The 115,343-nt window shown below is 70.0% G+C and carries 72 protein-coding genes and 1 tRNA gene (1 of these 73 running past the window's edge); 31 read left to right on the top strand and 42 right to left on the bottom strand.

Features of this window, described 5'->3' with window-relative positions:
• Positions 1-850 carry the 3' portion of a hypothetical protein gene (locus tag J7520_RS13760; protein WP_291189231.1) on the top strand. It extends 608 nt beyond the left edge of the window, so only the last 850 of its 1,458 coding nucleotides appear in the window; its start codon lies off the left edge, out of view; it ends in the stop codon at positions 848-850.
• 118 nt (positions 851-968) lie between these two features.
• Here the strand turns inward: J7520_RS13760 and rluB are convergent, their stop codons facing one another.
• The 3 genes from rluB to J7520_RS13745 form a co-directional block, all read right to left on the bottom strand.
• Complete coding sequence (rluB, locus tag J7520_RS13755; protein WP_291189229.1) at positions 969-2,441, bottom strand: 23S rRNA pseudouridine(2605) synthase RluB; 1,473 nt, start codon at positions 2,439-2,441, stop codon at positions 969-971.
• The gene (gene scpB / locus J7520_RS13750) at positions 2,438-3,394 is read right to left on the bottom strand and encodes an SMC-Scp complex subunit ScpB (RefSeq protein WP_291189228.1); all 957 of its coding nucleotides are present in this window, start codon (positions 3,392-3,394) and stop codon (positions 2,438-2,440) included. Before scpB ends, rluB begins: the two co-directional genes overlap by 4 nt.
• Before the next feature lie 215 nt (positions 3,395-3,609).
• Positions 3,610-4,458, bottom strand: coding sequence for a ScpA family protein (locus J7520_RS13745; protein WP_291189226.1), 849 nt, complete (start codon positions 4,456-4,458; stop codon positions 3,610-3,612).
• Positions 4,459-4,824: 366 nt separating this feature from the next.
• Here J7520_RS13745 and J7520_RS13740 point away from each other — a divergent pair, with 366 nt between their 5' ends.
• The 8 genes from J7520_RS13740 (at position 4,825) to J7520_RS13705 (ending at position 16,771) form a co-directional block, all read left to right on the top strand.
• Complete coding sequence (locus tag J7520_RS13740; protein WP_291189224.1) at positions 4,825-5,124, top strand: YciI family protein; 300 nt, start codon at positions 4,825-4,827, stop codon at positions 5,122-5,124.
• Positions 5,121-5,390, top strand: coding sequence for a BolA family protein (locus J7520_RS13735; protein WP_291189223.1), 270 nt, complete (start codon positions 5,121-5,123; stop codon positions 5,388-5,390). Before J7520_RS13740 ends, J7520_RS13735 begins: the two co-directional genes overlap by 4 nt.
• A complete protein-coding gene (locus J7520_RS13730; RefSeq protein WP_291189221.1) occupies positions 5,390-6,337 on the top strand; it encodes a peptidyl-prolyl cis-trans isomerase in 948 nt (315 codons plus the stop codon). The genes J7520_RS13735 and J7520_RS13730 overlap by 1 nt, the downstream gene beginning before the upstream one ends.
• A gap of 193 nt (positions 6,338-6,530) precedes the next feature.
• Entirely contained in the window at positions 6,531-10,031 is a 3,501-nt protein-coding gene (gene smc, locus J7520_RS13725) for a chromosome segregation protein SMC (protein ID WP_291189218.1), read from the top strand.
• A 30-nt stretch (positions 10,032-10,061) separates the two neighbouring features.
• On the top strand, positions 10,062-10,820 hold the full coding sequence (zipA, locus tag J7520_RS13720) for a cell division protein ZipA (protein ID WP_291189577.1): 759 nt from the start codon (positions 10,062-10,064) through the stop codon (positions 10,818-10,820).
• A 360-nt stretch (positions 10,821-11,180) separates the two neighbouring features.
• Entirely contained in the window at positions 11,181-12,617 is a 1,437-nt protein-coding gene (locus tag J7520_RS13715) for a hypothetical protein (protein ID WP_291189216.1), read from the top strand.
• A gap of 57 nt (positions 12,618-12,674) precedes the next feature.
• Entirely contained in the window at positions 12,675-15,116 is a 2,442-nt protein-coding gene (locus J7520_RS13710; protein ID WP_291189214.1) for a GEVED domain-containing protein, read from the top strand.
• Between the two features lie 191 nt (positions 15,117-15,307).
• Positions 15,308-16,771 (top strand): hypothetical protein, encoded by a 1,464-nt coding sequence (locus J7520_RS13705; RefSeq protein ID WP_291189212.1) that lies wholly within the window; start codon positions 15,308-15,310, stop codon positions 16,769-16,771.
• Positions 16,772-16,808: 37 nt separating this feature from the next.
• Here J7520_RS13705 and J7520_RS13700 read toward each other — a convergent pair whose 3' ends face one another.
• Both J7520_RS13700 and J7520_RS13695 read right to left on the bottom strand, forming a co-directional pair.
• The gene (locus J7520_RS13700; RefSeq protein WP_291189210.1) at positions 16,809-17,441 is read right to left on the bottom strand and encodes a TetR/AcrR family transcriptional regulator; all 633 of its coding nucleotides are present in this window, start codon (positions 17,439-17,441) and stop codon (positions 16,809-16,811) included.
• Positions 17,442-17,479: 38 nt separating this feature from the next.
• Positions 17,480-17,737: an acyl-CoA-binding protein gene (locus J7520_RS13695; protein ID WP_291189208.1), complete on the bottom strand. Its 258-nt coding sequence runs from the start codon at positions 17,735-17,737 to the stop codon at positions 17,480-17,482.
• 129 nt (positions 17,738-17,866) lie between these two features.
• Here J7520_RS13695 and J7520_RS13690 point away from each other — a divergent pair, with 129 nt between their 5' ends.
• The 4 genes from J7520_RS13690 to J7520_RS13675 all read left to right on the top strand — a co-directional run bounded on the left by J7520_RS13690 (position 17,867) and on the right by J7520_RS13675 (position 27,245).
• Entirely contained in the window at positions 17,867-19,855 is a 1,989-nt protein-coding gene (locus J7520_RS13690; RefSeq protein WP_291189206.1) for an SDR family oxidoreductase, read from the top strand.
• 376 nt (positions 19,856-20,231) lie between these two features.
• Positions 20,232-22,622, top strand: coding sequence for a winged helix-turn-helix domain-containing protein (locus J7520_RS13685; RefSeq protein WP_291189204.1), 2,391 nt, complete (start codon positions 20,232-20,234; stop codon positions 22,620-22,622).
• Positions 22,623-22,827: 205 nt separating this feature from the next.
• On the top strand, positions 22,828-25,653 hold the full coding sequence (locus J7520_RS13680) for a choice-of-anchor J domain-containing protein (protein ID WP_291189202.1): 2,826 nt from the start codon (positions 22,828-22,830) through the stop codon (positions 25,651-25,653).
• Between the two features lie 32 nt (positions 25,654-25,685).
• Entirely contained in the window at positions 25,686-27,245 is a 1,560-nt protein-coding gene (locus J7520_RS13675) for a choice-of-anchor Q domain-containing protein (protein ID WP_291189200.1), read from the top strand.
• Between the two features lie 37 nt (positions 27,246-27,282).
• On the opposite strand, the gene J7520_RS13670 is transcribed toward J7520_RS13675, so the two are convergent.
• The 3 genes from J7520_RS13670 to J7520_RS13660 form a co-directional block, all read right to left on the bottom strand.
• Positions 27,283-27,753 carry a phasin family protein gene (locus J7520_RS13670; protein ID WP_291189198.1) on the bottom strand — a complete coding sequence of 157 codons (471 nt, stop codon included), beginning with the start codon at positions 27,751-27,753 and terminating at the stop codon, positions 27,283-27,285.
• A gap of 104 nt (positions 27,754-27,857) precedes the next feature.
• Positions 27,858-29,141, bottom strand: a complete 1,284-nt coding sequence (locus J7520_RS13665; RefSeq protein WP_291189196.1) for a patatin-like phospholipase family protein — start codon at positions 29,139-29,141, stop codon at positions 27,858-27,860.
• A 20-nt stretch (positions 29,142-29,161) separates the two neighbouring features.
• Positions 29,162-29,437: a polyhydroxyalkanoic acid system family protein gene (locus J7520_RS13660; protein ID WP_291189194.1), complete on the bottom strand. Its 276-nt coding sequence runs from the start codon at positions 29,435-29,437 to the stop codon at positions 29,162-29,164.
• Positions 29,438-29,566: 129 nt separating this feature from the next.
• Here J7520_RS13660 and J7520_RS13655 point away from each other — a divergent pair, with 129 nt between their 5' ends.
• A complete protein-coding gene (locus J7520_RS13655) occupies positions 29,567-30,382 on the top strand; it encodes an FHA domain-containing protein (protein ID WP_291189192.1) in 816 nt (271 codons plus the stop codon).
• Between the two features lie 109 nt (positions 30,383-30,491).
• Here the strand turns inward: J7520_RS13655 and ppsA are convergent, their stop codons facing one another.
• Entirely contained in the window at positions 30,492-32,864 is a 2,373-nt protein-coding gene (gene ppsA, locus J7520_RS13650; protein WP_291189190.1) for a phosphoenolpyruvate synthase, read from the bottom strand.
• Positions 32,865-32,982: 118 nt separating this feature from the next.
• Here ppsA and J7520_RS13645 point away from each other — a divergent pair, with 118 nt between their 5' ends.
• From J7520_RS13645 to J7520_RS13625, 5 genes are all read left to right on the top strand, one after another.
• The gene (locus J7520_RS13645) at positions 32,983-35,331 is read left to right on the top strand and encodes a winged helix-turn-helix domain-containing protein (RefSeq protein WP_291189188.1); all 2,349 of its coding nucleotides are present in this window, start codon (positions 32,983-32,985) and stop codon (positions 35,329-35,331) included.
• A 169-nt stretch (positions 35,332-35,500) separates the two neighbouring features.
• Complete coding sequence (locus J7520_RS13640) at positions 35,501-37,549, top strand: hypothetical protein (protein WP_291189186.1); 2,049 nt, start codon at positions 35,501-35,503, stop codon at positions 37,547-37,549.
• Positions 37,550-37,651: 102 nt separating this feature from the next.
• Positions 37,652-40,252 (top strand): hypothetical protein, encoded by a 2,601-nt coding sequence (locus J7520_RS13635; protein ID WP_291189184.1) that lies wholly within the window; start codon positions 37,652-37,654, stop codon positions 40,250-40,252.
• Between the two features lie 98 nt (positions 40,253-40,350).
• Positions 40,351-41,166: a pyruvate, water dikinase regulatory protein gene (locus tag J7520_RS13630; protein WP_291189182.1), complete on the top strand. Its 816-nt coding sequence runs from the start codon at positions 40,351-40,353 to the stop codon at positions 41,164-41,166.
• A gap of 154 nt (positions 41,167-41,320) precedes the next feature.
• The gene (locus tag J7520_RS13625) at positions 41,321-41,839 is read left to right on the top strand and encodes a DUF1249 domain-containing protein (protein ID WP_291189181.1); all 519 of its coding nucleotides are present in this window, start codon (positions 41,321-41,323) and stop codon (positions 41,837-41,839) included.
• A 39-nt stretch (positions 41,840-41,878) separates the two neighbouring features.
• Here J7520_RS13625 and J7520_RS13620 read toward each other — a convergent pair whose 3' ends face one another.
• On the bottom strand, positions 41,879-42,835 hold the full coding sequence (locus J7520_RS13620) for a zinc metalloprotease (protein WP_291189179.1): 957 nt from the start codon (positions 42,833-42,835) through the stop codon (positions 41,879-41,881).
• Between the two features lie 138 nt (positions 42,836-42,973).
• Positions 42,974-43,050 (bottom strand) — tRNA-Pro (locus tag J7520_RS13615).
• A gap of 229 nt (positions 43,051-43,279) precedes the next feature.
• Between J7520_RS13615 and hisS the strand changes: the two genes are divergently transcribed.
• The 3 genes from hisS to J7520_RS13600 all read left to right on the top strand — a co-directional run bounded on the left by hisS (position 43,280) and on the right by J7520_RS13600 (position 47,747).
• The gene (hisS, locus tag J7520_RS13610; protein ID WP_291189177.1) at positions 43,280-44,668 is read left to right on the top strand and encodes a histidine--tRNA ligase; all 1,389 of its coding nucleotides are present in this window, start codon (positions 43,280-43,282) and stop codon (positions 44,666-44,668) included.
• 73 nt (positions 44,669-44,741) lie between these two features.
• Positions 44,742-46,634, top strand: a complete 1,893-nt coding sequence (locus tag J7520_RS13605; RefSeq protein ID WP_291189175.1) for an aromatic amino acid lyase — start codon at positions 44,742-44,744, stop codon at positions 46,632-46,634.
• A 48-nt stretch (positions 46,635-46,682) separates the two neighbouring features.
• Positions 46,683-47,747 (top strand): M50 family metallopeptidase, encoded by a 1,065-nt coding sequence (locus J7520_RS13600; protein ID WP_291189173.1) that lies wholly within the window; start codon positions 46,683-46,685, stop codon positions 47,745-47,747.
• A gap of 98 nt (positions 47,748-47,845) precedes the next feature.
• Here J7520_RS13600 and J7520_RS13595 read toward each other — a convergent pair whose 3' ends face one another.
• Positions 47,846-50,077 carry a M14 family zinc carboxypeptidase gene (locus tag J7520_RS13595; RefSeq protein ID WP_291189171.1) on the bottom strand — a complete coding sequence of 744 codons (2,232 nt, stop codon included), beginning with the start codon at positions 50,075-50,077 and terminating at the stop codon, positions 47,846-47,848.
• A gap of 75 nt (positions 50,078-50,152) precedes the next feature.
• Positions 50,153-50,482, bottom strand: coding sequence for a DUF6249 domain-containing protein (locus tag J7520_RS13590; RefSeq protein WP_291189169.1), 330 nt, complete (start codon positions 50,480-50,482; stop codon positions 50,153-50,155).
• Between the two features lie 138 nt (positions 50,483-50,620).
• Here J7520_RS13590 and J7520_RS13585 point away from each other — a divergent pair, with 138 nt between their 5' ends.
• Positions 50,621-51,187, top strand: a complete 567-nt coding sequence (locus J7520_RS13585) for a sigma-70 family RNA polymerase sigma factor (RefSeq protein ID WP_291189167.1) — start codon at positions 50,621-50,623, stop codon at positions 51,185-51,187.
• Complete coding sequence (locus J7520_RS13580; protein ID WP_291189166.1) at positions 51,184-51,621, top strand: hypothetical protein; 438 nt, start codon at positions 51,184-51,186, stop codon at positions 51,619-51,621. Before J7520_RS13585 ends, J7520_RS13580 begins: the two co-directional genes overlap by 4 nt.
• A 192-nt stretch (positions 51,622-51,813) precedes the next feature.
• Here J7520_RS13580 and J7520_RS13575 read toward each other — a convergent pair whose 3' ends face one another.
• On the bottom strand, positions 51,814-52,656 hold the full coding sequence (locus J7520_RS13575) for a hypothetical protein (protein WP_291189164.1): 843 nt from the start codon (positions 52,654-52,656) through the stop codon (positions 51,814-51,816).
• A 356-nt stretch (positions 52,657-53,012) separates the two neighbouring features.
• Between J7520_RS13575 and ligA the strand changes: the two genes are divergently transcribed.
• The 3 genes from ligA to J7520_RS13560 all read left to right on the top strand — a co-directional run bounded on the left by ligA (position 53,013) and on the right by J7520_RS13560 (position 61,047).
• Positions 53,013-55,406: an NAD-dependent DNA ligase LigA gene (gene ligA, locus J7520_RS13570; RefSeq protein ID WP_291189162.1), complete on the top strand. Its 2,394-nt coding sequence runs from the start codon at positions 53,013-53,015 to the stop codon at positions 55,404-55,406.
• 293 nt (positions 55,407-55,699) lie between these two features.
• Positions 55,700-59,296, top strand: coding sequence for an AAA domain-containing protein (locus J7520_RS13565; RefSeq protein WP_291189160.1), 3,597 nt, complete (start codon positions 55,700-55,702; stop codon positions 59,294-59,296).
• Positions 59,293-61,047, top strand: coding sequence for a phospholipase D-like domain-containing protein (locus J7520_RS13560; protein WP_291189158.1), 1,755 nt, complete (start codon positions 59,293-59,295; stop codon positions 61,045-61,047). Before J7520_RS13565 ends, J7520_RS13560 begins: the two co-directional genes overlap by 4 nt.
• Positions 61,048-61,308: 261 nt before the next feature.
• Here the strand turns inward: J7520_RS13560 and J7520_RS13555 are convergent, their stop codons facing one another.
• The 3 genes from J7520_RS13555 to J7520_RS13545 form a co-directional block, all read right to left on the bottom strand.
• Positions 61,309-61,821 carry a YgjP-like metallopeptidase domain-containing protein gene (locus tag J7520_RS13555; RefSeq protein ID WP_291189156.1) on the bottom strand — a complete coding sequence of 171 codons (513 nt, stop codon included), beginning with the start codon at positions 61,819-61,821 and terminating at the stop codon, positions 61,309-61,311.
• Positions 61,822-61,825: 4 nt separating this feature from the next.
• Complete coding sequence (locus J7520_RS13550) at positions 61,826-62,548, bottom strand: rRNA pseudouridine synthase (protein ID WP_291189154.1); 723 nt, start codon at positions 62,546-62,548, stop codon at positions 61,826-61,828.
• 127 nt (positions 62,549-62,675) lie between these two features.
• A complete protein-coding gene (locus J7520_RS13545; RefSeq protein WP_291189152.1) occupies positions 62,676-63,254 on the bottom strand; it encodes a gamma-glutamylcyclotransferase in 579 nt (192 codons plus the stop codon).
• 291 nt (positions 63,255-63,545) lie between these two features.
• On the opposite strand from J7520_RS13545, the gene J7520_RS13540 reads away from it, so the two are divergent.
• A complete protein-coding gene (locus tag J7520_RS13540) occupies positions 63,546-65,195 on the top strand; it encodes a M28 family metallopeptidase (protein WP_291189150.1) in 1,650 nt (549 codons plus the stop codon).
• Here J7520_RS13540 and J7520_RS13535 read toward each other — a convergent pair whose 3' ends face one another.
• Positions 65,196-65,939 carry a DUF2182 domain-containing protein gene (locus J7520_RS13535; RefSeq protein ID WP_291189148.1) on the bottom strand — a complete coding sequence of 248 codons (744 nt, stop codon included), beginning with the start codon at positions 65,937-65,939 and terminating at the stop codon, positions 65,196-65,198.
• Between the two features lie 89 nt (positions 65,940-66,028).
• The gene (locus J7520_RS13530; RefSeq protein WP_291189146.1) at positions 66,029-66,838 is read right to left on the bottom strand and encodes a DUF899 domain-containing protein; all 810 of its coding nucleotides are present in this window, start codon (positions 66,836-66,838) and stop codon (positions 66,029-66,031) included.
• 108 nt (positions 66,839-66,946) lie between these two features.
• On the opposite strand from J7520_RS13530, the gene J7520_RS13525 reads away from it, so the two are divergent.
• Together J7520_RS13525 and J7520_RS13520 are read left to right on the top strand one after the other, a co-directional pair.
• Positions 66,947-68,167, top strand: coding sequence for a helix-turn-helix domain-containing protein (locus tag J7520_RS13525; protein WP_291189144.1), 1,221 nt, complete (start codon positions 66,947-66,949; stop codon positions 68,165-68,167).
• Between the two features lie 9 nt (positions 68,168-68,176).
• Positions 68,177-68,809 (top strand): PQQ-binding-like beta-propeller repeat protein, encoded by a 633-nt coding sequence (locus J7520_RS13520; RefSeq protein WP_291189142.1) that lies wholly within the window; start codon positions 68,177-68,179, stop codon positions 68,807-68,809.
• 165 nt (positions 68,810-68,974) lie between these two features.
• On the opposite strand, the gene J7520_RS13515 is transcribed toward J7520_RS13520, so the two are convergent.
• From J7520_RS13515 to J7520_RS13500, 4 genes are all read right to left on the bottom strand, one after another.
• Positions 68,975-75,859 (bottom strand): autotransporter-associated beta strand repeat-containing protein, encoded by a 6,885-nt coding sequence (locus tag J7520_RS13515; protein WP_291189140.1) that lies wholly within the window; start codon positions 75,857-75,859, stop codon positions 68,975-68,977.
• Between the two features lie 190 nt (positions 75,860-76,049).
• The gene (locus J7520_RS13510) at positions 76,050-78,788 is read right to left on the bottom strand and encodes a serine/threonine-protein kinase (RefSeq protein ID WP_291189137.1); all 2,739 of its coding nucleotides are present in this window, start codon (positions 78,786-78,788) and stop codon (positions 76,050-76,052) included.
• The gene (locus tag J7520_RS13505; protein WP_291189136.1) at positions 78,772-79,377 is read right to left on the bottom strand and encodes an ECF-type sigma factor; all 606 of its coding nucleotides are present in this window, start codon (positions 79,375-79,377) and stop codon (positions 78,772-78,774) included. The genes J7520_RS13510 and J7520_RS13505 overlap by 17 nt, the downstream gene beginning before the upstream one ends.
• Positions 79,378-79,604: 227 nt before the next feature.
• Positions 79,605-80,318: a hypothetical protein gene (locus tag J7520_RS13500; RefSeq protein WP_291189135.1), complete on the bottom strand. Its 714-nt coding sequence runs from the start codon at positions 80,316-80,318 to the stop codon at positions 79,605-79,607.
• 115 nt (positions 80,319-80,433) lie between these two features.
• Between J7520_RS13500 and epmA the strand changes: the two genes are divergently transcribed.
• Entirely contained in the window at positions 80,434-81,408 is a 975-nt protein-coding gene (gene epmA / locus J7520_RS13495; protein WP_291189133.1) for an EF-P lysine aminoacylase EpmA, read from the top strand.
• Positions 81,409-81,420: 12 nt separating this feature from the next.
• On the opposite strand, the gene J7520_RS13490 is transcribed toward epmA, so the two are convergent.
• The 19 genes from J7520_RS13490 to J7520_RS13400 form a co-directional block, all read right to left on the bottom strand.
• Entirely contained in the window at positions 81,421-81,846 is a 426-nt protein-coding gene (locus tag J7520_RS13490; RefSeq protein WP_291189132.1) for a phosphate-starvation-inducible PsiE family protein, read from the bottom strand.
• A gap of 50 nt (positions 81,847-81,896) precedes the next feature.
• Positions 81,897-83,243, bottom strand: a complete 1,347-nt coding sequence (locus J7520_RS13485; protein ID WP_291189131.1) for an ATP-binding protein — start codon at positions 83,241-83,243, stop codon at positions 81,897-81,899.
• Positions 83,243-84,625 (bottom strand): sigma-54 dependent transcriptional regulator, encoded by a 1,383-nt coding sequence (locus J7520_RS13480; protein ID WP_291189130.1) that lies wholly within the window; start codon positions 84,623-84,625, stop codon positions 83,243-83,245. Before J7520_RS13480 ends, J7520_RS13485 begins: the two co-directional genes overlap by 1 nt.
• A 101-nt stretch (positions 84,626-84,726) precedes the next feature.
• Positions 84,727-87,123 carry an ABC transporter permease gene (locus tag J7520_RS13475; protein ID WP_291189129.1) on the bottom strand — a complete coding sequence of 799 codons (2,397 nt, stop codon included), beginning with the start codon at positions 87,121-87,123 and terminating at the stop codon, positions 84,727-84,729.
• Positions 87,120-87,800 (bottom strand): ABC transporter ATP-binding protein, encoded by a 681-nt coding sequence (locus tag J7520_RS13470; protein ID WP_291189128.1) that lies wholly within the window; start codon positions 87,798-87,800, stop codon positions 87,120-87,122. Before J7520_RS13470 ends, J7520_RS13475 begins: the two co-directional genes overlap by 4 nt.
• A gap of 26 nt (positions 87,801-87,826) precedes the next feature.
• The gene (locus J7520_RS13465; protein WP_291189126.1) at positions 87,827-90,244 is read right to left on the bottom strand and encodes an ADOP family duplicated permease; all 2,418 of its coding nucleotides are present in this window, start codon (positions 90,242-90,244) and stop codon (positions 87,827-87,829) included.
• A gap of 51 nt (positions 90,245-90,295) precedes the next feature.
• On the bottom strand, positions 90,296-92,686 hold the full coding sequence (locus tag J7520_RS13460) for an ABC transporter permease (RefSeq protein WP_291189125.1): 2,391 nt from the start codon (positions 92,684-92,686) through the stop codon (positions 90,296-90,298).
• Between the two features lie 19 nt (positions 92,687-92,705).
• On the bottom strand, positions 92,706-95,123 hold the full coding sequence (locus tag J7520_RS13455; RefSeq protein ID WP_291189124.1) for an ADOP family duplicated permease: 2,418 nt from the start codon (positions 95,121-95,123) through the stop codon (positions 92,706-92,708).
• Positions 95,124-95,250: 127 nt separating this feature from the next.
• Entirely contained in the window at positions 95,251-97,647 is a 2,397-nt protein-coding gene (locus tag J7520_RS13450) for an ADOP family duplicated permease (RefSeq protein WP_291189122.1), read from the bottom strand.
• A complete protein-coding gene (locus tag J7520_RS13445; protein ID WP_291189120.1) occupies positions 97,644-97,835 on the bottom strand; it encodes a hypothetical protein in 192 nt (63 codons plus the stop codon). Before J7520_RS13445 ends, J7520_RS13450 begins: the two co-directional genes overlap by 4 nt.
• Complete coding sequence (locus tag J7520_RS13440) at positions 97,828-100,251, bottom strand: ABC transporter permease (protein WP_291189119.1); 2,424 nt, start codon at positions 100,249-100,251, stop codon at positions 97,828-97,830. Before J7520_RS13440 ends, J7520_RS13445 begins: the two co-directional genes overlap by 8 nt.
• A gap of 33 nt (positions 100,252-100,284) precedes the next feature.
• Positions 100,285-102,717, bottom strand: a complete 2,433-nt coding sequence (locus tag J7520_RS13435) for an ADOP family duplicated permease (protein ID WP_291189117.1) — start codon at positions 102,715-102,717, stop codon at positions 100,285-100,287.
• A 57-nt stretch (positions 102,718-102,774) separates the two neighbouring features.
• Positions 102,775-105,207, bottom strand: coding sequence for an ABC transporter permease (locus tag J7520_RS13430; protein WP_291189115.1), 2,433 nt, complete (start codon positions 105,205-105,207; stop codon positions 102,775-102,777).
• Positions 105,208-105,244: 37 nt separating this feature from the next.
• Positions 105,245-107,653 (bottom strand): ABC transporter permease, encoded by a 2,409-nt coding sequence (locus J7520_RS13425; RefSeq protein ID WP_291189113.1) that lies wholly within the window; start codon positions 107,651-107,653, stop codon positions 105,245-105,247.
• Between the two features lie 10 nt (positions 107,654-107,663).
• Positions 107,664-110,096, bottom strand: a complete 2,433-nt coding sequence (locus J7520_RS13420; protein WP_291189111.1) for an ADOP family duplicated permease — start codon at positions 110,094-110,096, stop codon at positions 107,664-107,666.
• A 5-nt stretch (positions 110,097-110,101) separates the two neighbouring features.
• On the bottom strand, positions 110,102-110,875 hold the full coding sequence (locus J7520_RS13415; RefSeq protein WP_291189109.1) for an ABC transporter ATP-binding protein: 774 nt from the start codon (positions 110,873-110,875) through the stop codon (positions 110,102-110,104).
• 173 nt (positions 110,876-111,048) lie between these two features.
• Entirely contained in the window at positions 111,049-112,302 is a 1,254-nt protein-coding gene (locus J7520_RS13410; RefSeq protein ID WP_291189107.1) for an HlyD family efflux transporter periplasmic adaptor subunit, read from the bottom strand.
• A 329-nt stretch (positions 112,303-112,631) separates the two neighbouring features.
• Positions 112,632-114,620: a hypothetical protein gene (locus tag J7520_RS13405; RefSeq protein WP_291189105.1), complete on the bottom strand. Its 1,989-nt coding sequence runs from the start codon at positions 114,618-114,620 to the stop codon at positions 112,632-112,634.
• Between the two features lie 160 nt (positions 114,621-114,780).
• Positions 114,781-115,343 (bottom strand): hypothetical protein (locus J7520_RS13400; RefSeq protein WP_291189103.1); only part of this gene is annotated, 563 nt, incomplete at its 5' end.

Here is a 115,343-nt window from a genome sequence, read left to right as displayed (position 1 = left end):
GCGCGTGGCGCACGGCAACACCTCCTATCCGCAGGCGGTCGTCGCGCGATTCACGGCCGTCGGCGAAGTGGACACCAGCTTCGGCGGCGGCGCCGGCTACGTCGTGCTGCCGCAGTTCGTCGCCGAGGCCGGCGACGCGGTGACCGGCATCGCGCTGAATCAGGCGGGCAATCTGGGCAGCGACAACCGCATCGTGATCGTCGGCTACACGTCCGGACGCAACACCGCGTTCGTCGTGCGTTTCAACGCCAACGGCACGCTGGATACGACGTTCGGCACCGGCGGCAGCGTCGTCCTGCAGGCCGCCAACAGCGGCGGACAGCCGACCGGCGTGTCGAGGATCATGGCCGCACGGCTGGCCAGGGACGGCAAGATCCTGATCCTCGGCGACGGTTCCGATCGCGGCATGACCGTCATGCGCCTGAACACGAACGGCGCGATCGACACGAGCTTCGGCACCAACGGCCGCACCACGATCAAGTACAGCGGCTCGTCGGAGTACGACGAACCGGCGTCGCTCGCCCTGCAGGGCAACGGCAAGATCGTCGCCGCCGGGTATGCGACCAGCCGCCAGACCGGCGCGCCGCATGAGGACTTCTTCGTCGCCCGCCTGCTTCCCAATGGCCAGCCGGACAACGGCTTCGGCGACGGTCAGGCGCGCGCCATCGTGCAGGTTTCCCCGGTGAACGACGGTGCGTTCGCGGTCGAGGTCGAGCCGTCCGGCAACCTGCTGGTCGGCGGCTACCAGGCCCGCGATGGGATCACCGGGCGGGACTTCGCCCTGCTGCGCCTGTTCGGCGATCCGGACCGGATCTTCGCCAATGGCTTCGACGGCCCGGGCTTCGACTGAAGACGACCGCGCCCACAAGAAAAATGCTGTGACTTCGCCGGCGGCATCGGTTTCGATGCCGCCGTGCGCTTTTTCGGGATCGGCGTTTCTCGTCGCGCCGCTCGGGCGCGACGCGCGTTCAGCGCGGCGGACGCGGTCCGCGGCGTCGATTGCCGCCGCCGGGGCGACGCTCGCCGGCAGGCTTGCCGTCGTGGATCGAGTTGCCGGGCGAACCGCCGCGCGGCGGACGCTGGCCCTGCGGCGGGCGCTGCCCGTACGGGCCCTGCGTGTTGCCGTCGTGGATCGAATTGCCCGGTGAGCCGCCGCCGCGGCCCTTGCGCGGTCCGCGCGGCCCGTTGTTGGCCGGGCGCGGCTGGAACTGGCCGGCCTGGAAGGTGACTTCGGCGCCGGGCTTGGCGCCGCGACGCTTGCGGCCGGGCTGTCCGGCGCTGTCCGGGAACCAGCTGCGCAGCACGGCGGGGCTCAGGCCCGGCTCGCTGTAGGCGTTCTGGCGCGGCTGGCCCTGACCCTGTCCTTGTCCCTGGCCCGGACGCCGACCCTTCTGGCCGCCGCCGGGGCGACCCTTGCCGCTGCCGCTCTTGTTCGGCTGGCCGCGCTGCTTGCGGCCGGGCTTGCCGGCGCCGGGGCGCCAACCGTCGTCGCGCACGCGGTCGAACGCGGCGAACTCGCGCGCTTCCTCGTTGCGCGCGCCGGTCCAGGCCTGCTGCGTCTTCGGACTCGGGCGGAATTCGGTCGGCGCGGCGCGGCGCTGGCCGATCACCGGCGCCAGGGTCAGGCGCGGCTCCGGGTTCGGCGTGCCGCTGCGCTGGCGCAGCTCGGCGACCTGGGCCGGATCGAGTTCCTCGTAGCGGCCGCGCAGCAGGCCGCGCGGCAGTTCGATGCTGCCGTAGCGGATGCGCTTCAGGCGGCTGACCATCAGGCCCTGCGCTTCCCACATGCGGCGCACCTCGCGGTTGCGGCCTTCGCGCAGGGTCACGCGGAACCAGGAATGGCTGTTGCCGCGACTGATCACGCCGATTTCGTCGAACCGCGCCGGGCCGTCTTCGAGCTCGATGCCGATGCGCAGGCGCTCGATCGTCTCATCCGGCACTTCGCCGTGCACGCGGCAGATGTACTCGCGTTCGATCTCCGAGCGCGGATGCATCAAGGTGTTGGCGAGGTCGCCGTCGGTGGTCAGCAGCAGCAGGCCGGTGGTGTTGATGTCGAGGCGGCCGACCGCGATCCAGCGCGCGCCCTTCAGCGCCGGCAGCTGTTCGAACACGGTCGGGCGGCCTTCGGGATCGTCGCGCGTGGCGACCACGCCGTCGGGCTTGTTGTAGAGCAGCACCTGCGCCTGCTCGGCGCTGTCGGCGATGACGACGAAGCGCTTGCCGTCCATTTCGACGCGGTCGCCGCTGCGCACGCTCTGGCCGAGCGTGGCGACGCTGCCGTTGAGCAGCACCTGGCCGGCTTCGATGCGTTGTTCGAGCAGGCGGCGCGAGCCGAGGCCGGCGTTCGCCAGCACCTTGTGCAGGCGTTCCTCGACCACTACCGCGCCTTCGGCGGCGGTCGGGCGTTTCAGTTTCAGGATGGAGCGTACGGGCGTGGTCATGCGGCGGGTTCCGTGGTCTTGCCGGAGATGGCGCCGGCGGGAGGCTCGGCGCGCGTGGTGGTGTCGGCGTCTTCTTCGACGGCGGCGGTGTCGGTGTCGGTCTGACCGACGGCGGGTTGTTCGGGGTTCGGTTCCGCGGAGGCGTGTTCTTCCGCGGTTTCTTCCGCGTCGGGACCTGCTTGCGTGGAGGTTTCTTCTTCTTCGGTGGCGGCGGCTTCGGCTTCGGCAGGCGCGTCGTCTTCGATCGCCTCGGGTTCGGCTTCGCCCTCCGCACCGGTTTCCGTCGCTTCGCCGCTCGCTGCGGTTCCGGCGTCCTCGCCGGCGGCGGTGTCGCCGTCGTCGTTCGCCGCTGCGTCGGTTTCCTCGACCGCGACGTTGGCCGGGATCGCCTCGCCGTTGCCGTCGAGCGCGAGCTGCGGCTCGTCGTCGAGGTCGCGGATCTCGCTCAGCGCCGGCAGCTGGTCCAGCGACTTCAGGTTGAAGTAGTCGAGGAACTGCTTGGTGGTGCCGAACAGGGCCGGCTTGCCGGGCAGGTCGCGGTAGCCGACGACGCGCACCCAGTCGCGTTCCTCCAGCGTGCGGATGATGTTGGTCGACACCGCCACGCCGCGGATCTGTTCGATCTCGGCGCGCGTGATCGGCTGCCGGTAGGCGATCAGCGCCAGCGTTTCGAGCAGTGCGCGCGAGTAGCGCGTCTGCCGTTCGGTCCACAGTTTGGACACGAACGGATGCACGTCCTGGCGGACCTGATAGCGGAAGCCGGAGGCGACCTCGACCAGCTCGACGCCGCGCTCGGCCGCGTCGGCCTGCAGCTCGGTGATCGCCTTGGCCAGGTCTTCCTGCGGCGGCATCGCGAATTCGTCGAACAGGCCGGAGATCTGCGGCAGCGTCAGCGGCTGCGCGGAAGCGAGCAGGGCCGCTTCGATGATGCGTTTGAGTTGATGCAATTCCATCAGTGTTCTGTCTGTTTTCTCGGGAAGTGCGGCCGTGGACGGCCGCTTTTCGATCCTCGCGACCGCAGGCGATCGCAGAAACTCACTGTTTTGAAGTGCGGTCGTGGACGACCGCTTCTCGATCGCCGCGATCCGGGACGATCGCAAAAGCTACTTTTGAAGTGCGGCTGCGGACGGCCGCTTCTCGGTCCTCGCGATCGGGGCGATCGCAAACGTCACTGCGTGGCGAGCGATTTCACGTAGATCGGCGCCAGCGCCTCTTCCTGCACGATCTCGATCAGCTGCTCCTTCGCCAGTTCGAGCATGGCGAGGAAGGTGACGACCACGCCGTGGCGGCCTTCGCTGGCGTCGAACAGGTTCTCGAAGCGGTGGAACTCGCCGTCGCCGAGCGTGCCCAGCACTTCGCTCATACGGCTGCGCACGTTCAACGCGTCGCGCTGGATCGCGTGATGGCCGTACAGCTCGGCCCGCTTCATCACGTCCTTCAGCGCCAGCAGCAGTTCGCGCAGTTCCACCGGCGGCGGCAGGCGGATCACGTTGCGGTCGTCGACCGTCACGTGCGCCAGCGCGAAGTCGCGTTCCTGCCGCGGCATCGCTTCGATGTCCTCGGCCGCCTTGCGGAAGCGCTCGTACTCCTGCAGGCGACGCACCAGCTCGGCGCGCGGATCCTCCTCGACGCCGTCCTCGCTCGGCGGGCGCGGCAGCAGCAGGCGCGATTTGATCTCGGCCAGGATCGCGGCCATGACCAGGTATTCGGCCGCGAGCTCGAGCTTCATCTCGTGCATCAGCTCGATGTAGTCGACGTACTGGCGCGTGATCTCGGCGATCGGGATGTCGAGGATGTCCAGGTTCTGCCGCCGGATCAGGTACAGCAGGAGGTCGAGCGGGCCTTCGAACGCGTCGAGGATGACCTCGAGCGCATCCGGCGGGATGTACAGATCCTGCGGGATCTCCAGCAGCGGCTGGCCGTGCACGACCGCGAGCGGGATTTCCTGCTGCTGCGGTACCTGCGCGAAGGCGCTGCTCGGCGATTCTGGCGTTGGCTGCTCTAGCGGTTGGTTCATGCTCGATCCCATGAGCGCCGGCCCGGAAAGTCCCCAAGCTCCCCGTGGCGGGTCATGCGAAGATCTGTCGACGGTCGCCGTGCGTCGGACGCGGCCGGAAGGGATCCGGCTGGATCGCGACGCCTGCAACGAAGAATGCCCGGATCCTGCAATCCGGAGCGGCACACAATCGTTCCAAAGGTTCGAAGGGCTGCGGCAGGGCGGGCACGTCGCCGCGGCGTCTCGCGCGGGAACTGCGGCCTTTCGATTCGCCACTAGCGTACGGGCAAACGCGGCGGCGCGCAACGGCACGATCGGCCGCGGCGGCGGACGCAGCGCGCGGCGCATCGGATACCATTACGGTTTGGCCGAGGGAATGCACTCCGCATGTGGTACGCGATCACCGGCATCGACACTGCCGATTCGCTGGCGCGCAGGCTGTCCGCGCGCCCGGCGCACCTGGAACGATTGCAGGCGCTGCAGCAGCAGGGAAGGTTGCTGCTGGCCGGGCCGTTTCCGGCGATCGACGCCGAGGACCCCGGTCCGGCCGGTTTCAGCGGCAGCCTGATCGTCGCCGAGTTCGTCGATCTCGCCGCGGCGCAGGCCTGGGCCGACGCCGATCCCTACATCGCCGCCGGCGTGTACCGCGAGGTGACGGTGCGGCCGTTCCGCAAGGTGCTGCCGTGAACGCCCGCGTCGAGCAGATCCGCACGCGCCTCGACGCCGCGCTGGCGCCGTCCGCGCTGGAGGTGGAGGACGAGAGCCATCGCCACGTCGGCCATCCGGGCGCGCGCGACGGCCGCGGCCATTTCCGCGTGCGCGTGGTCAGCGCGGCGTTCCGCGGCCAGTCCTCGCTGGCGCGTCATCGCGCGATCTACGCCGCGCTCGGCGAAATGATGCAAACCGACATCCATGCGCTGGCGATCGACGCCCGCGCTCCAGAGGAGGAATGATGAAGTCCAGAAATCTAACGACCTCGATTCGTCTGTCGTTGGCGGCGTTCGCGCTGGCCGTGCTCGGCGGCTGCTCCGGCGGCCAGAGCGGCGCCGGCCCGGCGCCGTCCTCCGCGGTGAGCGGGCCGGTGGTCGTCACGGTCAACGGCGAGGCGGTGCCGCAGCGGCTGCTGGACGCGTTCGCGATCGCGCGCGGCATGGATCTTTCCAATCCGCAGCAGCGCGAGCGCGCGCTGAAGCAGCTGACCGACTTCGTCCTGCTGGAGCAGATGACGAAGAAGGAGGGCTACACTGCCGATCCGGACTTCGCCTCGCTGGTCGAACTCGGCCGCCTGCAGGCGATTTCGTCGGCGGCCACGCGCCACATGCAGAAGACGATCACCATCGACGACGCCGCGGTGCGCGCCGAGTACGACAAGCAGACCGCCAAGGGCTCCGGCCAGGCCTACGACTTCAGCCAGATGATCTACGCCGACGAAGCGGCGGCGAAGAAGGCGGCCGCGGCGATCAACGCCAAGCCGTTCGACCAGACGCTGGACAGCTACCGCAAGGACGCCCGCTCGGCGCGCAACTACAACAAGGCGCGCTCGACCCAGATGCCGCCGCCGATGCTGGCCGCGCTGACCGAACTCAAGCCCGGCGAAACCAGCAAGGCGCCGCTGCAGCTGCCGCAGGGCTGGGCGATCCTGCACCTGACCTCGGTCAGCGAGATCCCGCAGCCGCCGTTCGAGCAGGTCCAGGAAGGCATCAAGCGCACCCTGGCCAAGCGCGCCGGCGAGGAGCGCATCGCCAAGCTGCGCGACGGCGCGACGATCGTGCTGGCCGACCCGGCCCCGGCTCCCGCGCCGGCCGCCACCCGGCCGGCCGGCGCGATGCCGAAGTCGATGCTGCCGCCGCAGCCGGCACCGACCACGCCGGCGCCGGCACCGGCGCAGAGCAAGGATTGACGATCGCGTTGCACTTGTTTGGTTCGCCGGCGTTGCGTCACGGGTGCCGGCTTGCGGACAATCCGCGCGGGGGCCGCACGGCCCTCGCGCGCGATTCCCGCCCATCCCGTCCCGAATCGTCCCCGCGCCGACGGCGCGTACGGTTCGCTTTCACGCCGCCGCTTCCGGCGGCGCTCTCCGACTCCGTTCCCGCATGCGCCTGACTACGATCAAACTGGCCGGCTTCAAGTCCTTCGTCGATCCGACCACCCTGCATCTGCCGACCAACATGACCGGCGTGGTCGGTCCGAACGGTTGCGGCAAGTCGAACATCATCGACGCGATCCGCTGGGTCATGGGCGAGAGCGCGGCCAGCCGCCTGCGCGGCGACGCGCTGACCGACGTGATCTTCTCGGGCTCATCCGGGCGCAAGCCGGTCGGCAGCGCGCAGGTCGAACTGCTGTTCGACAACTCCGACGGCCTGGTCGGCGGCGAATACGCCGGCTACAACGAGATCTCGGTCAAGCGCGTGGTCACCCGCGACGGCCAGTCGCAGTATTTCCTCAACGGCGTGCGCTGCCGCCGCCGCGACATCACCGACCTGTTCCTCGGCACGGGCTTGGGTCCGCGCAGCTACTCGATCATCGAGCAGGGCATGATCAGCGAGATCGTCGAGGCCGATCCCGAACAGCTGCGCGGGCATCTGGAGGAGGCGGCCGGCATCTCCAAGTACAAGGAGCGCCGCAAGGAGACCGAGAGCCGCATCAAGTCCACGCGCGAGAACCTCGATCGCGTGCGCGACGTGCGCGACGAGGTCGACAAGCAGCTCGAACACCTGAAACGCCAGGCCAGGACCGCCGAGCGCTGGCAGGCGCTGAAGGAAGAGCAGAAGAAGAAGGAAGCGGAGGTCAAGGCGCTGAACCTGCGCGCGGCGCAGGCCGAGTTGGACGGCCATTCCAGTTCCCTGCGCAAGGCGGAGCTGGCGATCGAGCAGCAGCTCGCCGAACAGCGCCACACCGAGGCCGCGCTGGAAACCGGGCGCGAGAAGCACCAGAGCGCGGTCGAGCACATGAACTCGGTGCAGGCCGAGGTCTATCGCGTCGGCGCCGAGATCGCGCGCGTCGAGCAGCAGATCCAGCACAGCCGCGAGCTGGCCGAACAGCTCGAACGCGCGCAGCGCGAAACCGAGCGCGCGCACGGCGAGCTGGCCGAACACATCGAGAACGATCGCCGGCGCTTCGAGGAACTCGGCACGCTGCTGGCCGAATCGGAGCCGCAGCTGGAAACGCTGCGCGAAGCCGACGAGGCGGCGATCGAAGCGCTGCGCCTCGCCGAGACCAGGCTGGCCGAATGGCAGGAGCAGTGGGACCGGCACTCGCAGGACACCTCGCAGGCGGGGCAGGCGGCCGAAGTCGAGCGCACGCGCCTGGACTACCTCGACAAGCAGGCGTTGCAGTCCGACCAGCGCCGCACCGCGCTGGAAAGCGAGCGCGCCGCGGCGAACATCGACGAACTCACGCGCGCCCTGGAAACGCTGGACGGTGAACACGGTTTGCTGCGCGAGCAGGTCGAGACGCACACCGAAACCTTGGAAGAGCGCCGCCACGCCGCCGAAGCCGCGCTCGAACTCGAACGCGCGACGCAGGCCGCGTTGAGCCGGAGCCGCGGCGATCTGGAAAACCTGCGCGGCCGGCTCGGCTCGCTCGAAGCCCTGCAGCACGCGGCGCTCGGCGACGCCGGCGGCGCGGTGCAGGAATGGCTCGAGCTGCTCGGTTTCGGCGGCGCCAAGCGGCTCGGCGAGGCGTTGCAGGTCGAGGCCGGCTGGGAGCGCGCGGTCGAAACCGTGCTCGACGGCTGGCTCGAAGCGGTGCTGATCGACGATCCGGCGGCGCAGGCCGGCGAACTCGGCGCGCTCGGCGACAGCGACCTGACCCTGATGGCGTCCGCCGGCGGCGGACAGGTTCCCGATGGTTCCCTGGCCGCGCGCGTCACCGGTCCCGCCGCCGCGCGCGCGCTGCTGGCGCGCGTGCACGCGGTCGATTCGCTCGACGCGGCGCGTGCGCGCATCGCCGCGCTGGCGCCGGGCGAGTCGGCGGTCACGCCGCAGGGGGAATGGCTCGGTGCCGGCTTCCTGCGCGTGCAGCGCGGCGCCAGCGCGCAGGTCGGCGTGCTCGCGCGCGAGCGCGAGATCCGCGAACTCGGCGCGCGCATCGCGCAGTTGGAAGAGGAAATCGCCCAGCACGCCGATTCGCTCGAACGCGGCAAGCAGGAGCGCATCGAGGCCGAGCGCGTGCGCGACGACGCGCAGCGCGAGCTGTACACCGCGCATCGCCGTCTGGCCGAAGTCGGCGGCCAGTTGCAGAGCCAGCGCGGCCGCATCGACAGCGCGCAGGAACGCCTGGCCCGCGTCGACCGCGAACTGGAAGAAGTGATCGCCAAGCTCGACGCCGATCGCGCGCTCGCGCACGAGGCGCGCGGCCGCCTCGAAGTGGCCGTCTCGAACATGGGCGACTTGGAACAGCGCCGCCAGATGCTCGACGGCGAGCGCCGCCAGATGCTGGAAGCGCGCGAGGAAGCGCGCATGAATTCGCGCGAGGCGCGCGAAGCGGCGCACCAGCTGGCGCTGTCGATCGAATCGCGCCGCGCGGCGGTGACCGCGCTGGAGCAGTCGCTGCAACGCATGCACGTGCAGCTGGCGCAGTTCGAGACGCGACGCGGCGAGATCGCGGCGCGTCTCGCCACCGGCAGCGATCCGCTGGCGGGCCTGGAAAGCGAGCGGCAGACCTACCTCAGCCAGCGCCTGCTGGTCGACAAGCAGATGGTCGAGGCGCGCCAGGCGCAGCAGGAGCAGGACGCGGAGCTGCGCCGGCTGGAGCAGGATCGCCATCGCTTCGAGCAGACGCTGAACGAACATCGCGAACAAGTCGCCGAACTGCGCCTGCGCGAGCAGGAACACCGCCTGCGTGCGCAATCGCTGACCGCGGCGATCGCCGAAGCCGGCTTCGAGCTGCAGGCCTTGTTCGACACGCTGCCGGCGGAAGCCGAAGCGACGCAATGGCAGGCCGACCTCGGCGAACTCGAACAGAAGATCCGTCGCCTCGAACCGGTCAACCTGGCGGCGATCCAGGAGTACGAGGAGCAGTCGCAGCGCAAGACCTATCTCGATGCGCAGCTGACCGACCTGGCGACCGCGCTGGAGACGCTGGAAGGCGCGATCCGCAAGATCGACAAGGAGACGCGCGCGCGCTTCAAGGAGACCTTCGATCGCGTCAACGTCGGTTTCCAGGAGCTGTTCCCGCGCCTGTTCGGCGGCGGTCACGCGCACCTGGAACTGACCGGCGAGGATCTGCTCTCGACCGGCGTGTCGATCCTGGCGCGTCCGCCGGGCAAGCGCGTCAGCTCGATCTCGCTGCTGTCCGGCGGCGAGAAGGCGATGACCGCGGTGGCGATGGTGTTCTCGATCTTCCGCCTCAATCCGGCACCGTTCTGCCTGCTCGACGAGGTCGACGCGCCGCTCGACGAGGCCAACGTCGGCCGCTTCTCGGCGATGGTGTCGGAGATGAGCGAGCACGTGCAGTTCATCTTCGTCACCCACAACAAGGCGACGATGGAGGCCGCGCGGCAGCTGTGTGGCGTTACCATGCGCGAGCCGGGCGTGTCGCGGCTGGTCCAGGTCGATCTGGCCGAAGCGGCCAAGCTCGCCGGCGCGGCATAACGACGACGACATCGGAGCGACGCAAGCATGATGAACTGGAACCCCGCAGTCGGCATCCCGCTCATCGTCCTCGGCGCACTCGCGCTGCTGTTGATCTACGTGTTCGGAAAGCCCAAGCGGCCGGAGCAGGGCGAGCGCCGCGCGGTCAAGGCGCCGGCTGCCGGCGGCGAGCGCATCGAGCCGGTCTTCGGCGATCCCGATGCACCGCAAGGCTCGCCGGAGCAGGGCGAACTCGACGTCTCGCTGCGCGCCGAACTCGAACGCCTCGGCTCGGCCGTCGCCGAAGACGGCGCCGCGCGCGCGCCGGCGCGCTCGAACGTCGGTGCGCGTCCGTCCGACCGGCAGATCGAGCGCATCGTCACCCTCTACGTCGCCGCGCGCGCGGGCGAGACGCTGGCCGGCTCGGACGTCGTCGTCGCCGCCGAGAAGGCGGGCCTGCAGTTCGGCGACATGGGCATCTTCCACCGCCTGGTGCTCGGCAGGAACGCCGACGGTCCGGTGTTCAGCATGGCCAACATGGTCAAGCCGGGCAGCTTCGACATGACCCAGCTCGACACCGTGCGCACGCCCGGCGTGACCCTGTTCATGACCCTGCCGGGCCCGCTGCCGGCGCTGGACGCCTGGGAGATGCTGCTGCCGGCCGCACAACGCCTGGCCGAGCTGCTCGATGCGCAGGTGCTCGACGAGGGCCGCAACGCGCTCGGCCGCCAGCGCATCGCGCACCTGCGCGACGAACTGCGCGCGTGGGACCGCCAGCAGGAACGCAATCAGATCCGGCCCGGACGATGATTCGCCGCCGGCCTCCGTTCGCGCCGGCACTCGCTTATTTCCAGACGGCATGAGGTCGTTCGCCCGGCCGTGATCCCGTAGCGCCGAAAGCTGTCGTCCGCGCGACCGCGGACGCGGCGACGCCGCAGCCGGCATGCGCGCAGCAAATTCCATTTTGATCTTTCTTGCGCCGGGACGCGGGCGACCTGGATGCCTGCGTTCGCGGCGACGACGAACATCTTTTCGTCACCGCCGGCCGGCGCTTGATCCCGCATTGACGAGAATCAGACGCGCCTTTGATGAGGCATTAGCACGACAGGAATGCGCGTTCCCGCGCGCCGGTCGCAGGCTGCGTCGTCCGTTCCGATCGCTGGGGGTCTCATGTTCGTGAGGTGGAGTCTGCTTCGTTCGCGCACGATCGCGCTGTGCGCCGGCTTGTTCTGCTCGTCCGTCTTCGCGCTCGACGGCTCGCCCGATACCGGCTTCGGCGACGCCGGCATCGCCTATCTGGTGCCCGATCAGGTCGAAGCGATTTCCTTCTCGCCGACTGCGGCGATCGAGCTGCCCGACGGCAAGCTGCTGTTCGCCGGCTCGCGCTACAAGACCGGCGAACGGCCGTATCAACCGGAGATTCGCGGCATGCTGGTGCAGTTGAACGCCGACGGCAGCGTGGATTCGGGTTTCGGCAACAGCGCCATTCCCGGCCTGTTCGTGCTGCCGAGCGTGGTGGACGGCCAGCGCATGCAGGAGGTGCAGGCGATCGAGCGCCTGGCCGACGGCTCGGTCCTGATGGTCGGCAACGCCTACGGCGACTACATCCCGCGCGGTTTCGTCGCCAAGGTCGGCCCCGACGGGCAACTGGACGCCGGCTTCGGCGTGGGCGGCGTCGCCGCGATGCGCGACCTGCTTCGCCTGCATTCGATCGGCATCGACGGCAAGGGCCGCGTGCTCGCCGCCGGCGAGCAGGTCGAAGGCACGCTGGTGACCAGCGCGGTCGTGCGCCTGCATCCGGAAGGCGGTCTGGACGAGACCTTCGGCGACGGCGGCGTCACCCTCATTCCGTGGTCCGGCGGCGCAGGCCTGTGGGGCGAACTCCACACGCTCGCGGTGACGCCGGACGACGGCGTCGTGGTCGCCGGCTACTACGAGATTCCCGGCGAGTGGGAGCACTACGGTTATGACTACGCGGTCGCGCGGCTCGACTCGGCCGGACGCTTCGATCCCGGCTTCGCCGGCACCGGCTGGCGCGTGTTCCACGATCCGACCGACGCGTCGACCGTCAACTCGATCTCCCGCATCGCGCCGATGCCGGACGGACGCATCGCGTTCGCCGGCTACCACACCTCCGGCGAGAACCAGACCAGCCTCGTGCTCGGCATGCTCGCCGCCGACGGCAGCACCGACGAGAGCTTCGGCGACGCCGCCACGCCCGGCTACTTCAAGCCGCAGCCGGCGCCCGACGCGCAGACGATGACGCCGACCGCGCTGGTCGTGCAGGACGACGGCAAGCTGCTGGTCGGCGCGACCTACTACGTCGAGGGCGACCACAAGCAACTGTTCTACGCGGTGCGCGCGAGCGCCGACGGCCGGCTCGACACGGCGTTCGCCGATGCCGGCGTGGTGCTCGCCGACGTGGCGCCGACCGGCGTCAACAGCGACCTCGGCGCGATCGCGCTGCAGCACGACGGCCGCATCATCCTCGCCGGCCGCAGCCTGCGCACGCCCGACTGGAGTCTCGGCGATCTCGCCGTCATGCGCCTGCTCAACACGCTCGCGCCGACCGATCGCCTGTTCGCGAACGGGTTCGATTCCGACTGACCCCGCATCGGACGCCGCGCGCACGGCGCGGCGCTCACTTCCTCTGGAGAGATTTCGATGAGTCGATTGACATCGGCGCTGGCGGCGCTCGGCTTGCTTTTCGGCACCACGCCGGCGGCGCACGCGGCGACCGTCGCGCCCGGCGCCGGCGCTTGCGACAACGCGACGCCCGGCATCGTCGTCCACGACGACGACACCGTGGACACCGGTTATTCGTTGACGGTGTGGGTCGCGCACACCTGGGAGTTCGCCGAGAAATTCACCCCGGCGAGCTATCCGGCGACGTTCTCGGCGGCCTGCTTCGATTTCTTCCAGAGCAGCGGCCTGTCCTCGCTCGATTTCGAGATCGTGGTCTGGGACGACGACGGCGTCGACGGCATGCCGGGCACCGAACTCGGCCGCCTCGCCGCGACCGCGGCGCCGATCGGCGACCAGTCGGGAACGACCCCGAGCTTCTTCCGTTTCGACCTGACGCCGCTGGCGTTGAACATCGACAGCGGCAGCGTCTACGTCGGCGCGCGACTGCCGTCGACGCCGGCCGGCGGCGGCTTCGTCGACATCGCCGTCGATTCCGACGGTCCGGCCGACGCCAGCGGCTACGACCGGCACGACGGCAACGGCTGGCATCCGATCGCCGCCGAATTCCCCGGCTACAAAACCTTGTTCATCCGTGCGGTCGGCGGCTTGCTCGGTCCGGTCGCGCCGGCGCTGACGCAACGGTTCGAACCCGAGCTGATCCAGCCGGGCGAAACCAGCCGGCTGCACGTCCAACTGCGCAACATCAGCCAGCCGACGCCGGCGGTGCTGAGCGCGGACCTGATCGACGCGTTGCCGGCCGGCGTCTTCGTCGCCGCGGAGCCGAACGCGACGACGAGCTGCGGCGGCACCTGGACGGCCGACGCCGGCGCGGCGAGCGTGCGCCTCCTGTCCGGCGCGCAGATTCCCGCGGCCGGTACCTGCGAGGTCGCGGTCGACGTCACTTCGTCCGTGCGCGGCCGTCATCCGAACACGATCGCCGCCGGCGCGCTGGCGACCGACCACGGCAGCAACCTCAATCCGGCCGAGGCCACCTTGCAGGTCGGCTATCTGTTCCCGCAGCCGTATTGCGACCTTCCGTTCCTATGGGCGGTGGAGCCGATCACGCACCTCGCCTTCGCCGGCATCGACCACGCCAGCGACGCGACCATCGACGGCTCGCCGCCGCTGGAAGACTTCACCGCCTTCGTCGGCGACGTGGTGCCGGGCGGCACCTACGCGATGCGCGTGGAGGGCACCACCGGCGACACCTACGGCCACATCGTCTCGGCCTACGTCGACTGGAACCAGGACGGCGATTTCTTCGACTACGGCGAAGCCTACGCGATCGGTTCGCTGGTCGACGCGAACGAGGTCGGCCAGCCGGCGACGGCACAGATCGCGATCCCGGCCGACGCGCTGCCGGGCACGACGCGCCTGCGCATCGTGCGCGACCAGGAGAGCTTCCCGGCGGTGGACGCGTGCTACAGCGACAACTTCGGCCAGGCCGAGGACTACACGCTGACGGTCACGCCGAATACCGCGCCGACCGTCGTCAAGCAGTTCGCGCCGTCGGTGGTGCCGGCCGGCGTGCCGAGCCGCCTGACTCTCACGCTGGCCAATCCGCAGGAAACGGTCGCGGCGCTGACGGCGACGTTCACCGACACGTTCCCGGTCGGCGTCGTCGTCGCCGACGCGCCGAACGCGAGCACGACCTGCGCGGACGGCACGTTGACCGCAGCCGCCGGCAGCGGCGCGGTGTCGCTGGCCGCGGGCGCGAAGATTCCGGGCAACGGCTCGTGCGCGATCGAGGTCGACGTGCAGTCGGCGATCGAGGGCCGCTACACCAACGAGATTCCGATCGGCGCATTGAAGACCGACCTCGGCGACAGTCCGTTCCATGCCAGCGCGGAGCTGAAGATCGGCTACACCTTCCCCGAGCCGTACTGCCGCATCGACTTCCCGGGCGAGGTCGATCCGATCAGCCGCGTCGTGTTCGGCGACGTCGACCAGGCGTCCAGCGCCGAGATCGGCGCTTCGCCGGCGATCGAGGACTTCACCATGGTCAGCACCCGCGTGGCGCCCGGCGATTCGCTGACCATGACGGTGGAAGGCAATACCGGCGGCAACTTCGAGACCTTCGTCACCGCCTACGTCGACTGGAACGGCAACCACTCCTTCGCCGATCCCGGCGAGGCCTACGACATCGGCACGCTGGTCAATTCGGACGGCAGCGACGGTCAGCAGGTACGTGCGCAGATCCTGGTGCCGGCCTCCGCCGCGCCCGGCACCACGCGCCTGCGCGTGACGAAGAACTTCGGCGAGCCGGCCAATGCCTGCAGCACCTTCGGCTACGGCCAGGCCGAGGACTACAGCCTGATCGTGGCGACGCCGGTGGTGGACGGCATCTTCTGCAGCGGCTTCGAGGACGGCGAGAGCGGCGTCTGCGGCGGTGCGCATCCCGCACCGTCGCCGCGCCAGTAGCGCGCTCGCTACGCCGCGCTGTCTGCAACGCGATGGAAACGCGTCGTGAACGCGAAGCGAATGCGGGCCTGCGTGTCGCGGCGCAGGCTCCATCGCGACCGGCTCCGCCCGCGATGACGCGGCGAGAAACCGGAGCGGAGCGCCACACCGCGGCGCATACACCATTTCGTACCCACCAAGGGGATCGGCTCATGGCAAGACTCGTCAACCGGCTCGAAGCGGACCGGATCCGCGCGCGGCGACTTTCCTTAAGTATCGGCGCGGCCGTGCTGGCGTCGCCGGCGTTCGCCTTCGACGGCGGCGGCGCGCCGCTGCTGCATTCCGTCACCACGCGGCCGGCGCACTCGGCTGCACGAACGTTCGAGCCGTCGTTTCGCGGCATCGACGACGTCTTGTCGGCCGCCACGAACGGCACCCGGGTTTTCGGTGCGCCGTCGTGGCTGGAACGGCAGAAGGTCGTCGCCGACGACGGCACGATGATGGAGCAGTTCGGCTGGACCATCACGGTCGCCGGCGACGCCGTCTACGTCGGCGCACCGTTCGCGAGCGTGGAAGGCCATGCGCGCCAGGGGGCGGTCTACGTGTACGCCAAGGTCGACGGCCTCTGGACCCAGGTGCAGAAGCTCGTCGCCAGCGACGGCGTCGGCGGCGAGAATTTCGGCGCCTCGGTCTCGGTGGACGGGACGACGATGCTGGTCGGCGCGATCCGCGCGACGATCGGCGGCAACGTGGACCAGGGCGCGGCGTACGTGTTCGACCGGTCCGGCGGCAGCTGGAGCGAGGCGCAGAAGTTGGTCGCCGACGACGGCATGGAGTCGGACGATTTCGGTTACGCGCTCAAAGTCGAAGGCGACACCGCGATCATCGGCGCGCCGTTCGTGAACGACCGCCAGGGCGCCGCCTACGTGTTCCAATCCTCCGGCAGCGGCTGGACGCAGACGCAGAAGCTGCTCGCTGGCGACGCCGCCCCGGACGATCTCTACGGCGTGGCGCTGGCCTTCGAGGGCTCGACGGCGCTGATCGGCGCTCTGTCCGCCACGATCGGCGAGAACACGGACCAGGGCGCGGTCTACGTGCTCACCCGATCCGGAAACACCTGGAGCGAAGCGCAGAAACTCGTCGCCGACGACGGCGCCGCCAGCGACCGCTTCGGCACGGCGATCGGATTGTCCGGCGGCACCGCCGTGATCAGCGCGATCGGCGCGACGATCGACGGCAACGAAGGGCAGGGCGCCGCCTACGTGTTCGACGGTGCGGGTGGCAACTGGGTCCGCAGCGGCAAGCTCGTCGCGGCGGACGGTGCGGCCAGCGACAACTTCGGTTATTCGATCGCCTTGCGCGGCGACACCGTGCTGATCGGCGCGCCGTTCGCGGCGGTCGGCGAGAACAGCGCGCAGGGCGCCGCCTACGTCCATGCGCGCAGCGGCGGCGCCTGGAGCGCGGGGACGAAGCTCGTCGCCGGCGACGGTGCGGCGACGTCGTTCTACGGCTGGTCGGGCGCGCTCGACGAAGGTGTCGCCCTGGTCGGTTCGATCGGCGCGGCGATCGGCGACAACCCGTTCCAGGGCGCGGTGTACGTCTACGCGACCGGCTCGGACGACGGCATCTTCTGCAGCGGATTCGAGGACGGCGAAAGCGGAGCGTGCGCCCGATAGCGGAAGGCGTCGCGCCGGGGGCTGCGGCGCCGCAGCCTCAGTGCGCGTAGGCTCGCGCGAGCGAGTTCAGATGCGCACGCTCGGCCGCGCGCAGGAACGGCGCGAGCAGCATCATCACCTGATAGATGCCGCGATTGAGGTCGGCTTCGCCGGCCTCGGTCTTGCCGCCGCGCACCGCGGCGAAGCTCATCCAGAACGTCGCCACCAGCAGCACGTTCTCGGCCAATGCCTGTATCTCGGCGCCGCTGGCGCTCATCGCGCCGGCGTCGACGAGACCGCGCAACAGCGTGGCGGTGCTCGCCTCGGCGCGCGCCATGATGCGCGCGAAGCGCAGCTTCAGCTTGCGGTTGCGCGCGAGGATGTCGACCAGGTCGCGATAGACGAAGCGGTACTGGCGCAGCGACTCGAACACCAGATGCAATTGCAGCCAGATGTCCTCGAGATCCGGCGCGCGGCCCTCGGGCAGCAGCAGGGCTTCGTCGAGGCGCACTTCGTAGCGCGCGAACAAGTGCTCGACGATGTCGTCCTTGTTGCGGAAGTGGTAGTAGAGGTTGCCCGGACTGATGCCGAGCTCGTCGGCGATGTGATTGGTGCTGACGTTCGGCTCGCCTTGCGCGTTGAACATCGCCAGGCTGGTGTCGAGGATGCGCTCGCGGGTGTGCCGGGCCATGCGCGGCGGCGCTGCGACGGGAACGTGCGTGGGCGGAGTCAGCCGCCGAGCTTGTTCACCAGGTCCACATACTTCTGCTGCGCGTCCTCGGCCTTGGTGCCCTTCAGCTTGGCCCAGGCCTCGTACTTGGCGGTGCCGACGAAATCGAAGAAGCCGGGCTTGGGTCCGGAGACGTCGCCATCCGATCCCTGCTTGTACAGCGCGTAGAGCTTGAGCAGCGTGTCGTTGTCGGGGCGTTCGGAGAGTTGCTTGACGTCTTCCGCGGCTTTTTCGAATCGGGCTTTGAGATCGGACATGGATACTCACCAAGCGCTGCGCGCGTTGCGGAAGCCGAGCTTACAACACGCGGCGGCGACGTGCTCGGCGTAGCCAGCTTCGGCTGTCCGGGTCTATGCTTGGCCGCACAACGAGAAGGGAGGATGCGCATGACTTACTTCGTCACCGGGGCGACCGGTTTCATCGGGCGGCATCTGCTCGAGCGGCTGATCGAGCGCATGGGCACGATCCATTGCCTGGTGCGCAAGGAGTCGCTGGCGAAGTTCGAAGAATTGCGCGAACAGCTCGGTGTCGACGACAAGCGTCTGATCGCCGTGCTCGGCGACCTGTCCAAGCCTAAGCTCGGTGTCGCGCCGGCGACGCAGCGCGCACTGGCCGGCAAGGTCAAGCATTTCTTCCATCTCGCCGCGCTGTACGACCTCGCCGCGAGCGAGGAGAGCCAGGTCGTCGCCAACGTCGAAGGCACGCGCCACGCGCTCGAATTCGCCGACGCGATCAAGGCCGGCTGCTTCCACCACGTCAGTTCGATCGCCGCGGCCGGACTCTATCCGGGCGTGTTTCGCGAAGACATGTTCGACGAGGCGGAGGAGCTGGACCATCCGTATTTCCGCACCAAGCACGATTCCGAAGGGCTGGTGCGCAAGCAGTACGCGCGGCCGTACCGTATCTACCGCCCCGGCATCGTGATCGGCGATTCGCGCAGCGGCGTGATCGACAAGATCGACGGGCCGTACTACTTCTTTCGCCTGATCAAGAAAATGCGCCAGGCGCTGCCGCCGTGGATGCCGACGATCGGTCTCGAGGGCGGACGCATCAACCTGGTGCCGGTGGACTGGGTCGCCGCCGCGCTCGACCACATCGCGCACAAGCCGTCGCTGGACGGCCACACCTTCCACCTGACCGACCCGGCGCCGCGCCGCATCGGCGAGGTGCTGAACCTGTTCGCGCGCGCCGGCCACGCGCCGCAGATGACGATGCGCCTCGACGCGCGCATGTTCGGCTTCATCCCGGCCAGCGTGCGCGCGGCGCTCGGCAGCCTGCCGCCGGTCAAGCGCGTGGTCGGCGTGCTGCTGCGCGATCTCGGCATTCCGTCGTCGGTGATGAAGTTCATCAACTACCCGACGCGCTTCGACAGCCGCGAGACCGAGCGCGCGCTGAAGGGCTCCAAGATCAAGCTGCCCAAGCTCGAAACCTACGCCTGGCGCTTGTGGGACTACTGGGAGCGCCACCTCGATCCGGACCTGTTCGTCGACCATTCGCTCGGCGGCAAGGTGAAGAACAAGGTCGTGGTCGTCACCGGCGGCTCGTCCGGCATCGGCAAGGCCGCCGCGATGAAGATCGCCGCGGCCGGCGCCAAGCTGGTGATCTGCGCGCGCGGCGCCGAGGAGTTGGCCGAGACGAAGAAGGAAGTCGAAGCCGCCGGCGGCATCTGCCACACCTACCAGGTGGACCTGGCCGACCTCGCCTCGTGCGACCAGTTCGTCGTCGACGTGCTCGCCGATCACGGCCACGTCGACGTGCTGGTCAACAACGCCGGCCGCTCGATCCGCCGCGCGATCGGCGCCAGCTATGACCGCTTCCACGACTTCGAACGCACGATGCAGCTGAACTACTTCGGCGCGCTGCGGCTGATCATGGGCTTCCTGCCGAAGATGACCGAGCGCCATCGCGGCCACATCATCAACATCTCCTCGATCGGCGTCTTGACCAACTCGCCGCGCTTCTCCGCCTACGTCGCCTCGAAGGCCGCGCTCGACGCGTTCTCGCGCTGCGCGCAGGCGGAGTTCTCCGACAACGGCGTCAGCTTCACCACGATCAACATGCCGCTGGTGAAGACGCCGATGATCGCGCCGACCAAGATGTACGAATCGGTGCCGACGCTGTCGCCGGACGAGGCCGCCGACATCATCGTCGAGGCGATCGTCGAGCGTCCGGTACGCATCGCCACGCGCCTGGGCATCTTCGCCCAAGTGTTCTACGCGCTGGCGCCGCGCGTGTACGAGATCGTCATGAACACGGCGTTCCGCCTGTTCCCCGACTCGGCCGCGTCGAAGGGCATGAAGGGTAGGGCGGAGTTGGAGGAGCCGACCAGCGAACAGGTCGCCTTCGCCGCATTGATGCGGGGAGTGCATTGGTAGAAAAAGCGCGCTCATGCGATGCCCTCAGGCATCGCATGCGCTTTTTCTGGCGAGCCATGGATGGCGAGCGGGAGAGCGCCATGGATGGCTTGTAACGCGCCCTCGAACGAAGTCAACATCGCATGCGCTTTTTCTGGCGAGCCATGGATGGCGAGCGGTCGAAGCCGCCCTCCGGCGGCTGAGGGCGAGGCAGGAAGCCGAGCGGTCGAAGGCGCCCTCTGGCGGCTGAGGGCGAGGCAGGAAGCCGAGCGGGAGAGCGCCAGGGACGGCTTGTAACGCGCCTTGCATCGAAGTCGAAGAACCCCCTCGAACTCCACCCCAAATCCGCCCGCACCCGTCGCACCTCACTCCAAGCGACGCCCCCGAACGAGCAACAATGGCGGACCCCACCTCGCCCCTCTCGTCGAGCTACGCCTTCGCCGGCTTCCGCTTCGATCCGCGCGCCCGCGCGATCACGCGCGGCGACGAGCGCATCGCGTTGCCGCCGAAATCGCTGGAGTGCCTGGCCTACCTGCTCGAACACCGCGACCGCGCGGTCGGCCGCGACGAATTGATCGCCGCCGTGTGGGGCCGCGCCGACGTCGGCTATCCGGTGCTGGCGCAGACCTTGTGGAAGGCACGGCGCGCGCTCGGCGAAGGCGGCGGCGAGTCGTCGATCGTGCGCACGGTGTCACGCTACGGCTACCAGTGGGTGGCGCCGGTGGAACGGGTCGACGCCGCGCCCGTGCCGGGCGCGGCGGATGAGACGATCGGAGCGCCGGCTGCGGCGGAGGCGAAGTCGACGGACGCCGCTTCATCGCCGCACAGCCGTGCGAGGCGGCGGCGCCTTCTCGCTGTCGCGCTGGCTATCGGCCTCGGCGTTCTTCTCGCCGGCGCGGCGTTGTGGCAGATGCGGCGCGCGGCCTCTCCGCCTGCGGCGTCCACGGCGAGTGTGCCGGCCGCGAGCGGCGCGCGATTCCTGGTGCTGCCGGTCGCGTTGAGTGCGGACGGCAGCGACAGCGCCTGGATGCGCCTCGGCGTGATGGACTACCTCGCCGCGCGGCTGCGCGAGAGCGGCGAGGTCGCGGTGATGCCGAGCGATCGCGTGCTGGCCCTGCTCGGCCAGCATCCGCAGTTCGACGCCGCCGATCCGGCCCAATTGATGCAGCTCAAGCTGGTCGCCGGAGTCTCCTACGTGGTCGCGCCGCGCGCCGAGCGCGTCGACGGCACGTGGAAGCTCAGCGTCGCCGTATACGCCGGCGATGCGGTCGAGGCGATCGAGACGCGTGCGCCCAATCCCTTGCAAGCGGCCAACGATGCGGTCGGTCGCGTGCTGCGCAGCGCCGGCCTCTCGGCCAAACCGCTGGACCTGCCGTCCGATCCGCTCGACGAACTGCTGCAGCGCGTCGATGCGGCGAGCCTCGCCGGCGACTACGCGCGCGCGCTCGAACTGGCGCGTTCGGCGCCCTCGTCGGTGCAGCAGGACGAGCGTCTGCGCGTGAAGATCGCGCAGGCCGAATTCCGTCGCGGCCGGCTCGACGAAGCGGCCACGGGTTTCCAGCGGCTGATCGATTCGGCGGAGCCGCTGTCCGGCGCCACGCGCACCGCCGCGCGGATGGGGCTGGCGTCGATCGACGAACGCCGCCAGCGCTACCCGCAAGCGATCGCCGGATACGGCGAGGCGCTGGCCCTGCTCGGAACGAAGGGCGATCCAGCCCTGATCGGCCAGGCGCACATGATGCGCGGTCTGGCCGAAGGCTATCTCGGTCAGATCGACGCCTCGCTGGCCGACTTCGGCCGCGCGCGCGTGGCGATGACGCGCGCCGGCGATCCGGCGATGCTGGCGAACCTGGACACCGTCGTCGGCCTGGCCGAACGCGCGCGCGGCCGCTACGGCGAAGCCGCCGCGGCGTTCGAGCGTTCGATCGACGTGCTCGAACGTTTCGGTATGCGCGATCGTCTCGCCAGCGCACTGATCGGCGCCGCCGGGTCGCGGCTGGCCCTGCTCGATCTGCCGCAGGCGCTGGCGCTCGGCGAGCGCGGCTGGAAGCTGGCCGCCGGACTCGACAATCCGATCCTGGCCAACTACCTCGCCGTGGTCTACGGCAACGCCTTGCTCGCCAATGGCCGCCTGAGCGCGCTCGACGCCTTGCTGCAACAGCTCGGCGGCGCCGCCGAGGTCGACAACGCCGGGGCGGTGCCGGACCTGCTGCTGCTGCGCATCGATCTGTCGACGGCACAGGGCAGGCCGGCGTTCGCGTCCGACCAGCTCGCGCCATGGCTCGATCGCATCGAGCGTCCGGCCGAGTCGACCTATCGCACCAGCCTGGGCGGCGCGATGCTGACGCTGATCGGGATCGCGACGCGCTCGAACGACGCAGCGCTGGCCGAACGCCTGCTCGAGCACCTGCGCAGCGGCGACGCGGCCGGCGACGAGCTGCGTCCGTTGGCGTTGCAGGTAGTCGAGGCCGAGACGCTGGCGTTGAAGCGGGACCCGGGTGCCGCGGCGCACTTCGCGGTGGCGCTGGCCGCGGTCGATCGCGGCGCCTATCCGGATGCGCTGGTCTCCGTCTGCGTCGCCTGGGCGCGTCATCTGGACGACGCCGGCGACCGCGAAGCGGCGACGATGCTGGCCGGTCGCCTGGCGCCGTTCGTCGAACGGGATTTCCGCGCCGCGCGCGCCGCGTCCAAGCTCTACCGGCAGCTCGGCGAACACGAACTCGCCGCCGCCGCGGCCGTCAGCGCCGCCAGGCTCGCCGGCGAGCGCGATCCGCAGGGGCCGCTGTAACGCCTTGTTTGCCTGCGGGGAGATCGATCTCCGCTCCACGTTTTGAAGCATCGGAGATCGTTTGGAGACGATTCCCTGATCCCGTTTCGCGACCGATGGCCTAGCGTGCCGCCGGTCCGTCACGCGCCGCGTCGACACTCGACCGCGCCGCCGGACGTTCGTACGGGGATGGCGGGCCGCGCCCGCCGCAAGAGGATCGAGAACCATGACGAGACAACTGGGCCTGCTCGCCGGCGCCGCGTTCGCGTTCGCCGCAAACGCCGTCGCCGTACCGCTGGCCGTGACCGAAGGGTTCGAGCAGACCGGTGCCGTCGGCATCTACGCGAACGGCTGGATTCGCCAGGACAACAGCGAGTTTCCGCCGCGCTACGGCATGCTGGGCCACAGCTGGCATCGGCAATCGCCGTACGCCTACACGGCCTACGACGCGCCGCCGCAGTCCTTCATCGTTCCGTTCAACCCGCTGGAGGTGCCGGAGGACGGCGTCGTCAGCGCATGGCTGCTGAGTCCGCCGATCGCGTTCGGCGAATCGTTCTCGCTCTCGTTCTTCGCGCGCAGCCTGATCGATCCCGAACTGGGCCCGGCCATCGATCGCCTGCAGGTCCGCCTGTGCGGCGGCAGCGCCTGTACCGACGTCGGCACCGCCCCCGGCGACGTCGGCGCGTTCGACCGGCTCTTGCTCGACATCAATGCGGACGAAGCCGCGGACGCTTTTCCGGGCGAGTGGACGAAATACGAAGTCGGACCGGGCCCGAACGTGCCGACCAGCGGCGTCGGCCGCATCGCGTTCCGCTACTACGTGCGGCAGACGCCGTCGCATCTCGCCTCGGGCAGACTCGGCTTGGACCGCGTCGTCATCGGCGCCGATCCGAACGGCACCGCAGGGCTGAGCCTCGCCGTGACGGCCACGCCGTACGATCCCGCCGCGCCCGACGCCTGCAACGGTGCCGGCCGCATCGAGGCCACGCTCGGTGATCGCATCAATCTCTGCTACGAGGTCACCAATACCTCGACCGAAACCCTGCGCCATCACTGGCTGCGCGACGACCGCGTCGGCGCGATCCTCGACGCGGACCCGCGCGAGCTGGTGCCCGGAGCGAGCTATCGCTACAACCGCGTGATCACGGTCGGTCGCAGCGAAACGATCTCGGCGACGGCGACCTCGCAGACCCGGCCGCAGGATTACGTCGTCGACGACAGCCAGCCCGCCGACTACATCGACGTCAGCGACGGCGAGCTGGTCACGCCGGGCGAGGTCGCGCAGATGCCGTTCGATTTCCGCTTCTACCGGAAGACGACGAACTTCTACTGCGTCACCAACGACGGCGTGTTCGCGACCTCGATGAACGGGCAGTGCCCGGACAGGGCGGTGGTCGGCGCCATTCCGAGCGGCGATTCGTTCTACGTCGAGAACAGCCCGTTCGCGGCGGTCTACGCGACCAAGCTCTGGCCGCACTACGGCTCGATCCATCGCAAGCTGATCGGCACGGCGCCGAATCGCAAGCTGGTGATCCAGTGGTACCAGAAGGTTCCGGCGACGATCGCGCCCGGGCAGATCGATCCCAGCCGCGGACTGGACGCCGAACTGATCCTGCACGAAGGAACCGATCAGCTCGAATACCAGTACCGCAACACGCGCTTCGGCGCGTTGCCGCAGGAGGACGACGGCGGCACCGCCAGCATCGGCGTGCAGAAGGATCTGCACGGCATCCGCTATTCCTATCAGGCGCCGAGCCTGGCCACGGTGCGCCGCATCGTCTGGACGCCGGCCACGCCGTCGGTCCACGTCGATTCGCGCACGCTCGACGTCGTCGGCCTCGCGTCCGAGCTGCACAGCAGTACCGGATCGGTGGCGGCGAATCTGCCGTCGCACGGCAGCGGGCGCGTCCAGCTCGGCATCGGCAATGCCGGCGCGGGCCGCCTCGACTGGTCGAGCGGCACCGCGCCGGCCGGCCACGCCCTGTTTCCGGCGAGCGCGTCGATGCGCGCGCAGCGCGACAACCTGCTGTCGACGGCGCAAGAACTCGAGCGCCCCTTGTTCACCTTCGACCTGAACAACGATTTCAGCGGCATCGGCTACGGCTCCCTGGTCCGCTTCAATCCGGCGCATCCGGACTACCTCTATCCGACCGGGGCGATCAGCTCCGCCACGCTAGACGGCCGTCTGATCTACGCGATCGCATTCGCCGACGACGATTTCGGCAGCATCTACGCGATCGACCACTACACGCACGAACTGATGCGCTGGAGCACCGGCGAGCAGCCCGTTCCAGGGCCTCGCTACGAGGTGATCGGCACCGTGCCTCTGCTGCTCGACTGGATCGCCGGCATGCGTCAGGACCCGACCACCGGCACGATGTACCTGGCCACCTCGGAAGGCTCCGGCAGTGCGCTGTGGACGCTGGATCTGGCGACCGCGTCGGTGCATCCGGTCGGCGCGATCGCGAACGCGCCGCAACTGGCGGACCTCGCCTTCGACTCGCAGGGCCAGTTGTACGCCGTCGACGACGCGCTCGGCTCGCTGTTGATGATCGACAAGCACACCGGCGAAGCGATCGTGATCGGTCCGCTCGATCCGAGTGCAGTCGGCGCGTTGGCGTTCGACTACGACCCGGCGCTCGGCAAGTTCTATCTGCTGTCTTCGCTGCGGCTGTCCGATCCCGGCAGCGGGGCGCTGTGGACGGTCGACCCCTCCAGCGCAGTGACGGAACTGCAGGCGGAGATCTTCGGCATCGATTTCGCCAGAGCCCTCTGGCAGTCGCTGGCGGTCGCGCGGCGCACGAGCGCCTGTACCGCGCCCCGGGACGTGCCGTGGCTGTCGCTGTCGCCGCCGGACGGTTCGATCGCCGCCGGCGGGCCGAACCAGACGCTCGGCATCGACTTCGACGGCGCAGGGCTCGCAGACGGCACCTACGAAGCGAACCTGTGCCTGTACAGCAACGATCCCATGCGGCGGCGGCTGACCTTGCCGGTGCGCCTCTCGCTCGGCGCGGATTCGCTCTTCGCCGACGGCTTCGAATCCCTTCCATAGCGCCGCGCGACGGCAGCAAGCGGAGAAACTCCATGCGCAAGAATTCCCGTTCTTCGTTCCTTTCCGCGCGCGTGCGCCCGCTGAGCGCAGCGCTGCTGATGCTGCTCGGTGTGCCGGCCTCGCGCGCCGCGACGATCATCGTCGACAGCGACGCGGACGGCTCGGTCGCGGGCCGGTGCACGGTGCGCGACGCGGTCGCCGCCGCGAACACCGACGCCGTCGTCGCCGGGTGCGCGGCGGGCAGCGGCGCCGACACGATCCAGTTCGCCACCGGCATCGCGTCGATCACCTTGACCAAGCAGGCCGGCGGCAGCCTGCTGATCTCGAGCGAGCTGGTGCTGGACGGGCAGGCAAGTCCGGTCACGCTGCGTCGCGACGCCGCCGACGCGACGTTCCGCATCGTCGACGCGCTCGAGACGGCGCCGCTCACGCTGCGTTCGATGAAGATCACCGGCGGTCGCCTCGACGAGGCGGACCTGTACGGCGGCGGCGCCGGCGTCCTCGCGCGCGGGGACCTGACCCTGGAGCGCAGCGAGGTCTCCTCCAACGTCACCAACAAGTGGCAGGGGCGCGGCGCCGGCATCCTGGCTCGCGCCGGCTTGGAGCTGGTCGACAGCGTCGTGTCCGGCAACGCGACGACCGGCCAGTCCTCGCCTGGTGGCGGCATCTATTCGTACTACCAGCCGGTGCTGCTGACGCGCAGCGTGATTTCCGGCAACGTGACGCTCGACGTGGCCTCGGGAGGCGGTGGCGTCGCCACGCGCGCGGTCGACGTCGTCGCGACGGAAAGCGCGATCGTCGACAACTGGACCAGCGGTGACGGCAGCTTCGGCGGCGGCTTCAACGTTCCGATCGCCACGCTGACGCTGGTCGACTCGACCGTTTCGGGCAATTCGACCGAAGGCGGCAGCGCCTGGGGCGGCGGCGGTTACGCCTACACCCTGCACGCCAGCGGCAGCACGTTCGCCGGCAATTCGACGCTGAGCTATTCCTCGTACGGCGGTGGTTTCTTCAGCGCCGCCGCCGACATCTCCAACAGCACGATTTCGGGCAACTGGACCACCGGCGAGAACGCCTGGGGCGGCGGCTTCGTCGTCGCGCTGAGTTCGAGCGTGCGCAACAGCACGATCTTCGGCAATCGCTCGCAATGGGCGACCGGCGGCGGTGTCGCGATCTGGGCCGTCGATGCGGCGGCGATCATCGAGTTCGACAGCAGCCTGCTGTTCGGCAACAGCGCGAGCGTCGATCCCGATATCGGCCTGGTCGATGCAACGGGGGAAATCACCTCGATCCCGATCGCGGGCGGACACAATCTGATCGGCGCGGCGTCGATCAGCGCGGTGTTCCCACCCGATACGCTGAACTGCGACCCGCGGCTGATGCCCCTGGCCGCGAACGGCGGCAAGACGATGACGCACCGGCTCGGCGAGGGCTCCTGCGCGGTCGACGCGGGCGCCAATCCGGACGCGCTCGCCAGCGATCAGCGCGGTGCGGGCTACGAGCGCAGCTTCGGCGCGGCGACCGACATCGGTGCGCTCGAGCGTCAGCCGGCGGACGAGAAGATCTTCGCCGACGGCTTCGATCCGGACTGAGGCTCCCGTCGTCCGGGAGCCCCGGTCGTCGCGGGACTTACTTGGCGCGCTTGGTCGCGGCCTTCTTCGCCGCGGCCGGCTTGTCGCCGAGCTTGCGCACTTCGCGCGCGAGTTCCTCGACGCGCTTTGTCAGCGTGGACAGCTCTTCGTGGCTGGGGATGCCGATGCGGCCGAGCGCGCGCGAGACGCGGTCCTCGAACACCTTCTCCAGCTTGTCCCAGGTTTCCTGGCTGCGCTCGCGCACCTGGCCGATGGTCTGCTCGAGGTTGCCGCGCGCTTCGCCGACCTTGGCTTCGGTGAACTTGCGCGTCTTGGCGTCGAGCGCGGCGCCTTCCTTGACCAGCGATTCGAACAGCTTGGTGCCTTCCGACTGCGCCTTGGCGAACGCGCCGAGGCCGGCCAGCCAGATCTGCTGCGCGGAATCCATGACGGTCTTGCCGACGCGGCGGGCGTCGCCGCTGGCGTTCGTGCTGGCGGTCGGGCGGGACTTCAGTTTGGGCTTGGCCATGATCGTGTCCGTGGTGGATCGCGGCGGCTGCCGCGGGTGCCCGCGACTGTGGAGCGCCGCGCTAGAGCAGACACACTAGGACCGGCCCCGATCGCCGAGCGGCTTTAGGTTTTCGCCGCCGCACGTCGGCGAGGACGCGGCGCAGGGCGTGCGCGTGCGCTGCGCGAGGACAGCCGGTCGCGCAGCTCGTCGAGCACGCCGTCCAGGCGGCGCGTCGTGCGCGTGCGGCCTGTCGGCTGGCGCACTTCGTCGAGCAGGCTGCGCGGCGGCGCGTCGAGGATTTCCTCGCGCAGGCGCAGGCCGTGGCGAGCGAGCAGGGCACCGATCTCCTCGCGCCGCGCGCGCAGATCGTCCAGCGTGCTGCGGTAGGCGTGCTCGGCGACGCGCCGGCGACGGGCGAAGCTGAAGACATTGGTGAAGAACATCTCGACGTCGTCGGGGCTGGGTTCGAACAGCGCGACGTCGGCGTGCGCGTAGCGTTGCGGATAGCGCGAAGCGCCGGCTCGCGCGCGCGACTGCAGCAAGGCGCGGAAGGTCTGCGACAGCACCGCCGGCAAGCCGCCGTCGAGCAGGCTCGACGGTGCGCGCTTGCCGCTGGCCTGCGCGCGTGCGGTGTCGATCGGTACCAGCGGGTTCACGCCGAGCACGAGGTCGGCGCCGGCTTCCAGCGCGACCGAGGCGTGCAGCGTATGGCGCAGGGCGCCGTCGACGTAGTGGCGCCCGTCGATGCGCACCGGCGGATACAGGCCCGGAAGCGCCGCGCTGGCTTCGATCGCGAGCGAGATAGGCACCTCGTCGCGACCGGGCGCGCCGAAGCGCACCGCCTCGCCGCTGTCGAGATCGGTGGCGATCACGTAGAGCCGGCGGCCGAGCGTGCGGAAGTCGTCGCTGCGCCCGTGCGAGCGGAACAGCTCGGCGAGGAAACGGCGGATCGCGCCGTTGTCGAACAGGCCGGTCGGCAGCAGGCTGCCGAAGCGCAGCCACGCGTCGGACGTGTCGAGCGTGAACGGATGACGCGCGACGTCGCCGAACCAGCCGAACAGCGCGCGCGGCAGCGCGGCGGCGCGACGCAGGTATTCGGCGTAGGCCGGACGCAGGAAATCGTCGGGGCGGAAGCGCGCCTGGTCGGAATCGCCGCTGATGAAGATGCGGCAGAGCTCGGCGGTGCCGATGCGGTTGGCGAGTCCGGCGGCGAGGAGGGCGCCGGCGCTGATGCCGACGTAGACGTCGAGCGCGCGCAGGTCCAGCCCTTCGACCGCCTGTTCGAGCGCGCGCAGCGCGCCGAGCTCGTACATGCCGCCGATCGGTCCACCGCCAGCGACGGCGAGCCCGATGCGCGCCGGACGCCGGCGCTTGCGCGCGCGGCTGGCGGTGTGCAGGACGAGCATGCGCGTCGGCGCCGGCGGACTCAGGCGATGTATTCGTCGAGCTGGCGCTCGATCTCGCGCTCGATGACCGGTTTCAGCGCGCTCATCAGAAAGCCGAGTTCGGCGCGCACGCGCACCTCGTTCTTGGCCACGCTGATGCGTCCCTTGACGCCGGCGCGATCGAAATGCAGGTCGTTGCCGTCCCAGTGGTGATCGACGCCGTATTCCTTCGCGATCGCCTTGGCGACTTTCTCGACCGCGGCCTTGGTGCTCTTCAGGCTGCTCGAATGCGCGCGTTGGATGTCGATGACGGCCATGGTTTCCTCGGGGAGATTCGGTTGCCGGCCGCCATCATGCCCGAGCCGGGGCGATGCGCGAAGAGTGCGCGTGGAGGCGATCGTCCGGCGCTGTGCTAAGCTGCGCAATCCCTCAGGCAAATCAAGGCGATGCGACTCAGTTTCAGCAGTGGCGAGTACGCCGATTTCGTCGTGGAGGAAGGGGCCGTCAGTCTCGGACAGGCCGAGGGGAACACGTTCGTACTGACCGCGCGCGACGTGGCCGCGCATCACGCGCGCCTGACCGTCGACGCGCGCGGCGCCGTGCTCGAAGTGCTCGATCCGCAGGCGCGCACGCACGTCAACGCGAGGCCGGTGCGCGAGAAGGCGCTGCTGCGCAGCGGCGACGTGCTCTGCCTCGGCCAGGTCATGATCGCGCTGAAGGCCGATCGCGACGATCTGATCGACACCGCCGTTCCGCCCGCCGTCGATTCCGGCACGGCGACGCAGCACCCGCCGCGCGTGATCCTGCGCGGCGTCTCCGGCAGCCACTTCGGCAAGACCGTCGCGGTCCATCATCGCCTCACCATCGGCAACGCAGCCGACTGCGGGTTGGTGCTCGACGAAGCGCGCGTCGCGCCACGTCACGCGGCGATCGAGCACGTCGACAGCGCGATCTACCTGCGCTCCACCTCCGGCAGAGACGCCTCGGTGAACGGCGTGCGCGTGCGCGACGCGGTGCTGCATCCGGGCGACCAGATCGCCTTCGAGCGCAGCCACTTCGTGATCGAGGCCCCGGGCCTGCCGCTGCGCGGAAGCGAGGCGACCGATCCCGACGCGACGCAGGCAACCGGCACGCCCGAGCGGCGCGAGACCCAGGCGGGTTCCGAGGACGCCGCGCAAGGCGGCATCTGGTGGCTGATCGGCGCGGCCGCGGCGATCGCGGCCGGCATCGCGCTGATGATCTGGCGCGGCGCTGGGGCCTGAAGCGGCTCGGGCGATACGACCCGAGCGCGGTTTCCATCCGATGCATTCGCCGTGACGTCGTGCCCGCCTTCACGGGCACGACGATCGACAGCGGAGAGGGCTGCCGGCCTCAGCCGGCCTTCTTCTTCGCCAGCGCCAGCCAGGTATCGACCACGGTGTCGGGATTGAGCGATACCGACTCGATGCCCTGTTCCATCAACCACTCGGCCAGGTCCGGATGGTCGCTCGGCCCTTGTCCGCAGATGCCGACATACTTGCCTTTCTTCTTCGCGGTCGAGATCGCCATCGCGAGCATCTTCTTCACCGCCGGATTGCGCTCGTCGAACAGGTTGGCGACGATCGAGGAATCGCGGTCGAGGCCGAGCGTGAGCTGGGTGAGATCGTTCGAGCCGATCGAGTAGCCGTCGAAGATGTCGAGGAATTCGTCGGCGAGCAGCGCATTCGACGGCACCTCGCACATCATGATGATCTTCAGTCCGTCCTTGCCCTGCTCGAGGCCGTGCTTCTTCAGCACCTCGACCACCTTGCGGCCTTCCTCGAGCGTGCGCACGAACGGGATCATCACCCACGCGTTGCTCAGCCCCATCGTCTCGCGCACCTTCTTCATCGCGCGACATTCCAGCGCGAAGGCGGCCTCGAAGCTCGGATCGACGTAGCGGCTGGCGCCGCGGAAGCCGATCATCGGGTTCTCCTCGTGCGGCTCGTAGCGCTTGCCGCCGATCAGGTTGGCGTATTCGTTGGACTTGAAGTCCGACAGGCGCACGATCACCGGATTGGGCGCGAACGCGGCGGTAATCGTGGCGATGCCCTCGGCGAGGCGGTCGACGTAGAAGTCGACCGGGCTGCCGTAGCCGGCGATGCGCTCGTCGATCTGGCGCTTGGTCTCGGCGTCCTGCTTGTCGTATTCCAGCAGCGCCTTCGGATGCACCGCGATGTGGCTGGCGATGATCATTTCCAGGCGCGCGAGACCCACGCCCGCATTGGGCAGCATCGCGAAGTCGAACGCGCGCTCCGGGTTGGCGACGTTCATCATGATCTTCAGCGGCGCCGGCGGCATCGCTTCGAGGTCGGCGGTGACGCGCTCATAGTCGAGCTTGCCGTCGTAGACGAAGCCGGTGTCGCCCTCGGCGCAGGAGATCGTCACCTCGGTGCCGTCCGGGATCGCGTCGAGCGCGTTGCCGGTGCCGACGATCGCCGGCACGCCCAGCTCGCGCGCGATGATCGCCGCGTGGCAGGTGCGGCCGCCGCGGTTGGTCACGATCGCCGCCGCGCGCTTCATCACCGGTTCCCAGTCCGGGTCGGTCATGTCGGCGACCAGCACGTCGCCGGGCTCGACGCGGTTCATGTCTTTGATCGAGCGGATCACGCGCGCCTTGCCGGCGCCGATCTTCTGGCCGATCGAGCGGCCTTCGGCGAGCACCGGACCGCGCGACTTCAGCTGGAAGCGCTCGATCTGCGTCGCGCGCGCGCGCGACTTCACTGTTTCCGGGCGCGCCTGCACGATGTAGAGCTTGCCGGTGATGCCGTCCTTCGCCCACTCGACGTCCATCGGACGGCCGTAGTGCTTCTCGATGACCAGCGCCTGCTTGGACAGCTCGTGCACGTCGGCGTCGGAGATGCAGAACTTCGCGCGGTCCGCGGCGGGCGTGTCCTCGATCCTCACGCGCTCGCCCGGCGCCTGCGAATAGACCATGCGCTGCTGCTTGGCGCCGATCTGCCGGCGCAGGATCGCGGGCTTGCCGGCCTGCAGCGTCGGCTTGTAGACGTAGAACTCGTCCGGATTGACCGCGCCCTGCACGACCATCTCGCCGAGGCCGTAGCTGCCGGTCACGAACACCGCGTCGCGGAAGCCCGATTCGGTGTCGAGCGTGAACAGCACGCCCGAGGCGCCGACGTCCGAGCGCACCATCAGCTGCACGCCGGCGGAGAGGAACACGTCCTCGTGCTTGAAGCCGTGGTGCACGCGATAGGCGATCGCGCGGTCGTTGTAGAGCGAGGCGAAGACTTCCTTGACCTTGTGCAGGACGTCGTCGATGCCGGTGACGTTGAGGAAGGTCTCCTGCTGGCCGGCGAACGAGGCGTCGGGCAGGTCCTCGGCGGTCGCCGAGGAGCGCACGGCGACGGCGAGGTCGTCGGCGCCGGCGTCCTTGCACAGCTTGGCGTAGGCGGCGCGGATCGCGGCGTCGAGTTCGGCCGGCAGCGCGGTGTCGACGATCCAGCCGCGGATCTCGGTGCCGGCGGCGGTCAGCGCGTCGACGTTCTCGACGTCGAGCGTCGACAGGCGCTCCTGGATGCGCTTGGCCAGGCCGCTCTTTTCCAGATAGTCCTGGAACGCCTGGGCGGTGGTGGCGAAGCCGCCCGGCACCGACACGCCGAGCTGGGCGAGGTTGCCGATCATTTCGCCGAGCGAAGCGTTCTTGCCGCCGACCTTGCCGAGGTCGGACATGCGCAGGGAATCGAGCCAAAGGACGAGATCGCTCAAGGGATGCTCCGGGAAGAAAGGAAGACGTGCGACGCGCGGCCGCGCGAGCCGCCAATTTTCGGGCTTCGCGCGCGCGCGGGCAAGCAAGCCGGCCGGGCGCGGCTGTTATCCTGCCCGGATGACCGCGTCGCGCTACCTGTTCCACGACTTCTGCCTCGATCCGGCCGCGCGCGAACTGCGCCGCCACGGCGAGCTGGTCGTGCTGCCGGTCAGCTCGATCGACTGCCTGGCCTACCTGATCGCGCATCGCGAGCGCGCCGTCGGCCGCGACGAGCTGATCGCCGCGGTGTGGGGCCGTACCGACGTCGCCGACACCCTGCTGGCGCAGACGGTCCTGCGCATCCGCCGTGCGCTCGGCGAAACCGGCGGCGAGCAGTCCTCGATCCGCACCGTGCCGCGCTTCGGCTATCGCTGGACCGCGGACACGCAGGTCGAGGAGGGCGCGGCGGCGGTCGCGCCCGAACCGGCCGAGGTCGCGGCGAGTGCTGCGCCGGAAAACATTCGTGTCGCCGCATCGGTGCCGACGCCCTCCGTCGTGCCTCGATCGAAGCGCCGGCTGGCGTTCGCCGCGGCGGCGCTGCTGCTCGCCGCTCTCGCCGGCGGCTGGCTCTGGCACTCGCGGCAGGTGTCGCAGCCGCTCGCCGGTGAAGGTGAGCGCGTGGCTGCCTATGTGATGCCGGCGCAGGCGCCGGATGCGGCCGAGTGGAGCTGGCTGCGGCTCGGCCTGATGGACCTGGTCGCCGGCCGCTTGCGCGCCGGCGGCCTGGCGACGGCGCCGGCCGAGAGCGTGCTGACCGTCCTGAAGCAGTCCGGCTCGCCGCCGCCGGCGTTCGCCGACGCGCTCGAAGTGGTGCCGAGCGCCGAGTTCCACGGCAACCGCTGGCAGGTCAGCCTGGCCGCCCGGCACGGCGAGGAGCGCATCCTCGCCAAGGCGGAAGCGGACGACGTGCTCGGCGCCGGCCGCATCGCGGCCGATCAGCTGCTGATCAAGCTCGGCTACCAGCCACCGCCGGCGCGCGACGCGCCGAGCACGCTGGCGCTGCAGGAGCTGCTGCAGCGGACCAAGGCGGCGATCCTCGCCGACCAGTTCGATCTGGCGCGCAGCCTGATCGCGCAGACCGCGCCGGAGCTGCGCCAGTCGCCGGAAGTCGCGCTGCGGCTGGCGCAGATCGAGATGGGCGAGGGGCGCTACGAATCGGTGCAGCAGCAGGCGACGGCGCTGCTCGATCGTCTGCCGCGCGATGCCGACGCCTCCCTGCACGGGCGCATCCTGAATCTGCTCGGCGGCGCGCAAGTGCGGCTCGCGCGCTACGCGGAGGCGGACGCGAGCTACGAAGAGGCGCTCGGCGTGCTGCGCGCCGTCGACGATCCGATCGGCCTCGCCATCGCCTACACCGGCCGCGCCGCAGTCGCTGCGCAGCGCGAGGACCTGGAGCGTGCCACGGCCGAACTCGGCCGCGCGCGTGTCGAATTCGCCGCCGGTGCCGACGCGCTCGGCGTCGCCCACACCGACATGAATCTGGGCCTGGTCGCCGCGCAGCGGTATCGCGTGGCGCAGTCGCTGCCGATGCTGCGCCAGGCCGAGGCGCGCCTGCGCGAGCTCGGTGCGCGCGAGGAATCGGTCTACGCCAGCTTCGCGATGATCGGCGTCCAACTGCAGCTGCTCGACTACGCCGCGGCGCGTGCGCTCAGCGACGGCAACTGGCCGCCGGAGGCGCATACCGGCAACGAGCGGCTGCGCTGGCAGCTGGTGCTGGCGCGTGCGCACGTGCTGCTCGTCGAAGGCCGTCTCGCCGAGGCGGCCGAACAGCTCGATCGGCTCGAACGCGAGTCCTCGCCGACGCAGGATGCCGCCACGCGCACGATCGCGCGCGCGCTGGCGGCGCGCGTGGCCCTCCAGCGCGGCAACTTCGCGCAGGCCGCCGAACGGGCGCAGTCCGCATTGACTGCGTCGCTGCGCAGCGACGAGCCGGATACCTATCTATTGACGTGGCTGGTGCAGGCCCGCGCGCTGCGCGGCGGCGCGCGGCTCGACGAGGCCGGCCAGCAGACCGCGGCGCTGCGCATCTGGGTCGACGCCAACCCGAGCGAATGGCGGCAACTGGAGGCGACGCTGGCCGAGGCCGAGCAGGCGTGGGCGGAAGGCCGTCGCGACGACGCGCTGGCGAAGTTCACCGACGCGAACCAGCGTGCCGATCGGCTCGGCGTTCCGGAGGACCGCGTCGAGGTCGCGGCGGCGGCGGTGCCGGCCTTGATCGCGGCGGACCAGCTCGACCGCGCCAGCGCCGTGGTCGGCACGATCGCGACGTGGGCGCCGGTCGATTTCCGCGCCGCCTGGGCCGAGGCGCAGCTGCTGCGTGCGCTCGGTCGCACCGAGGAGTGGCAGCGCGCGTACGAGCGCGCCTCCGCGCTGGCGCGCGAGCGGGTCGTACCGGCCCTGCGCGAGTCCGGCGTGGCGGCGAAATAGCGTTCGCGGAATCGAGCGCCTCGATTTCCACGCATCGGTAACGGCGCCGATCACAGGTTTTCCGCATCGCCGGAGAATCGACGCGAAACGTGCCTCACATGCGGGCGGCGCAGGCCGTCGCGACAGTGCGGAAACCGCCGTCCACGGCATTCCCCGGAGTCCGCCCGCCATGAGAACCGCACTCGCCGTCGCGCTCGCCGCCTGTTGCCATCCGGCCGCGGCGGCATCTCAATTTCCGTCCGCCGCGCCGCCGCTGGCGTTCAAGCGCGCGCTCGGCGGGCAGCTGCGCGATCCGGTCGTCTTCGGCGACTACGTCTACGTGCCCGGCGGGCGCGTGGTCAGCACCTGGAACTACGCCGACCCTGCCGCGCCGGAGCCGCTGTCGACCACCGGCGCGCAGCCCGCGCAGGGCGTCCTCTCCGGCCTGACGCGCTGGGGCGATCATCTGTATGCGAGCTGGTACTCGGGCGCGGACAACTCCGGCATCGCGGTGTACTCGCTGGCCGACCCGGCCAATCCCGTGCTGGTCAGCCAGTTCGACGACTACCCGGCATTCACGCTGAAGAACCTGTGGGCGGTCAGCGCCGCGAACGGCCATCTGTACGCGTTCGATCGCGAGAACGGGATGTTCTACGGCGACCTGGTCGCCGATCCGCTGCACCCGACGCTGCGGCACCAGGAGTTGCCGTTCAGCGGCGCGACCTACTACGACGGTGCCGTCGCGCAGGGCAGCCGGGTCTACGCCACCGGCTGGAGCGGCATGCTGGGCGCGTTGTGGCATTTCTGCACGACCTATGACGTGAGCGCGCCGACCAGCCCGGCCGCGACCAGCGACTGCGGCAGCGGCGAGCGCCCCGGCGTGTCGCGCACGCGCGTGCAGCCGCCGTACTCGCTCGCCTTCGGCTGGGAAAACCTCGCGCTGTTCGACGTCGCCGATCCGGCCAACACGGTGGCGCTGGGTCGCCTCGACGGCGTCAGCGCGGTCGACGGCTTCCTCTCCGGCGACTACGTCTACGCGCTCGGCTACGATGGCATCGACGTCGTCGACTACCGCGATCGCGCCCATCCGGTGCTCGCCGCGCATTCGCCGATCCAATTGCCCGGCACGCCGGACATCTTCGCCGGCTCCTCGGTGACCGCGTACGAGCAGGGCGCCCTGGTGCTCGACGGCACCGATCGCTTCGTGCGCCTCGACGTCTCCACGCCGACCGAGCCGCGCATCGCCAGCGAGGTCTGGCAGCCGGGCGGCTCGTTCGCGGCCAACATCGCGCTGGTCGGCGGCAAGGCGGTGCTGCTGCAGATGACCTATGGGCTCGGCATCGCCGATGCGGACGATCTGACGCCGCTGGCGCGCTTCGACACGGCGGAGACGCTCGGCGACCTCAACTACATCTACGACTTCGCGATCGCCGGCGAGCGGGTCTACCTGCCTTCGCCGAAGACCGGGCTGCACGTCGTCGACCTGTCCGATCCGTTGCAGCCGCGCCAGCTGAACTCGCCGTCGCTCTTCGTCGGCGACGGCGGACCGCTGTGGGCCGCGGCGCAGGGTGATTTCCTCTACGTCGGTCGTGGCGCGTACTCGAGCAACTGGCTGAAGGTCGTCGACGTGTCCGATCCGGCAAACCCGGTCCTGCGCGGCAGCGTCCCGGTCAACAAGATCAGCCGCCTGCAGGTGCACGGCGGCTATGCCTACGGCGCCGACGACGACGGCTTGAGCCATGGCTCCGGCCTGCACGTGTTCGACGTCGCGAATCCCGGCCGGCCGGTCGAAGTCACCGTCTACCAGGGGTGTCCCAGCGCAGCGCCCGGCAGCCATCCGGTGTTCGACGTCGCGCTCTCCGCCGACGGCGCGCGCGCCTACGTCGCCTGCCAGGACCGCCTGCACATCCTCGACGTGCGCGATCCGACCCAGCCGATCCTGCTCGGCGAGTACTTCCCGCCGAGCCCGGAGTTCACCTGGAGTGCCCGCGCGGTGGCCACGCACGGCGACCGCGTCTGGTTCTCCGACTTCAATGGCGTGCACGAACTCGACGTCGGCGACCCGGCGCATCCGCGCCTGCTGCAGGTCAGCGAGACCGGCCTGATGTCGGCGACGCGCCTGCGCGCACTCGACGACGGCCGCGTGTTCGCCTTCCACGAGCTGATGGGCATGCACGAGTTCGGCCCCGGCATCGAGACGATCTTCCGCGACGGTTTCGACGCAGGATCAAGGCCTTAGCCTCGCCTCAATCGCCGGCGCATCGCTGCCGAATCGTTCGCGAATGCATTCGCGGCGGGTTGGCGGCAGAGTTCGGACGGGGTCGGTCTCGTGACGAGGCCGATGCTGTACGCACTTGGAGGATTCGTCGCCTTGAAATCGCTCAACCTGCTCGCGCTGGCCGTCGCCAGCGCCGTCGCGGCCGTCGCGCCGTCCGTTCCCGCCGCGACCCGCGGCTCCGATCCGCTGCCGCTGACTCTGGTCGCCGGCGGCGCCGTGCTCGACCCGGTCGTCGCCGGCGATCTGGTCTACATCCCGAGCGGGCGCATCGTCAGCACCTGGGACTATTCCAACCCGGCCGCGCCGCGCCGGCTGGCGGCGACCGGCGAGACGCCGACCGACGGCGCGATCCGCGGGCTGACGCGCTGGGGCGACTACCTCTACGCCAGCTGGCAGGCCGGCGACGACAGCGGCGGTGTCGCGGTGTATTCGCTGCGCAACCCGCAGCGGCCCGAACTGGTGAACCAGTTCAGCGACTACGCCGAACCGAGCTACAAGTCGCTGTGGACGCTGGCCGCGGCGAACGGCTATCTGTACCTGTTCGACAACGAGAACGGCATCTACTACGGCGACCTCGCCCCCGATCCGCTGCACCCGAGCTTCACGCGCCTGCTGCGCACGCCGGTGCCGTACGAGCGCAGCTCGGTCGCCGGCGACCGCCTCTTCGCCAGCGGCACGACCAATTCCGCCGAGCCGCTGCACGCCTGCATCGTCCTCGACGTGACCGACCCGGGCGCGCCGGTGTTCTCCAGCGCCGGCTGCGGCGGCGGCGATTCGCTGGAACTGTTCCGCAGCCGCATCCAGTTGCCGCTGTCGGTGGCCTACGGCCTCAAGCTGAGCCTGTTCGACGTGTCCGATCCGAGCCAGACGACCGTGCTCGGCGCGATCGACACGCCGCCGGCGATGGACGGCTTCGTCGCCGGCGACCACGCCTACAGCCTCGGCTTCGCCGGCATCGACATCCACGACATCTCCGATCCGCTGGCGCCGGTGACGGTCGGCCATTCGACCTTGCCGACGCTCGGCGCCAGTTCGGTGACCGCGCTGGGGCAGGGCGCTCTGCTGTTGACCAGCACCGACCGCTTCACGCAGCTCGACGTGACCGATCCGCTGCATCCGGCCGCCGTCGGCACCGCCACGCCGCTCGGCGGCGCGGTCGCCAACGACGTCGCGATCGTCGGCGACAAGGCGGTGATCCTGCAGGAGAACTACGGCCTCGGCATCGCCGATCGCCGCACGCTGGAACCGCTCGCCCGTTTCGATGCCGACCTGCCCGAGGCGCTGAACCAGCGCGCGATCGAGCAGTTCGCGGTCGACGGCGATCGCGCCTACCTGGCCGCCTGGGGCTACGGCCTGGTGATCGCCGACCTGAGCAATCCGGCGCAGCCGGTGGAACTGGGCAAGCTGGAGTATTTCTACCCCTCGGCGGTCGCCGCCAACGGCGACTTCGTCTACCTCGGCACCTCGACCAACGGCGGCGTGATGCAGGTGGTCGACGTGTCCGATCCGGCCCATCCGGTCGCGCGCGGCGCGTTGAACGTCACCACCATCAACCGCATGCAGGTGCACGGCCACGTCGTCTACGCGGCCGACGAGCTGTCCGGCGTGCACGTGTTCGACGTCAGCAATCCGGACGCGCCGGTGGAAGTGGGGCTGTGGAACGACGGCTGCACCGACACGCTCGGCATGAGCGCGTACGACATCGACCTGAACGCGGACGGCACATTGGCCGCGGTCGCCTGCGGCACCGGCCTGCACCTGCTCGACCTCAGCCAGCCGCAAGCGCCGGTGCGCGTCGGCGGCTACACGATCGACTACTGGACCGCGCGTCCGACCGCCGCGATCCACGGCGACCGCGCCTGGTTCGCCGACGCGCAAGGCCTGCTCGAGTTCGACATCGGCACGCCGGCGTCGCCGATCCAGGTCGGCGCGGCGACCACGATGGCGTACATCCAGCCGCGCCGCCTGCGCGCGACCGACGACGGCCGCCTGTTCGCGTTCGCCTACGGCACCGGCATGCACGTGTTCGGCACGGCCGCCGACGGCGAGCCGACCGACCGCATCTTCGCCGACGGCTTCGACGCCGCCGCGCCGAGCGAGAGCATCAGCACCTACGACGATCTCGACGAGGGTTTCCTCGGCCAGAGCTACACCTACAACGGCGTGACCTACGGCGAGGTCAACGGCATCGGCGGCGTGTTCCCCGACGGCAGCACGTTCGAGCCGATCGACGTCGGCGACGAACTGGTGGTCGAGAATGCCGCGATTCTGTATCCGGACTTTCCGGATTTCGGCAGCGCGCCGAACGCGTTGACCTTCGGTACCACCTACATCGGCGGCGAGAATTTCTCGATCGGCGCGCTGGTGCGCGTGAAGATGGATCTGGCGCAGCCGGCCGACTCGGCCAGCTTCGACCTCGCGTTCTACGAGAACGGCCCCTGGGGCGGCATCGAGCTGCACCTGGACGCCTACCGCAACGGCGCGCTGGTCGGCGGCGACCAGCTCACGATCGCCAACGGCGGCGGCCGCGACAACGTGACGACGGCGACCCTCTCGATCTCCGGCGTCGAGTTCGACCAGCTGAAGTTCTACGCGACCTACGACGGCCAGCCGAGCGCACCGCGCGTTATGATCGACGACCTGACGCTGACGCCCGCGCGTTGACGCATGCGGAGTGCGGGATCGCGGTCCTCCCCCCGCGATCCCGCGCCCCGCGTGCTCCCGATGGCGCTAGACTGGGTTCCTTTGCGCGGAAGGGGCCCATGCACCGCACGATCTTCTACGTTTCCGACGGTACCGGCATCACCGCCGAGACGATCGGCCACAGCGTGCTGACCCAGTTCGACGCGATCGAGTTCGAGACCTTCCGCATCCCGTTCGTCGACAGCGAGGAAAAGGCGCGTGCGGCGGCGGTGCGCATCAAGACCGCCTACGCGCAGACCGGCGCGCGGCCGATCGTCGTCAACACGATCATGGACCAGCGCCTCAGCGACGTCGTCTCCGAGAGCGGCGCGCTGATGCTCGACGTGTTCGCGCCGTTCGTCGCGCCGCTGGAGACCGAACTCGGCATGCCGCGCTCGCCGCGCGTCGGCAAGGCGCACGGCCTGACCGACTTCACCGAGTACGAGGCGCGCATCAACGCGACCAACTACGCGCTGACGCACGACGATGGCATCGACGTGAACTACGCCGACGCCGACGTGATCCTGGTCGGCGTGTCACGCGTCGGCAAGACGCCGACCTGCCTGTACATGGCGCTGCACTACGGCGTGAAGGCGGCGAACTATCCGCTGACCGAAGAAGACCTCGAGCGGCTGGAGATTCCCAAGCGCCTGCTGCCGCACCGCCCGCGACTGTACGGTTTGTCGATCGACGCGCAGCGCCTGGCGCAAGTGCGCGAGGCGCGCCGTCCCGGTTCCCGCTACGCCAAGGTCGAACAGTGCCGGCGCGAACTCGACCTGGCCGACAAGCTGTTCCGGCGCGAGAACATCCCGGTGCAGAACACCACGCACACCTCGATCGAGGAAATCGCGAGCAAGATCCTGTCCCAGCTCGGCATCGAGAAGCACATGTTCTGAGCGCCGGCGGCAGCGGCAGAGGGCGGGAAGGGCGAAAACGGCGCGGGTCTCGCGGAGGGCGCTTGCAGCTCGCGCGAGGAACCCCATTTTACCCGGCCGCGCGGCGTTCGCATAAGTCTGTTCGCTGCGCCGAGCCCTGCTTATGATCGCCGCCATGTCCGCCGTCCTCGATCGTCCGTCTTCGCTGTTGCCGAGCCGCTTCTCGTGGCTGATGGGCCTGTACGCCGAGAACTACCATCGGCTCGCGCGATTGTTCGCGCCGCAGGCGCTCGCGCTCGGCCGTTACCGCTCCTCGCTCGACGACGGCCTCGATCTGCGCCTGGACGTGCTCGAGCGCCATCGCTACACGCTCGACCTGCACCTGACCTATGACTTCGTCGACAGCGAAACCGGCGAAGCCGCGCCGTCGGCGCAGCTGCGCATGTATGACGACGCGCACATGGCCGAGGTGCTCGACTGCCGCGCCGATCGTCGCCTGGTGCGCGCGATCGGTCCGCTGGCGCCGGCGCGCGACGTGTTCCAGCAGCGCGTGCGCATGAGTTCGTTCCTCAATCGCTGGCTCGAATACTTGGCCGAGCAGGGCCATTCGATCGGTACGCTCGAACGCGTGCCCGGGCCGGACATGCCGGTGACGCTCGATCTCGCCGTCGTGCGAGGGGAATCCGGCGCGTAGGCCGCGCTCTCGCGCGCGGCCGTTCGCGGCATTCGTCTCTCAGAGAGCGGGGCGGCGGGGCAATCTCGATCGCAGGTCGTCGTGCGGGCGCGTCGAGTGCCCGGGCGGGCGCATGTCCGTGCGCACCTGGCCGAGGCTCGGACGGAGTTCGGCGAGAAGTGATCGCATCCGCGAGCGTTGCCCCGCGGTGAAATGATCCGTGCACGCGTCGTCGCTGTAGTCCATGAAGTTGGTCACCGGATCGACGCCTGCCTGCGGGCAGGTGTTGCGTCCGACCTGGCATCCGTAGGCGGGTTCCGCTTCGGCCGGCGTGTCCGCGACGAAGTCTCCCTCGCCGTCGCAGCCGCCCTGGAAGGTGTGCAGCAGGCCGAAGTAGTGGCCCATCTCGTGAACCAGCGTGTGACCGAGATCGAGCGGCGGAGCGCCGCCCGGGAACGCGCCGTAGTCGAGGACGACGCCGTGGCGGGCGTCGTCCTCGGGAAATTCGTTCGGCAGCGAGCCGTACCCGGCGACGTACGGCAACAAGAGCCGGCACGCGTAGACGTTGACGACGCGGGCGGGATCGACGGCCAGCTCCGTCTTCATCTGCACGCCCTGCTCGGTGGTCGGAAAGCACGCATCGAAGTACGCCGAGTCCGGGTATCTGCGCACTTCCGCCAGACGGAAGCGAATGCCGGCGATGCCGAACGCCGCGTTCAGCACCTCCATCTGCCGTTGGATGGTCTGCTCCAGCAGGTCGCCTTCGAGCGCGGGGCCGCTGAGCGAATGGAGGACCAGGTCGACGTCCAGAGGCGCATTGGGGTCCGACTCGCCCGAAGGCAAGGCGCCACGACGCTCCAGCGCCTCGCTCAGTCCCGGAGCGAACCATTCGGGAGAGCCGGTATCGTCGACCGAACGGAGAACGTCGGGGGATGCGCTCGCGGAGCGGCAGAACTGGCCGAGGACCAGTGCGCCGACGAGCAGCGCCCGGGCGGAGGAGGAGTGGTTGCGCGCCACGAGCGGACTCTGGTGGTGAAAGCGAAGCGAGGACGGCGCAGGCGTCGTTCCCGTCGCACGCGCGCGCGAATCGCTTCGCGGTGCCGTCCAGAAACACGAAGGCCACCGGGTCGCGGTGGCCTAAGTGCTTGAAGAAGTTGGTCGGGGTGACAGGATTCGAACTTGCGACTTCTACCTCCCGAAGGTAGCGCTCTACCAGGCTGAGCTACACCCCGACTCGTTCCCGCCGTAGCGGGCCGCGAATTCTAACGGCGCTATTCGGTGTGTGCAATACGTCGGACGCGAGCTCGTTCCCGCAACGCATCCGATTGGCTCCCGCGCCGCGCGTGCAGGATCGCCGCGGACGCGACGGCGATCGGCGCGATGCGGCCTTCTGCTACCCTAGGCGGCTCTCATTCGCTGCGGTCTTGCCCCTCGTCGCGGCGCGATCTTCCGAGGACGCTCATGGCTTTCACACCCGCCCGCACGATGCCCGGCGTGCTCGAACTGCTGCCGCTCGACCAGGTCGAGTTCCAGGCGATGCTGGACGCGATCCGGCGCAACTTCGAACGTTACGGCTTCCTGCCCATCGAGACTCCGGTGATGGAGTTCTCCAGCGTGCTCCTGACCAAGGAAGGCGGCGAGACCGAGCGCCAGGTCTATTTCGTGCAGTCCACCGGCGCCCTGCAGGCGGCCAAGGACGGCGAGGTGCCCGAACTCGCGCTGCGCTTCGACCTGACCGTGCCGCTGGCGCGCTACGTCGCCGAGCACGAGCACGACCTGGTGTTCCCGTTCCGCCGCTACCAGATCCAGCGCGTCTATCGCGGCGAGCGCGCGCAGCGCGGCCGCTTCCGCGAGTTCTACCAGTGCGACATCGACGTGATCGGCAAGGACGCGCTGTCGGTGCGCTACGACGCCGAGCTGCCGGCGGTCATCTACAGCGTGTTCCGCGAGCTCGACATCGGCCCGTTCACCATCCAGATCAACAACCGCAAGCTGATGCGCGGCTGGCTCGAAGGCCTGGGCCTGGCCGACGCGGAGCGGCAGGCGGCGGTGCTGCGCGAGGTCGACAAGCTCGACAAGCGCGGCGTCGACGCCGTGCGCGACACGCTGACCGGCGAGGGATTCGCATTGTCGGCCGACGCCGTCGCGCGCCTGCTCGACTTCGTCGCGTTCCGCTCGACTTCGCTGGCCGAGGCGCTGGACAAGCTCGATTCGCTCGGCGCGGGCAGCGAGGCGCTGGAACAGGGCAGGGCCGAGCTGAAGGAAACGCTGACCTTGATCAAGGCCTTCGGCGTGCCCGAATCGCACTACGCGTTGAACCTGTCGATCGCGCGCGGCCTGGACTACTACACCGGCACCGTCTACGAGACGACCTTGAACGATCATCCGCAGATCGGCTCGATCTGCTCCGGCGGCCGCTACGAGAATCTCGCCAGCCACTACACCAAGTCGCGCCTGCCCGGCGTCGGCATCTCGATCGGCGCGACGCGCCTGTACTGGCAGCTGCGCGAAGCCGGCCTGCTCAAGGGCGGCCGCAGTACGGTGCAGGCGCTGGTCGCGCAGATGGACGAGAACGACCTGCCGCGCTACCTCGAGCTCGCCACCGAGCTGCGCCGCGCCGGCATCAACACCGAAGCGGTGGTCGAGTCCGGCAAGCTCGCCAAGCAGTTCAAGTACGCCGACCGCGCCGGCATCCGCTTCGTGCTCGTGCTCGGCACTGACGAAATCGCCAAGGGCGTGGTCACGGTGAAGGACATGCGCAAGCAGGAGCAGTTCGAGGTCGCGCGCGCGGAACTCGCCGATGCGCTGCGCGTGGAGATCGCGCAGGCGGCGGCGATGCCGCGGGGATGAACGCGTCCGCGCCGCCCGGCGCTTCGACGGGCGGGCGGCGGCTCGAAGCAAAGGGAAACGGAACCGAATCGCCATGCAGAACCACACGATCACCCTCGACGGCAACAGCCTGACCCGCGAACAGCTCGTCGCGATCGCGCGCGGCGGCGTCGCCGTCGTGCTCGACGAAGCGCAGCTCGCGCACGTGCAGCGCGCCGCGGAATTCCTCGCCGGGAAGGTCAGCGGCGGCGAGCCGATCTACGGCGTCACCACCGGTTTCGGCAGCAACGCGGACAAGCTGCTCGGCGCGCACCGCGCGCGCGACGAACTGCCGGGCGGCAATCCGCAGTCGAACGAAGGCACCTTGCTGGAGGAGTTGCAGCGCAACCTGGTCATCACGCACGCGGTCTGCGTCGGCGAACCGTTCGCGCCGGACGTCGTGCGCGCGATGCTGGCGATCCGCATCAACACGCTGATGCGCGGGCATTCCGGCATTCGTGTGTCGACGCTGCGCGCACTGACCGAGCTGCTCAACCGCGACGTGATCCCGCTGATCCCGCAGAAGGGTTCGGTCGGCGCCAGCGGCGATCTCGCGCCGCTGTCGCATCTGGCGATCGTGCTGCTCGGCGGCGGCGAGGCGTTCCATCGCGGCGAGCGCGTGAGCGGTGCGCAGGCGCTGCAGCGCGCGGGGCTCGCGCCGATCAAGCTCTCCTTCAAGGAGGGCCTGGCGCTCAACAACGGCACCGCGCAGATGCTCGCCTGCGGCGTGCTCGCGCTCGACCGCCTCGAAACCCTGGTCGCGACGGCCGATCTCGCCGCGGCGATGACGCTGGACGCGTTCGCCGGCCGCATCGGCGCGTTCAAGCCCGAAGTGCACGCGCTGCGTCCGCATCCGGGGCAGGTCGAGACCGCCGCACAGATCCGCACGCTGGTGCAGGGCTCCACCCTGACCGACATCGCCTATCACCTGGTGCCGCGCTTCAAGACTTGGCTGGCCGACGCGTGGAGCGACGCGCAGGACCAGCAGCGGCATTTCGACATCGCCTGGGACTGGGTGCCGGTGTCGCAGCGGCACGGGCGCGAAGCGTTCTACCAGCGCTTCCTGCCGTTCAAGGGCGGCAAGAAGCACCAGCCGCAGGACGCGTACTGCCTGCGCTGCTTGCCGCAGGTGCACGGCGCGGTGCGCGACGCGATCGCGCAAGCCGCGCGCGTGCTCGAGATCGAGCTGAATGCGGTCACCGACAACCCGCTGATCTTCCCGAACGCGGCCGACGCCGAGGTCATCGAGGACCAGGTCATCTCCGCCGGCCACTTCCACGGCATGCCGCTCGCGCTGGCGATGAGCTACGTCAAGGCGGCGATCCCGGTGCTCGCCTCGATCTCCGAGCGACGCCTGAACAAGCTGGTCGACCCGGCCACCAACGACGGCCTGCCGGCGTTCCTGATCGGCAACGAGGACGCGACCGACTCCGGTTTCATGATCGTGCAGTACACCGCGGCGGCTCTGGTCAACGACCTCGCCACGCGCGCGCATCCGGCCTCGGTGTATTCGATCCCGACCAGCGCGAACGCCGAGGACCACGTCTCGATGGGCGCGAACGAAGCGCGCCACGTGCTCGAGATGACCGAGGATCTCGGCCACGTGCTCGCCATGGAGCTGTACACGGCCGCGCAGGCGCTCGACTACCGCCAGGACATGCTCAACGCCGCACGTCAGCTGGCGCAGCGCGGCGACTGGCGCGCGCTGGCGGCGAAGATCTCCAACGCGCCCGACGCGAACCATCCGTCGCGCGCGCAGTTCGAACGCGAAGTGCAGGCGCTGACCGCCGCGCTGGCCGAGGCGCAGGACTTCCACGCCGGCGACGCGGTCGCGCAGGCGCTGGCGAAGATCCGCGAGCGCATCGCCTTCATGTCGCGCGACCGGGCGATGGACGGCGACGTGAGGGCGATCTGCGAGTTGGTCGCGTCGGGAACGTTGGTCGATTGAGGTCGAGCGAGCCGGAATCGCGTCGGCGTCAGGCGATGGGGAGAGCACTTGCGCATTGCGCAATGGATCATCGGAACACTCGGAGTAGTTGCCGCCGTTGTGGGGCTGTCGGGGGTTGCGCGGCCGTCGACTGAGCTTCCCGCCATGGTCTGGTTCTTTCCGCTGTCGTTCGCGACGGTGGTCATCCATGAACTGGGGCATCTGGCGGCGGCAGCGGCGATCGGCGCGCGAATCCTCGGCGTGAGCTTCGGCTTCCTGCACGTCGAGCGTCGCCGGTTCGGCGTGAGATTGCATTGGCGATGGTGGCGCAGCGAGGCCAGCGGCATGGCGTTCGCCGTGCCGGATTTTCGCCGCTCGGTGCGCCGCCAGATGTTGGTGTACGCGGCAGGCGGTCCGCTGGCGAACGTGCTGGCCGCGGCAGTGCTCTTGCCCGTGGCATGGCCCGGATCGGGGCGGCCATGGACGCTCGGCGTTGCCTCATGTTTCAGCTTCGGCGTTCTCAACGCGGCCGTTGCGATCGTCAATCTGATGCCCATTCGACGTGTCCACGCCAGCGACGGATGGGTGCTGTGGAGCTGGTGGCGCGATGGCGAGGAAGAACAGGACGCCCGCCGCGTGCTCGAACTGATGGATTTTTCGCTGCGTGGCGTACTCGCCTCGGAAATTCCGCGGGACCGGCTCGATTGGTTCGACGCTCATCCGGACATCGGTCTGCGGTTCTTCGGACGTTACGTCGCTTTGCGAGCGGCGCAGGAATGCGGTGACGATCCAGCCTTCGCGTCGATCCTCGGTCGCTGTCGGCAGGAGCTCGCCGAAGCGGATGCCGAGACGTACCAGGCCATGCGTTCATTGTGGATGTATTTCCAGATCGAACAGGAATTCAGCCAGGCCGTACAGGGTGAGGTCGCTGCGTCGGTGATCGATCCGGCTCTGCTGAAATACGCGCAGCCCTATCTTCGCCATCGCCTTTCGGCGGCCCGTTCGAGGGCGAGAAAAGATCAAGCCACCTGTCGCCTGGAAATAGGCAGGGCCGAGCGCGATCTCGAGGGCGTTCTGGATACCGCCGCACGACGCTCCGAGCCCGCGCTTTTGGATTGGCTGCGCGCGCCTTGACCGGTGTCGGACATTCGTCGTCGGTCTGATTCCGCAAACGGTCGATGGACTGGAATGGCCGAGTGGCAGCGGTCCTTCCAGTCCCGGTTCGTCGACGCCTATGGATCGAACCCGTCGTCGAAGATGCGATCCGACACCACGTCCGCGCAGCTCACTACGACGTCGTCGACGTCGCCGCTCACGCTGCCGTCGCCGCCACTGATCGCGCAGGTCTGGCCCGCGGGCTGCGCCGCGATCGTCACCGCGTAGGTGGCGCCGTAGGGGAGCGCTTCCGGGAACACGAACGTCGTCGCCGGCGGATGGATCGCCAGCTCCGTGCCGCCGTTCAAGCGCAGCGCGAGGCCGTCTCCGTCGAGGCCGGTCACGGTGCCGCCGATCGTGTGCGGGTCGGGCTCGAAGGTCGCGGTGAGCGTGCAATCGGCCTGCAGCGGCGCGGTGACGTAGTTCGGCGTGGTGAACGTGCCGGGGCAGCCTTCCACCGTCTCCACGTGATGGCCGGGGGCCGGCGTCAGGGTGAAGGTCAGCGAGGTGTCCGACGGCACCGTCTGCGGCGTCGATGGTGCGATCACGCCATCGCCGACCGTCATCGGCGTGGCGGTGACGTCACCGGTCGGTTCCGGCACGTCGACGAACACCGCGTCCGGCGTTCCCGGTGTGCCGTTGCCGCCGCCGAGCGTGTTGACGCCCTGGACGTAGAGGACGTGTCGTCCCGGCGCGAGTCCGCTCAGGCCGATGTCGCCACGCACGGCCTCGGTCTTGCCGTTGAACGCGCCGTCGGTGGCGGCGAGAGGAATCGCCACCGCACCCGGTTCCCACGGCAGCGTGTCGAGATAGGCGTTCGCCGCCTGGATCGCATAGGTGGTCTGCTGACCGTTGGACTGGTTGTAGCGCAGGTCGTCGACGGTCGCGCTCAGCGTGACGTAGAGGCCGCCGGCGCCTTGTGCGGGCGCCGAGACGGCGAGACCGTAGACGTCGGGTCCGGCCGGCAGCCGGTACGGCGCGTGCGTCGTACGTGCCGCGTACTTCAGCGCGGCGAGATTCTTCGGATAGGTCGTGTTGGTGAATGAATTGCACGACTCGAAGAACGAGGTGCCGAGCTCGATCGTGTAGGACGGCGTGCCGAGCAGGCCGTAGAACGTGTCGTCGGTGGCGCCGTCGGTCGGATACAGCTCGACGGCGGCCTGCGGCGTGTAGTTGTTGAACCAGGCCAGGCGGCGTCCGAGCGAGCGCAGCGCCGTATCGTTCGGTGCCAGCGTGTCGGTGTCGCCCCACGACCACAGCACGAGCTGCGAATAGCTGTGGATGTCGAAGAACAGTCCGGCGTAGTCGTCCGGCGCCGCCACGTCGACGTCGTCCGCGCGGCGATCCGGCAGCGCACCGCCGCTGTAGACGCCGCCCGTGCCGGGCGCGCCGGCGACGTAGGCGACCAGGTTCTGCGTTTCCGGCTCGGACGCGGCGGTCGGCCCGCGATAGGTCTCGTCGCACTTGTCGCTGCTGGAGCCCTGCTCGCCGGTGGTGTGCCAGTGGAACGGGAAGTTGCGGTTCAGGTCGATGCCGGAGCTTTCCGAATCGAAACTGCAACTGCCGTTGACCGTATCGGTGTTCTTGCGCCACCACAGGCCGGTCTCGGCCTTCTTGCGCCCATCCGGATTGGCTTGCAGCACGAAGCGGAAATCGACGTGGTCGACCAGCCAGGTCGCCTGCGGATCGGTGCCGTAGCCGTTGACCAGCCATTCGGCCATGCGTGTCAGCAGTTCCGCCGGCGTGTACTCGCGCGCGTGGATCGAGCCGAACACGACCATCTTCGGACGGTTCGGATCGGCGCTCGCGGTGGCGAGATTGGTCACGCGCAGCGCGCGCATCTCGTAGCCCTGCGCGGGATTCTGCGTCTTCTGCCAGGTCGGGCCGATCTGCTGCACCTCGGCGAGGCCGGGCTGCGCGGTCGCCAGGTCGTCCATCGTCTGGTAGGTGCCTTCGACGGTGCGGTAGCAGGCGTAGCCCGGAATGCTCGGATAACCGCCTTCGGTGAACTGCGGCGCGCGCGATTCGATCGCCTCGCGCATCTTCTGGTAGAAGCCGCGCAGCCGCGCGGTGTCGCCGGCGTCGATGCTGACGACCAGGCCTGCGTCTTCGAGCGCGCGGATGCCGGCCTCGTCGGTGTCGACGCGCAGCACCTGGCGCTGCGGATCGACGATCACGTGCTGGAAACGCGCCGCGGCGCGGGCGAGGGCGGTGGCGTCGCGGTAGTGCGCCTCGACCACCCATTCCTCGGCCCGAGCCGAGTTCAGGCAGCAGGCGGCGAGGCCGAGGACCAGCAGGGACGGGCGCATGGCGGGCTTCCGGTACGCAGGGACCGGCGGATACTAGCGGCGGGCCGCCCCGCGCGGTAGAGACAAGACGGCGTTTCAGTCCAGCCGGCGCGTGAGCGCGTAGAACACCAGGTTGCCAATGCCGGTCGCGGCGGCGAGCACGGCGACCACGCCGGCGTTGATCTCCTGCCAGCCGTTCATCTGGATCACCGTGAAGCCCAGCGCGATCGCGGTCAGGATCAGGCCGGAGCGCAGGGAGGAATGGCGGCGCTGCTGCGCCTCGTTCTGCATGATCGAGCGCATCAGGTCCGCCGAGCCGCCGTCTTTCAGCATCTTGCTGCGCAGGCGGGCGTCGATGATCAACTTCACGCAGTAGGTGATGCAGACGAACAGCACGATCGGGATCAGGATTTCGACATTGCTCATGGCGCACTCGCGGCGGTGGGGAGGTTCGGCGACAGAGATACGGCGGCGGCGGATCCGGTTGCAGCGAGCCGATCGCTGCCCGCCTGCAACCGGATCCGCCCTCGACGTATCCGCTACCGGCATGGATGATGCCGCCCCATGAACCCGGACCGCGCCCTGGTCGAAGCCGTGCTCGCGCGTGAACGCGGTGCATTCGAACGCCTGGTGCGCGAGTACCAGGGGCTGTGCTGGCACATCATCCAGCGCATGGTGCGCCATCCGGAGGATGCGCGCGAGCTGTGCCAGGAGACGTTCCTGCGCGTGCACCAGTCGCTGCACCAGTACCGCTACGAGAGCGCGCTGAAGTCCTGGATCGGTCGCGTGGCCTATTCGATCGCGCTGCGCCACCTGGAAAAGCAGCGCATCCCGCTGGCCGAGCCGGCGGCCGACGAGGACGAGACGAGCCTGCTCGAAGGCGTCGGCGACGAGTTCGACCTCGAAGCCGCCTGTGCCGATGCCGAGGAAGCCAATCACCTGCACGCGGCGATCGAGTCCTTGCCGCCGCTGCAGCGGACCGTACTGACCCTGTATCACCTGGAAGAGGCTTCGATCGCCGACATCGCGCAGATCACCGGTCTGGCCGATGGTACGATCAAGAGCCATCTGTTCCGCTCGCGCCTGCGCTTGCGCCAGGCGTTGGAAGACAGACTCGGAGTTGCCGCATGAACACCGAAAACCGCCGGGCGTCGATCGAACGCGAATGGGCCTTGCAGGAACGCGCCCTGGACGAGGAGCGCCGCCGCTTGCCGAGCGCCGGCGAGGACGCGCGCCTGCTGCGCTACCGCCAGTTGTCGCGCACGCTGCGCCAGCCGCTGGAACAGGCGCTGCCGGCGGATTTCGCCAGCCAGGTCGTGCAGCGCATCGAGGCCGATGCCACGGCGGCGGAAGTGCGCGACCGCCGCTTCGAACGCGGCATGATCGGCGCGCTGGTGGCCGTGTTCGGTCTGGCGATCGGCGCGGCGATCGCGATCATCGGTACCGGTTGGCTGGAGGCGTTGGCGCCGTACGCGCGCCTGCTGTCCAATCCATGGCTGTTCGCGCTGCTGGCCTGCGTCGGCGTCTCGCGCCTGTTCGAGGGTTGGCACGGGCACACGCGCTAGGCGGCAGGCGCGCCCTAACGGACGTGTGCGCTGAAGGGCGGACACCCGCGAAATCGCCGGGGAAGCCCGAGCCGCCTCGTCGATCTCAGGTGCGCGAACGCAGGCATCCCTCGAAGACCCGGCTCGAACTTCGTGCGCGCGGACCGGCGGTTCTGCGGAGGCTTCCGGCTTCCTCGCCCGAAACGCCGAGCGCTATTCGAGCTGCTCGCGCGCCCACGCCGCGTCCAGCGCCTCCATCGCATCGCGCGGCTTCAGCTTGGCGGCCTTGTCCCAGGCCTCGGCGACCTCGTCCTCGCGCTTGTCGCCGTGCAGCAGCAACAGGCCGTTGCCGAACTCGATCCAGGCGATCGGCGAGTCGGGCGTCAGCTTCAACGCCTGCTTGAGATGCTTCTCGGCGTCGCCGGCATTGGCGCCGTAGGTCAGCTTGGCCAGCATGCCGCCGACCTTGCCGACGATCTCGGCGTGGTACAGGCCGAGCGCGGTCTGCGCTTCGGCGTGCTTGGGCGCGAGATCCAGCGTGCGATCCAGCGCCTCGCGCACCTTGCCGGCGAGGCCCTGCGCCAGCGCCTTGGTGATCGAGATCGCCTGGCTCAGGCGTCCCATGGCGAACGCGCGCCGGTAATGGCTGTTGGCTTCGTTCGGCAGCGCCGCGACGGCCTCGTCGGCCAGGCGCACCAGTTCCTCGTAGCGCGCGACCCTGGTCTTCTCGTCGTCGACCAGGTAGGTCGCGTGGATGCCGGCCGCCTTGATCGCGACCGAGGCGCCCACGGCCTTCAGCGCGAGTCCTTGTTCGTAGGCCTGCTGGAAATCGCCGCGATGGAACGCGCGCCAGGCATCCTGCAACGACGCGGCGAGCGCGCCCGCGTCCTTGCCGAGCTTGGGATTGGCCTCGAGCAGGGCGGCGAGGTGCTTCTCGTCCGGAAACGGCTCCTGGTCGCCGGCGTGCAGCTTCGGCCAGGCCTTGGCCAGCTTGTCGCCGGCGTAGTCGTACGCCTTGTCCGGATGCGGGAATGCCGCCCAGTCCTTCTTCGCCATCGCAGCCTCCTGTTGGCAGGTATCGGCAGTGTGCGCACAACCGCCGCGACTCGTCACGCCGCCGTGCGGCAAGTCCTTCGTGGGACCGAGGTCCAGCCGCCGCGCGGCGCGTTCCGACATGCGAGAGGCGGACTCTCGCAGAGACGCAGAGAACGCGGACAGAGAAAAAATACTTTTGGATGCTGTTCTCTGCGTTCTCGGCGTCTCTGCGAGCGAAACGATTTTCTCGCGAGAGCGATATGGCCCGCCGTCGAGTTCGGAGCAGACGGAAGCGGTACAGCGCCTCCGCTTTCGCAGGGATGGCGAGCTGCCGAGAGCCACCTAAGACGCCCGCGAAACGCTCTAGAATTCGCGCCATGACCTCGCACGACTCCCGCAACAAGCCCGCCGCGCGCGCCGCCGAGCTGCGCGCGCGCATCGAAGACGCGAACTACCGCTACCACGTGCTCGACGATCCCGACCTCCCGGACGCCGAGTACGACAAGCTGATGCGCGAGCTGGAAGCGCTGGAAACCGAACATCCCGAGCTGGCGACGCCCGACTCGCCGACCCAGCGCGTCGGCAGCACGCCGTCGTCGGCGTTCGCGACGGTGCTGCACGAGATCCCGATGCTCTCGCTCGCCAACGCGTTCAGCGACGAGGAAGTCGAGGACTTCGTGCGCCGCATCGTCGAGCGGCTGGAAATCGAGCAGCCGTTGTTCTCGGTCGAACCGAAGTTCGACGGTCTCGCCATCAGCCTGCGCTACGAGGACGGCGTCTTCGTGCGCGGCGCCACGCGCGGCGACGGTGCGCGCGGCGAGGACGTTACCGCCAACCTGCGCACGATCAAGGCCATCCCGCTACGCTTGCGCAGCGGGAAAAATGAAGACGGGTCGCCGAAGCCGCGCGGCGGGGACTGGCCCGCCGTGCTCGAAGTGCGCGGCGAGGTGTACATGCCGCGCGCCGGTTTCGAGGCCTACAACGAGAAGGCGCGCGCCTCGGACGGCAAGATCAAGCCGCTAGTGAATCCGCGCAACGCCGCCGCCGGCAGCCTGCGTCAGCTCGACCCGCGCATCACCGCGCAGCGGCCGCTGGCGTTCTACGCCTACGCGCTCGGCGTGGTCGAAGGCGGCAAGGTGCCCGATTCGCATTCGGCGATGCTGAAGAAGCTGCGCGACTGGGGTTTTCCGGTCAGCGCCCTGGTCGACACCGCGCGCGGCGCCGCCGGCTGCCTGGCGTACTACGCGCGCATCGGCGCGCAGCGCGACGCGCTGCCGTTCGACATCGACGGTGTCGTCTACAAGCTCGACGACGTCGCCGGCCAGCGCGAACTCGGCTTCGTCGGCCGCACGCCGCGCTGGGCGGTGGCGCACAAGTTCCCGGCGCAGGAGCAGCAGACCCGCGTCGAGGCGATCGAGGTCAACATCGGCCGCACCGGCGCCGCCACGCCGACCGCGCGCCTGGCGCCGGTGTTCGTCGGCGGCGTCACCGTGACGAACGCGACCCTGCACAACACCGACCAGGTCGCGCGCCTGGACGTGCGCATCGGCGACACGGTGATCGTGCGCCGCGCCGGCGACGTGATCCCGGAAGTCGTGCGCGTGGTGCCCGAGCTGCGCCCGGCGCGCACGCATCCCTGGCAGATGCCCTCGCACTGCCCGATCTGCGGCTCGGACATCGTGCGCGAGGAGGGCGAGGCGGTCGCGCGCTGCACCGGCGGCCTGACCTGCGCCGCGCAGCGCACGCAGGCGGTGTTCCACTTCGCCGCACGGCGCGCGATGGACATCGACGGGCTCGGCGAGCGCTACATCGAGGATCTCGGCGAGTTCGGCTATCTCGGCTCGGTCGCCGATCTGTACAAGCTCAAGCTCGACGACCTGCTCGAGATGAAGCGCCGCGCCGACGAGCGCGACGGAACGACACCGGAGACGGTGAAGGCCGGCAAGATCGCGACGAAGTGGGCCGAGAACCTGATCGAGGCGATCGAGCTCAGCCGCCGCACCACGCTCGAACGCTTCCTCTACGCGCTCGGCATCGAGCACGTCGGCGAAAGCACGGCGAAGACGCTGACGACGTGGTTCGGCGACCTGGCGCTGATCCGTCACCTGCCGTGGCCGCTGCTGAAGCTGGTACCGGACATCGGCGGCGAAGTCGCGCGCGCGATCGACGCCTTCTTCGAGCAGCCCGGCAACCAGCGCGTCATCGACGACCTGCTCGCACGCGGCGTCGAGATCACCGATGCGCATGCGCCGTCGCCGAAGCTGGGCGCGAAGCTCGACGTCGCGGCCCTGCTCGCCAATCTCGAGGCGCCGAAGCTGACGGAAAAGCGCGCGGCGCAACTCGCCACGCATTTCGGCACGCTGGAGGCGCTGCTCGACGTGCCCGAACACCAGCTCGTCGCCGCCGGCCTGCCGGCCGACACCGCGGCGGCGTTCGTCGCCTGGCGCGAAGACGAGGCGCATCGCCACCTGCTGCAGCGCTGCTTCGATGCGTTGCACGCGTTGCAGGCGGCCTTGCCCGAGACGGCGGATGTCGCGGCATTGCCGCTCGAAGGCCAGACCGTCGTGCTCACCGGCACCTTGTCGTCGCTCACGCGCGACGAGGCGAAAGCGAAGCTCGAAGCGCTCGGCGCGAAAGTCGCCGGCAGCGTGTCGAAGAAGACCAGCTTCGTCGTCGCCGGCGAGGCGGCTGGTTCAAAGCTCGACAAGGCGCAAGAGCTTGGTGTCGAGATCTGGGACGAGGCGAAGTTGCTGGCGTTTCTGGTGGGGTAGGAATGAATCGTATGTCGCACTTCGACCCAAAGCGGACATAGGGGCGGTCGTATGCACTCCTATCGAGTTCGTGACTCGCGCAAGGGGCATTGGAGGCTTCCAAGCTCTGGCCTGTCGGGCGAGTAGCCTTTACCGTTCAGCCAAACTGATAATCAAGCCTGACGACTCCGAGAGACAGCTCTAAATCGAAATGAGCCAAGTCGAACCATAAATAGGTAGGCTGTTGCGCGGTGGCCGCCCGGCAGCAGCTCAGTATTCACTTTGCGGCAAACTCAATATTGGGGGCGTAGTAGATGGCTCAGAAGCCGGAAACAGTCGTGCGATTGCGCCGGAGGCCGGGATTCCTACGGAACTTCGAGCTCAGCGCCACACAATTCGTCAAACCGGACTTTGCTACGGGCCGTCCTGGACTCCGAGAAGCGCTGTTCGACGGGGTCCCTGTGCTTATTAAGCATTGGCTCCGGAGACCGGCGGTCGATGATTCTGATCTTCAGGAAATATGGCGGCACGAACTGCGTCAATTGCAGCGCCTTGCCGGCTACCCAGGTGCTGGGGGCCGAATCGCGAATCTGCTTTCGACGTCACAAGACAAAGACGGCTTCTATCTAGTACTTGATCTCGGCCAACGCCGGCCGTTACAGGTCGTCCTTGAGAATCTTCCTGCCGGGAACTGGCTCAAAACGCCTCGGAACCCGGCCAGCAGGCTCCGTATCTGGCAAAACGTCCGTCGGCTGGTAGAGGCGATGGAGACTTTGCACTCCCAGGGGCTCCTGCACAGAAATCTCGATAACTGGGCAGTTCTGACTTCCGGAGAGGGTGCGCCGGACTTCCAACTGACCGGATTCGAATGGTCCATGCGCCTGACGGGTCAAGAACACTCCACGCGGAACCTCGCCCAAAAAAAGGACTCATCTGGCACATTCGACTCCTTTCGTTCCGATTGGGCCAAGCTTGGCTTCCTCGCCGCCAACCTCTTGGACGCTAGTGTCGATCGACTCAATGACATATCGGTACCCGCATTCCAAGTCCGAGACTATCTGGACGCATCCGAGGTTCGGCTGCTGAGGCAGATGATCGGAAAGGAACCGCTCGACCCGATGGATGGCAGCGCTATCTGCCAAGCGATTGATGAGATAGCGCGGCGTCTAGAAGCAGGCATTGCTCGCAAGGAGGCGCAGTACGGGCTCGTTGTTCGCCTTGGAGACGGCTCGCGGCTATCTGAAGCGATCCGAAAGGCATCTGGTCAGGAGATCGAGATCGCAGATACCGCGTCACAGTTGTCGTTCATTGAGGGAGACCTGGGAACAGAGCCGCTCCTGATCCCGGTAGGACATCCCGACCAGAGCGAACCAATGGGGTTTCAGCTTAGGGGGCACGCGCTCACCTACAAGGTATCCCCCTTTCGGCCGATCGGTCAGCAGTCGAACTGGGATGCTGCGTACTGCGAGGGTGTCGCCACCAATGAGGTAACCTCAAAGCAAGCGGGCCACGCACCATTAGTCTTGCCTCGCAGCACGCTACAGGTTATCACCTCAAAGGATGCGTCGAACCCCCATAGCCGACGACGATTCACTAGCTGGGAGGGGTTGCGCCAAGCTTTTGCCAAATCAGAGGACGGTTCGAGCGCTGAGCGTCAGCTTCTGCGTGCTCTTGCTCTATCTCAGCTAGTAGAGCTGGCATTCGCGGTGTCCGATATCGTTCCAGTTCGGGTCTTGTCGACTAGCTCGCAACTTGCGGATGACGATTCCGGGGTTCTGTTCACACTCGAGGTCCGCCCCGACCCAGATCGAGAAAGCCTCTCGAAGGCGCTCAACGAGCCTGCGGTAATCGACCGCTTCAAGCGCATGCTCGATGCAGAGCTTGGAGGCCACTCCGATTCCGGTGCGTCTGAATCGCAAGGAATCTGGACGCTCACCGATACACCTACCTTCGGTGAGCGCACCTTCGTGGACATGGAGCTGCGTTTTGAGGGGATGCAGGAGGACGACGGGAGATCGACATTCCGCTTTTCAGCGAAGGAAGCCACGACTTCTGCAACGGATCTCTACCTTGTCCCTAGTGCATCAGCTGGATCGATCACCCAGTTCAAGCGTCGAATTCGCGCCTTGAACTCGCTGGGTGAGCATCAAGAGCTCCTGAAGATGCTGGTTGACCAGCGCTTGCGCCTGCTCGATAGCCAAGACCCGGCCGACTTCAGCGATGAGCACTTTGCATCTCTAGACGAGGCAAAGCAGGAAGCACTTTGCGAAATGACGGCAATTCTGCCGATCTACCTCGTACAGGGCCCTCCGGGGGTTGGCAAAACTCATCTAGTCAAAGAGCTAGTGCGTCGCAGGTTCATTGAAGAGCCAACGACAAGACTACTTCTGACTGCTCAGAGTCATTCGGCGGTCGATCACCTGATGCACGAAGTGGTGGATGCGGTAACAGCGAAGGATGAGGCTGAACGGCCACTCATCGTTCGCTGTAAGAACCGAAAGAATACTGAGCAGCCCGAGGACTTCGATCTTGCTGGATGCTCGTCTGATCTCATAGCTCGCGTGGTGAGTAGTCCACTAGCCGCGAGAGCCAGCCCCTACCTCGCGCAGCGACTGAAAGCGCTGAGTCAATGTGTTCAGAGAGACGGCGGCGCGAAGCCCGCAAGCACCAAAGAGCAGCGCGCCAGGACCGCCTTCGAAGGCGTAGTTCTACGCGCGGCCAACATGGTCTTCTCGACGACAAACGCACCAGACCTCGAGCGCCTAATCGAGGAGCGCGGCCAGTTTGACTGGACAATAGTTGAGGAAGCAGGCAAGGCCACAGGTGGCGAACTTGTGTCGCCGCTTTTGCTGTCGCATCGGCGCCTGATGATTGGTGACCACAAGCAGCTGCCCCCCTACCGGTCAGATGAGATGAGGGCGGTGCTCAAGTCTCCGAGTTCAGTCAAGGAAGTCATGGCCGTCGCACCGAATCTAATTAGTCGCTCACTGCGCGGCGATGCTATGGAAGATCTACTCGAGTACTGGCAGGAATCAGGCGAAGAAGCGTCGGCAGCGGTCGGTGCAGCCGCGGTAGACGCGCTTCTCATGTTTGAAACAATGATCGAGGCAGAGTTTGGGCGCCAAAAGCTGTCGAAAGGTGGGCGCCGTATCGCGCGCAGCTTGACCGTCCAGCACCGAATGCATCCTCAGATCGCCGAGTTGATCTCAAAGACGTTCTATGATGGTTCGCTGCGAACCGACCCAAAACGAAAGGCCCGATTCGACGCCGAGCCCTCACCGGTTGCTTCCAGGCAGGGGGGCGAGCTGCCCAGTGCGGCCATAACCCTTGTGAATGTGCCGGATCTGCAGGGCGAGGTCGGCCAATTGGAGGGAGATTCTCTTCCGCCATGGACCAACAATCGCGAGGTCCGCGCCGTAGAGTGGGTACTCTCGCAATTGCAGGCCAAGAATGGAAGCAACCCGACGCTCGCAGTACTTTCGCCCTACGCGCGGCAGGTCGAGCGTCTCCGCCGAGCCATCTCGCTTGCGGATCATCGACTTAGTAACCTTGCGGACTTCTCTACAGCAAATGGTGCGCCCACTTTCTGTGGCACGGTTGACTCGTTCCAAGGGAGTGAAGCGGACGTAGTGGTTGTATCACTGGTGCGAAACAATCATTACACCAAGCCTACCCAAGCCCTGGGCTTTCTTACCGATCCGCGGCGCATGAATGTTCTGCTTAGCCGTGCGAAGCACCGAATGGTGCTAGTAGGAAGCTTTGACTTCCTCCGTAGCGTTACCGAGCAGATGACTGGCCGAAGCGCAGAGCGTTTCGGCTTTCTCCGTGACCTCATCGGCGCCCTCGACGATGGCGTGAGTCGCAGCGAAGTTGGCGTAGTTCAATACAGGGACGTCGAGGTGGTGGCATGAGCGAGTTGCGCGTTGCGTTGCCACTGCTGCGAGGAAAGCGCAGATTTCACCTGCTGAAGGGGCGCCCTTGGAGCATCGTTGAGCAATTGATACTGCAGGCTTTGGTTCAGCGCCCGAGCTCGGTTGCTGACTTGGTCTCCGAGTCCAATCTGCCGAGACGAGTCATCATCGAGATGATCGTGCGTCTCATGCGAGCCGGTTGGATCCAGGTTGAAAGTACGGCGCGAGGACATGTCTTCTCACCCACTGCCGCTGGCGAGCGCGTCGGCGCGAGCGACGAGTTGCCGTCCGCCAGAAAGTCGATGAAGAGATGGATTGCGTTTTTCGTAGATCAGTTGACCGGCAGCCCATTTCGCAGCTACGAATTACAGGCAATCCCGCGCCACAGGCTCGATGAGAGGCCGGACCGATCGTCTATTCTCGTCCTTGAGCCTGAGACTGAACTCAGTCAGCCGGAGCCGAGCGAGCTACTGGCAAGCCTGACCGATGAAGATGAAGAGATCATTGGCGTTGAGCCCAGCAGTCAACGGCTGGCGAGGTACTACGCGCTTCTGACAGTGAAGAATGGCCGCGTGGACGGCCTGCCGCCTCGTGCTGGGCGCCTAGCAACGATCATTCTGGAAGCGGCGGAACGCGTTGACCGGACAAAGACGGAAACGCCGCAAGCAAACGTAGGACCAACATTTCGGGTAGTGGCCCCAGAGACCATCCCCGTCATTTCGGATTGCGCATTCTCCCGCGAGGATCTTGTGCTTGGCGGGGATGCGCATCGGGCAGCTTTGAAATCGGCAATAGCGAAGGCCTACACTCGGGTGTTCATCCATTCCACGTTCATCTCTGACGACGGTCTGGACTTTGTGCTTCCTCTCCTTAAGCAAGCTGCAATGCGCGGCGTTCAGACAGACATTCTGTGGGGCCAAGGTGACAACACTGACGATTACCGCAGTACTCTGGCGCTCGTAGGGCGGACTAAAGCGGAGCTGGCATCGGCTGGCCTTGATTCGTTCATAAGCTTGCACAACTTCTCGACGCACTCACATGCGAAACTGCTCATCGCCGACGACCTCGGTCGGGGGCGTTTCTCTGCGTCGGTTGGGTCGTGCAACTGGCTTTCGACCGGATACGTCAGCTTCGACGCCACCGTGCGATGCCGTGATCCGGAGCTGGTCGGTCAAGTGATGGGCGCTTTGGCTCGCCTATCGCAAGGGCGAGAGGGGCATTGGAACAAACTTACTGGGGAGCTCAGTCGGTTCGCAGTGAGCTGCAAGACTCAACAAAAACCTTCGGGGATGAAGGTGCCCATGGCAGTCGTTGTCGGGGATGCTCATGCAAGCTTTGTACGCAAGGCCCGAGATGGGGCGAGCAAGCGGATATTTGTAGCGAGCCACCGTGTGAGCGAAGTTGGAAAGCGAGCAGTTCTTCTCCCAGCCGTTGCGGCCGCGCAAAGCGAACGGGGCATCGCCGCTCGCATCTACTTTAATCGGAGTAGTGGTGGCCTAACCCCGGGTGGTGCGTCGGAGTTGATTCTTTGGTCTCAATCCGAAGGCCTTACGCTTAGAGCGGTTCACGATCCTCGACTGCATGCGAAGATCTTGGCCTGGGACGACGATTCCGTGGTGATCTCTAGTCAAAACTGGCTTTCCACCGACGGATCGTCCCATCAACCTTTACAGGAGATTGGTGTGTACGTAGGTGGAGCGCGTGCCGCCGATCACGTTATCTGTGTTTTCGACAATGCGCATATAGCGTGATGGGCTATTTGGATATGCTTTTCGGGATTGGTCCCTGCACTGCCTCACTCCTGAGTGCCGATACCGCGTGGTACTGAATTCCGCCTAAGGTGTTTGTGCGATCAGTTTCGTCTTCTCTGGGCTGTCCAGACAGGCAGGGCGGCGCGCGGAAAGGCGCTACGGCTCATGCGGTTAGTCGTCGAATGTCCGCTTCTGGCCGAACGCGGACGTTGATCTCCCATTGATCTCCCATTGCCCTTCCGCGCCAACCCATTCCTTATTTTAGCTCCCGCTACCGACCATCCCGGCTTTGCATTCCAAATGGGTCAGATACAGCCGCAAGTCGAACTCCAACTGGTGGTAGTCCGCCTCGATGTGCGTGCACAACTGGTAGAAAGCCTTGTTGTGCTCGCGTTCCTTCAAGTGTGCCAGTTCGTGCACCACGATCATCTTCAGGAAGTCCGCCGGGGCATCGCGGAACACGCTGGCGATGCGGATTTCGCGACTGGCCTTGAGCCGGCTGCCCTGCGCGCGGGACACCGCGGTGTGCGTGCCGAGTGCATGCTTCACCACCTGCAGCTTGCCGTCGTAGACGACCTTGTTGAGCGGTTCGGCCTTGCGTAGGTGGCGCTCCTTCACTGCCTGCACGTAGTCGTACAGCGCCTTGTCGGTGCGCACCTCGTGCGGCTCGCGGTACTTGTCGCGCAAGTACGTGCCGAGCCGGTCCTGCGCGATCAGGTCGCGAACTCGCGCTTGGGTGGCTTCGGGATATCCCGCGAGGTACTTCAAGAGCATCGCCTCAAAAGCGCTCGCCGACCGGCAGATAGCGCCAAGCCCCCGCGGGCATCTTGCCGAGCGAGATCTTGCCGATGCGGATGCGCCGGATCGCCACGACCTCGAGCCCGACCTGCGCGCACATGTCGCGCAGCTGCCCGCCCTGGACCGCCTTGATCGCGAAGCGCAGGCGGGTTTCGTTTTGCCAGCTGACCTTGCACGGGGGCAGCACGCGCCCCTGGTGACTGAGGCCGTGGTTGAGGCGGTGCAAGCCGTAGGGCGCGATCTCGCCACGGACTTCGACGATGAACTCCTGCTCGATCTGGTCGCCGTCTTCGGTGAGCCTGCGCCAGACGCGGCCGTCCTGGGTCAGAGCCATCAGGCCGCTGCCGTCGCGGTCGAGCGGCACCAGCGGCGTCAGCCGGACGAAATGGCGCTTGAGCGGGCGCACGCCGGAAACGTCCTCCGCCCAGCGCGTCGCCGGCGTTACCAGTGCCGTGGCCGGATTGGGACCGCTGATGGTGTCGAAGCCGGCGGGCTTGTGCAGCAGAACGGTCGCGGGTTCTTCCGCTTCGAGGCGAGCATCGGGATCGACGGTCACCGTCTCGGTCGACACCCGATGCTGCGGCTGTTCGATCACCACCCCGTCGACCGATACCCAGCCGCCCTCGATGTAGCGCTCGGCCTCCGCGCGGGAACAGCGGAGCAGGGCGGCGACGCGTTTGGCGAGACGAACGGGGTCGGACATGGGCAAGGATCGGGAAAGCAGGGCGTGCAGTCTAAAGGTGTGCGCCGCGGGCAGGCGTTTCGGCAGTCATGCGGCAGCGAGTATTCCTCCTTCTGTAGAGAAAACGATCGGCCGGACGTCGATACCCTCAGCCGGGTTCCCGACGGTCGAGCGCATTCAGGTGCTTCTCGACGGCGAACACGTGCGCGTCATGCTCGCCGAGCGCGCGCAGCGCCTCGGCGAGGTGCGTGAGGTAGTCGCGGTTGGGGCCGCTCGGCCCTTCCGAGGTCGCGATACGGCGCGCGATCTCCGCCTCCGAGGCCGGGCCGAGCCAAGCCGCGTTGGTGCGTGATGCGATGTAGACGAGTCCTTCCACGCGGTCGCCGTCGTCGAACTCGATCGTCGTCGCGTGACGCAGGTAGCCGTTCTTTTCGCGATGGTCGAGATGGGCGAACACTTCCGGCGTGATCAGGTAGGCCATGCCGGCGCAGAGCGCGCCCGGATCCGGCACCAGGGTCAGCACGCGGCCGGGCGCGTCGGGCGTGCCGCGGTGGTCGTGCGAGCCCTGCCAGAAGCGGCGCGACCAGTCGCGGATGCGCGCCGGGCGCCGTTCGATGTACGGAAAATCGGCTTTGTAGATCAGCGACCCGTAGCCGAACAACCACACCTGCGCGTGGCCGCCGAAACGGTTCATGCGCTGGTTGAGCGCGATCGTGTCGTGAGACATCGGTAGTGGCGAGCGAAACGTCCTGCGCGCATGGTACAGCGTGCGGTCGCTTGCCGACTTCTGCGCGTCGGGAAGCAAGCGCCCGCACGGCTGAGGCAAGTCCGATTCACTCGCCTGACGTCATGCCCGCGAACGCAGGCATCCATGGAAGGCGGCGACTCGGATGAGCAGTCTTCGATGGTGGAACGCCTTGTGGGAATGGCGGCAAAATCGGAAGTCCTCCGAAGTTCGCGCCCGATCGCGTGAATGTCTCCCCGCGCGCTTTCGCGCCACCTTGCACCGGACAGCCCAATGAAGTTCTCGCTCGTCGCCTTGCTGCTTTCCTCCCTCGCGTCGCCCGTTGCCGCACAGGACATCGACGCCGACCGCCTCGCCGACACCGTGCGGACGCTCGCCTCCGATTTCTTCGAGGGCCGCGCCCCAGGCACGGTGGGCGAGGAGCGCACGGTGGGCTATCTGATCGGCCGCTTCCAGGCGCTGGGACTGGAACCGGGCGCTCGGAACGGGAGCTGGGTGCAGGTCGCCTCCCTGCTGCACACGAAACTCGGCACGCCGGCGACGCTGGGCGTGACGATCGGCGGCAAGACGCAAACCTGGCAGCGTGGCCGGGAGGTGTATCTCTCGACGGTCCGCCCCGAGGACCGCGCGGTGATCGACCATGCGCCTCTGGTCTTCGTTGGCTACGGCGTCGACGCGCCGGAGCGGAAGTGGGACGACTTCAAGGGTGCTGACCTCGCCGGCAAGGTCGCGGTGTTCCTGGTCAACGATCCGGATTTCGAAGCGACCAAGGGCGAACCGGCCGCCGGCCGCTTCGGCGGCAAGACGATGACCTACTACGGCCGCTGGACCTACAAATTCGAGGAAGCCTCGCGTCGCGGCGCGATCGGCGCGCTGATCGTGCACGACACGCCCGGCGCGGGATACGGCTGGAACGTCGTCACCAGTCCGCAGGGCGAGAACTACGACATCGAGCGCACGCCGGAAAAGCTGAGCCGCCTCGCGCTGCAAGGCTGGATCTCGGGCGAGGCGGCGACGAAGTTGTTCGCCGACGCGGGACTGGATCTCGCCGCGCAGCGCAAGGCCGCGCGGCGGCCGGATTTCCGCCCGCTGGCACTGAAGAACACGACGTTCTCGGCCGACATTCCGGTCGCGCACGAAGTCGTGCAGAGCCACAACGTGCTGGCGAAGCTGGCCGGCAGCGAGCAGCCGCACGAAGTCGTGTTCTACGGCGCGCACTGGGACGCCTACGGCAAGGGCCTGGCGGACGCGAAGGGCGACACGATCCGCCGCGGCGCGAACGACGATGCGCTCGGCGTCGCCGCGTTGCTGGAGATCGCGCGCACGTTCAAGGCGCAGCCGGCGCCCAAGCGCAGCGTGGTGTTCGGACTGTGGACCGCGGAAGAACGCGGTCTGCTCGGTTCGGAAGCCTACGCGCTCGACCCGGTGCATCCGCTGGAGAAGACGGTCGCCAACCTGACCCTCGACATCCTGCAGACCGCCGGCAAGGCGCGCGACGTGATTCTCGTCGGCGCGGGGCAGGACACGCTCGAAGACGATCTGGCGAAATACGCCAAGGCGCAGGGGCGCAGCGTCACCCCCGAGAGCCTGCCCGAGCGCGGCCTGTTCTATCGCGCGGACCACTTCTCGTTCGCCAAGCGCGGCGTGCCGGTGCTGCTGATGATGGGCATCGCCGGCGCATCCGATCTCGTCGACGGCGGGCGCGCGGCCGGGCAGAAGTGGGTCGACGACTACACCGGCCGCTGCTACCACCAGCCCTGCGACGCCTACGGCCCGGACTGGAATCTCGCCGGCGCGGTGCAGGACATCGCCGTGATGGCCGACATCGGCCGCGACCTCGCCGATTCCACGCGCTGGCCGGCGTGGAAGGCCGGATCGGAATTCAAGGCGGTGCGCGAGCGGACCGCGTCCGCGCGGCGCTGATCACCGCCAGGCGAGAACCGCGGCGCTCGCCAGGCGCGCCAGCCCGAGGCCGACGGCGATCGCGCCGCCGATGCGCGCGGCCGACTTGCCGTCCGCGGCGAGGCGTTCCGCCGTGATCGCCACCGTCGCCAGCGTCATCGCGCCGAGATCCATCGAGCCGCCGACGAGCAGCGCCGTCGTCCATCCGGCGCAGCTGCACACGCAGTGGCGGCCGAGGTGCAGGCCGCGCCGCCAGGCCGCGGCGAGGCTCGCGCTGCCGTCGCGGCTGCAGGCGGGCCAGCCGCGGCAGGCGTCGAGATGGCGGGCCTTCCAAGCGCTGAACTGCAACGCGCCGGCGAGCGCGACGACGGCGCCGCCGACGATCGGGAACGCCAGCACGACACCCGGTTCGCGCAGAACGACGATCGCCGCGACGCGGCTCGCCGCGAACGCGCACAGGCCGACGACGCTCCACGCGACGAAGTAGCCGAGGCCGGCCATCGCGACGGCACCGGCGAGCCGCCTCGTGCGGCCTGCCGCGAGCGAAACGCGCCAGCGCCACAGGGCCGGCGCGAACGAGGGCAGCATCATCGCCAGCGTCATCGCCGACCACAGGACGAGGAACGTCACGGCCGATGCCGACGGCGACGTTCCGCACATCGCGGCCCACGCGCCCGGCAGCGTCCAGCCGCCGGGCCCCGGTTCCGCGTTCGCCGCCGGCTCGTGGCAGAGGATCGTCACCGCCGCGCCGGCGACGAACAGCATCGCGCAGAGGCCGAAGAAGACCCGCGAGTCGCCGTGCCGGGACGGGACGTCCCGGCAGGCGGCGATAGCGCCGGAGCCGATGGCTGGGCTCAGGCGCAGCATGACGCGACTGCGCTGCCCGCCGCGACGTCGTCGTACTCGTCGTGGCGCCGCCACCAGATGCCGTCTTCGTTGCGCCCCTTCGGTGCGCGGTCGAGCCACTGGTAGACGCCCCAGAGCCCGTCGAGCCCGCGCGCGTAGGTGGAGTAGGTGTGATGCACGACGCCGTCCTGCAGCACGAACGCGCTCAGGCCCGGCCGGTCGCGGTGGTAGTTGGACACGTCGGTTCCGCACGTCGTCGCGAGTTGCGCTTCCACTCCCTCGCCGGCGGCTTCCCCTTCGCGCCACGCGAACGACGTCTCGCGCCGGTAGTTGTATTCCATGCCCCGGCGCATCTGCTCTTCGTCGAACCACACGTTGAAGTCGGCGTTGAACGTGCTGCCCGCCGACGACGCCCACGGGAAGCTCCATCCCATGCGCCGCTTGTACGCCTGCAGTTTCGCCAGCGGCGCCAGCGAGACGGCGGTGAAGGCGACGTCGTGGTTCTCCAGGTGCACGAAGAAGCCGTTGAAGCCGTCGGCGATCGACGAGCACGACGGGCAGCCGGCGGCGAACTCGGTGCCGAACATGAAGTGGTAGACCAGCAGCTGCGAACGGCCGCGGAAGAGGTCGGCCAGCGTCGCGCGGCCCTGGTCGGTGTCGAAGCGGTACGGCTCGTCGATGCGCACCCACGGCAGCGCCTGGCGCTGCCGCGCCAGTTCGTCGCTGCGGCGGGTCAGCTCCTTTTCCGCCTGCAGCAGCTCGATGCGCTCGGCGCGCCATTCCTGGCGCGTCGCGGTGCGATGTGGGGTGGTGGTCATGGCGCGTTCTCCTTCAGCGGATGCCGGCGACCCCGTCGGTCGCCGGTCATGCGGTAGATTGGGCGCGGACCGCCGCCGGCGGTGAGTGACAAGTGTGGCGGGATTTCGATGGATTCGTTGATCACCGCGGCGGCACGCGCGCTGGCGGCGGGCGATCCGCTCGGCGCGCTCAAGCGCGTCGCCTTGCGCGAGGACGCGCCTGCGCTCGCGCTGCGCGGCATCGCGATGGCGCAGCTCGGCGAGTTCGCGCGCGCGAAGGCGCTGGTGCGCCGCGCCGCGCGCCTGTTCGGCGCGAAGGAGGCGAGGGCGCGCGCGCGCTGCGTCGTGGCGGAAGCCGAGATCGCGCTCGCTTCGCGCGACCTCGGCTGGCCGACGAAGGCGTTGGCCGCGGCGCGCGCGACGCTCGAAGCGCACGGCGATCTCGCCAATGCCGCCCACGCGCGCCATCTGGAGATCCGGCGCCTGCTGCTGATCGGCCGCCTCGACGAAGCCGAGCGCGCGCTGGACGGGCTCGATACCGCGCTGCTGCCGCCGGCGCTGAAAGCCGTGCACGAACTGGCCGGCGCCGGAATCGCGCTGCGCCGCCTGCACGCGACGGCCGCGCGTACGCGCCTCGCCGCTGCCGCGCAAGCGGCGCGGCAGGCGGCCGTTCCGGCGTTGATCGCCGAAGTCGAGAACGTTTCCGCCGTGCTCGATGCGCCGGCGGCGCGCGCGATCGCGCGCGGCCACGAGCGATCGCTGCGACTGGCCGAGGTCGAGGCGCTGCTGGCTTCGCGCACGCTGGTCGTCGACGCCTGCCGCCATCTCGTGCGCGGCGCAGGCACGACGATCGCGCTGGCGACGCGGCCGGTGCTGTTCGCGCTCGCGCGCCTGCTGGCGCAGGCCTGGCCGGCCGACGTCGCGCGCGACGTGCTGATCGCGCAGGCCTTCCACACGCGCTACGTCGACCAGACGCATCGCGCGCGCCTGCGCGTGGAGATCGGCCGCCTGCGCGCGAAGCTGCGTCCGCTCGCCGCGGTGAGCGCGACGCGCGACGGCTTCGTGCTCGCGCCGCGCGGCACCGACGAGGTCGCCGTGCTGGCGCGGCCGGTCGAGGAGCCGCACGCCGCGGTGCTCGCCTTGCTGGCCGACGGCGAAGCCTGGTCGAGTTCGGCCTTGTCGCTCGCGCTCGGCGCCGGCCAGCGCACCGTGCAACGCGCGCTGGAGACGTTGGCCGCGGCCGGCAAGGTGCAGTCGCTCGGCCACGGGCGCGCGCGCCGCTGGCTGGCACCGCCGCTGCCCGGTTTCGCGACCACCTTGTTACTCCCCGTGCCGCTGCCCGGCGGCTAGGATGGCCGCATGAAACGAGCAAACGCAGAAATCATCCGCGAGTACGGTCCCTTTCCGGGCGTCGACGCCGTGCACGGCGTCAGCTACGACGGACGGCAGGTGTGGTTCGCCGTCGGCGGCAGCTTGAACGCGTTCGATCCGGCCGACGGCGAGACCGTGCGCTCGATCGAGGTCGCCGCGCACGCGGGGACGGCGTTCGACGGCCGGCATCTGTTCCAGATCGCCGAGGACCGCATCCGCAAGATCGATCCGCAGACCGGGCGCGTGCTCGCCACGATCCCGGCGCCCGGCGGCGGTGGCGATTCCGGCCTGGCCTGGGCCGAAGGCACGCTCTGGGTCGGGCAGTATCGCGAGCGCAAGATCCGTCAGATCGACCCCGACACCGGCAAGGTGCTGCGCACGATCGAATCCAACCGCTTCGTCACCGGCGTCACCTGGGTCGACGGCGAACTCTGGCACGCCACCTGGGAAGGCGACCAAAGCGAGCTGCGGCACATCGAACCGGAAACCGGCGAAGTGCTGGAGCGGCTGGAGATGCCGCCGGGCGTCGCCGTGTCGGGACTCGAATCCGACGGCGCCGACCGCTTCTACTGCGGCGGCGGCAGCAGCGGCAAGGTGAGGGCCGTGCGTCGGCCGAAATGAGCAGCGGGCGTTGCTGCGGAGTCGGCATCCGGTTTCCGCCGCCACGCGTTCGCGCGACCGAGCCTCTGCGGCGAGGAAGTCGCGCCGAGGAACGCAGTGCGGCGCGGATACGGCCAGTCGCCGAACCTGATCGCGGCGCGCAGTGCGCGCGCCGCGGTCGTCCCATCAGCGGCAGCCGCCGTCGAACGAGGTCAGGCTGAACTCGGCGCCGGCGGCGGATGGCAGCGCCAGCTCGATCGACCGCGCCGCGCCTTCCAGCAGCACGCTCGCCTCGCTGCCGCTCGCGGCGATGCCTAGCAAAAGCGGCGCACCGGTTTCCGCCGGCACCCAGGCGCTGGCGCGCTCGATCTCGTCGCGCGCCGACACCACCAGCCGCACGCGCGTCGCGCCGGCTGAACCCAGGCGCTCGACGCGGATGCCGATGCCGTCCGGCGCCTGCGCCTGCACAATCCGTTCGATCCGATCGCTGGATCCCGCCGCGAGCTCGAAGGCGAAGCCGGTCGCGGCGTCGAGCGTTTGCGTGCGCCGGGTCGCCGCGTGGCAGGTCGCGTCGCCGGTGGATTCGGCGCCGTCGCTGCCCATCACGTCGAAGCCGCTGCGCAGCAGCACCAGCAGGTCGCTGTCGAGCGCGTTGGCCGTCGCCGGACCGTCGATCTCGACCTGGTAGTCGATGCGCGGGCCGGGGGCGTCGGGGAGCACCGGTGCGGTCACCAGCCACGCCAGCGCGCGGCCGGCCGGGATCGACACTTCGGTGTCCTGCAGCGGGCCGCTGCCCTGCGCGGTGCAGTGCGCGCCGTCGCCGCCGTTGATGCAGATCCAGGTCGCCGACGCACCGTCCAGCTGCGGCGGTTGCAGGTCGCGCAGGCGGATGCCGACCGCGTCGCCGTCGCCGTCGTTGGCGATCGTCACCAGATAGTTCACCAGGCGGCCGTAGCGCGCGTAGTCCCGATCGTCGCTGACCGACACGACCAGATGCGGCTGCGCCGGGGCGCAGTCGACCACCACGTCGGTGACGTCGCTGCCGTCGAGTACGCCGCTGCCGCCGGTCACGCTGCACAGCTGCGCCGGCGCCGTCGGCTGCTGCGCGATGGTGACCGCATAAGTGCTCAGGTCGTCGAGTGCCGGCTGCAGCGTGAAGCTGCCGTTCGACGCGATCGGCGTGTCGTCGCTGCCGTTCAAACGCAGCACGAGGCCGGAGCCGAGCAGGCCCTGCACGCTTCCGCCGATCGTGTGCGTGTCGATCGCGAAGTGCGCGACGACCGTGCAGTCGGCGACGATCGCGTCGGTGGTGTAGGTCTGGCCGGCGAGCTGGCCGCCACAGCTGCCGTCGACCGTATCGACGTGGTAGTGCGGCGCGGGCGTCACGGTGAGCGCGGTCGTTGCTCCGTGGTCGACCGCTTGCGGTTTGGAGGGACTGATCGTGCCGTGGCCGCCGACCACGCTCGGCGTGACGGTGTGGCGGTCGATCGCGAAGTGGGCGACGACCGTGCAGTCCTGCGTCACCGCGGCGGTGGTGTAGACGTTGCCGGCCAGATTGCCGCCGCAGCTGCCGTCGACGCTGGCGACGTGGTAGTTCGCCTCCGGTGTCAGCGTGAACGACGGCGTCGCATCGTGATCGACCGTTTGTGCTTCGGACGGGCTGATCGTGCCATGTCCGCCCGCGACGCTCGGCGTGACGGTGTGGCGGTCGATCGCGAAGTGCGCGATGACCGTGCAGTCCTGCGTCACCGCCCCGGTGGTGTAGACGTTGCCGGCCAGACTGCCGCCGCAGCTGCCGTCGACGCTGGCGACGTGATAGTTCGCCTCCGGCGTCAGCGTGAACGACTGCGTCGTGCCGTGATCGATCGTTTGCGCTTCGGACGGACTGATCGCGCCGTGCCCGCCCGCGACGCTCGGCGTGACGGTGTGGCGGTCGATCGCGAAGTGCGCGACGACCGTGCAGTCCTGCGTCACCGCGGCGATGGTGTAGACGTTGCCGGCCAGATTGCCGCCGCAGCTGCCGTCGACGCTGGCGACGTGGTAGTTCGCCTCCGGTGTCAGCGTGAACGACTGCGTCGTGCCGTGATCGACCGTTTGCGCTTCGGACGGACTGATCGCGCCGTGCCCGCCAGCGACGCTCGGCGTGACGGTGTGGCGGTCGATCGCGAAATGCGCGACGACCGTGCAGTCCTGCGTCACCGCGGCGGTGGTGTAGACGTTGCCGGCCAAGCTGCCGCCGCAGCTGCCATCGACGCTGGCGACGTGGTAGTTCGCTTCCGGCGTCAGCGTGAACGACTGCGTCGTGCCATGATCGATCGTTTGCGCTTCGGACGGACTGATCGCGCCGTGCCCGCCTGCGACGCTCGGCGCGACGGTATGGCGGTCGATCGCGAAGTGCGCGACGACCGTGCAGTCCTGCGTCACTGCGGCGCTGGTGTAGACGTTGCCGGCCAGGCTGCCGCCGCAGCTGCCGTCGACGCCGGCGACGTGGTAGTTCGCCTCCGGCGTCAGCACGAACTGGCGCGTTTCGCCGTGATCGACCAACTGCGTTCCCTCGGGCGCGATCGTGCCGTGGCCGCCGGCCACGCTCGAGCTCAGCATGTGCTGGTCGATCGCGAAATGCGCGACCACGCTGCAATCCTGCGTCACCGCGTCGACGACGTAGGTGTCGCCGACCAGGCTGCCGCCGCAACTGCCGTCGACGTGGTCGACGTGATAGTTCGCTTCCGGTGTCAGCACGAACTGCTGCGCCGCGCCGTGGTCGACCAGCAGCGTGCCGGACGGATTGATGGCGCCGTGGCCGCCGTCGACGCTGGCCTCGACCGTGTGCTGGTCGATGGCGAAATGCGCGACCACGCTGCAGTCCTGCGTCACCGTCTCGGTGATGTAGGTGTTGCCGACGAGATTGCCGCCGCAGCTGCCGTCGACGCTGGCGACGTGGTAGTTCGCCTCCGGCGTCAGCACGAACTGCTGTGCCGCGCCGTGATCGACCAGCAGTGCGCCGGACGGATCGATGGCGCCGTGGCCGCCGTCGACGCTCGCGTCGATCGTATGCTGGTCGATGGCGAAGCGCGCCACCACGGTGCAGTCGCCGACGATCGGCTCGGTGGTATAGGTCGTGTCGTCGGGTCCGGACAGCGTGCCGCCGCAGCTGCCGTCGACGCCGGCGACGTGGTAGTTGGGATCGGGCGTCAGGTCGAACCGGGTCGTGTCGCCGCCGGCGACGGTGAACGGCACCGATGGTTCGATCGCGCCGTGCTCGCCGTCGACGCTCGGCGAGACCGTGAACAGCATCGTCTCGAAGGTCGCCGTGCACGTCCGCGCCTGCGTCATCGCGACCGTGATCACCGCTTCGCTGCCGCTGCAATCGCCGCTCCAGCCGATGAAGTTCTGCAGCGCGTCCGGCATCGCGGTGAGCGTGACGGTCGGCGAGGTCTCGCCGTCGTAGATCGCGCTGCAGCTGTCCGCGCAGTCGACGATGTCGCCCTCCAGCGGCATCGGCGGCACGCCGGCCGTCACGCTGCCGCGGCCTTCGACGTGGACGTCCAGGCTCGACTGCCGGTACTCGGTCGCGCCCACGTCGCAGCCGGCCCCCTGCGGCCTGGCGACGCCGCGCAGGTCGTCGAGCAGCCGGCAGCTGCCGGCGTCGATCGCGGCGCCGCCGGCGCCGGGCAGCAGGGACGGAACGGCGCCGCCGTGGTCGCCGAGCGCACCCAGCTGCGGATCGCCGCCGATCAGGTCGGTGCAACTGCTCGCACCGGGACAGCCGCCCTGCACGAGGCTGCGCTCGAGTACGGCGGTGCCGCTGCCGTCGAGCGCGATCTCCGGATCGCCGGCGTCGCCGTCGCCCCACAGGATCGAGTTGCGCAGCGTCGGGCGGCTGGTGCCGCCGCCGAAGGCCTGGCTGGCGATCGCGCCGCCGCGGCGCGCACCGCTGACGTTGCCGCGGAAGGTGACGTTGTCGAAGGTCGGGGTGAGCGTGGCGACGTTGACGTTGAGGCTGACCGCGCCACCCCAGTTCGGCGCGTAGTTGCCGCTGAAGACGACGTTGTCGAAGCTCGGGCTCACGCTGGCGCCGGCGGCCGTCGCACCGAGCGAGACGGCGCCGCCGGTCTGCGTCGCGCGGTTGCCGCGGAACAGGATCTTCGACAGCACCGGATCGGCATTGCCGCTGCTGGCCGACAGGCTGATGCCGCCGCCGGTGAGCGCGCGGTTGCCGCTGAAGACGAGATTGCTCAAGGTGAAGCTGCATCGGGTCTGCCCCAGCGAAGCATCGCAGCGCAAGCCGCCGCCGGCGCTGCCGCTGGCGTCGCCCGCGGTGATGACAACGCCGTCGAGCACGGTGTCCTCGCCGTAGCCGGGCCCACCCGCCTTGTTCATCAGGATGACGTTGGTGCTGTTGCTGCCGGCGATCTGATTGGCGTCGAGTACGACGCCGTTCGCGTCGGCCGCGTCGTTGCCGTCGATGTCGCCGGAGAGCACGGTGGGATGGGCGGCGATCACTACCGCCGTGCGTTCCGCGAGGTCGGTTTCGACGCCGGCGAAGCCGCCGTAGAGCTTCGCGCCGGCGCGAAGCTGGAAACTGTCGGCCTTCGCGCTGCCGGGCTTGTAGACGCCTTTCGCCGCCCAGGTTTCCACGCAGCCCACATCGCGCACGGCCGATTGCAGGTCGACGTAGGCATCGGCCCAGGTGGTGCCGTCATTCGCGCCGACGGCCGCCTGGTCGACGTGGCAGCGGCGCTGCACATTGGCCAGGAACGAATCGCCGAGACGGAAGCCGCCCGCGATCGCGTTGCCGGCGGCGTCGACGATGCCGGTGCCGCCGTTGCGCAAGGTGAGGAACAGGTGGCCGACGCCGCCTATGCGATAGACGACGACCGTGTAGGTGCCGCCGCTGCCGCTGACCGTGGCGACCTGGCCGCTCGCATTGCCGTCGATCGTCTCGACGTTGAAATCGGGCGCGTCGACGCCCGTGACGCCTTCCGAGAACGTCACCGTGTAGGTGATGGTGACGCTGCTCGGCGGCGGCGAGCCGACGATGCGCATCGAGGTCGCCTGCGGCGCGGTGGTGTCGATGCGGATGCCTGCGGTCGACGGCAGGTTGTTCAAGGTCGGGTCGGCGTCGGTGCCGGCCGAATCGCGCAGCGTGCCGGCCGCGACGTTGATCGTCGGCACGAGCGTGATGCCGTCGGCGTCGTTGTGGCCGGCGGCCACGGTGTAGCGGAAAACGAGATCGCGCGTGCCGCTGCCGGAAAAGTAGTTCGCGTACGCCGTGCCGGAATCGAGCGCGATCGGCAGGCGCGGCGTACCCGTCGCCGTCACCGCCTTGTCGAAGTGCACGGTGAAGTCGAGCGTCTTGCCGGCGTTGTAGAGACCGTCGGTGGGCACGTTCACGCTGGTCACCACCGGCGGCGGCAGCGCCGCGGTCAGCACCAGCTTCGTACCCTGCACGCTGAGCGTGTAGAGGTACGTTCCGGCTGGCTTGGCGCCGAGCGCGAAATTCGCAGCTCCTACGGCGTTCGCGGTCGCGCCGGTGAAGTCGATCAGGGTGTAGCTGCCCGCGCCGAAGCCGCCGCTGTCGGCGACATTGATCGTGACGCCGTTCGCTGCGCTGAAGGTGCCGCCGCTGACCTTGATCAGGTCGCTCGCCGTGCCGAGCTCCAGATCGAGCACGGCGCCGGCGTTCAAGGCGAGTCCGCCGGAGAACGTCAGCGTGCCCGGCGAATTGCCGGGCGCGAGATGGCTGCCGTTCTGTGCGGTCGCAATGCCCGCGACGCGACCGCTGCCGCCGAGCGTGGCGCCGCCGGCGACGGTCAAGGCGCCGCTGCCGCTCGTGCCGTTGACGCGCAGCGTGCCCGCGCTGACCGACGTCGCGCCGGCGTAGCTGCTGGTGCCGGCCAAGGTCAATGTGCCGCCGCCGATCTTGGTCAGCGAGCCCGGGCCGCTCATCGCTCCGGAATAGGTCGTGCTCGAGCCGTTGTTGCCCACGACGAGCGCGACGGCCGCGCCGCCGGCGTTCTGCAGCGCGAAGTTCTGCGAGCCGCCGAGGCCGCCGAACGTCGCATTGGCGATCGCGCCGAACCCGAGCGTGCCGCCGTTCAACACGACCGTGCTGTTCACCGCGGCGTTCACGTTGGCCAGCGCCAGCGTGCCGGCTTCGACGACGGTGTTGCCGGTGTAGGCATTGCCGGCGCTCAAGGTCAGCGTGCCGGCGCCGCGCTTGGTCACGCCGCCGCCGCTGATGCCCGGCGACACCGGGCTGCCGAGCGAGAACGCGACGGGCAGCGGCTGCTGGATGCCCATGCTGCGCCCGTTCGTGTCGAAGATCGCACCGCCGGCGTCGATCGCGAGCACGGTGGTGCTGTAGCGGCGGTCCCAGCCGTTGTTGAAATTGATCCAGTTGGGATTGTCGGTGCTGCCGGCGCGCAGCGTGCCGCCGTTGAAGCGGAGTTCGGCCGTGGTCTGCTGGCCCGTACTGTCGCCGTCGCGCTTGATTTCGTTGGCGGTCAGCGTGCCGCCGTTGAGATAGAGGTAGGCCGCGGCGGAGTTCCCCGAACCGGCCACCAGGTTGACCGAGCGGGCGTTGAGTTGCCCGCCGTTCAAGGTGTAGATGCCGGTGTTGCCGTTGTAGATCGAGAACCTGACGTCGGTTCCGACGTTCACCGTGCCGCCGGTCTGGGTCATGCGTGAGGTGATCGCGCCGCTGCTGTAGATGGCCACAATCAGGTCGCCGGCGTCGTTGATCGTGCCGCCGCTGATGTTCCAGGTGACGCCATTCCACAGCCCGAGGCCCTTGGTGACGACGGTGCCGCCAATCTGCGTGATGGTGGGGTACACCCCTCCCGCGGACATGATGTCGAGCGTGTTCTTGTTGGTGTAGTCGTAGACGTTGGGGTCCGTGTACGTGCGATCGGTCAGGATCTCGCAGTCGGAAGCGGGCGTGTCGCAGGGCGCGAACGCCGCGAGGGCGCGCTCCATCGGCACGAGCGCGAGCGTCGCCGACAGGCCGAGGCGGATCGCGCGGCGGCAATGGACGAGACGAAACGGTGCGGCGACGACGCGATCGAGCACGATCTTTTCCCCTGGATGTCGAGCAATGGCAACGCTGTCCCGATATTCGTATTTCGGGGTCGCCAGGGATCATCGGAGTCGCCGCATCGGCGCCGGTCGGGACCGATGGCATGGTCGAGGCCTCGTTCGCGGCCCGGACCGCCGCATCTTGACCACACCGTCACGCGCGCACGCCGCGCGCGCGATGGTGTCAGCGCGGCCGAAGCAGGGCGCGGACGCGCGCGCGAACGGGCGAGCCCGGCACCAGCTTGCCGTCGAGGCCGGCGAGGATGTCGGCGGCGAGCGTCGCCGCTTCGTCGTGGCGGCGGTGATCGTGCAGCCACTCCGCGCGTGCCAGCTTGGCCAGCGCGATGCGCGGATCGCCCGTTGCGAAGGTCGTCGCGGCGAGGGCCTCGTTCTTTTGCACCTCGGCCAGCGCCGCCGCGTCGCCGTCCTGGCGCAGGCGCGCCAGCGCCGTCGCCTGCGCCAGCTGCCACGCCGGCACCGGCTTGAGCGCGCCGCGATACGGCGCCAGTTCCGCCAGCGCGGCCCGCGTCGCTTCGGGGCGCCCGCAGGAGGCCGACCACAGCGCGCGTTCGACCCTGGTCGCGTTCAGGTCGGCGTCGCCGGGCTGGTGCCGCGCGGCATAGATCGCCTCGGCGGCGCTCAGTGCCTGGTCGCTTTCCTCGGCGCAGGCTTCCATGCCGAGGATGTAGGCCTGCGTGCGCAGGTAGCGTGCCAGCAGGTAGTCCGCCGCGCCGCTCCGTCGCGCGCCGGCGATCGCTTCGGCGATCGCGCGCCGGGCGCGCTCGCCGTCGCCCGCCATGGCGGCGTTCTTGGCGAAGTTGTGGCGCCAGACCAGCTGCGAGTCGTCGTCCTTGGACACCTTGCGCGCGGCGATCGCGAAGATCTCGTCGTACAGCGGCAGCGCCTGCAGCGAGCGCCCGGCTTCGTAGAGCATGGTCGCGTATTGGTCGAGCGACCAGGCGCCGGCGCGGCTGTCCATGTCGCCGATGCGCCGATGCAGCGCCTGTGCGCGCAGGAACAGCGGTTCGGCCTCGTCGAAACGGCGCGCCTGGGTGAGCGTGTTGGCGAGCACTTCGAGGCTGCTGGCGTATTCCTCGCGGCCGTCGCCTTCCACGCGTTCGCGCAGCTCGATCGATTCCTTCAGCAGCGCGACGGCGTGATCGTAGTTGCCGCGCACCCGTTCGAGCCAGCCGTAGTTGCTGAGATTCTCGGACAGGTCGAGGCCGTCGGGCTCGATCTTCCGCAGCAGCGGCAGGGTTCGCTCGAACAACGCCGCTGCCTCGTCCGGCTGATCCACCCCGATTACCCTGGCGGCGGTCAAGGTCAGTTTCACCCGCGCCGGTGAATCGGCTGCGATGTGCTGTTCGAGCAGGCTCAGCGCCTCGCGCGCATAGTCGAACAGCCGCACCCGGTCGGTGTAGCGCATGGACGTGTCGGCGTCGTCGATCAGCATCTGCGCCAGCACCAGCGGCCGATTCTGCGTCCGCTCCAGCGCGATGGCTTTTTCGTACAGCGCACGCGCGCGCTCGTGCTGGCCGATCACGAACAGCACCTTGGCCAGCGCCGCCGACATCTGCGCGCGCGTCGCCGGGTCGTCGGTCAGGTCGCGCTCGACGCGCTGCAGCGCCTGGTCGAGCAGCGCCGCGATGGAGACGTTGCCGCTGCCGGCATCGGGGTTGGCGCCTTCGAACACCGAGGTCAGGAACAGGCTGGTTTCGCGCGCCGCGGCTTCGGAGGCGCGCGCTTCGCTCTCGGCCTGGCGCGCGCGGTCGCGCTCGGTCAATGCGGTCTGTTCGGCGGCCCGCGCGCGACGGCTTTCGCTGGCGACCTTCCAGGTGAACGACGCCGTCAGCAGCACCACGGCGGCCGCCACCGACAGCGCCAGCCAATGGCGCCGCGCGAAGCGCGCGAGGCGGTAGCCGGCCGCCGCCGGCAGCGCGCGGACCGGGCGATGCGCGCGCAGTCGCGCCAGGTCCTCGCGCAACGCGTCGACCGAGGCGTAGCGCGCGGCGGGATCCTCGCGCGTGGCCATCGCGGCGACGGCGGCGAGTTCCGGCCCGGCGCGCAGGTTCGCCGCCTCGAGCATCTCGCGCAGCACCACGCCGAGGCTGTAGACGTCGCTGGCGACGCCGACGCGCTCGCCGCGACGCTGCTCGGGGCTGGCGTAGCCCGGCGTGTAGCCGGGCGAGGCGTGGCCGGGATTCTGCGCGGCGTCGTCGGCGAGGCGCTCGGCCAGCTGCGCGATGCCGAAGTCGAGCAGCGTCGGCCGGCCCTGCGCGTCGACCAGGATGTTCGACGGCTTCAGGTCGCAGTGCACGATCAGTTGCCGGTGCGCGTGGCTCACCGCCGCGCAGGCGGCGACGAACAGGTCGAGGGTCGCGTTCAGGCCGGGACGGTTGCGCCGGCAGTGCTCGTCGATCGGAAGGCCGGCGACGTATTCCATCACCAGGTACGGCTGTCCGTGCACGCTGGTGCCGCCGTCGAGCAGGCGCGCGATGTTGGGATGGGCGAGATCGGCCAGCAGCTGGCGCTCGCGCATGAAGTTCGCGATCGCCGCCTTGCCGGCCAGGCCCTTGATGAACTTCAGCGCAGCGGTCTGCCGATAGCTGCCGTCGCCGCGCTCGACGCGATAGACGCGCCCCATGCCGCCGTGGCCTATTTCCTCGGCGATGCGCCAGGCGCCGAAGACTTCGCCGATATCCGGTCGTATCGCGGACGCGCCGTCGAGCAGGCCGTCGCGCGCGGCGGTCAGGGCGCCGCGGCGGTCGCCGTCGCCGGCCGCGCACAGGACCAGCACCTGCGCGGCGAGTTCGGCGTCGGCGCCCAGGCGTGCCAGCGCGTCGGCACGCGCGGCGGGATCGAGATCGACGACGGCGTCGTGGAGATCGCGCAGCCGGAGGTAGCGCTCAGCGTCGATCGCCATCGGATCCGTCGCCGATCGCTTGCAGCAGCCACGAACGCGCGAAGCGCAGGTCGCGCTTCACGGTCGGCACGGACACCCCGAGCACGACTGCGATCTCCTCCTGCTGCAATCCGCCGAAATAGGTCAGATGCATGACCTGGCCGCACCGCGGATCGAGCGCTTCCAGTTCGGTCAGCGCCTGTTCCAGCGCCAGCAGATCGACCGCCATCGATGCGTCGTCGCCGGCCTCGACGCCGGACAGGCTGATCTGCACGCAGTCGCCGCCGCGCTTGTCGGCGGCGCGTGCACGCGCGCGATCGACCAGGATCGAGCGCATCGCCAGCGACATGGTGGCGAAGAAATGCGCGCGATTGGCGAAGTCCGCCGGCGACTGCATCATGCCCAGCGCGGTCTCGTGCACCAGCTCGGTCGGCGACAGGGTGGCCGCGCCGTTCTGCTGGTCGACGCGTTGCAGCGCGATGCGCTTGAGCGCCGGATAGGCCTGCTCGATCAGCACCGAGAAGACGCGGCCGTCGCCGTTGCGCCATTCGTGCAGCAGGCGCGTCAGCTCGGCGCTGGCTGCGACTTGGCCGGGTTTTGCTGCGCTCATCGAATCCCCCTGGCGAAGTCTAGCAACCGGCCTCGTGACCCGCGAACGGTTCGTCGAGTCGCCGCGGCTCGTCGCGACCGGGCCCGCGCGCAGCGGCGAGGAAGCAGGCGAGGGTGTCGCGCGAGGCACCCCGGCCGCGTGCCGCAGAAGCTATTTTTGCACTTTGCGCGGCCGCTGAAGAGCGCGTCGCGAGCCTCGCCGCCGATGCGGCGAAGCGGCGGAAACCCTCAGCGCACGGCGTCCTTGTCGCCGTCGTCCGCGCCGGGATCGTGCAGACCGCCCGAACCGATCCCCAGGCCGGCGCCCAGGCCCATGCCCGCGCCCATGCCGCCGCCGGCGCCGCCGCCACGTCCGCCGCCCTTGGCCTCGTCCCGGCCACCGCCGTCGCCCTTGCCGCGTCCGCCGCCGCCCGCGCCGCTGCCGGGGCGGGTAGGGCCTTGTTTCGGCAGCGCCAGGCCGGCGGGAACCGGATCGAGATCGAGCGCCGCGCGGACGAAGTCGCGCAGCGAGACGACCAGCTCGTGCGTGTGGATCGGACGGCCTTCGGCGAGTTCCGTCGCCGCCCGCGCGGCGAGCCGCACCTGCTCCTCGGTGCCGAGCAGGATGATGTCCGACAGTGCCGCTTCGACCGCATCGCGCATGCGGCGCGCACGGTCGCTGCCGGACGAGGCGTCGCCGGCGGCCTCGGTGGCACGTTGGCGCAGATCGCGCAGGTGCGTCGGATCGACGGCGAGGTTGCCGGTGAACGAGCCGCCGAGCGTCTTGTAGGCGGCGATCAGCGTGCGCAGGCGTTCGTTGATCTGCCGGTTCTCGCGCTCGCGCCGCTGCTGGATCGTCTGCATCGCGAGCAGACGGATGCCGACGCCGATCAGGGTGATGATCGCCAGGCCGAGCAGCGTCGACAGCAGCCCTTGCCAGGAACTGAAATCCAGATTGCGCATCGCGGCGTCCCGATCGAAGTCCCGGCAGTGTAGTGCGCCCCGATGCGCCTGACGACGCCGCTGCCAATCGACGAAACCCCGTACACTTCGCCGCCCGCATTGCCACGCAATCCCGTTGACGCCGCCGCCCGCCACGCACGAATCGACTTTCGCCGCGCTGCACCTGCGCGCGCGGCTGTATGCGCGCATCCGCGCCTTCTTCGCCGAACGCGCCGTGCTGGAAGTCGAGACGCCGATCCTCAGCGTCGCCGGCAACACCGAGCCGAACATCGAGAGTTTCGCCACGCAGTTCAGCGGCCACGTCGACGCGGGTTCGCGCGAGCGCTGGCTGCGCACCTCGCCGGAATATCCGTTGAAGCGCCTGCTCGCCGCGGGCGTCGGCGACTGCTACGAACTCGGCCGCGTGTTCCGCAACGGCGAAGCGGGGCGCCGCCACAATCCCGAATTCACCATGCTCGAGTGGTACCGCGTCGGCTGGGACCACCGGCGCCTGATCGACGAGACGATCGACCTGGTGCAGGACGCGCTCGCGCTGCAAGAGCGCCGCGCCGACGTCGTGACGCGCAGCTATCGCGACTGGTTCCTCGCCGAACTCGGCCTCGACCCGGTCACGGCTTCGATCGAACAGCTGCGCGCGCCGCTGGCGGACGTGCGCATCGACGGCGACGGCCTCGGCCGCGACGACTGGCTCGACCTGCTGATCACTCATCGCCTGCAGCCCGCATTCCCGCGCGATCGCATCAGCGTGATCCACGACTTCCCGGCGACGCAATGCGCGCTGGCGAAGATCCGCGCCGGCGAGCCGCCGCTGGCCGAGCGCTTCGAGCTGTACCTGGGATCCTACGAACTCGCCAACGGCTATCACGAACTGAACGACGCGGCCGAGCAGCGCGCGCGCTTCGAGCGCGACAACGCGCGCCGCCGCGAACGCGGCCAGCGCGAACTGCCGCTCGACGAGCGTCTGCTCGCGGTGCTCGACGCGATGCCGGCCTGCGCCGGCGTCGCGCTCGGCATCGAACGCCTGCTGATGTGCCTGGCGGATACCGACGACATCCGCGACGTGCTCGCGTTCGCCTTCGCCGACGCCTGACGCCCGCGCCTGTCAGCTCAGGCGCTCGCGTTCGCCTTCGTCGGTGTACGGAAAGCGCACGTGGCCGTAGCGCACCACCAGCACGGCGATGCCGAGCAGCAGGATCGCGACCGCCTGCGCGAGGATCGTCGCCGGCGAGAAGTCCTGCGTCTCCAGCGTCATGTGCCGCGCCATCGCGACCATCGCGATGTACAGCGGCATGCGTACCGGCAGCCGGCCGACGCGCCAGTACACCGCGCTCATGGTGACGATCTCCAGGTAGATGAAGAGCAGCAGCAGGTCGGTCACGCCGACCTGGCGGTGACTCCACATCGCGAAGATCTCCTGCGCCGCCGCGACCACGGTGGCGATCAGCACGACGATCAGGCCGGCGTGCTCGATGAGGCCGATCAGGCGCAGGCCGCCGCGCTTCAGTCCGGGTCCGGGAAGTTCGCTCATGACGCCACCCTCTGCGGAAGGTGGCGCCCATACTCCGCACGCGCGCGCCGTCAGGCAAGCGCCGCGGCGGCGGCCGGCAGCGGCAGACGCAGCCGCGCCACGCAGCCACGCGCGTCGGCGCGGTTCTCCAGCGACAAAATGCCGCCGTGCTGCTCGACGATCTGGCGCGCCAGCACCAGGCCGATGCCGGAGCCGCCCGGCTTGGTGGTGAAGAACGGCACGAACAGGTTCTCGCTCGGCGGCAGGCCGGGGCCGCCGTCGACGATGTCGACGATCAGGCTGCCGTTCTCCTCGCGCCAGTCGAGGGCGACCTCGCCGCCGGTGGTCGACGCGGCGTCGGTGGCATTGCGGATCAGGTTGATCAGCGCCTGCTCGATCTGGTCCGGATCGAGGTTCGCGCGCAGCGGCGGACCCGCTCCGATCTTCACCTCGAGGCGCTGTTCCAGACGCGCCGCGCGCCGCGCCAGCTCGTCGAACGCGACCTCGCGCAGATTCGGCGGCGGCAGCCGCGCCAGCGCGGTGTAGCGCGCCATGAAGCGCGCCAGCGCTTCCGCCCGCGCGCCGATCACCTCCAGGCCGCTGCGCGCGTCGCCGCGCCAGTCGTCCGGCGGCGGTTCGAGATCGATCAGCTTGGACACCGTCGCCGCCATCGAGCGGATCGGCGCGAGCGAGTTGTTGAGCTCGTGGCCGAGCACGCGCAGCAGGCGCTGCCAGGCGAGGCGTTCTTCCTCGCGCAGGGCGCGGCTGAGATCAGTGATGACGAGCAGGTCGTGCGGACGGCCGTCGGCGCGGAAGCGCGCATGGCGGATCTCCCAGCGACCGCTGCCGCTGGGAAACGCGTGTTCGACCACGCGCTTGGCGCCGCCGGCGAGGAAGCCGGCCACGCCGAGGGCCTGCGCCGAGCGCCCGTCCAGCGCCATGAACGGCCGGTCGAGCAGGCGCTCGGCGGCCGGATTGGCGAGCGTGAGAAACCCTTCCGCGTCGAAGCTGAGCACGGCGATGTCGAGCGCGGCGATCACCTTGGTCAGCAGCGCGGTCTTCTCCTCGACCGCCAGGCGCTGTTCGCGCAAGGTCTGCGCCAGCAGGTTGATCTCCCACACCACCTCGCCGACCGCGTCGCCGCGCCGCGCGCGCGAGCCGCGCAGGCTGTAATCGCCTTCGCGCAGCGCCTCGAGCAGGTTCGACAAGGTGTACAGCGGGAACACGGCGCGCCGCTGCAGCGCGACGGCGACCGCCAGCGTGACCGCGACGACGACGACGAGCGCGGTGACGGTCTTCCAGCCGGCGCCGTAGACGAACAGCACGACGCCGGCGAGGGCGAGCAGGCCGGGCAGCGCCACCAGCAGCAGGGCGGCCAGCAGGCGGTGCTCGTAGCTCCAGCGCGGCGCGCCAGGCATCAGGCGGACTCGATGCCGTACTTCTGCAATCGGCGGTACAGCGAGGGGCGGCTCAGGCCGAGCAGGGCGGCCGCGCGCTGGATGTTGCCGCTGGTGCGTTCGAGCGCCTGCCGCACCATGCGCTCCTCGGCCTGCTCGACGGTCAGCGACTCGCTCGCCGCCAGCGCGGCGGCGCCGTTGATGTCGTGCGGCGCCGGCGGCTTCAGGCTCAGCATGTCCTCGTCGAGCTGCGTCGCGTCGGCCATCAGCGCGGCGCGCTCGACCACGTGCGACAGCTCGCGCACGTTGCCCGGCCAGGCGTAGTTCTGCAGCGCGCGCAGCGCCGACGGCGCGAAGTGCAGGCCGTCGCGCTGGTAGCGTGCGGCGTAGCGCGCGAGGAACGACTGCGCCAGCTGCGCGATGTCCTCGCCGCGTTCGCGCAGCGGCGGCAGGCGCAGCTCGACGGTGTTGAGTCGGAACATCAGGTCCTTGCGGAACGCGCCGCGGGCGACGTCGGCGGCGAGGTCGGCATTGGTCGCCGAGACCAGGCGCACGTCGACCTTCAGCGTGCGCGAGGAGCCGACGCGTTCGAGTTCGCCGTCCTCCAGCACGCGCAGCAGCTTGGGCTGCTGCGCCGGCGGGATGTTGGCGATCTCGTCGAGGAACAGGGTGCCGCCGTCGGCGAGTTCGAAGCGGCCGATGCGGTCGCTCTTGGCGTCGGTGAAGGCGCCGCGCACGTGGCCGAACATCTCCGCCTCGAACACGCTTTCCGGGATGCCGCCCATGTTGACCTTGACGAACGAGGCGGCGGAGCGCCGCGAGGCCTCGTGCAGCTTGCGCGCGATGACGCCCTTGCCGGTGCCGTTCTCGCCGAGCACGAGCACGTTGGCGTCGGACGGCGCGACGCGCTGCAAGGTCGCCAGCAGCGCGCGCATCGAGGCCGAGGCGGCGATGAATTCCTCGTCGTCGCCGGCGCGCAGCAGCGCGTTCTCGGCGGCAAGGCGGCGTTCGTTGCGCCGCGCCTTGCCGAGCGCGAGCTGGTTGCCCACGACGTTGACCAGGCGCTGGTTGTCCCACGGCTTCTCGATGAAGTCGCCGGCGCCGAGCCGCATCGCCTCGACTGCGACGTCGATCGTGCCCCAGGCGGTCATCGCCACCACCGGCAGTTCGCCGTCGAGCTTCTTCAGCTCGCGCAGCAGGTCCAGCCCCTCGGCGCCGGAGGTCGTGTCGCGCGTGTAGTTGAGGTCGATCAGCGCGGCGTCGAAGCGCTGCTTGCGCGCCGCTTCGATCGCCGCGGCCGGGCCGTCGACGGCGACGCAGCCGATGCCCTCGGCCTTCAGCAGCAGGCGCAGCGCCTCGCGGATGTCGCGCTGGTCGTCGGCGATGAGGATCGTGGTGCTCATGGAATCTCGGCAGTCGGAAAGGGCGTCGGAGCGTGCGCGCAATGCGCATGCGGTGATCGTATCGCGCGCCCGCGTCGCGGGTCATGCGCACGGCGCGCGGTTCAGTCCGCGCGCAGTGCCAGCATCGGATCGGAGGCCGCGGCACGCCGCGCCGGCGTCAGCGTCGCCAACGCGGTGGCCAGCAGCAGGCCGGCGCCGACACCGCCGGTCGCCAGCCAGCGCCACGGCGTCGCGCCGTAGAGGTTGGCGTCGACCAGGCCGGCGACGCCCCAGGCCACGGCCAGGCCGGCGAGGGTGCCGACGGCGCCGATCGCCAGGCCTTCGCCGACGACGCGCCGCGCCAGGCGCGAAGGCGCCGCGCCGACGGCGCTGCGCAGCGCGTATTCGCGCCGGCGCACCGCCAGCAGGAACGACAGCACCACCGCCGTGCCCATCAATGCCAGCGCGATCGCCAGCGTCGCGAAGACGCGGAACGAGGCTTCGGCCAGGTTGAGGCCGGCGAGCGATTCCTGCGCGCGATCGGCCAGGCGCACGGTGTCGAACAGCGGCACGCGCGGATCGACGCCGGCCGCGGCGCGCGCGAGCACGTCCGCCGTCGGCACCCGGCCGTCGCGCCCTCGCACGAGGACCACCAGGGTCGCCGAAAGTCCAGGGTCCTGCGCCTGCGGGACGAACACGAGCCGTTCCGGTTCGGCCAGCGCGCCGCCGTAGCGCACGTCGTCGAGCACGCCGACGATGCGCCGCGGCGGCGCGTCGTTTTCGCTGGCGAGGCTGAGCATGCGGTCGAGCACCTCGTCGGTGCCCCAGATCTGCAGCGCCAGCGCGCGGCTGACCACGGCGACCGGCTGCGCGTCGGCGCCGTCGCGGGCATCGTCGAGGTAGCGACCGCTCAGCAGACTCAAGCCGAGCACCTCGGGCACCGGGCCCAGGCTGCTGTTGAGGCCGACGCTGATCTCGCGCGGCCCGCCGGCGAGGTCGGCGCGCAAGGCGGTCTGGCGGCGATAGCGCTGGAACGGCGCGGCGTCGACGAAGGCGGCATCGGCGACACCTGGTTCGGCGCGCAACGCCTCGCCGAGCCGCTCGGCGAAGCGGCGCCGGGCGGCGGCATCGGGATAGGTCGTCTGCGGCAGCGTCAGCCGCGTGGAGGCGACGCCGTCCACGCGCAGGCCGAGCGCGCGGGCGCGGATGTCGTCGGTGCCGGCGGCCACGCACACCGCGAGCGCGCCGACCACCGCGGCCGCCGTGACCTGCAGCGCGGCCAGGCCGCGAATCGCGCGCAGCACGCCGCCGCCGGCGCCGGTGCGCACGCTGCCGCGCAGCGCGAGCTGCGCGTCGAGGCGACGCAGGCGCGGCCATTGCGACAAGGTCATCAGCGTCGCGCAGCCGAGCGCGATCAGCGGCATCCAGCGCAGCGAGGCGCCGGCGTAGACGAATCGTCCTTCCAGTTCGCGCGGGATCCAGTCGGCCGAGATCATGCCGACGACGCGATCGAACACGCTGCCGCCGAGCGCCCAGCCGAGGCCCACGCCGACGGCGGCGAGCAGCAGGTTGGTCGCGAACGTCTCCAGGTAGAGCCGGCGCGAGGTCGCGCCGAGCGCCAGGCGCACCGCCAGCTGCGGCTCGGCCGCGACCTGGCGGATGTTGATCAGCGTGGCCACGTTGGCGAGCGCCACCAGCAGCATCAGCAGCGAGGCGACGAACAGCAGCGCGACTGCCGGACGCATCGGCCCCATCACCGCGTCGATGACGCGCTCGCCGCTGATCGACCAGCCCGGCAGGTAGCGCGAAGCCGGTGCCGCGGCGACCAGGCGCTGGCTCAGCGTCGCCAGCGCGCCGCGCAGTTGCGGCAGGTCCGTGCCGGGCTTGAAGCGCACGTTGAGCACGTAGGGCCGCGCCGCGTCCTGATCGGTGTCGAGCTCGCGCGCGTGGGCGGTCCAGAAGTCGCCGCCCATGAAATGGAAGCGGTCGGGCATCACGCCGACCACGCTGTAGACGGCGTCCTCCACGCGCAGCGCGCGCCCGAGCACGGCGGGATCGCCGCCGAAGTGCGACTGCCACACGGCGTGGGAGATCACCGCGGACGTCGAACCGGGGCGATCCTCCTCGCCGAGGAAACGGCCGAGCGCCGGCGCGACGCCGGTCACCGCATGCGCGGACGGCAGCGTCTGCACCATCAGCATGCGCGTCGGGTAGCCGTCGGCGCCGTCGAACGCGACCGGCCGGCCGCGGCTGGCGACCACCTGCTCGAACAGGCCGCTGTCGCGCAGCGTGCGGAATTCCTCGGCGCTGAAACCGTACAGGCTGCGCGTGTCGGCGGCGGCGCGATGCGTCAGCACGCCGAGCCGCGCCGTGTCGTAGGTCCAGGGCGAGACGAAGAAGTTGTGCGCCACCGCGATCGCCGCCAGCAGCACGGCCACGGTCGCGGCGAGCGTCGCCACGGTGACCGCGTTCGCCGCGCGGTGCTTCCACGCCGCGCGCAGCAGAGGCATCGCGTTCATCCGGCGCTCCCGCTGCCGCCGTCGATCCAGCCGTCCGCCAGGCGCACGACGCGCTGCGCTTCGCGCGCGAACGGCTCGTTGTGGGTGACCTGCACGATCGTCATGCCGTCGCGATTGAGCTCGTGCAGCAGGTCCATGATCGTGCGCGCCTGGGTGGAGTGCAGCGCGCCGGTCGGTTCGTCGGCGAGCAGCAGGCGCGGACGCGTGATGACCGCGCGCGCCACCGCGACCAGCTGCTGCTGGCCGCCGGACAGCTGGCTCGGGAACAGGTCCTTCTTGCCGACGATCTGGAAGCGATCGAGCAGGTCGGCGACGCGCGCGGAGCGCTCCTTCGCCGGCACGTCGCGATACTGCAACGGCAGGTCGAGGTTCTCCCACACCTTCAGATCGTCGATCAGGTGGTAGTGCTGGAAGATGAAGCCGATCTTCTCGCGCTGCAGCGCCTGGCGCTGCTTGGCGTTGAGCGTCTCGACCTTCACGTCGTCGAACGCGTAGCTGCCTTGCCAGTCGTGGTCCATCATGCCGAGCACGTTCAAGAGCGAACTCTTGCCGGCGCCGGACGGGCCCATCACGCTGACGAATTCGCCCTCGGCGATGTCCAGGCCGATGTTGCGCAGCACCCAGGTGCGGCCGCCGGCGAGCGGGAAGGATTTTTCGACGTTTTCGAGACGGATCATGGAAGGTTCCGGAGGAGTGGTCAGGTTCATTCGTCGCGCAGGGCGACCAGAGGATCGACGCGCGCCGCACGCCGCGCGGGCCACCAGCAGGCGAGCAGGCCGACCGCGACCAGCGCCGCGGCGACCGCCGCGAGCGTGGAGAGGTCGAACGCGCCGACGCGATACAGGCGGCTGGACAGCATCCGCGCGAACGCCCAGGCGAGCGGAAGGCCGAGCGCGATTCCGGCGCCGACCAGCACGAGGCCCTGGCCGAGCACCAGGCCGCGCACGTTCGACGCGCGCGCGCCGAGCGCCATGCGCACGCCGAACTCGGCGGTGCGCTGGCGCACCGCGTAGGCGAGCACGGCGTACAGCCCGACCGCGGCGAGCAGCAGCGCGACCGAGCCGAGCAGGCCGAGCAGGTCGTTCAGGCGCGTGCGGTCCTTCAGCGTGCCGGCGATGCGCTCGCCGAGCGTGACGATCGGGCCGATCGATTCCTGCGGCGCGATGTCCGCGCCGAGCGTCTTCAACGGCGCGACCAGCGCGGACGGATCGACCGTCGTGCGCACGGCCAGCGCGGCATAGGGCGGCGCCGGATCGGGCTGGTAGACGGCAGGCCGGTCGGCGACTTCGTCGAGCGAGCGCTGCTTCAGCGTCGGCACCACGCCGACGATGGTGACTTCGCGGTCCGGCAGGTCGGCGCCGGCGCCGACCTTGAAGTGCTTGCCGAGCGGATCGGCCTCGCCGAAGTGCCGCTTGACGAACGTCTCGTCGACGACGGCGACCGGCGCCTTCGTGCGCACCTCGTCGGCGTCGAAACCGCGGCCGCGCAGCAGCGGGATGCCGAGCGCGGCGAAGTAGCCGGCGTCGACCTTCTGGTCGTAGCCGATCGGCTTGTCCTTGATGTCGTCCTGGCCGGGCGGCGTGTAGTTCGTCGTCGCGATGCTGGAGCCGAACGGAATCATGCTGCCGAGGCCGGCGGCGGCCACGCCGGGCAGCGCGCGCGTGCGCTCGGCCAGTTCGGTCAGGCGCGTGGTGCGCAGCTCCGGCGTCGCGCCGGACGGGACCAGGTCGTAGAGGCTGACGTAGAGCAGGTGGTCGCGGCGGAAGCCGACATCCTCGGCGAGCAGGTTCTGCGAGCTGCGCAGCAGCACGCCGATGCCGAACAGTAGCGCGACCGTCAGCGCCACCTGCGCGACGACCAGTGACTTGCGCGCGGTGCGCGCGGCGCCGCTCGCGGTCTGGCGCGAGCCGCCGCGGCGGATCATGTCGTTGAGGTTGCCGCGCTGCACCGACAGCCCGGCGAAGGCGAGCGCGGCACACAGCAAGGCGGCGAGCGCGATCAGTAGCAGCACGGTCGGCGGGTCGATGCCGATCGCCTGCGGCGTGCCGGTCGGCAGCAGATCGAAATGCCGCAGCAGGGCGAGCCCGGCCGGCAGCAGCGCGCAGCCGAGCGCGGCGCCGGCCAGGCACAGCATGGCCGCCTCGGTCACCGCCGTGCGCGCCCGGCGCCACGGCGTCGCGCCGAGCGCCGCGGTCAGCGCGCTCTCGTGGCGGCGCTCCAGCGCGCGCGCGAGGAACAGGTTGGTGACGTTGGCCGCGGTGACCAGCCACACCATCGCCACCGCCAGCAGCATCAGCAGCAGCGCGTCGCGGCGCTCGCCGGTCCACAGCGAGCGCAGCGGCTCCACGCGCAGCGTGAAGCTGCCGCCGAAGGCGCCGTCGAGTTCCGGTATCGCCCGGGCGAGGTTGTTGAGCTCGTCGGCGGTCGCCGTGCGTTCGCTGCCGTCGCGCAGCCGCGCGATCGCCAGCGTGCCGTCGAAGTTGCCGGCGCGCGTGCGCGCGCGTTCTTCGGCGCTGAAGGCGAGCGGCAACCACAGCCGCGTGTCGCCGGCCGGGAAGACGAAACCCTTCGGCAGCACGCCGACCACGCGGTAGTCGCGGTCTTCCAGCCGCAGCGTGCGGCCGACCGCGTCCGCGGCGCCGCCGTAGCGCTGCTGCCATTCGTCCCAGGACAGCACCACGCTGCCGGCCGCGCCCGCGGCGGCGTCCTCGGCGACGAACAGGCGCCCCAGCGCCGGCTGCGCGCCGAGCAGGCCGAACAGGCCCGGCTCGACCAGCGCGGTGTCCAGCGAGCCGATGCGGCGGCCGCCGTCGTCGCGCTGCACCACGCTGCTCGTGCGGTACGCCGCGATGCCGTCGATGCCGCGTGCGTGGGCGGCGATCTCCTCGCGCAGCGGCGTCGACAGCCCGACGTCGAACGGAATGCCGAGCACGCGCGATTCCACCGTCACCAGACGATCCGCCTGCGGAAACGGCAGCGGCTTCAGCAGCAGGCCGTGAACCACGCTGGCGACACAGGCGAACGCCGCGAAGGCGAGCCCGAGCAGCAGCACGGAAACCGCGCTGAAGCCGGGCGCGTGCAGCAGGCGGCGCAGGACGTGGCGGAGGTCGAATGAAGTCATGGCAGGTCCGGAAGGAAACGGAAGTCGAAAGGTGCCGGTTCGGTCGAGGGCTCACTCATGCCGCAGCGCCTCGATCGGATCGGTCGCGGCGGCGCGGCGCGCCGGCAGCCAGCAGGTGCCCAGCGCGACCGCCGCGACGAGCGCCAGCGCGATGCTCCAGCTGGCCGCGTCGGCATAGCCGATGCCGAACAACCGGTCGGCGAGCAGGCGCGCCAGAGCGAGGCCGAGGCTGGTGCCGAGCAGCAGGCCGCAGACGATCAATGCGCCGCCCTGGCGCAGCACCAGAGCGCGCACGCGCGCCGGCGTCGCGCCGAGCGCCATGCGTACGCCGAGTTCGGCGGTGCGGCGCCGCACGGCGAAGGCGAGCACGGCGGCCAGTCCGACCGCCGCGAGCGCCAGCGCGGCGAGCGCGAAGCCGCCGATCGCCGCCAGCAGGTGACGGCGGTCGGCGAGGCTGTCGCTGACCAGGTCGTCCAGCGCCGCGTTCACGCCGATGCGCGCGTGCGGGAAGTGCGTCAGCACGCGCTCGCGCACGGCGGTCGCCAGCGTCGCGGGATCAGCGCCGCCGCCGCGCGTGACCAGCCAGAAGTTCGACCACTGCGGCGACATCGAGCGATAGATCATCGGCAACGCCTCGCTCTCCTCGAGGCTGCCGTTCTTGACCGCGCGCACCACGCCGACGATGCGTGCGGGATGCAGCTCGCCTTGCTCGTCGGTCAGGTCGATGCGCGCGCCGAGCGGGTTCTCCGCGCCGAGATAGCGCGCGACGAAGCGCTCGTCGACGACGGCGGTGGCCGGCTCGCCGTCGACGCGGAAATCCTCGCCGGCGAGGAAATCGATACCCATTGCCGAGAAGAAGCCGCGGCCGACTTCGCGCTCGCGTGCGTGCTGCTTGTCCGTCAGTCCGGGAAGGCCGAACACGCCGCTGGAATCCAGCCCCGAGAACGGCGGCATCGCGGCCACCGCGGCGTGGCGCACGCCGGGCAGGCCGGCGACGTCGGCGCGCAGCGCTTCCACGTCGAGCGCGAAACCTTCGCCGCTCGCCTTCGGCGTCTCGCCGCGCTGGCGCGCGCCGGCCACGTCGAGCGCGTCGATCGAGGTCATCAGCACGCCGCGGCCATCGAAGCCGCGGTCGACGTCGAGCACGTTGACGGCGCTGCGCGCGAGCAGCACGACGCTGCCCATCATCGCGGTGGCCAGCGTCACCTGCGCGACCAGCATCGCCTTGCGCGCGCGGCCGAGGCCGTCGGCGTGGCGCTGCGCGGCGCGGTGCGGCGCGCGGCGCGAAGGCAGCGCGGCGAGCGACGCGGCGAGCACCAGCAGGACCACGACCAAGCCGGCGCCGACGGCGGCGGCGCCGAGTTCGCCGCCCTGCGGAAGAGACGGAGGCAACAAGGCAAGGCCTTGCAGCAGTCGCAGCCCGAACGGCGCGAACGCGAGTCCCGCGAGCAGGCCGCCGAGCAGCGGCAAGGCGAGGTCGACGGCCGCGTCGATCGCGATCGCCATGTCGCTGGCGCCGAGCGCGCGGCGGATCGCCTGCGTGCGCGCACGCGCGAGCACGCGGTCGAACATCAGGTTGACCACGCTGGCGACCACCGCGGCGAGCAGGATCAGCGCGGCGAGCTGCATCAGGTCGAGCGTGCGCGCGGTGCCGGCGTAGCGGTCGCGCAGCGGCGTCACGCGCGGCTGCGGGTCGTCGTCCTTGAATTTCGGCGCAAGCTTCTCGTCCTGAGCGAGCAGGGCGCCGAGCCGTTCGCGCGCCTGCGCGATGCTGGCGCCGGGTGCGAGCCGCGCGATGACCGACAGTTCGCCGAGGAACGATTGCGCGTGAGCCTGGCGCTCCTGCGCCGACCAGACCAGCGGGATCCACGCGTCCGCGCGGCGATCGGGAAAGGCGAAGCCCGCCGGCATGACGCCGGCGATCGTGTAGTTCGCGCCGCCGAAGCGCAGCGTGCGGCCGACCACCGCCGGATCGGCGGCGAAGCGGGAACGCCAGGCCGCGTCCGAGAGCAGCGCCACGCTTGCCGCCTCACCCTTGGCGTCGTCGGCCGCGAACGCGCGCCCGAGCGCCGGCGCCACGCCGAGCAACTGGGTGAAGTCCGGCGTCACGCGCGAGACCTGCCACGGCGTGCCGTCGTCGGCCAGATAGCGCGACACCGCCTGCGGTGTCGTGCCGAGCACGCCGTCGAACGGCGCGCGTCCGGCGAGCAGCGCGTCGCGGAAACGGTCGGCCAGGCCGAACTGGAATCCGACCTTCGACATCTCGACCTTCAGCTCCACCAATCGATCGCCGTCGGCGAACGGCAGCGCCTTCCAGCGCACCGCGTGGAGCGCGCCGAAGGTGGTCGCGTTGATCGCGACGGCCACGCCGACCAGCAGCAGCGCGATCAGCGTGAAGGCGGGGGCACGTGCGTGCCGGCGGAGAATCTGGGCGAGGTTCATCGGCGCTCCCGGTCGACGCTCATTCGTTGCGCAGTGCCTGCATCGGATCGACGCGCGCGGCGCGCAGCGCCGGCAGCGCGGTGGCGCCGAGGCCGGCGAGCAGCAGCGCGCACAGCGTCGCCGACAGCGCCAGCGGATCGGTCGCGTCGACGCCGAACAGGAAGCCCTGCAGCAGGCGCCCGGCGACGATCGCGACGGCCAGGCCGATGGCGAGACCGATGCCGACGTCGCGCAAGCCGGCGCCGAGCACGCCGCGCAGCAGCCGCGACGGCGCGGCGCCGAGCGCGGCGCGCACGCCGAACTCGCGCTGGCGCGCGGCGACCGCGACGGCGGTCACCGAGTACAGACCGATGCCGGCGAGCAGCAGGGCGAGCGTGGCGAACAGGCTGGTCAGCGCGGCGTTGGCGCGTTGCACGGCGGTGGCGTCGGCGACGTCGCGCTCCAGCAGGCGCAGGCCGGCCACGCCTTGGCGCGCGTCGATCTCGCGCAGCGCCGCGCGCATGCGCTCGGCGTAGGCGGCCGGTTCGCCGTCGACGCGCACGGCCACGTTCAGCGGCACGAACTGGCGCACCAGGCCGAAGAAGCCGTCGGGAACCTGCGCCAGCGGCGCGTAGTAGGTCGGCGGCGCGTCTTCCTGCGGGCCGAACTTGTGCACGTCGCCGACGACGCCGACGATGCGCATCGTCGGCATCGGCATGTCCTCGCCGTCTTCCACTTTGATCGACTTTCCGAGCGCATCGCCGCCGAGGTACTGCCGCGCGAACGCCGCGTTGACGATGGCGACGGGCTCGGCGCCGGCGCGGTCGGCCTCGACGAAGTCGCGACCGGCGACCAGCGGGATGCCGAAGGTGGCGAACGAGCCGGCACTGACCGCGCCGTACTGCGGCGCTTCCGGCGCCGGGCTGCCGTCGGGCAGGCGAGCGGAGACATTGAACTGGGAGCCGATCGGCAGGCCCGTCGTCAATGCGATGTCGCGCACGCCCGGCTCCGCGCGCAGCCGCTCGAGCAGACGCTCGGCCAGGCGCTGCACGGCGGCGGTGTCCGGATACAGCGCGGGCGCGGGATTCAGGCGGAAGGTGAGCACGCCGCGCGCGTCGAAGCCGAGGTCGACGCGCGAGAGCTTCCACAGCGAATGGGCCAGCAGGGCCGAGGTGGCGAGCAGCAGGGTCGCCAGGCTGGCCTGGGCGACCACCAGCGCGCGGCTGAAGCGCTGCGAACCGGCACTCGGGCCGGAGCGCGTGCCGGCGGCGAGTTCGCGCGCCGCGCCGGCGCCACGCCCGCGCCAGACGCCGAACGCGGCGGCGATCAGGGCGACCGCGATCGCCGCCGCGAACGCGAAGGCGACGGCGCTGGCGCCGATCAGGCTGGTTCGAGCGCCGATCCAGTCCGGCGGCAGCCACGCGCGCGCGAGGTGCAGCGCGGCGGCGGCGAGGGCGAGGCCGCCGAGCGCACCGGAGAAACCGATCGCCAGGCCTTCGCCGAGGGCCGGCAGCGCGAGTTGTCCGGCGGAGGCACCGAGCGCCGAGCGCACCGCGCCGTCGCGTCCGCGCGCGAGCGCGCGCAGCAGCATCAGGTTGGACAGATTCACCGCGACCAGCAGCAGCACGCAGGCGGCGCAGGCGACGAACAGCAGCAATACCGGCCGTGCCGTCGCGCTCAGGTCCTGCGCCAGCGGCGTCGCCGAGAACCGCGGCCGCCACGACGCGTGGGCGAAACCGAGTTCCGCGGCGCGCGACTGCAGGCGCGCGTCGATCGCCGCGCCGGCCGCCGCCACGGTCGCGCCGGTGCCGAGGCGCGCGATCACCACCAGATTGGTGGCGCGATCCTGGCTCGACGCCGGCAGCGCCAGCGGCAGCAGGACGTCCGGCGTGCCTTGCAGGCGGAACGCCGGCGGCAGCACGCCGACGATCGGCGTCGCCACGCCGTCGATCAGCACGCTGCGGCCGATCACGTTCGCATCGGCGGCGAAATGGCGCTGCCAGAACGCGTGGCCGAGGATCGCCGCGCGCGCGCCGTTCGGGCGATCCTCTTCGGCGGAGAAATTGCGTCCGAGCGCCGGCGCGACGCCGAGCGTCGGCAGCAGGCCCGCGTCCACCGGCCATGCGGTGACCAGTTCCGGATCGCCGCTGCCGGCGACGTTGACGTCCTTCGGCGCGAACACCGCGCCGAAGCGTTCGATGCCGTCGACGGCGTCGAGCTGCTGATACTGCTGCGGCGAGATCGACGACCATGGATGCCCGTCGCCCTTGCCGACCACGGCGATCCGCTCCGCCTGTGGATACGGCGGCGGCGCCAGCAGCACCGCGTCGATCAGCGCGAACACCGCCGTGCCGGCACCGATGCCGAGCGCGAGCGTCGCGCCGGCGAGCAGCGCGAATCCCGGTCGGCGCAACAGGCTGCGCGCGCTGCGGCGGAGTTCATCGAACCAGTTCGTCATCGGTGCTTCTCCGCGTCAAATGAGAAGTGCGGCCATTGGATGGCCGACGTTGGTCCTTCCGCAGCCATCGCCGGGCGAACTCGCCATGGCCCGCCCGAGTCGCGGCGATCGAGGACGATCGCACGAGTCACGCCAGCGCCTCGCGCGGAGCGACCGCGCACGCGCGCCGCGCCGGCATCAGGCAGGCGAGCAGGATCGTCGCGAACAGCAGCGCACTGACGCCGAGCAGGGTCAGCGGATCGTGTGTCGGCACGCCGTAGAGCAGGCCGCGCAGCAGCTGCGTGCCGGCCAGCGACAGCACCAGACCGAGCGCGATGCCGAGACCACCGGTGCGCAGGCCGCTGCCGAGCACCAGCTGCGCGATGCTGCGCCGGCTCGCGCCGAGCGCCTGGCGCAGCGCGAACTCGTTCTCGCGGCGGCCGACGACGAAGGCCATCAGGCCGTACAGGCCGCTGCTCGCCAGCATCAGCGCGACCAGCGAGAAACTGCCGAGCAGGACCAGGTTGAAGCGCCGTTGCTGGGTCGCCTGCACGCGCAGCTCCGCCAGCGGCCGCAGCGAATGCGGCAGGTCCGCCGCGTCGCGGTCGAGCAGGGTGCGCAGCGGCGCCAGCATCGCGCCGAGCGGCACGCTGGTGCGCACCACCAGGTCGAAGTCGCCGAGCGCCTTCGGGCGCTGTTCGAAGTTCACGTAGACCGCGCCCGTCGGCGCGCGCTCGAGGCGGCTCTCGCGCACGTCGCCGACCACGCCGATCACGGTCAGCGGACGCACGTCGCCGTCCATGTTGCCGTACTGGATGCGCTGGCCGATCGGATCGCGGTCCGGCCAGGTCTGGCGCGCGACCGCCTCGCTGATCACCGCGACGTGCTCGCCGTCGGCGCGATCGCGGCTGTCGAAGCTGCGGCCGCGCAGCAGACGGATGCCGGCGGCGCCGAAGTAGTCGGCGGTGGCGATGCGGAATTCGGCGTAGCCGAGCTGCGGCGGCATGGCGCCGTTGATCTCGGTCACGCCGGCGTCCCAGAACGCGCCGTTGGCGCCGTCCTGGGTCAGCGGCAGCGCGTTGACGCCGCCGACCGTGCTGACCCCGGACAGATGCGTGATTTCTTCCATGATCGTGGTGATGCGGCGGACCGCGGCGGCGTCCTGCGCCGCGTCGCGCGTACCGGGGAAGGACAGCCGTACGTCGACGGCGCCGTCGAGGTCGAAGCCCGGATTCACCGCCAGCAGACCGAGGAAGCTGCGCGTGAGCAGGCCGGCGCCGACCAGCAGCGCGGTGGTCAGCGCGGTCTGCGCGACGAGCAGTCCGCTGCGCGTCCACAGATGCTGGCGACCGTCGGTCTGGCCGCGACCGGATTCGCGCAGCCGCTGCGCCAGCGCCGAACCGCCGCCGGTCTGCGTGAAGCTCAGCACCAACGCGATCAGCAGCGCGCCGCCCGCCGCGGCCGCCAGCGTGCCCGGCGAAAGGCCGATCTCCGCCGCGCGCGGCAGCGTGCTGCCGGCGAGCTGCACCAGCACGCGGATCGCCGCGAACGCCAGCAGCAGGCCGATCACGGTGGCGGCGGCGGACAGCAGCAGGCTTTCCAGGAACGCCTGCCGGCGCAGGCGCCAGCGGCTCGCGCCGAGCGCGCTGCGCACGGCGAACTCGCGGCCGCGCGCGGCGGCCAGCGCGAGCAGCAGGTTGAACGCGTTGCTGACCGCGATCAGCAGCAGGATCAGCGAACCGCCGGCGAGCACCAGCAGGGGCGTGCGCACCGGCGCCGCGATCGCCTGTGCCAGCGGCACGACGTCGAACGCGACGGCGTTGGTCTGGTCGCCGTACTGCTGCTTCAGCCGCGTCGCCAGCGTGTTCGCCGCGGTGCGCGCCTCGCCCAGCGCATCGGCCGAGCGCAGCAGGCCGACCGCCTTCCAGTTGTGCGCGGTGCGCGAAGGACCGAAGTCGGTCTGCGTGTACGGCGTCCACACCGCCGCGTCTTCGGGGAAGCCGAAGCCGGCCGGCATCACGCCGATCACGCTGTACGGTTCGCCGGCGACGTCGAGGCGCGCGCCGAGCGCGTCGTCGCGTCCGCCGAACAGGCTCTGCCACAGCGCGTGGCTGATCACCGCGACGCGCTCGCGCTCGCCGGCGGCGTAGACGCGGCCGAGCTGCGGCTGCGCGCCGAACGTCTTGAAGAACCCGTCGCCGCTGGATACGACGGTGGCGCGCATCGCTTCGCTGTCCTTGCCGATGGTGTCCGGCCAGGCGCCGTAGAACGAGGTCGCCTCGAAGGCGGACACGTTGGCGACGAGGTCGTCGTAGTTGGGCTTGGCGAAGTTCATCGCGTGGCCGTCGTCGGCCAGTTCCTTCATTTCGACGATGCGCCCGGCATTCGGGTACGGCAGCGCGCGCAGCAGCAGGGTGTCGACGACGGCGAGGATCGCCAGCGCCGCGGCGAGTCCGCAGGCCAGGGTCAAGGTCGCGAAGCTCATCGTGCCGGCGTGTGCGCGCAGGCTGCGCAGGGCGAAGCGGACATCTTGCAGGGAAATCATCGGCGGCCTTCCGCGGAACGAACGGGAAATGGGAAGCGGATCGCGACGCCGCCGCAGCAGGCGTCGTTCGCGCGGATGTGCGGGACGTTCACCGCTGCGCGGTGGGCGGCCAGCCGTCCGCGGCGCGGCGTGGTGCGCGCGCAATGGATGCCCACGCGGGCGGGCACGACGTCGGCGAAGTCAGCCATCGCGCAGCGCCTCCATCGGCGGCACGCGTGCGGCGCGCAGCGCCGGCAGCAGGGCGGCCAGCGCGGCGGCGGCGCCCATCGCGCCGAGACCGAGCGCGAGCGCCGACGGCAGGTCGACGTCGCCGACCGCGCGCAGCGGGCCGAGCAGGCGCGCCCCGGCCGCGGCGAGGCCGAGGCCGGCGGCGATGCCGGCGGCGCTGACGAGGAGGCTGTCGCGCAGGATCGTCCGCGCCAGCCGCGCCGGCGTCGCGCCGATGGCCAGACGCAGGCCGAACTCGCCGACGCGGCGGCGCTGCTGCAGCGAGGCGACCGCGTAGACGCCGAGCACCGCCAGCAGCAGGGCGGCGAACGCGAACGCGCCGACGACGCGCGCGAAGAAGCGCGCCGGCCGCAGCTCGGCGGCGAGGCGCTCGTCGAGCGCGAACTGGCGCGTGATGCTCTGGCGCGCGTCGACGCTCCACAGCGCCGCGGCCATCGCCGCGTCGACGCCTTGCAGCCCCGGCGTCGAGCGCAGCAGGAACGTCATCGCCACGCGCGGCGCCTGCGCGAACGGCACCATCACTTCCGGCGCGGGCGCGGCGCGCAGGCCGTCGTTGCGGATGTCCTCGACGATGCCGACGATGCGGCAGGTCGCGCGGCCGCTGCGCGCCAGCGGCAGGTCGATGGTGCGGCCGAGCGGCGAAGCCTCGCCGAACAGGCGGCGCGCCAGCGTGCGATTGACGATCGCCACCGGCTCGCTGCCGACGCGGTCGTCGGCGCCGAAGTCGCGCCCGGCGAGCAGCGGCACGCCGAGCAGGGTGCGATAGCCCGGCGAGACGCGGCGCACGGCGGCCTGCACCGGCGCGTCGTCAGCGCCGCCGCTGGTGCGCACGTCGGCGCTGGCGCCGCCGATCTGCACCAGCGGCGCGACCGTCGTCAGCGCGACGCCGTCGGCGCCCGGCAGCGCGGCGAGGCGTTGCAGTACCTCGTCGGAGAAGCGCGTCCATTCCGGCGGGCCGCCGGTGCCGCTGTCGGTGCCGAGGCTCTCGCGGAACAAGGTCAGCGCGTGCACGCCGTCGGCGCGGAAACCCGGCTCCACGCGTTGCAGCCGCCACAGACCGAGGCCGACGCCGAGCGCGGCGACCAAGCTGGCCGTCGACAGCGCCATCGCCGCCGCGGGCAGCAGGCGCTGCGTGCGCGCGCCGCCGATCACGCCCTTGCCGCCGCCGCGCACCGCCTCGGCCGGCGCGGCGGGCAGGCGCAGACTGCCGCCGAGCACCGCGCACAGCGGTGCGGTGAGCGCGAGCACGGCGGCGACGGCGAACACGCGCCAATCCATGACGATGCCGTCCACGCGCGGCACGCTGCCTTCGGCGAGGCCGCGCAGCAGCGCGATGCCGACGTGGGCGAGCGCGACGCCGAGCGCGAGCGCGATCGCGCCGAGCAAGGTCAGTTCCAGCAGCAGCTGGCCGCGCAGGCGTTCACGGCTGGCGCCGATCGCCTGCATCACGGCCAGTTCGCGCCGGCGCGCGGCCTGGCGCGCGTCGAGCAGGATCGCGACGTTGGCGCAGGCGATCAGCAGCACCATGCAGGCCAGCGCGAACGCGCCCCACAGCGCGCCGCGCGCACCGCCGACGAGCAGATCCAGCTGGCTGTACGCGTGCAGCCGCCAACCCGATGCGTCGTCGAGACCGTGCGCCGCGCGCAGCGTCGCCAGTTGCGCGGCGAGCGCCGCGTTCGCCTGCGCCAGCGAGGTGCCGGCTTGCAACCGGCCGATCACCTGCAGGATGCGCAGGTCCAGCCGGCGTGCGCCGTCCTGCGGCAGTTCGTTCGGCAGCAGCGCCGTCCACACGCCGGCGTCGCCGGTGATCGCGTCGATCGCGGGCGGCATCACGCCGACGACCTCGAGCGGCGCGTGGCCGATGGTGTCGAGGCGGCGTCCGATCACGCCCGCGTCGCCGCCGAATGCGCGCTGCCATTCCTCGTGCGAGAGCACCGCCAGCGGCAGGCCGGCGCGGATGTCCTCGTCGGTCGGCACGCGGCCGAGCAGCGGCTGCACGCCGAGCGCGGCGAAGAAGCCGGGGCTGACGAATTGCGCCGGGATCTCGCGCGCGTGGCCGGCGTCGAGCACGCTGACGCCGGTCCATTGGAAATAGCCGAGCGCCTCGAAGCCGGCCGTAGCGCGTGCGAGCTGCTCGGCTTCGGCGACGGTGAGCTGTGCCCGCGCGACCTGCTGCGCCGGATTGTCGGCGACCACCGCGACCAGCCGCTCGCCGTCCGGCACCGGCAGCCCGCGCAGCAGCACGCCGTCGACGGTGCAGACCATTGCCACGGTCAGTCCGATGCCGAGCGCGAGCATCGCGATCGCGGCGGCCGGGAACGCCGGCGCGCGCGAGAGACGACGCAAGACCGAGCCGACGGCCGTGAGGACGCTCATCGTGCCGGCTCCGCGCAGCAGGCGCCGTGGTGGTCATTCATTGCGCAGGGCCTCCATCGGCGGTACGCGCGTCGCGTGGACGGTGGGAATCGCGCAGGCGGCCAGCGCCGCGGCGATCAGGAACAGGGCCGAGCCGGCCAGCACGACGGGATCGGCCACGCCGACGCCGTAGAGCTGCGAGGCGATCAGGCGGCCGAGCGCGAGCGCGCCGAGCAGTCCGAGCGCGATGCCGGGCACGATCATGCGCAAGCCGTCGCTGAAGACCAGCCGGCGGATGTCGCCGCCCGCGGCGCCGAGCGCCTGGCGCACGCCGATCTCGCGGCGACGGCTACCGACCGAGAACGCGATCACGCCGTACAGGCCGATCGCCGCGAGCAGCAGCGCGACGGCCGCGAACGCGCTCATCAGGATCATGTTGAACTCGCGCAGGCGCTTGGTCGCGCCGGTCACCTCGTCCATCGTGCGGATCGAGTACAGCGGCACGTCGGGCGCGATCTCGCGCATCGCGCGGCGCAGCGGTTCGGTGTAGCCCAGAGCGTCGCCCTCGACCTGGATCGCCAGCACCAGATCGCCGACGGCCGACTTGCTCACCGGAAAATAGACTTCCGTGTTCGGCGGCTGGTCGAGCCCGGCCTGGCGCACGTTGCCGACCACGCCGACGATGCGTTTGGGCTGGTCGCCGAAGATCGTGATGGTCTGGCTGAGCGGATCGGAGCCGGCCAGGTAGCGGTCGGCGAACGCCTGGTTGACCAGAACCTCGGTCGGATACAGCGAATGGGCGCCGTCGGTCGCGGTGAACGCGCGGCCGGCTTCGACCGGGATGCCGAAGGTGCGGAAATAGTCCGCGCTGACGAAACGGTATTCGGCCAGCGCCTTGTCGTCGAGCGTGCGTCCCGGGATCGTGAAGCGGCTGTTCCAGCCCCAGTCGCCGGATGCCGGCAGGCGGTTCGCCAGCGCGACGGCGGTGACGCCGGGCAGCGCACGCAGACGCTGCTCGATCGCCTCCAGCCGCGGCGTCAGCTGGCCGATCGCGCGCGCGGCCCATTCGTCCGCGACGTCGCCCGGCTGCTGCGCCGGCAGCGACACCGAGAACGACGCGGTCAGCACCTGCGGCGAACCGACGCCCGATTCCACCTTGCCGAGCTGGTGCAGGCTGCCGATCAGCAGCGACGCGCCGGCGAGCAAGGTCAGCGCCAGCGCGATCTCCGCCGCGACCAGCGCGGAACGCGCGCGAACCTGCGCGCGCGAGCCGGTCTGGCTGCGCGAGGCGCCGCGTAGCGCGTGCAACGGATCGGATTGCGCGGCGCGCCACGCCGGCAGCAGGCCGAACAGCAGCAAGGTCGCCAGTGCGACCGCGGCGGTGGTCGCGATCACGCGCAGGTCGATCGCCGGTGCGGCGTAGGCCGGCAGCAGGTCGGGGGCGAGAGCCGTCAGCGCGACGATCGCCGGCCGGGCGAGGGCCAGGCCGCTCGCCGCGCCGGCGAGCGCGATCAGCAGCGATTCGGCCAGCACCTGGCGCACGAGCCGCGTCTGGCCGGCGCCGAGCGCGCTGCGCAGGGCGAGTTCGTGCTCGCGCGCCTGGCCGCGCGCGAGCATCAGGTTGGCCAGGTTCACGCAGGCGATCAGCAGCACGAGCGCCGCGGCGATCAGCAGCATCTGCAGCGGGCGGCGCACGTCGCCGCTGAGCAGGTCCTTCAGCGGCGTGACGCCGGCACTCATGCCGGCGTGCTCGTCCGGATAGGTGCGCGCCTGCCAGTCCGAGATGCCCTGCATCACGGCCTTCGCCTGCGCCAGCGAGACGCCGTCGCGCAGGCGTGCGACCGGGCGCAGATAGTTCATGCCGCGCGTTCGGGTGGTGTTGCCGGGCAGGAAGGTCGGGATCCACACCTGGGCGTCGGCCGGGTAGCGGAACGTCGGGGCCGCGACGCCGATGACGCGGAACGATTCGCCGTTGAGCGCGATGTCGCGGCCGATCACCGAGGCGTCGCCGCCGAACTGGGTCCGCCACAGCGCGTCGCCGAGCACGACGACGCGCTCGTTCTGCCGCTCCTCCGCCTCGCCGAAGGAGCGACCGAGCGCGAAGGGCTGGCCGAAGACGTTCCAGAAGCCGGGGGTGACCTTGTAGACCGTCAGCCGCTGCGCCTCGCCGGCGCTGGTCAGGTTGCGCGTCTCGACCACGAACGCGCCGATCGCGTCGAACGCATCGCCGCTGCGGTCGCGCCATTCCTCGAACGCCTGGGCCGAGATCGTGCTCAGGCTCGCCGGCGGCTGCTCGCGCGTGACGCGCACGATCCGGTCGGCATGGGCGAACGGCAGCGGCTTCAGCAGCACGGCGTCGTACACCGTGAAGATCGCGGCGACGGCGCCGATGCCGAGCGTCAACGTCAGCACGGCGGTGAGGAAGAACGTCGGCCGCATGAGCAGGGCGCGGGCGGCGTGCCGGAGGTCGCGGGCAAGTGCGCTCACGGGCGGCGGCTCCCGGCCGGGAAGGCGTCGGCAGCCGCGGCGCGAAGCAGGGGCGAGTCAGTCATTGCGCAGCGCGTCCATCGGCGCGACGCGCAATGCGCGCCACGAAGGAATCAGGCAGGCGGCGAGCGCGACCAGGCCGAGCATCGCCACCACGCCGGCGAGGACGCGCGGATCGGCGCTGCCGACGCCGAACAGCTGGCTGCCGATCAGTTGGCCGATCGCCAGCGCGCCGGCGAAACCGGCGAGGATGCCGGGCACGACCATGCGCAGGCCGCTCTTCAGCATCATCGCGTGGATGTGCGCGCGGGTCGCGCCGAAGGACTGGCGTACGCCGATCTCGCGGCGGCGCTGTGCGGCGATCCAGGCGATCACGCCGTACAGGCCGATCGCGGCGAGCGCGAGCGCGCAGGCCGCGAACGCGCTCATCAGCGTCATGTTGAAGCGGCGCAGGCGCGAGGTCTCGCCGGTGACTTCGTCCATCGTTCGGATGGCGTACAGCGGCACGTCGGGGAAGCTCTCCTGCACCGCGCGGCGCAGTGTCGGCGCCAAGGCGAGTGCGTCGCCGTCGGTCTTCAGCGCCAGCGCGAGATTGCCGACCGGAACGGTGCGCACGGGCATCCAGACCTCGGCGTCGGGCCCCTGGTCGAGGCCGAACTGGCGCACGTCGCCGACCACGCCGACGATGGTCTTGGGCGAGTCGTCGAATACCGTCACCTGGCGGCCGAGCGCGTCGCCGCCGCCGAGATAGCGATCGACGAAGGTCTGGCTGACCAGCACTTCGGTCGGGAACAGCGCGCGCGCGCCGTCGCTCTCGTCGAACATGCGGCCAGCCTTCAGCGGGATGCCGAAGGTGCTGAAATAGGCGGGGCTGCCGAAGCGGAACTCGGCGATCGCGTCCTTCGGCACCTCCTGGCCGGCGATCTCGAAGCCGCCGTTCCAGCCGCCCTGGCCGGACGCCGGCAGGGCGTTGGTGATCGCGATCGAAGTCACGCCCGGCAGCGTGCGCAGGCGTGCCTGCAGCGCGTCCAGGCGCGGCTCGAGCACCGCCTTGACGCGCGTGTACCAGGCCTTGAAGTCCTCGCCGGGCTGCATCGCCGGTATCGCCAGCGAGAATTTCGCGGTGAGCACGCGCTCGGGATCGCGCAGGCCGGAGTCGACCTTCGACAACTGGCGCAGGCTGTCGATCAGCAGGCCGGCGCCGGACAGCAGGGTCATCGCCAGCGCGATTTCCGCCGCCACGAGCACCCCGCGCGCACGCGCCTGGGTCTGGTTGCCGACCTGTCCGCGCGCTCCGCTGCGCAGGGCCAGCGCGGGATCCGCGCGTCCGGCGCGCCACGCCGGCGCGAGACCGAACAGGATCAGCGTCGCCAAGGCGACCAGCGTGGTGGCGGACACGACGCGCAGGTCGATCGCCGGCGCGTTGTAGGCCGGCAGCAGGTCGGGCGCGAGGCGCAGCAGGGCGCGGACCGCACCGTAGGCGAACAGCAAGGCGGCGAGCGCGCCCGCGCCGGCGAGCAGGAAGGCCTCGGCGAGCACGTTGCGCATCAGCTGGGCGTGGCTGGCGCCGAGCGCGCTGCGCACGGCCAGTTCCTGCTCGCGGACCTGGCCGCGCGTGAGCATCAGGCTGGCGAGATTGGCGCAGGCGATCAGCAGCACCAGCAGCGCCGCGCCGAGCAGCACCGACAGCGAGCCGCGCAATCCGCGCCCGACCAGTTCGTCGAGGCGCTCGACTTGCGCGACCAGCGGGGCGCTGCCGTCGGGGAAGGTTTCCGCTTCCCAGTCGGTGATGCCGCGCATGACCTCGCGCGCCTGCTCCAGGGTGACGCCGGGCGCGAGCCGCGCGATCGGGGCGAGCGAATTGGAGCCGCGGCTGGCGTTGTTCGCGGGCAGGAAGGTCGGCGTCCACAGCTGCGCGTCGGACGGATAGCGGAACGCGGCGGCGGCGACGCCGATCACGCGCCAGGACTCGCCGTTGAGCTGGATGTCGCGGCCGACTACCGCCGGGTCGGCGCCGAAGCGCACGCGCCACAGCGCGTCGCCGAGCACGACGACGCGTTCGTTGGCGTTTTCCTCGGCGTCGCCGAAGCTGCGGCCGAGCGCCACCGGCTGGCCGAACACGTTCCAGAATCCCGGCGTGACCGTGTAGCCGGTCAGGCGTTCGGCGTTGCCGGCGCCGGTCAGGTTCACCGTCTGCGGCACGAAGGCGCCGATCGCCTCGAAGGCCGCACCGCTGCGTTCGGCCCATTCACGGAACACGGGCGGCGACACGGGGGAGTTCTTCACCGGCGCCTGCGTGCGCATCACGCGCACCAGACGCGCGGGATCGGTGAACGGCAGCGGCTTCAGCAGCACCGCGTCGTAGACGGTGAAGATCGCCGCGACCGCGCCGATGCCGAGCATCAGCGTCAGCACGGCGGTCGAGACGAAGCCGGGTTTGCCGCGCAGCGTGCGCAAGGCCAGGCGCAGGTCGGAAAGGAACGAAGTCATGAGCGGTGGCGTCCTCGGGTCGGACCTTGTGTCGTGGTCATCGCAGCGCCGAGACCGGATCGGTCGCGGCCGCGCGCAGCGCGGGCACCAGCGAGGCGAGCAGGGCGACGCCGAGCACAATGGCGGCGTTCAGCGCGAACACGCCCGGATCGAGTGCGCTGACCCCGAACAGCAGGCTCTGCAGCAGGCGCGCGCCGAGCAGGGCCAGGCCCAGGCCCAGACCGATTCCGAACACGCCGATGCGCAGGCCTTCGCCGACGATCAGGCGCACCACGCCGCTGCGGCGGCTGCCGACGGCGACGCGGATGGCGATTTCCCGCGTGCGTTGCGCGACCGAATAGGCGATCACGCCGTAGATGCCGAGCGCGGCGAGCAGCAGCGCGAAAGAGGAGAAGCCGCCGAGCATCGAGGTGGTCAGCCGGCGCGGCGCGACCGTGCGGTCGACGACCTCCTCGAGCGTGACGTAATCCTCGCTGGCCAGCTGCGGATCGAAATCGTGCAGCGCGGCGCGCACGGCCGGCACCAGCGACGCGTGCGGCTGGCTGCTGCGCACCACCAGTTCCAGCGAACCCCAGTCTTCGTTCTGGCGCAGGTCGAAATACATTTCCGGATACGCGGCCTCCTCGATGCCGCGCGGGATGTCGCCGACGACGCCGACCACGACACCGTAGTCGGTGCCGGCCTCGGTGCCGTCCATCACCTTCTGCCCGAGCGGATCACGATCCGGCCACAGCGTGCGGGCCATCGTCCGGTTGACCACGACGGCACGCGCGGCGGTGGCGGAATCGCGGTCGTCGAGATAGCGGCCGGCGAGCAGCGGAACCCGCATCGCCTGCAGGTAGCGGTGATCGACCAGGCGCGGCGAAGCGGTCGGATACCGGTGACGGGAATAGACCTCGCCTTCGGCACCCGCGCTCCAGGTGCGGTTGCGGCCGAGCGGCAAGGAGTCGCCGAGGCCGGCGGTCTCCACGCCGGGCAGCGCGCGGACGCGCTCGGCCAGGCGCTCGTAGTAGCTCGCGCGTTCCTCGGGCGTGCCGAACTCACGCGTGGCGTCGAGCCGCCACGCCACCGCCTGCTGCGGTTCGAAGCCGAGCTTGACGTTCATGACCTCGGCGAAGCTGCGCAGCAACAGGCCCGCGCCGATCAGCAACACGCACGTCAGCGCGATCTGCGCCACCACCAGCGTGCGGCGCACGCGCGCCGCCTGCTTGCCCGAATTGCCGCTGCTGCCGACTTCGCCGAGCGTGCTCTTCACGTCGCTGTGCCACAGTTGAAGCGCAGGCAGCGCGCCGCACAGCGCACCGGAGGCGCAGGCGACGAAGAAGGCGAACAGCAGCGCGGTGGAATCGATGTCCGCCGACCGCAGCAGCGGGATGTCGAAGGCCTGCAGGTCGACCAGGCCCGAGGTCGCGAACGCGGCGAGCGCGACGCCGAGCAGGCCGCCGCCGAGGGCCAGCACGAAGCTCTCCGCCAGCGCCAGCCGCACGACGTGCAGCCGGTTCGCGCCGAGCGCGACGCGCACCGCGGTTTCCTTGCGTCGCGACTGCGCCCGCGTCAGCAGCAGGTTGGACAGGTTCAGGCAGGCGATCAGCAGCACGCAGACCACGGCGCCGAACAGGATCAGGAAAGCCGTGCGGAACGGCCCGCGCACGTGCTGCTCGAGTCCGCTGACGGCGGCGCCGAAACTTCCGCGCTCGGGGTGCTCCGCTTGCACGCGACGGTTGATCGTGTCGAGCTCGGTCTGCGCCGCCGCCGTCGTGACGCCGGGCGCGAGACGCCCAATCACGAACAGCGTGTTGTTCCACTTCGCGGTTTCCTCGGTCAGCGGCATCGGCGTCAGTAGGTCCACGCCGGCGCCCGGCGCGAACACCGAATCGAAGTCGAACGACGCCGGCAGCACGCCGACCACCTGCACCGGCCGGTTGTTGATGGTGACCGTGCGGCCGATGACGGCGGGGTCCGCGGCGAACTGCTGCTGCCAGAAGCGGTGGCCGAGGATCGCGCTCGGCGCGTCGAGGGAAGCCGCTTCCTCGGCGACGAAGTTGCGCCCCAGCGCGGTACGCACGCCGAGCACGTCGAGCAGGTTCTGGGTGACCTGGACGGCGCGTATGCGCTGCGGCCCGGTCGCGCCGAGCAGGGTGTACTGGTTGGAGCCGAAGAACGCGTTGTAGGCGGCGAGCTGCTCGAACGAGCGGCTCTGCCGGCGCCAGTCGAGCAGGTTGTCGACCATCGACGTGCGCCCGGACATGCCGCCTTCGGGGTAGGCGTTCTCGATCCAGGCCAGGCGCTGCGGTTCGTGCAGCGGCAGCGGCTTCAGCAACACCGCGTTGACGATGCCGAACATCGCCGCGCAGGCGCCGATGCCGAGCGCGAGCGTCAGCAGCGCGACGACGGTGAAGCCGGGCGTCTTCAGCAGTTGGCGGATGGCGATGCGGAAATCGTTCATGGCAGGTCCGTCATTCGTAACGCAGGGCTTCGACCGGCTGGATGCGCGCGGCACGGCGCGCGGGCAGCCACGAGGCGACGAGGGCGGTGGCGGCGAGCACGCTCGCGGCGCCGACGAAGGCGGCGAAGGTGCCCAGATCGAGGCCGAACAGGAGTTCGGACACGAGCAGGGCGCCGCCGCCGGCGAGGATTCCGCCGGCGGCCAGGCCGAGCGCCGACAGTCGCGCGCCGCGCCGCAGGATCTCGCTCAGGATCCGCCGCGGGCTCGCGCCGAGCGCGAGGCGCACGCCGATCTCCCGCGTGCGTCGGGCGACCTGGATCGAGATCAGGCCGTACAGACCGACGGCGGCGAGCAGCAGGCCGACCAGACCGAGCGCGCCGGAGACGAAGCCGGCGATCTTCTGCGGCAGCAGGGACAGGCCGAGTATCTCGTCGAACGAGCGGACCGACGGCGCCGGTATGCCGGGATCGAGCGCGCGCCAGGTCTCGCGCAGGCTCTGCGCGGCCGTTGCGATCGGCAGCGTGCCGCGCGCGAGCAGGGAGGTGCGCGCGTGCGGCCATTGCGCGAGCGGCAGGAACAGGAACGGCTGCTCGACTTCGGTCAGCGAGGAGTACTTGCCGTTCGGCACGACGCCGATCACGGTCAAGCGCTTGGGCGTTTCACCGGGATCGCCGAAGGCGAACGTGCGCCCGAGCACGTCGCCGCCCGGTGCCAGGCGGCGCGCCAGCGCGCCGTTGACGATGCACACGGGCGCCGCCTCGGCACGGTCGCGCGCGTCGAAGTCGCGGCCTTGCAGGTCGGCGCGCAGCGTGGCGAAGAAGCCCGGTGAGACGAGGTTGGCGAATGGCGTGACCCGTTCGCCGCCGAGGTCGAAGTCGCCGAACATCATGCGATCGAGATTGAGCGGCACTTCCGCCGCGAGCGCGGCGTGTTCGATGCCGGGAACCGCGCGCGCCCGTTCGAGCAGTTCGTCCTGCAGGGCGAGCTGGCGCGGCGTGGCGTAGCCGCTCGGCTCGAGGTCGAAATCGGCGGCGACCACGTTGCGCGCGTCGAAGCCCAGGTCGATCGTCGCAGCGCGCTGGAGCGCGTGCAGGAACAGGGCGCCGCCGGCGAGCAGCACCATCGTCAGCGCGATCTGCGTGACGACCAGCGTCGCGCCGAGGCGCGAGCGGCCGCCGGTCGCGCGCGTGGAAGCGGCCAGCGCCTCGTTCGCCGCCGGTGCCGTCGCCGAGACGCGCAATGCCGGCAGCAGGCCCATCGCGAGCGTGCAGACCAAGGCGCAACCGAGCGCGAAGGCGAAGGCCGCGGCGTCGATCGGGATGTCGATCGAGACCGGTACCGGCGTCGGCAGGTCGACGCGTGCGAGCAGACGGCAGGCCGCCACGCCGAGGGCGAGTCCGACGGCTGCCGCGGCCAGCGCCAGCAGCAGGTTCTCGCCGACCAGTCCGGCGGCGATGCGTCGCCGCGTCGCTCCGAGCACGTAGCGCAGCGCGATCTCGCCGCGCCTGGCCTCGCCGCGGGCGAGCAGCATCGAGGCGACGTTGACGCAGGCGAGCAGGAGCAGCATGCCGGTGAGCGCGAACAACAGCGCGGAGAAGGCGATCAGGCCGCCGCGCAGGAATCCGGGAACGCCGCGCAGCGCAGTCGCCTCGATCGCGATCCGGCCGCGGCGGTCGGCGCGCGGATAGCTCGCTTCGAGTTCGTTCGCGGCGATGCCGAGCCGCTCCGCGGCGACCGCCGCCGTCGCTCCGGGAGCGAGGCGGGCGACGAGCGCGAGCCAGCTCGTCGTGCGCTGGTCCAGCCGCTGCGCGGCGGCGGGCTGCAGCAACGGCAGCTGGTGCAGCGGCGCGTAGAACATCGGAGCGAGCACCGTCAGCGTGCCGCGGAACTCCGGCGCGCTCACGCCGACGAGGGTGAAGCTCTGGCCGTTGATCGAAACGGGCTTGCCGATCACGCTCTCGTCGCCGTCGAAGAACTTCCGCCACGCGGCGAAGCTGGCGACGACGACCGGCGCGGCGCCGTTCCTGTCGTCGTCCGCTGCGATCAGGCGGCCGCGGTGCGCCGCGATGCCGAGGGTGGCGAAGTAGTTGCCGCTGACGACGACGCCCATGGCGCGCTGCGGTTCGCCGCCGCGGGTGAGGTTCATCGCCTCGTAGCGGTAGGCGACGAGATCGGCGACGTCGTGCGTGCGCGCGGCGAGATCGGCGTAGTCCGGCGCCGAAAACGTGTCGTAGCCGCCGTTGTCCGAGCGGCCGGTGATCTCGATCAGGCGGTCCGCGTCGCGCAGTCCCGACACCGGGCTCAGCAGCAGGGAATGGACGGCGCTGAACAAGGTGACCGCCACCGCGATGCCGATCGCCAGCGTCGAGATCGTGAACAGGCTGAAGCCCGGCTGGCGCAGCAGGCCCCGCAGAACTTGACGCAGATGGGCGGCCGACGGCATGGCGGCTATTCCTGGACGGCGACGGCGGGCTGCGCGGCGGCGCGCGCGGGACGGATCAGGCGCTGGTCCTCCTCGTGGCGCAGCCGGTGCATGGTTTCCTCGTCGACGATGCGGCCGTCGAACATGAAGATCTTGCGGTCGGCGAAATCGGCGTAGCGCGGATCGTGGGTGACCATGCAGATCGTCGAGCCGGCCTTGTGCAGCTCGTCGAGCAGGTTCATCACCGCCTCGCCGTTCTTCGAGTCGAGGTTGCCGGTCGGTTCGTCGGCGAGCAGGATCGACGGCTGTCCGACCAGCGCGCGTGCGACGGCGACGCGCTGCTGCTGACCGCCGGACAGCTGCGCCGGGTAGTGCTTCACGCGATGCGCCATGCCGACGCGTTCGAGCGCGTGGACCGCGCGATCGCGGCGCTCGGCCTTGGAGACGCCGTCGCGATAAGTCAGCGGCAGCTCGACGTTCTCGAACACGGTCAGGTCGCCGATCAGGTTGAAGGCCTGGAACACGAAGCCGATCTCCTGGTTGCGGATCGCCGCGCGCTCGCTGGCGCCGATGTCGGCGACCTCGCGGCCGTTCAGCCGGTAGGCGCCGCCGCTCGGCGTGTCGAGCAGGCCGAGGATCGCCAGCAGGGTCGACTTGCCGCAGCCGGACGGCCCGGTGATCGAGACGTACTCGCCCTTGACGATGTCGAAGTGCACCTCGGCGAGCGCGTGCGTCTCGACTTCGTCGGTCAGGAAGACTTTCTTGATCGCGTCGAGATGGATGAGGGTGTTGGAAGTCATGAGGCGGTCGCCGAGTGGGTGAAAGGGGATGTTCTTCGTCATTCCCACGGCAGCGGGAATCCGTCGCGCACTTCAGATGCGAAGTCGAAGCAAATGGATTCACGCGTTCGCGAAATGGCGAGGCGGGCGGAAGTCGTGTCGGGTCGCATGCGTGTCGTCCGTCTCGATCGCGGTTACTTCAGGCGGATGCGGTCGTACTGGTCGTAGGCGCTGGTATCGGACAGCACCACGCGATCGCCGGCGGCGAGGCCTTGCTGCACCTCGACCTGGTTGACCGAACTCTTGCCGAGCCGCACCGGCACGCGCGCGGCGACGCCGTCGGCCGGATCGACGCGGAACAGGCGCACTTCCGAATCGGGCTGGCCGAACGCGGGGCGGCCGACGTAGAGCACGTCGGGCAGGCGTTCGATCTCGATGGTGCCGTCGACCGACAGGTCCGGACGCGCGCCGGGCGGCAGCTTGCCGGTCAGTTCGACGTCGACCTGCACGCTGCCGTTCTGCACCGCCGGATCGACGCGCAGCACCTTGCCTTCGACGATGCCGTTGCGCGTGTCGACGCGCACCGGCTGGTCGAGCGTGATGTCCTTCGCCTGCGTCTCGGCAATGCGCAGCTCGGCCATCAGCTCGCCGGGCCGCGCCACGCGCGCGAGGTTGGTGCCGGCGGCGACCTGCTGGCCTTCCTCGAGCGGCACCCGCTGCAGCACGCCGGCGATGCCGGCGCGCACGTGCAGCGCGTCGACCTGGCGCTGGCGCAGCTCGCGAGTGCCGGTCAGCTGGTCGAGGCGCGCCTGTTCGGCGGCGAGCTGGGCGGCGATGTTGCGGCCGAACTCGGCGACGCGCTGCTGTTCGATCGTCATGCGCGTCTTCAGCTGCTCGAGCGTGACCAGGCTCTTCTTGTACTGCACGGCCGGGATCACGCCTTTCTCGGCGACGGTCTTCTCGGCCTCGGCCTGCATGCGCGCGGTCTCGTAGTCGCTGGTGGCGGCGGCGAGGGCGGATTGCTCGTCGAGCAGCTTGGACTTGAGATCGGTGCGCTTGGCGGCGAGATCGGATTCGGCCGCGGTCACGGCCGTCTTGGCGACGAGCAGCTGGTCCTGCAGTTCCGGGTTGCTGAGTTCGAGGATGATGGTGTCCGGCTGCACCGCGGCGCCGGGCTTGACCACGATGCGTTCGACGCGGGCGGCGGTCTCGGAGGCGATCCAGCGGATCTCCTTCGGCACCAGGGTGCCGGGGCCGCGCACTTCGCGCAGCAGTTCGCCGCGCTTGACGGTGTCGACCAGGACGCTGCTGCGATCGACCGACGGCAGCGCGGGCCCGAGACGGGCCAGGCCGATGCCGGCGGCGACGAGCAGGCCGGCGGCGACGGCGGCGAGGGTGAGTTGACGGCGGCGTTTGCGCTGTTTGAGTTCGGGGCGGGCGATGTCCATGATCTCTCGATAGCACGTACCGTGCCAGCGCGAGAATGCTCGCCAACTCGTTGTTTTCTATTGCGAAGATTTCGGCGTTCGGATGCCGTCCGCGGCGGGCGTCCGGAATCGGACAGCACCGCCGATCGGCGGCGAACACTGCGGGCACGGCCGTGTCCGCGGATGTGCGCAGCAGGCAGGGTCGGCGGCGACGTGGTCCCGCCGGAGAGCAGCGTGCCGGATCGAGCGGGAGCGTCCGCCGATCGCCGTGCGGCGCGCGCGGTGCTCCGGGCGCGCCTGGAAAGTGTTCCGGCCGGCGCGAGCAGCGCCGGCCGGAATCGCGTGGACGATCAGCGCGCCGGGGCGCCCGCCGGCATCACGCGGAGATTGTCGACGATCACGCGCGGGGCCGACGGCTGGCCGTCGAAGGTCGCGTAGAAGCGCAGCGAGTCGAACGTCGCGCCGGCGACGGAGAAGGTGCGCGTCGTGAGGTCGTCGCGACCGCCGAGGTCGCTGAGGGTGACCGAGTCCGAAGCGACCAGCTCCTCGCCGCGGTAGGCATCCAGGTGCAGCTCGATGCCGCCCCATGGACCATTCTCGTAGAACATCGCTTCGAAGCTGGCCGCGCTGGCGGGGGCGTCGAGGTCCATCGTCGCGCGCACGAGCGGGCTGAGGGAGATGTTCGGCCCCGGGATGAGGGCGCGGCCGAAGCCCAGCACGTTCGGCGAGCTGCCGAACGACGTGAAGTCCTTGAACAGCAGCTTGGCGTCGTCGATGAGGACGTTGTCGCCCACGTACTCCGCGTCGAAGGTGGAGCCGTCCGGGAACACGCCGCCGAGGTTGTTGATCTCGCGATAGGTCACGCCGTTGTGGTGAAAGACGGTGCCCTTGAAGCCTTCTTCGAGGTCGTCGTAGTTCGTCAGCGCCTCGGTCGGCGCGCCCTCGAAGCCGTTCGCGAAGATCGTGTCGTCGATCGCGCCGCCGTCGCCGAGCCGGACCGCGGCGAGGTCGACCAGGCCCGACGAGAGGGAGCGCTTGACCGAGCCGGCGAGAATCGGCCGGCCGTCCTGCAGCGCGACCGCGGTCAGGTTGCTGTAGATGCCTTCCGGCGCGAGGTCGAACTGGACCTGACCCTGCTCGCCGAACTCCGCATCCGGCTGGCCGTCTGCGGACGTGCGCAGCGCGATGAAGTCCTGCTTGCCGGGGCCGGCGTAGGTGATGCCGACCAGCAGCTTGCCGTCGCCCAGGCGCACGATGCCGGCCGGGTAGCGGTTCCACGCCGCAGGAGCGACCACCAGCGGCTGGTAGCCGGGCGTCTGTTCGTCGCCGAAGGTGGCGTCGGTGGCACCGTCGGCGTCGACGCGCAGCAGCAGCGGGTACACGCCGGTGGCGGCGTCCTCGCGGTGGCCGGCCAGCACGAACTTGCCGTCCGGGGTCGGCAGGATGTAGTCGACGCCATTGACCAGCGAGGCGTCGTCGGGCATGCGGAACCGGCGCCAGCCGTCGCCGGCGAACGTGGCGTCGAGGCGCCCGTCCGCGTCGAGCCGCGCCAGCGAGAAGTCGGTGCCGAGCCCTTCGCCCTGCGATTCGAAGGCGCCGCCGACAAGGATGCGATCGCCCTCGACGACCGTGACCGAGGACAGGTAGCTCGATCCCTGCGCGGCCGATCCGGCCAGCCGCACGATGCCGTTAGCGTCGTCGCCGAAGGTGGTGTCGAAGGCGCCGTCGCCGGTCAGGCGCACGACGATGGCTTCGGACAGGCCGGCCGAGGGGCGGTCGCCGACGAGCAGGATGCGGCCCTGGCTGTCGACGGCGCTGGCGTGCAGGCGCGTGCGCGCCATCGACACGGGCGTGAAGCCCTTGGCGGGTTCTCCTTGCGCGGTGAGCTTGAGCGCGAAGCCGGTCAGCGGAGCGAAGGCGTCGGCACTGCCGGCGACGAAGATCGAGCCGTCGGCGAGACGCAGCAGCGTTTCGACCTGCTGCTGCTGCGTGCCGGGCGCCATGTCGGGCAGCACGACCAGCCCCGGATTGTTCGGGTCGCTGCCGAAGCCGGTGTCGACCGAGCCGTCGGCGTTCATGCGCGCGAGCAGGCCGCGCATGTGCGGATCGGGGTTGCCTTCGATCAGCCTGTTGCGCGAGCCGCCGAACAGCAGCTTGCCGTCGGGCAGGACGATCACGGCGCTGGTGCGCAGTTCGTGGCCTTCGACGCCGTCGATCGACAGGTAGGCGAAGCCCTGCGTGCCGAAATCGGGATCGGGTACGTCGTCGGCGGCGAAGCAGGAAGACGTGAGCGAGATCGCGCCGGCGATCACGGCGGCGAGGATGCGGTTGTTGGGCACAGGGGATCTCTCGAATGGAGGGCGGAAGCGGAGCGCGTCACGGTCGACCGGCCCGCTTCCCGACTATCGGAAGACGGGTGCGCGCCTGCATGACGCGGCCGTCACGGCCGCATCAGGTTTTCCTCAGGTCCAGGCCAAGTGCGCGATCGGCAGGGAAAATTCAGGTTTCCGGCGCTCGCGTCAGTTCCGCCGGAACGACGCGTTCGCCGGCCAGTGCGCGCGCCTTTTCCAGGGCGGGTGGCCAGGCGGCCGGGTTGCGCAGGGCATGGAAGATGCGCAGATGCAGCAACGCGGCGTCGTAGTCGCGGTCGCGCCAGGCGGTGATGCCTTCGACGACGACGCTGGCGCGCGGGAAGTCCCGCTGCCGCGTCAGCCAGCCCACGTAGGAGCGGCTCACCTGCATCAGGTCGGCGGGAATGCGCTCGCCTTCGGCCTGGTCGAGCGCCTGTTCGAACGCGACGCGCGTCGCGGCGGTCGCGGCGTCGTCGTCGGCACTGCGTTCGGCGAGCGCCAGCGACACGTGCAGGCGTGCCGTCGGCGTACCGTCGCGCTGCGCCCAGGTGCGCATCGCGGCGAGCGCGTCGTCGGCGTCCTTCGGCCTGCCGAGGATGCGCAGCGCGCGGATCCGCACCAGCCTGGTCAATGCGCCGCGCCGGGCGTCGAGCGCCGCCGCCGGCCCGGCCAGCGCCGCGGCGGCCTCGCGCTCGGCCAGCGCGGCGTCGC

The sequence above is a fragment of the Dokdonella sp. genome (assembly GCF_017744955.1).
GTDB lineage: Bacteria > Pseudomonadota > Gammaproteobacteria > Xanthomonadales > Rhodanobacteraceae > Dokdonella_A.
This window is presented reverse-complemented; position numbering and strand designations above follow the sequence as displayed.

What these genes read in the sequence shown, in the direction of transcription:
- rluB (WP_291189229.1), bottom strand. Translation starts at nt 2,441, where the DNA reads ATGACCACGCCCGTACGCTCCATCCTGAAACTGAAACGCCCGACCGCC.
- scpB (WP_291189228.1), bottom strand. Translation starts at nt 3,394, where the DNA reads ATGGAATTGCATCAACTCAAACGCATCATCGAAGCGGCCCTGCTCGCT.
- J7520_RS13745 (WP_291189226.1), bottom strand. Translation starts at nt 4,458, where the DNA reads ATGAACCAACCGCTAGAGCAGCCAACGCCAGAATCGCCGAGCAGCGCC.
- J7520_RS13740 (WP_291189224.1), top strand. Translation starts at nt 4,825, where the DNA reads ATGTGGTACGCGATCACCGGCATCGACACTGCCGATTCGCTGGCGCGC.
- J7520_RS13730 (WP_291189221.1), top strand. Translation starts at nt 5,390, where the DNA reads ATGAAGTCCAGAAATCTAACGACCTCGATTCGTCTGTCGTTGGCGGCG.
- smc (WP_291189218.1), top strand. Translation starts at nt 6,531, where the DNA reads ATGCGCCTGACTACGATCAAACTGGCCGGCTTCAAGTCCTTCGTCGAT.
- zipA (WP_291189577.1), top strand. Translation starts at nt 10,062, where the DNA reads ATGAACTGGAACCCCGCAGTCGGCATCCCGCTCATCGTCCTCGGCGCA.
- J7520_RS13715 (WP_291189216.1), top strand. Translation starts at nt 11,181, where the DNA reads ATGTTCGTGAGGTGGAGTCTGCTTCGTTCGCGCACGATCGCGCTGTGC.
- J7520_RS13710 (WP_291189214.1), top strand. Translation starts at nt 12,675, where the DNA reads ATGAGTCGATTGACATCGGCGCTGGCGGCGCTCGGCTTGCTTTTCGGC.
- J7520_RS13705 (WP_291189212.1), top strand. Translation starts at nt 15,308, where the DNA reads ATGGCAAGACTCGTCAACCGGCTCGAAGCGGACCGGATCCGCGCGCGG.
- J7520_RS13700 (WP_291189210.1), bottom strand. Translation starts at nt 17,441, where the DNA reads ATGGCCCGGCACACCCGCGAGCGCATCCTCGACACCAGCCTGGCGATG.
- J7520_RS13695 (WP_291189208.1), bottom strand. Translation starts at nt 17,737, where the DNA reads ATGTCCGATCTCAAAGCCCGATTCGAAAAAGCCGCGGAAGACGTCAAG.
- J7520_RS13690 (WP_291189206.1), top strand. Translation starts at nt 17,867, where the DNA reads ATGACTTACTTCGTCACCGGGGCGACCGGTTTCATCGGGCGGCATCTG.
- J7520_RS13685 (WP_291189204.1), top strand. Translation starts at nt 20,232, where the DNA reads ATGGCGGACCCCACCTCGCCCCTCTCGTCGAGCTACGCCTTCGCCGGC.
- J7520_RS13680 (WP_291189202.1), top strand. Translation starts at nt 22,828, where the DNA reads ATGACGAGACAACTGGGCCTGCTCGCCGGCGCCGCGTTCGCGTTCGCC.
- J7520_RS13675 (WP_291189200.1), top strand. Translation starts at nt 25,686, where the DNA reads ATGCGCAAGAATTCCCGTTCTTCGTTCCTTTCCGCGCGCGTGCGCCCG.
- J7520_RS13670 (WP_291189198.1), bottom strand. Translation starts at nt 27,753, where the DNA reads ATGGCCAAGCCCAAACTGAAGTCCCGCCCGACCGCCAGCACGAACGCC.
- J7520_RS13665 (WP_291189196.1), bottom strand. Translation starts at nt 29,141, where the DNA reads ATGCTCGTCCTGCACACCGCCAGCCGCGCGCGCAAGCGCCGGCGTCCG.
- J7520_RS13660 (WP_291189194.1), bottom strand. Translation starts at nt 29,437, where the DNA reads ATGGCCGTCATCGACATCCAACGCGCGCATTCGAGCAGCCTGAAGAGC.
- J7520_RS13655 (WP_291189192.1), top strand. Translation starts at nt 29,567, where the DNA reads ATGCGACTCAGTTTCAGCAGTGGCGAGTACGCCGATTTCGTCGTGGAG.
- J7520_RS13645 (WP_291189188.1), top strand. Translation starts at nt 32,983, where the DNA reads ATGACCGCGTCGCGCTACCTGTTCCACGACTTCTGCCTCGATCCGGCC.
- J7520_RS13640 (WP_291189186.1), top strand. Translation starts at nt 35,501, where the DNA reads ATGAGAACCGCACTCGCCGTCGCGCTCGCCGCCTGTTGCCATCCGGCC.
- J7520_RS13635 (WP_291189184.1), top strand. Translation starts at nt 37,652, where the DNA reads ATGCTGTACGCACTTGGAGGATTCGTCGCCTTGAAATCGCTCAACCTG.
- J7520_RS13630 (WP_291189182.1), top strand. Translation starts at nt 40,351, where the DNA reads ATGCACCGCACGATCTTCTACGTTTCCGACGGTACCGGCATCACCGCC.
- J7520_RS13625 (WP_291189181.1), top strand. Translation starts at nt 41,321, where the DNA reads ATGTCCGCCGTCCTCGATCGTCCGTCTTCGCTGTTGCCGAGCCGCTTC.
- hisS (WP_291189177.1), top strand. Translation starts at nt 43,280, where the DNA reads ATGGCTTTCACACCCGCCCGCACGATGCCCGGCGTGCTCGAACTGCTG.
- J7520_RS13605 (WP_291189175.1), top strand. Translation starts at nt 44,742, where the DNA reads ATGCAGAACCACACGATCACCCTCGACGGCAACAGCCTGACCCGCGAA.
- J7520_RS13595 (WP_291189171.1), bottom strand. Translation starts at nt 50,077, where the DNA reads ATGCGCCCGTCCCTGCTGGTCCTCGGCCTCGCCGCCTGCTGCCTGAAC.
- J7520_RS13590 (WP_291189169.1), bottom strand. Translation starts at nt 50,482, where the DNA reads ATGAGCAATGTCGAAATCCTGATCCCGATCGTGCTGTTCGTCTGCATC.
- J7520_RS13585 (WP_291189167.1), top strand. Translation starts at nt 50,621, where the DNA reads ATGAACCCGGACCGCGCCCTGGTCGAAGCCGTGCTCGCGCGTGAACGC.
- J7520_RS13580 (WP_291189166.1), top strand. Translation starts at nt 51,184, where the DNA reads ATGAACACCGAAAACCGCCGGGCGTCGATCGAACGCGAATGGGCCTTG.
- J7520_RS13575 (WP_291189164.1), bottom strand. Translation starts at nt 52,656, where the DNA reads ATGGCGAAGAAGGACTGGGCGGCATTCCCGCATCCGGACAAGGCGTAC.
- ligA (WP_291189162.1), top strand. Translation starts at nt 53,013, where the DNA reads ATGACCTCGCACGACTCCCGCAACAAGCCCGCCGCGCGCGCCGCCGAG.
- J7520_RS13565 (WP_291189160.1), top strand. Translation starts at nt 55,700, where the DNA reads ATGGCTCAGAAGCCGGAAACAGTCGTGCGATTGCGCCGGAGGCCGGGA.
- J7520_RS13560 (WP_291189158.1), top strand. Translation starts at nt 59,293, where the DNA reads ATGAGCGAGTTGCGCGTTGCGTTGCCACTGCTGCGAGGAAAGCGCAGA.
- J7520_RS13555 (WP_291189156.1), bottom strand. Translation starts at nt 61,821, where the DNA reads ATGCTCTTGAAGTACCTCGCGGGATATCCCGAAGCCACCCAAGCGCGA.
- J7520_RS13550 (WP_291189154.1), bottom strand. Translation starts at nt 62,548, where the DNA reads ATGTCCGACCCCGTTCGTCTCGCCAAACGCGTCGCCGCCCTGCTCCGC.
- J7520_RS13545 (WP_291189152.1), bottom strand. Translation starts at nt 63,254, where the DNA reads ATGTCTCACGACACGATCGCGCTCAACCAGCGCATGAACCGTTTCGGC.
- J7520_RS13540 (WP_291189150.1), top strand. Translation starts at nt 63,546, where the DNA reads ATGAAGTTCTCGCTCGTCGCCTTGCTGCTTTCCTCCCTCGCGTCGCCC.
- J7520_RS13535 (WP_291189148.1), bottom strand. Translation starts at nt 65,939, where the DNA reads ATGCTGTTCGTCGCCGGCGCGGCGGTGACGATCCTCTGCCACGAGCCG.
- J7520_RS13530 (WP_291189146.1), bottom strand. Translation starts at nt 66,838, where the DNA reads ATGACCACCACCCCACATCGCACCGCGACGCGCCAGGAATGGCGCGCC.
- J7520_RS13525 (WP_291189144.1), top strand. Translation starts at nt 66,947, where the DNA reads ATGGATTCGTTGATCACCGCGGCGGCACGCGCGCTGGCGGCGGGCGAT.
- J7520_RS13520 (WP_291189142.1), top strand. Translation starts at nt 68,177, where the DNA reads ATGAAACGAGCAAACGCAGAAATCATCCGCGAGTACGGTCCCTTTCCG.
- J7520_RS13510 (WP_291189137.1), bottom strand. Translation starts at nt 78,788, where the DNA reads ATGGCGATCGACGCTGAGCGCTACCTCCGGCTGCGCGATCTCCACGAC.
- J7520_RS13505 (WP_291189136.1), bottom strand. Translation starts at nt 79,377, where the DNA reads ATGAGCGCAGCAAAACCCGGCCAAGTCGCAGCCAGCGCCGAGCTGACG.
- J7520_RS13500 (WP_291189135.1), bottom strand. Translation starts at nt 80,318, where the DNA reads ATGCGCAATCTGGATTTCAGTTCCTGGCAAGGGCTGCTGTCGACGCTG.
- J7520_RS13490 (WP_291189132.1), bottom strand. Translation starts at nt 81,846, where the DNA reads ATGAGCGAACTTCCCGGACCCGGACTGAAGCGCGGCGGCCTGCGCCTG.
- J7520_RS13485 (WP_291189131.1), bottom strand. Translation starts at nt 83,243, where the DNA reads ATGCCTGGCGCGCCGCGCTGGAGCTACGAGCACCGCCTGCTGGCCGCC.
- J7520_RS13480 (WP_291189130.1), bottom strand. Translation starts at nt 84,625, where the DNA reads ATGAGCACCACGATCCTCATCGCCGACGACCAGCGCGACATCCGCGAG.
- J7520_RS13475 (WP_291189129.1), bottom strand. Translation starts at nt 87,123, where the DNA reads ATGAACGCGATGCCTCTGCTGCGCGCGGCGTGGAAGCACCGCGCGGCG.
- J7520_RS13470 (WP_291189128.1), bottom strand. Translation starts at nt 87,800, where the DNA reads ATGATCCGTCTCGAAAACGTCGAAAAATCCTTCCCGCTCGCCGGCGGC.
- J7520_RS13465 (WP_291189126.1), bottom strand. Translation starts at nt 90,244, where the DNA reads ATGACTTCATTCGACCTCCGCCACGTCCTGCGCCGCCTGCTGCACGCG.
- J7520_RS13460 (WP_291189125.1), bottom strand. Translation starts at nt 92,686, where the DNA reads ATGAACCTCGCCCAGATTCTCCGCCGGCACGCACGTGCCCCCGCCTTC.
- J7520_RS13455 (WP_291189124.1), bottom strand. Translation starts at nt 95,123, where the DNA reads ATGACGAACTGGTTCGATGAACTCCGCCGCAGCGCGCGCAGCCTGTTG.
- J7520_RS13450 (WP_291189122.1), bottom strand. Translation starts at nt 97,647, where the DNA reads ATGATTTCCCTGCAAGATGTCCGCTTCGCCCTGCGCAGCCTGCGCGCA.
- J7520_RS13445 (WP_291189120.1), bottom strand. Translation starts at nt 97,835, where the DNA reads ATGGCTGACTTCGCCGACGTCGTGCCCGCCCGCGTGGGCATCCATTGC.
- J7520_RS13440 (WP_291189119.1), bottom strand. Translation starts at nt 100,251, where the DNA reads ATGAGCGTCCTCACGGCCGTCGGCTCGGTCTTGCGTCGTCTCTCGCGC.
- J7520_RS13430 (WP_291189115.1), bottom strand. Translation starts at nt 105,207, where the DNA reads ATGACTTCGTTCCTTTCCGACCTGCGCCTGGCCTTGCGCACGCTGCGC.
- J7520_RS13425 (WP_291189113.1), bottom strand. Translation starts at nt 107,653, where the DNA reads ATGAACGATTTCCGCATCGCCATCCGCCAACTGCTGAAGACGCCCGGC.
- J7520_RS13420 (WP_291189111.1), bottom strand. Translation starts at nt 110,096, where the DNA reads ATGCCGTCGGCCGCCCATCTGCGTCAAGTTCTGCGGGGCCTGCTGCGC.
- J7520_RS13415 (WP_291189109.1), bottom strand. Translation starts at nt 110,875, where the DNA reads ATGACTTCCAACACCCTCATCCATCTCGACGCGATCAAGAAAGTCTTC.
- J7520_RS13410 (WP_291189107.1), bottom strand. Translation starts at nt 112,302, where the DNA reads ATGGACATCGCCCGCCCCGAACTCAAACAGCGCAAACGCCGCCGTCAA.